This window comes from Nostoc piscinale CENA21, from assembly GCF_001298445.1.
Classification (GTDB): Bacteria; Cyanobacteriota; Cyanobacteriia; order Cyanobacteriales; family Nostocaceae; genus Nostoc_B; species Nostoc_B piscinale_A.
In genome coordinates this window covers 1,420,606-1,535,948 of the sequence record NZ_CP012036.1, presented here as the reverse complement: position 1 = coordinate 1,535,948, position 115,343 = coordinate 1,420,606, and the positions used below count along the sequence as shown (strand labels likewise).

The 115,343-nt window shown below is 40.9% G+C and carries 91 protein-coding genes, 1 tRNA gene and 8 pseudogenes (2 of these 100 only partly in view); 48 read left to right on the top strand and 52 right to left on the bottom strand.

The features are described from left to right. The 7 genes from ACX27_RS06770 to ACX27_RS06745 form a co-directional block, all read right to left on the bottom strand. Positions 1-1,305: the 5' portion of a polysaccharide biosynthesis/export family protein gene (locus ACX27_RS06770; RefSeq protein WP_062290053.1), read on the bottom strand. The gene continues 105 nt to the left of window position 1, outside the view; the window shows 1,305 of its 1,410 coding nt (coding positions 1-1,305); the start codon lies at positions 1,303-1,305; the stop codon falls past the left edge of the window. 215 nt (positions 1,306-1,520) lie between these two features. After that, a complete protein-coding gene (locus ACX27_RS06765) occupies positions 1,521-2,243 on the bottom strand; it encodes a cyanoexosortase B system-associated protein (RefSeq protein ID WP_062298193.1) in 723 nt (240 codons plus the stop codon). A gap of 152 nt (positions 2,244-2,395) precedes the next feature. Then, positions 2,396-4,201, bottom strand: a complete 1,806-nt coding sequence (locus ACX27_RS35065) for an NACHT domain-containing protein (RefSeq protein ID WP_261340324.1) — start codon at positions 4,199-4,201, stop codon at positions 2,396-2,398. After that, positions 4,167-4,514: a hypothetical protein gene (locus tag ACX27_RS33455; protein WP_083468685.1), complete on the bottom strand. Its 348-nt coding sequence runs from the start codon at positions 4,512-4,514 to the stop codon at positions 4,167-4,169. Before ACX27_RS33455 ends, ACX27_RS35065 begins: the two co-directional genes overlap by 35 nt. A 22-nt stretch (positions 4,515-4,536) precedes the next feature. Further along, positions 4,537-4,980, bottom strand: coding sequence for a hypothetical protein (locus tag ACX27_RS06755; protein ID WP_062290049.1), 444 nt, complete (start codon positions 4,978-4,980; stop codon positions 4,537-4,539). A gap of 11 nt (positions 4,981-4,991) precedes the next feature. After that, positions 4,992-5,891, bottom strand: a complete 900-nt coding sequence (crtB, locus tag ACX27_RS06750) for a cyanoexosortase B (protein WP_062290047.1) — start codon at positions 5,889-5,891, stop codon at positions 4,992-4,994. A 387-nt stretch (positions 5,892-6,278) separates the two neighbouring features. Beyond that, positions 6,279-7,448, bottom strand: a complete 1,170-nt coding sequence (locus tag ACX27_RS06745; protein WP_062290044.1) for a DegT/DnrJ/EryC1/StrS family aminotransferase — start codon at positions 7,446-7,448, stop codon at positions 6,279-6,281. A 782-nt stretch (positions 7,449-8,230) separates the two neighbouring features. Between ACX27_RS06745 and ACX27_RS06740 the strand changes: the two are divergent. Together ACX27_RS06740 and ACX27_RS06735 are read left to right on the top strand one after the other, a co-directional pair. Further along, positions 8,231-9,785, top strand: a pseudogene (locus ACX27_RS06740) (GAF domain-containing sensor histidine kinase). A gap of 381 nt (positions 9,786-10,166) precedes the next feature. Next, positions 10,167-11,594 carry an IctB family putative bicarbonate transporter gene (locus tag ACX27_RS06735; protein WP_062290041.1) on the top strand — a complete coding sequence of 476 codons (1,428 nt, stop codon included), beginning with the start codon at positions 10,167-10,169 and terminating at the stop codon, positions 11,592-11,594. Positions 11,595-11,672: 78 nt separating this feature from the next. Here ACX27_RS06735 and ACX27_RS06730 read toward each other — a convergent pair whose 3' ends face one another. Together ACX27_RS06730 and smpB are read right to left on the bottom strand one after the other, a co-directional pair. Continuing rightward, on the bottom strand, positions 11,673-11,951 hold the full coding sequence (locus tag ACX27_RS06730) for a WGxxGxxG family protein (RefSeq protein ID WP_062290038.1): 279 nt from the start codon (positions 11,949-11,951) through the stop codon (positions 11,673-11,675). Positions 11,952-12,185: 234 nt separating this feature from the next. After that, positions 12,186-12,653 (bottom strand): SsrA-binding protein SmpB, encoded by a 468-nt coding sequence (gene smpB, locus ACX27_RS06725; protein ID WP_062290034.1) that lies wholly within the window; start codon positions 12,651-12,653, stop codon positions 12,186-12,188. A 478-nt stretch (positions 12,654-13,131) separates the two neighbouring features. On the opposite strand from smpB, the gene ACX27_RS06720 reads away from it, so the two are divergent. Next, the gene (locus ACX27_RS06720) at positions 13,132-13,815 is read left to right on the top strand and encodes a response regulator transcription factor (protein WP_062290031.1); all 684 of its coding nucleotides are present in this window, start codon (positions 13,132-13,134) and stop codon (positions 13,813-13,815) included. Between the two features lie 148 nt (positions 13,816-13,963). Here the strand turns inward: ACX27_RS06720 and ACX27_RS06715 are convergent, their stop codons facing one another. From ACX27_RS06715 to murC, 4 genes are all read right to left on the bottom strand, one after another. Beyond that, positions 13,964-14,449 (bottom strand): low molecular weight protein-tyrosine-phosphatase, encoded by a 486-nt coding sequence (locus ACX27_RS06715; RefSeq protein ID WP_083468684.1) that lies wholly within the window; start codon positions 14,447-14,449, stop codon positions 13,964-13,966. Positions 14,450-14,694: 245 nt separating this feature from the next. Next, complete coding sequence (locus tag ACX27_RS06705; RefSeq protein ID WP_062290022.1) at positions 14,695-15,042, bottom strand: YbaB/EbfC family nucleoid-associated protein; 348 nt, start codon at positions 15,040-15,042, stop codon at positions 14,695-14,697. 166 nt (positions 15,043-15,208) lie between these two features. Continuing rightward, positions 15,209-16,210, bottom strand: a complete 1,002-nt coding sequence (gene murB / locus ACX27_RS06700) for a UDP-N-acetylmuramate dehydrogenase (protein ID WP_062298191.1) — start codon at positions 16,208-16,210, stop codon at positions 15,209-15,211. A gap of 95 nt (positions 16,211-16,305) precedes the next feature. Continuing rightward, a complete protein-coding gene (gene murC / locus ACX27_RS06695) occupies positions 16,306-17,766 on the bottom strand; it encodes a UDP-N-acetylmuramate--L-alanine ligase (protein WP_062290019.1) in 1,461 nt (486 codons plus the stop codon). Between the two features lie 397 nt (positions 17,767-18,163). Here murC and nadD point away from each other — a divergent pair, with 397 nt between their 5' ends. Continuing rightward, positions 18,164-18,787, top strand: coding sequence for a nicotinate (nicotinamide) nucleotide adenylyltransferase (nadD, locus tag ACX27_RS06690; protein ID WP_062290017.1), 624 nt, complete (start codon positions 18,164-18,166; stop codon positions 18,785-18,787). A 117-nt stretch (positions 18,788-18,904) separates the two neighbouring features. Further along, complete coding sequence (locus ACX27_RS06685; RefSeq protein ID WP_062290013.1) at positions 18,905-19,918, top strand: type I glyceraldehyde-3-phosphate dehydrogenase; 1,014 nt, start codon at positions 18,905-18,907, stop codon at positions 19,916-19,918. 27 nt (positions 19,919-19,945) lie between these two features. Here the strand turns inward: ACX27_RS06685 and thiL are convergent, their stop codons facing one another. Continuing rightward, a complete protein-coding gene (gene thiL / locus ACX27_RS06680; RefSeq protein WP_062290009.1) occupies positions 19,946-20,947 on the bottom strand; it encodes a thiamine-phosphate kinase in 1,002 nt (333 codons plus the stop codon). A gap of 115 nt (positions 20,948-21,062) precedes the next feature. On the opposite strand from thiL, the gene ACX27_RS06675 reads away from it, so the two are divergent. Next, positions 21,063-21,632, top strand: a complete 570-nt coding sequence (locus ACX27_RS06675) for a Uma2 family endonuclease (RefSeq protein ID WP_062290005.1) — start codon at positions 21,063-21,065, stop codon at positions 21,630-21,632. Positions 21,633-21,710: 78 nt separating this feature from the next. Here ACX27_RS06675 and ACX27_RS06670 read toward each other — a convergent pair whose 3' ends face one another. Beyond that, the gene (locus ACX27_RS06670) at positions 21,711-22,817 is read right to left on the bottom strand and encodes a peptidylprolyl isomerase (protein WP_062290002.1); all 1,107 of its coding nucleotides are present in this window, start codon (positions 22,815-22,817) and stop codon (positions 21,711-21,713) included. A gap of 389 nt (positions 22,818-23,206) precedes the next feature. Between ACX27_RS06670 and efp the strand changes: the two genes are divergently transcribed. The 3 genes from efp to ACX27_RS06655 all read left to right on the top strand — a co-directional run bounded on the left by efp (position 23,207) and on the right by ACX27_RS06655 (position 24,915). After that, entirely contained in the window at positions 23,207-23,764 is a 558-nt protein-coding gene (gene efp / locus ACX27_RS06665; RefSeq protein ID WP_062289999.1) for an elongation factor P, read from the top strand. Positions 23,765-23,977: 213 nt separating this feature from the next. Further along, positions 23,978-24,505, top strand: a complete 528-nt coding sequence (gene accB / locus ACX27_RS06660) for an acetyl-CoA carboxylase biotin carboxyl carrier protein (RefSeq protein WP_062289996.1) — start codon at positions 23,978-23,980, stop codon at positions 24,503-24,505. A gap of 62 nt (positions 24,506-24,567) precedes the next feature. Continuing rightward, positions 24,568-24,915, top strand: a complete 348-nt coding sequence (locus tag ACX27_RS06655; RefSeq protein ID WP_062289993.1) for an ArsR/SmtB family transcription factor — start codon at positions 24,568-24,570, stop codon at positions 24,913-24,915. Positions 24,916-24,979: 64 nt separating this feature from the next. Here ACX27_RS06655 and ACX27_RS06650 read toward each other — a convergent pair whose 3' ends face one another. Beyond that, positions 24,980-25,600 carry a GerMN domain-containing protein gene (locus tag ACX27_RS06650; protein WP_062289990.1) on the bottom strand — a complete coding sequence of 207 codons (621 nt, stop codon included), beginning with the start codon at positions 25,598-25,600 and terminating at the stop codon, positions 24,980-24,982. A gap of 375 nt (positions 25,601-25,975) precedes the next feature. Then, entirely contained in the window at positions 25,976-27,790 is a 1,815-nt protein-coding gene (locus ACX27_RS06645) for a proline--tRNA ligase (protein ID WP_062289988.1), read from the bottom strand. Positions 27,791-28,042: 252 nt separating this feature from the next. Here ACX27_RS06645 and ACX27_RS06640 point away from each other — a divergent pair, with 252 nt between their 5' ends. Further along, the gene (locus ACX27_RS06640; protein ID WP_062289985.1) at positions 28,043-29,434 is read left to right on the top strand and encodes a lysophospholipid acyltransferase family protein; all 1,392 of its coding nucleotides are present in this window, start codon (positions 28,043-28,045) and stop codon (positions 29,432-29,434) included. Between the two features lie 216 nt (positions 29,435-29,650). Here ACX27_RS06640 and ACX27_RS06635 read toward each other — a convergent pair whose 3' ends face one another. After that, on the bottom strand, positions 29,651-30,862 hold the full coding sequence (locus ACX27_RS06635) for a HEAT repeat domain-containing protein (protein ID WP_062289984.1): 1,212 nt from the start codon (positions 30,860-30,862) through the stop codon (positions 29,651-29,653). 267 nt (positions 30,863-31,129) lie between these two features. Next, a complete protein-coding gene (locus ACX27_RS06630) occupies positions 31,130-31,543 on the bottom strand; it encodes a QcrA and Rieske domain-containing protein (RefSeq protein WP_062289981.1) in 414 nt (137 codons plus the stop codon). 567 nt (positions 31,544-32,110) lie between these two features. Here ACX27_RS06630 and ACX27_RS06625 point away from each other — a divergent pair. The 11 genes and pseudogenes from ACX27_RS06625 (at position 32,111) to ACX27_RS06575 (ending at position 47,014) form a co-directional block, all read left to right on the top strand. Further along, a complete protein-coding gene (locus ACX27_RS06625; RefSeq protein WP_062289979.1) occupies positions 32,111-33,724 on the top strand; it encodes a ferredoxin--nitrite reductase in 1,614 nt (537 codons plus the stop codon). Between the two features lie 150 nt (positions 33,725-33,874). Then, positions 33,875-35,191: a CmpA/NrtA family ABC transporter substrate-binding protein gene (locus ACX27_RS06620; RefSeq protein ID WP_062289976.1), complete on the top strand. Its 1,317-nt coding sequence runs from the start codon at positions 33,875-33,877 to the stop codon at positions 35,189-35,191. Positions 35,192-35,260: 69 nt separating this feature from the next. After that, a complete protein-coding gene (gene ntrB / locus ACX27_RS06615) occupies positions 35,261-36,100 on the top strand; it encodes a nitrate ABC transporter permease (RefSeq protein ID WP_062289974.1) in 840 nt (279 codons plus the stop codon). 101 nt (positions 36,101-36,201) lie between these two features. Then, positions 36,202-38,187, top strand: a complete 1,986-nt coding sequence (locus tag ACX27_RS06610) for an ABC transporter ATP-binding/substrate-binding protein (protein ID WP_062289971.1) — start codon at positions 36,202-36,204, stop codon at positions 38,185-38,187. A gap of 150 nt (positions 38,188-38,337) precedes the next feature. Then, on the top strand, positions 38,338-39,171 hold the full coding sequence (locus ACX27_RS06605; RefSeq protein ID WP_062289969.1) for a nitrate ABC transporter ATP-binding protein: 834 nt from the start codon (positions 38,338-38,340) through the stop codon (positions 39,169-39,171). 64 nt (positions 39,172-39,235) lie between these two features. Further along, the gene (locus ACX27_RS06600; protein WP_062289966.1) at positions 39,236-40,735 is read left to right on the top strand and encodes a NarK family nitrate/nitrite MFS transporter; all 1,500 of its coding nucleotides are present in this window, start codon (positions 39,236-39,238) and stop codon (positions 40,733-40,735) included. 188 nt (positions 40,736-40,923) lie between these two features. Further along, complete coding sequence (locus tag ACX27_RS06595) at positions 40,924-43,131, top strand: molybdopterin oxidoreductase family protein (RefSeq protein WP_062289963.1); 2,208 nt, start codon at positions 40,924-40,926, stop codon at positions 43,129-43,131. Between the two features lie 203 nt (positions 43,132-43,334). Beyond that, on the top strand, positions 43,335-43,793 hold the full coding sequence (locus tag ACX27_RS06590) for a phosphate-starvation-inducible PsiE family protein (protein WP_062289960.1): 459 nt from the start codon (positions 43,335-43,337) through the stop codon (positions 43,791-43,793). 195 nt (positions 43,794-43,988) lie between these two features. Further along, a pseudogene (locus tag ACX27_RS06585) lies at positions 43,989-44,432 on the top strand (nitrate reductase associated protein); the annotation flags it as partial. 147 nt (positions 44,433-44,579) lie between these two features. Further along, a complete protein-coding gene (locus ACX27_RS06580; RefSeq protein ID WP_062289953.1) occupies positions 44,580-45,185 on the top strand; it encodes a DJ-1/PfpI family protein in 606 nt (201 codons plus the stop codon). A 452-nt stretch (positions 45,186-45,637) separates the two neighbouring features. Next, the gene (locus tag ACX27_RS06575) at positions 45,638-47,014 is read left to right on the top strand and encodes a PrsW family glutamic-type intramembrane protease (RefSeq protein WP_062289950.1); all 1,377 of its coding nucleotides are present in this window, start codon (positions 45,638-45,640) and stop codon (positions 47,012-47,014) included. Positions 47,015-47,244: 230 nt separating this feature from the next. On the opposite strand, the gene ACX27_RS06570 is transcribed toward ACX27_RS06575, so the two are convergent. The 4 genes from ACX27_RS06570 to ndhM all read right to left on the bottom strand — a co-directional run bounded on the left by ACX27_RS06570 (position 47,245) and on the right by ndhM (position 53,419). Next, on the bottom strand, positions 47,245-47,892 hold the full coding sequence (locus ACX27_RS06570) for a hypothetical protein (protein ID WP_062289947.1): 648 nt from the start codon (positions 47,890-47,892) through the stop codon (positions 47,245-47,247). 173 nt (positions 47,893-48,065) lie between these two features. Beyond that, positions 48,066-49,643, bottom strand: coding sequence for a CHAT domain-containing protein (locus tag ACX27_RS06565; protein ID WP_062289944.1), 1,578 nt, complete (start codon positions 49,641-49,643; stop codon positions 48,066-48,068). A gap of 166 nt (positions 49,644-49,809) precedes the next feature. Beyond that, positions 49,810-51,990 carry a PP2C family protein-serine/threonine phosphatase gene (locus tag ACX27_RS06560; RefSeq protein ID WP_062289941.1) on the bottom strand — a complete coding sequence of 727 codons (2,181 nt, stop codon included), beginning with the start codon at positions 51,988-51,990 and terminating at the stop codon, positions 49,810-49,812. Between the two features lie 1,072 nt (positions 51,991-53,062). After that, positions 53,063-53,419 (bottom strand): NAD(P)H-quinone oxidoreductase subunit M, encoded by a 357-nt coding sequence (gene ndhM, locus ACX27_RS06555; RefSeq protein ID WP_062289938.1) that lies wholly within the window; start codon positions 53,417-53,419, stop codon positions 53,063-53,065. 918 nt (positions 53,420-54,337) lie between these two features. Here ndhM and ACX27_RS06550 point away from each other — a divergent pair. After that, positions 54,338-54,619, top strand: a complete 282-nt coding sequence (locus tag ACX27_RS06550) for an Npun_R1517 family heterocyst differentiation transcriptional regulator (protein WP_062289935.1) — start codon at positions 54,338-54,340, stop codon at positions 54,617-54,619. Between the two features lie 781 nt (positions 54,620-55,400). Here the strand turns inward: ACX27_RS06550 and ACX27_RS06545 are convergent. Next, the gene (locus ACX27_RS06545; protein ID WP_062289932.1) at positions 55,401-56,096 is read right to left on the bottom strand and encodes a response regulator transcription factor; all 696 of its coding nucleotides are present in this window, start codon (positions 56,094-56,096) and stop codon (positions 55,401-55,403) included. Between the two features lie 345 nt (positions 56,097-56,441). Between ACX27_RS06545 and psbA the strand changes: the two genes are divergently transcribed. Both psbA and ACX27_RS06535 read left to right on the top strand, forming a co-directional pair. Next, positions 56,442-57,524, top strand: a complete 1,083-nt coding sequence (psbA, locus tag ACX27_RS06540; RefSeq protein WP_062289928.1) for a photosystem II q(b) protein — start codon at positions 56,442-56,444, stop codon at positions 57,522-57,524. A gap of 194 nt (positions 57,525-57,718) precedes the next feature. Further along, a complete protein-coding gene (locus ACX27_RS06535) occupies positions 57,719-59,368 on the top strand; it encodes a dipeptide ABC transporter ATP-binding protein (protein ID WP_062289924.1) in 1,650 nt (549 codons plus the stop codon). Positions 59,369-59,370: 2 nt separating this feature from the next. On the opposite strand, the gene ACX27_RS06530 is transcribed toward ACX27_RS06535, so the two are convergent. The 9 genes from ACX27_RS06530 to ACX27_RS06490 all read right to left on the bottom strand — a co-directional run bounded on the left by ACX27_RS06530 (position 59,371) and on the right by ACX27_RS06490 (position 66,311). Beyond that, entirely contained in the window at positions 59,371-60,000 is a 630-nt protein-coding gene (locus tag ACX27_RS06530; RefSeq protein ID WP_062289922.1) for a restriction endonuclease subunit R, read from the bottom strand. 39 nt (positions 60,001-60,039) lie between these two features. Then, positions 60,040-61,149: a glutamate 5-kinase gene (proB, locus tag ACX27_RS06525; RefSeq protein WP_062289919.1), complete on the bottom strand. Its 1,110-nt coding sequence runs from the start codon at positions 61,147-61,149 to the stop codon at positions 60,040-60,042. Positions 61,150-61,394: 245 nt separating this feature from the next. Continuing rightward, positions 61,395-61,934, bottom strand: coding sequence for a YqeG family HAD IIIA-type phosphatase (locus ACX27_RS06520; protein WP_062289915.1), 540 nt, complete (start codon positions 61,932-61,934; stop codon positions 61,395-61,397). A 175-nt stretch (positions 61,935-62,109) separates the two neighbouring features. Beyond that, positions 62,110-62,682, bottom strand: coding sequence for a DUF3727 domain-containing protein (locus tag ACX27_RS06515; RefSeq protein ID WP_062289912.1), 573 nt, complete (start codon positions 62,680-62,682; stop codon positions 62,110-62,112). Between the two features lie 130 nt (positions 62,683-62,812). Beyond that, positions 62,813-63,280 carry a Holliday junction resolvase RuvX gene (gene ruvX, locus ACX27_RS06510; protein ID WP_062289909.1) on the bottom strand — a complete coding sequence of 156 codons (468 nt, stop codon included), beginning with the start codon at positions 63,278-63,280 and terminating at the stop codon, positions 62,813-62,815. A gap of 72 nt (positions 63,281-63,352) precedes the next feature. After that, positions 63,353-64,591, bottom strand: a complete 1,239-nt coding sequence (locus tag ACX27_RS06505; RefSeq protein WP_062289906.1) for a GNAT family N-acetyltransferase — start codon at positions 64,589-64,591, stop codon at positions 63,353-63,355. 223 nt (positions 64,592-64,814) lie between these two features. Next, a complete protein-coding gene (locus ACX27_RS06500) occupies positions 64,815-65,021 on the bottom strand; it encodes a hypothetical protein (RefSeq protein ID WP_062289903.1) in 207 nt (68 codons plus the stop codon). Positions 65,022-65,183: 162 nt separating this feature from the next. Beyond that, positions 65,184-65,858, bottom strand: coding sequence for a response regulator transcription factor (locus tag ACX27_RS06495; RefSeq protein WP_062289900.1), 675 nt, complete (start codon positions 65,856-65,858; stop codon positions 65,184-65,186). 165 nt (positions 65,859-66,023) lie between these two features. Beyond that, positions 66,024-66,311 (bottom strand): Mo-dependent nitrogenase C-terminal domain-containing protein, encoded by a 288-nt coding sequence (locus ACX27_RS06490; RefSeq protein ID WP_062289898.1) that lies wholly within the window; start codon positions 66,309-66,311, stop codon positions 66,024-66,026. A 197-nt stretch (positions 66,312-66,508) separates the two neighbouring features. Between ACX27_RS06490 and ACX27_RS06485 the strand changes: the two genes are divergently transcribed. Next, positions 66,509-67,117: a class I SAM-dependent methyltransferase gene (locus ACX27_RS06485; RefSeq protein WP_062289895.1), complete on the top strand. Its 609-nt coding sequence runs from the start codon at positions 66,509-66,511 to the stop codon at positions 67,115-67,117. Here ACX27_RS06485 and ACX27_RS06480 read toward each other — a convergent pair whose 3' ends face one another. Next, on the bottom strand, positions 67,118-67,642 hold the full coding sequence (locus tag ACX27_RS06480; protein WP_062289892.1) for a GNAT family N-acetyltransferase: 525 nt from the start codon (positions 67,640-67,642) through the stop codon (positions 67,118-67,120). 140 nt (positions 67,643-67,782) lie between these two features. On the opposite strand from ACX27_RS06480, the gene ACX27_RS06475 reads away from it, so the two are divergent. The 6 genes and pseudogenes from ACX27_RS06475 to ACX27_RS06455 all read left to right on the top strand — a co-directional run bounded on the left by ACX27_RS06475 (position 67,783) and on the right by ACX27_RS06455 (position 72,799). Further along, positions 67,783-67,986, top strand: coding sequence for a hypothetical protein (locus ACX27_RS06475; RefSeq protein WP_062289887.1), 204 nt, complete (start codon positions 67,783-67,785; stop codon positions 67,984-67,986). 789 nt (positions 67,987-68,775) lie between these two features. After that, a complete protein-coding gene (locus ACX27_RS06470) occupies positions 68,776-69,018 on the top strand; it encodes a CHASE3 domain-containing protein (protein ID WP_062289884.1) in 243 nt (80 codons plus the stop codon). Next, positions 69,002-69,235: pseudogene (locus tag ACX27_RS33450) on the top strand (CHASE3 domain-containing protein); the annotation flags it as partial. The gene ACX27_RS06470 and the pseudogene ACX27_RS33450, both read left to right, overlap by 17 nt. 18 nt (positions 69,236-69,253) lie before the next feature. After that, entirely contained in the window at positions 69,254-71,023 is a 1,770-nt protein-coding gene (locus tag ACX27_RS30690; RefSeq protein WP_083468682.1) for a sensor histidine kinase, read from the top strand. Between the two features lie 3 nt (positions 71,024-71,026). After that, a complete protein-coding gene (locus ACX27_RS06460; protein WP_062289881.1) occupies positions 71,027-71,500 on the top strand; it encodes a response regulator in 474 nt (157 codons plus the stop codon). Between the two features lie 105 nt (positions 71,501-71,605). Then, a complete protein-coding gene (locus tag ACX27_RS06455; protein ID WP_062289878.1) occupies positions 71,606-72,799 on the top strand; it encodes a hybrid sensor histidine kinase/response regulator in 1,194 nt (397 codons plus the stop codon). A gap of 238 nt (positions 72,800-73,037) precedes the next feature. Here the strand turns inward: ACX27_RS06455 and ACX27_RS06450 are convergent, their stop codons facing one another. The 6 genes from ACX27_RS06450 to ACX27_RS06420 all read right to left on the bottom strand — a co-directional run bounded on the left by ACX27_RS06450 (position 73,038) and on the right by ACX27_RS06420 (position 84,099). Further along, positions 73,038-73,526 (bottom strand): hypothetical protein, encoded by a 489-nt coding sequence (locus ACX27_RS06450; protein ID WP_144427411.1) that lies wholly within the window; start codon positions 73,524-73,526, stop codon positions 73,038-73,040. A 394-nt stretch (positions 73,527-73,920) separates the two neighbouring features. Next, positions 73,921-77,634, bottom strand: a complete 3,714-nt coding sequence (gene bchH / locus ACX27_RS06445; RefSeq protein WP_062289873.1) for a magnesium chelatase subunit H — start codon at positions 77,632-77,634, stop codon at positions 73,921-73,923. Positions 77,635-78,443: 809 nt separating this feature from the next. Continuing rightward, the gene (locus tag ACX27_RS06435; protein WP_235526532.1) at positions 78,444-81,146 is read right to left on the bottom strand and encodes a two-partner secretion domain-containing protein; all 2,703 of its coding nucleotides are present in this window, start codon (positions 81,144-81,146) and stop codon (positions 78,444-78,446) included. A 96-nt stretch (positions 81,147-81,242) separates the two neighbouring features. Further along, positions 81,243-81,521 (bottom strand): PEP-CTERM sorting domain-containing protein, encoded by a 279-nt coding sequence (locus tag ACX27_RS06430; protein WP_062289862.1) that lies wholly within the window; start codon positions 81,519-81,521, stop codon positions 81,243-81,245. 25 nt (positions 81,522-81,546) lie between these two features. Continuing rightward, the gene (locus ACX27_RS06425; protein ID WP_062289860.1) at positions 81,547-81,984 is read right to left on the bottom strand and encodes a hypothetical protein; all 438 of its coding nucleotides are present in this window, start codon (positions 81,982-81,984) and stop codon (positions 81,547-81,549) included. Positions 81,985-82,281: 297 nt separating this feature from the next. Next, positions 82,282-84,099 (bottom strand): ABC transporter ATP-binding protein, encoded by a 1,818-nt coding sequence (locus ACX27_RS06420; RefSeq protein WP_062289857.1) that lies wholly within the window; start codon positions 84,097-84,099, stop codon positions 82,282-82,284. A gap of 121 nt (positions 84,100-84,220) precedes the next feature. Here ACX27_RS06420 and ACX27_RS06415 point away from each other — a divergent pair, with 121 nt between their 5' ends. From ACX27_RS06415 to infC, 4 genes are all read left to right on the top strand, one after another. Beyond that, positions 84,221-86,143 carry a serine/threonine-protein kinase gene (locus ACX27_RS06415; protein WP_062289854.1) on the top strand — a complete coding sequence of 641 codons (1,923 nt, stop codon included), beginning with the start codon at positions 84,221-84,223 and terminating at the stop codon, positions 86,141-86,143. Between the two features lie 195 nt (positions 86,144-86,338). Then, a complete protein-coding gene (locus tag ACX27_RS33445; protein ID WP_235526531.1) occupies positions 86,339-86,521 on the top strand; it encodes a hypothetical protein in 183 nt (60 codons plus the stop codon). A 40-nt stretch (positions 86,522-86,561) separates the two neighbouring features. Next, positions 86,562-86,765, top strand: coding sequence for a hypothetical protein (locus ACX27_RS33440; RefSeq protein ID WP_235526530.1), 204 nt, complete (start codon positions 86,562-86,564; stop codon positions 86,763-86,765). Positions 86,766-86,936: 171 nt separating this feature from the next. Continuing rightward, entirely contained in the window at positions 86,937-87,428 is a 492-nt protein-coding gene (gene infC / locus ACX27_RS06405) for a translation initiation factor IF-3 (RefSeq protein WP_083468681.1), read from the top strand. A gap of 101 nt (positions 87,429-87,529) precedes the next feature. Here infC and ACX27_RS06400 read toward each other — a convergent pair. The 3 genes and pseudogenes from ACX27_RS06400 to ACX27_RS06390 all read right to left on the bottom strand — a co-directional run bounded on the left by ACX27_RS06400 (position 87,530) and on the right by ACX27_RS06390 (position 88,671). Then, a pseudogene (locus ACX27_RS06400) lies at positions 87,530-87,794 on the bottom strand (hypothetical protein). A gap of 124 nt (positions 87,795-87,918) precedes the next feature. Next, the gene (locus ACX27_RS06395) at positions 87,919-88,224 is read right to left on the bottom strand and encodes a P-II family nitrogen regulator (protein ID WP_062289849.1); all 306 of its coding nucleotides are present in this window, start codon (positions 88,222-88,224) and stop codon (positions 87,919-87,921) included. A 147-nt stretch (positions 88,225-88,371) separates the two neighbouring features. Then, positions 88,372-88,671, bottom strand: a complete 300-nt coding sequence (locus ACX27_RS06390) for an RNA recognition motif domain-containing protein (protein WP_062289846.1) — start codon at positions 88,669-88,671, stop codon at positions 88,372-88,374. A 331-nt stretch (positions 88,672-89,002) separates the two neighbouring features. On the opposite strand from ACX27_RS06390, the gene ACX27_RS06385 reads away from it, so the two are divergent. From ACX27_RS06385 to ACX27_RS06370, 5 genes and pseudogenes are all read left to right on the top strand, one after another. Then, on the top strand, positions 89,003-89,842 hold the full coding sequence (locus tag ACX27_RS06385; protein WP_200929919.1) for an alpha/beta fold hydrolase: 840 nt from the start codon (positions 89,003-89,005) through the stop codon (positions 89,840-89,842). An 84-nt stretch (positions 89,843-89,926) separates the two neighbouring features. Next, positions 89,927-91,633, top strand: a complete 1,707-nt coding sequence (locus tag ACX27_RS06380) for a serine/threonine protein kinase (RefSeq protein WP_062289843.1) — start codon at positions 89,927-89,929, stop codon at positions 91,631-91,633. 143 nt (positions 91,634-91,776) lie between these two features. Next, positions 91,777-93,789: an ATP-binding protein gene (locus ACX27_RS06375; RefSeq protein ID WP_083468680.1), complete on the top strand. Its 2,013-nt coding sequence runs from the start codon at positions 91,777-91,779 to the stop codon at positions 93,787-93,789. Between the two features lie 51 nt (positions 93,790-93,840). Next, positions 93,841-94,008, top strand: a complete 168-nt coding sequence (locus tag ACX27_RS32270) for a hypothetical protein (protein WP_235526529.1) — start codon at positions 93,841-93,843, stop codon at positions 94,006-94,008. Beyond that, positions 93,956-94,992 (top strand): annotated as a pseudogene (locus tag ACX27_RS06370) (cysteine hydrolase family protein). Before ACX27_RS32270 ends, ACX27_RS06370 begins: the two are co-directional and overlap by 53 nt. 10 nt (positions 94,993-95,002) lie before the next feature. On the opposite strand, the gene ACX27_RS06365 reads toward ACX27_RS06370, so the two are convergent. The 4 genes and pseudogenes from ACX27_RS06365 to ACX27_RS06350 all read right to left on the bottom strand — a co-directional run bounded on the left by ACX27_RS06365 (position 95,003) and on the right by ACX27_RS06350 (position 97,970). Beyond that, the gene (locus ACX27_RS06365) at positions 95,003-95,893 is read right to left on the bottom strand and encodes a LysM peptidoglycan-binding domain-containing M23 family metallopeptidase (protein ID WP_062289837.1); all 891 of its coding nucleotides are present in this window, start codon (positions 95,891-95,893) and stop codon (positions 95,003-95,005) included. A gap of 35 nt (positions 95,894-95,928) precedes the next feature. Beyond that, positions 95,929-96,722 (bottom strand): annotated as a pseudogene (locus tag ACX27_RS06360) (DUF4058 family protein). A gap of 95 nt (positions 96,723-96,817) precedes the next feature. Next, positions 96,818-97,357 carry an SH3 domain-containing protein gene (locus tag ACX27_RS06355; protein WP_062289834.1) on the bottom strand — a complete coding sequence of 180 codons (540 nt, stop codon included), beginning with the start codon at positions 97,355-97,357 and terminating at the stop codon, positions 96,818-96,820. Positions 97,358-97,427: 70 nt separating this feature from the next. Then, entirely contained in the window at positions 97,428-97,970 is a 543-nt protein-coding gene (locus ACX27_RS06350; RefSeq protein ID WP_062289831.1) for a hypothetical protein, read from the bottom strand. 254 nt (positions 97,971-98,224) lie between these two features. Between ACX27_RS06350 and ACX27_RS06345 the strand changes: the two are divergent. Further along, positions 98,225-99,102 (top strand): annotated as a pseudogene (locus ACX27_RS06345) (DUF4231 domain-containing protein). A gap of 460 nt (positions 99,103-99,562) precedes the next feature. Here the strand turns inward: ACX27_RS06345 and ACX27_RS06340 are convergent. Then, positions 99,563-101,071 carry a UbiD family decarboxylase gene (locus ACX27_RS06340; RefSeq protein WP_062289829.1) on the bottom strand — a complete coding sequence of 503 codons (1,509 nt, stop codon included), beginning with the start codon at positions 101,069-101,071 and terminating at the stop codon, positions 99,563-99,565. 531 nt (positions 101,072-101,602) lie between these two features. Here ACX27_RS06340 and clpS point away from each other — a divergent pair. Then, entirely contained in the window at positions 101,603-101,929 is a 327-nt protein-coding gene (gene clpS, locus ACX27_RS06335) for an ATP-dependent Clp protease adapter ClpS (RefSeq protein WP_062289826.1), read from the top strand. Positions 101,930-101,933: 4 nt separating this feature from the next. Further along, positions 101,934-102,266 (top strand): DUF2103 domain-containing protein, encoded by a 333-nt coding sequence (locus ACX27_RS06330; RefSeq protein ID WP_062289823.1) that lies wholly within the window; start codon positions 101,934-101,936, stop codon positions 102,264-102,266. A 58-nt stretch (positions 102,267-102,324) separates the two neighbouring features. Here ACX27_RS06330 and ACX27_RS06325 read toward each other — a convergent pair whose 3' ends face one another. Both ACX27_RS06325 and ACX27_RS06320 read right to left on the bottom strand, forming a co-directional pair. Continuing rightward, complete coding sequence (locus tag ACX27_RS06325) at positions 102,325-102,645, bottom strand: hypothetical protein (RefSeq protein ID WP_200929918.1); 321 nt, start codon at positions 102,643-102,645, stop codon at positions 102,325-102,327. A gap of 277 nt (positions 102,646-102,922) precedes the next feature. Then, entirely contained in the window at positions 102,923-105,250 is a 2,328-nt protein-coding gene (locus ACX27_RS06320) for an IMS domain-containing protein (protein WP_062289818.1), read from the bottom strand. Positions 105,251-106,024: 774 nt separating this feature from the next. Between ACX27_RS06320 and pdhA the strand changes: the two genes are divergently transcribed. The 3 genes from pdhA to ACX27_RS06300 all read left to right on the top strand — a co-directional run bounded on the left by pdhA (position 106,025) and on the right by ACX27_RS06300 (position 108,568). Continuing rightward, positions 106,025-107,059, top strand: a complete 1,035-nt coding sequence (gene pdhA / locus ACX27_RS06315) for a pyruvate dehydrogenase (acetyl-transferring) E1 component subunit alpha (RefSeq protein WP_062289815.1) — start codon at positions 106,025-106,027, stop codon at positions 107,057-107,059. Positions 107,060-107,564: 505 nt separating this feature from the next. Next, positions 107,565-108,434, top strand: coding sequence for an aldose epimerase family protein (locus ACX27_RS06305; protein WP_062289809.1), 870 nt, complete (start codon positions 107,565-107,567; stop codon positions 108,432-108,434). A gap of 62 nt (positions 108,435-108,496) precedes the next feature. After that, positions 108,497-108,568 (top strand) — tRNA-Lys (locus ACX27_RS06300). Positions 108,569-108,741: 173 nt separating this feature from the next. Here the strand turns inward: ACX27_RS06300 and ACX27_RS33435 are convergent. Together ACX27_RS33435 and ACX27_RS33430 are read right to left on the bottom strand one after the other, a co-directional pair. Then, positions 108,742-109,914: a tetratricopeptide repeat protein gene (locus ACX27_RS33435; protein WP_235526528.1), complete on the bottom strand. Its 1,173-nt coding sequence runs from the start codon at positions 109,912-109,914 to the stop codon at positions 108,742-108,744. Next, positions 109,877-110,845, bottom strand: a complete 969-nt coding sequence (locus ACX27_RS33430; RefSeq protein WP_235526527.1) for a serine/threonine-protein kinase — start codon at positions 110,843-110,845, stop codon at positions 109,877-109,879. The genes ACX27_RS33435 and ACX27_RS33430 overlap by 38 nt, the downstream gene beginning before the upstream one ends. Positions 110,846-111,471: 626 nt before the next feature. Between ACX27_RS33430 and ACX27_RS06285 the strand changes: the two are divergent. Together ACX27_RS06285 and ACX27_RS06280 are read left to right on the top strand one after the other, a co-directional pair. Further along, positions 111,472-114,040, top strand: a pseudogene (locus tag ACX27_RS06285) (hybrid sensor histidine kinase/response regulator). A gap of 673 nt (positions 114,041-114,713) precedes the next feature. After that, positions 114,714-115,343: the 5' portion of a PEP-CTERM sorting domain-containing protein gene (locus ACX27_RS06280; protein ID WP_062289803.1), read on the top strand. Its footprint extends 30 nt past the window's final position; the window shows 630 of its 660 coding nt (coding positions 1-630); it begins with the start codon at positions 114,714-114,716; its stop codon lies beyond the right edge, outside the window.

Here is a 115,343-nt window from a genome sequence, read left to right as displayed (position 1 = left end):
GTTGCGACCAACAACAATAACATCATTATCTTGTAAAGGAACATTTTGAGATATATCACCAGAAAGTGCTTTTTTGGCATCAAGTCTTTGCGTAATTGCGCGGCCCCGTTCTGGGTCGAATCGAATTAAAGCAATATCTCGGAGGTTCGCCGTATCTAAATTAATCCCTCCCAAAGCATCTACAAAAGTACTACCGTTTGGTAAGGTTTGTGTCACCAGTCCCCCAGCAGCATAATTTAACAACCGGACGCGAATTTGTGGCACAGCTAAAGATGAACGAGCAATTAAATTGCGGTCATAACCATCATCATTACCCACTTCCCGACGGGAGATAATTACTGCATCACCATCTTGCAAACGCAAATTCGGCACAGAAGCACCATTTTGCAATGCAGCATACAAATCAATATTTTGCGAAATTACAGAACCATCCATTAATGTCCGCCGTACTTGGATTTGTCGCAGATCGGCGTTTATTGTAGAACCACCAGCTATCAGTAAAGCATCAGCAACTCTGGGGGTTGCAGAATTGACAGAATAAATTCCTGGGCGAAAAACCTCACCGCTAATCGTAATTTGTACAGGTCTTGTAGACAATAGAGCTACAGAAATTATCGGATCAACCATGACCCGACTTAAACTTAAGCGAATTTTTTCTTGAGCTTCGGCCAAACTCAAACCTTGTATAGATAAAATTCCCACCTGTGGCACAACAATATTGCCTTCGGGACTAATTTGGGCTTGAAAACTCAAATCCGGGCGCAGACCTGTCAAAGACAACACAACTACAGGATTAATCACATAACGATTAAATAACAAACGAATTTTGTCTTGGGCTTCTTGTAAAGTTAAATTTTGTAGTGGTACTGTGCCGAGCAAGGGTGCGGCAATATTACCTTCTGGATTAATTGAAGCTTGAAAACTTAAATCTGGGAAGCGTTGAACTAGCACACTAATAGAATCTCCTGGCCCCAAGCGATAAGCACCAGGAGGACGTTGAAACGTCACACTAATTGCATCTCCCGGCCCTAAAAGGTAACGGTTGAGTTGAGAAGAAGCCGCGCCGCTTTCATTGGGGAATATACCATCAGCATTTGGAGGTGGTGCAGGAGGTTGTAGCGGAGATTCTTCCTGGGTGGGATTTCCAGGTGGTAACACCGGGAATTGCCCTGGTGAGGTTTCGGGAGATGGTAAAGATTGAGCTACAACAGGTTGAACAGAATTTGTCAGCCAAACACCTGCCTGAAAACTCACAAAACATAAAGTGCTAAATGCACGTACATAAGGATGGGAAACTATAAACATCGGTGCAGTCAAACTGTATTGAGAATTAATTCTACCGAGTCGTTATTTTAGATTGAAAGTAACTTGTATATTTGCTTGGAGTTGCAGAGTTGATTATAGAGAAGAGGTAAATTTTTAACTTACTACTCTGGGAAATTGTTTGATCAAAGATAGCAGGTTTTCCACATTATTTGGTTAAGTCCACATAGTTACAACTCAAATTACTGATCAACTGGCTATAAAGCATTTGCCATTAATGTAGTCTGCACCGCTTCACCCAAAGACTGAGCTAAAGACTTAGTAGTTTCCACGTCACCCAAAGGCTCAATTGGTATCATTATACTCACTGCTACCCAAGGATTCCGGCGTTTTTGCAACTGTGCCAATTGATCTTTGACAAACCAGCGCAAAGGTGACGGGTTGCCACTATTGGGGAAAGCATACCACTGTAAAACAGCAAAGGTATCTTGTTGAGTGGAAACGCGGAAAAATCTCGCTTTCACTGGCACATCAGCATTAGAACTAGCAGTTTGGGAATGTTTAACTGAAAATTCCAGAGAACGTTCTTGGGCTATATCCCATTTTCCCCAGCGCAACCTACCCCAGCCGTTAATCTCCGTCCATTCCACTTCCGGTTGATCTCTTGGGCCGTTTTGTGGGAGTAATAGCAAAATCACCTGAGTGGGCGAACTTGCTTGTTTGAGAACTTGCAACGACCATTTATGTTCGCCAACTTGTTGTTCGGCTTGTTGAGTTGTTTCCCAGCCAGGAATGGTTAATCCCGTTTTGCGTATTTTTCTTAATTCCTTGAGGGTGGTGACAGGTGGTGGCTGTTTCCATTCCCAGCGCCCTTTTAAGTAGCTAGGAACTGCGCCCATTGCCAAGAGCAGCAGCAACAATACCAGAGGTATTATATAAGTCACCTGTTTTTCTTTGAGAACCTTGGAAAAGGAAATCATCAGTAAAATTTGCAAGATTTACGCAAGATTTTACTGAATAATTGGTACTCTGAGTTCAGTAAAAGTAGCAGTCTATGATGATGGTGTTGTAGAGAAGAATAGGCTGAAATTGCTGGTAAAGTTATACAGAGACAGTGTTTGAAGTTAATTTATTACCGGAGATGAGCAGTGCCAGAATTAGCAAAATGGTCGAGGAGTTCGCGGTGCAGGAAGCGGTAACGCCCACCAACGCGCAAGAGTAAGCGCCGTTCAACGCAGTAGTTGAGGAATTGGGCAAGATTCCAGGGGATAGCGCCACTTTGCCAAAGAACGAGGCGTAGGGAAAAGTGCTGTACACAAGGAGCCCCACCACCAACCATAAAACCGAATAATAGAGCCATAAGTAGCCCTGGTAGCAAATATTGGGGACAGTTGCGTAATAAAATCCCTGGTAAATCTAGCCAGTCATGCTTTTCTGCTACTCTACGAGCCACTAGAGCCGCCATCATCAAAATTACGCCGAGGGGATAACTCAAGGCTGTTGTCCATAGCATACTCTGTAATGAGTTCCAGATGCCTTGGTTGGGCAGAGATCGCACTTTTAATTCTTCCTTAAGCCCGTAAATCAGCCCTTCAATCAGCCCGTAAATCAGCCCGTAAATTAGCCCGTAAATCAGCCCTTCAATCAGCCCTTCAATCAGCCCGTCAATCAGCCCGTAAATCAGCCCGACAATCAGCCCGTAAATCAGCCAATAGTGTAATTTATTTAAAATTTTATGTATTGCTTTACGAGATATCAAAATTTTAAATGTTTCAAGAGGTTCAATATGATTGATATCAAAATTTTCTATCGAATTTCTAATTAGCTTTCCTATCAAATAATCCATCGGATCTTTATCTCCAGTCAGTCCTCCAATCAACCCAACAATCAGTCCTCCAATCAACCCAACAATCAGCCCGACAATCAGCCCGACAATCAACCCAACAATCAGTCCTCCAATCAACCCGAAAATCAGCCCGAAAATCAGCCCGTAAATCAGCCGATAGCGTCGTCGTAAATGTTGAGACTCAATCCAAGTCGGCTGCATTTGCTCAATCAGCAACTCTACTGTGTTGTTATCTTGCAACCGCTTTGCTATCCAACTTAAAGTGCGGCGGGTTTGCTGCCAACCTGGTTCATCTTTCAGTGTTTTATACGCCCATTTGCTCCTTTCCCTTTCTTGGCGGCGTTCTTGTTCACGGGTATCTCTCGACAACTGGCGGTCAATATACTTCTCTAATAAATCTGCTTTGTTGCTAATTGGCTGTTCTGGGTCATACACATCAACCACTAGCTTAATGAACAACGGCACACGCAACAAACCCGGCTCGTTTTCTGAAGTTGGTTCTAGCAAATTGATTAAATTTGGATTTCCCTCAATGACTGACCATAATTCTGAACGATTCAAGCTATAAAGATAATCTTGAATTTGAAAGTCAGATAAAGGTTGGAGAGACACCGCACCTCTAAGGTTGTTTAGCTTCAGGTTGACAGCCTCAAATTCTTTAATCCGACAACAAACTACAACATGGGGATAATGACGAGCAAATTCATTCAGCTTGATGGTACATTTCTTTTGTCTTTCTAGCCCCAATTCATCTAAACCATCCAACAACGGTAATAACACCCGTTGTTCTAGCCAACCCTCATAAATTTTATATTTAGGTTCTCCCCCGTGTAGTTCATAAAGTTGCTCAATCAACCATTTTTCAATGCTTTGGTTATCATCCCGCCAAGTCGAAAGCTCAAATAAAACAGGGATGACAGTTTTAGGATTTTGCCGCGCCCCCCACACCAACTGCTCGGCTAAACCCAAGAGTGCTGTAGTTTTCCCTGCTCCTGGCGCACCTAAAATCAGCAATTTGCCTTGAACGTCATCTCTTTCAAATATCTCAATCAGCAGTTTATTGGCATCTATAGTCCCAATAATCTTCGCCATTAATCTGCAAACTTCGACTTACCCAAGATAACTGTTCAGCAAAAGAGACATTCATGGCAATTCGCTGCTTCCCCAAAGTATCGGTCAAGCGTTGACGAATATCTGGTAACTGTTTTTCTTTGAGTAATCGTTGTCCCCAGTCCCAATTAACTTGCGGTGGCTGTGGTTTGCTAAACATCCGCAAGATAATGTTATTGATTGTGACTTGGTTAGCTTGACTATTTTGAAAGCTAACCGCATCCCGGCTTGCCTGTGTCTGCTGAACTTCACTATTTTGCAGTGAGCTATCGCCAATACCCTGATTCTGCTCCATCACCCATAATCAATAATAATCTCTACATTCCGATGAGTTTTGCCGCTACTCCTAACCAGGGGGCAATAGCTTGAAAAACTTCCTGTCCCGTTTGCCACAAGCTTTTGCCGGCTTCTGTGGTTTCTTTCATGGTTTTGAGTGTCTCATTGACCTGTTTGAGATTCTGCCCTACCAAATCTTTGTTCGGTTCTTCCTTGCTGGCTTCGCGCTTGGCAGGGCGTACATAGTCCAACAGTTCATCTTTTTCATCTGGAGTCAGTGAAGCAGCTTTAACGGCTGTTTCCAAGTTCTCCAGCTGCTTAACTACATCGGTGTTAGTGATTTGCTGCTGTGTGTCCAGTTTGCTCGATTGACTTTGCTGGAGCTCGCGTCCCGCCTGTCCTTGTTGAATTGCACTCCCGGTTAAATTTACACCACTGATACTTTGAGACTGGCTTGGTTGTTCTGGCTGTTTTTTACCAAACATAGCTTTTTTTGTTAGTTCTGCTCTTCTATTGGTTCTGCATTTTCTGGATATGCCAAAAAATTGTTGTTCATCCAGTTCAGTAATGGTACCAATAATAAAAGCATACAAGCAGAATACAGATCACCACCCCAACTATCGTGTAACCATTTAAATGCGGCTTCGTTACCTGTACCGTGAAAATAACTGAGGAAAGTGTTCCGAATAATATTGGCGGTAACGCTAATGGCTACAGCAATACACATAAACCAAACACTAATGCGTCGGGAAACCAAAGCCCCAGTCCAGTACAGCAGCATTAAGCTGACGTAGAGAGTTGTAAACAACATTTTTAACCCCGCGCAATAGGGTGCTACTTCCACAATGCGTCCGCCAACGTAAATATTGATTTCATCGACGGTAACTTGCATCCCAATTTGATTGAGTATGAATCCGGCTGTGCCAGCAATAAAGCTTTGTAGGGGTAAGGTGTAGGGAACTAATAAATAAGGTACAAAGGTGGGGGTTGCTAAAAATATCAATACTAACGGGAAGCCTTGTAAGCGCAAACCTGCTACACCTTTAAACCACAGGCACAATCCTGTCAGAATAATTGGCAAAGACAGATTAACCCAATCGGCAATTCCGCTCAGATAAAATACGCCGCCAATTAACAGTAAAAAAGCACCCACGGGATGAGTGCTATCTGGTAAGCGTTGCCATTGTTTGCGGTTTAACCAACTCAAGTAAGCAGCAAACGGTAGACCGATGATGCCGTGACTAAAATATTCGTGTTCGATGCTGATAGTTTTGTGTAGCCAACCACCTAGCCAATGAAGCAACAAGGGTGTGTATAGCAATGCTAATACGCCTAAAATTGCGATGCTCAGTATTTGTTGGGTGCTTTTAATTTGAATGTGTTGCGGAAGTGCCATGATTTTAAAGTATTGAAGAATTCCGAACTCAGGAGTCAAAAGACTATCAGATTATAAATTTAGTCTCTGGGATGAATCTCATTATGCCCACAGACTAAAGTCTGGGGCTACACAACCGAAGTCCGCCTGCGCGGACTAACATCAAATCCAGGACTTACGCACCAAGATTGTCTATGAAGATTGGGTGTAAGGGTGTAAGGGTGTGTGGCGGAAGGGTTTTAGATACATACACCCCTATACCCCTGTACCCCTACACCCTCGCCAAAACCCTTGATTTTTCGTTTTTATGAGTAAGTCCTAAAATCAATATTTTGGAACCCGCGCAGATGGTTATTGAGCTTGCCGAAATGTGTCACTCTCTGGCAGTGACTCCTGAATTCTTGGTTTTTAGACAGATAACAACTGTTGTTGTTCGCCACTCATGATTGATGTAATCTCTGCCACGACTTCTTGAATTTGGCTACTGCTTAAACCAGGATACATGGGTAGAGATAATATCTGTTTGGCTAGTTTTTCAGAGTGGGGGAAATCTCCTGGTTGATAGCCCAGATAGGTGAATGCTGGTTGAAGATGGCAAGGAATTGGGTAGTGAATTCCAGTTTGAATACCGACGGCTGAGAGTTTGTCTTGAATTTGCTGGCGGCGTTCTGGTGAAGTCGAATCATCAATTTTAATGACGTAGAGATGATAGACATGTCCTGCGCCGCTTTGATTTTGTACGGGGATAATGCCAGCAGATGCTAAGGAGGCTAATTGAGTATCGTACTGTTGGGCGATGGAGTTGCGATCGCTATTCCACTGTTGCAAATAAGGCAATTTTGCCTGCAACACTGCTGCTTGCAAGGTATCTAAGCGACTATTTGTCCCCGGTTCTACATGCACATACTTTTGGGCTGCACCGTAATTGCGTAAGCGCACCATTTTTTGGGCAATTTCTGGATCTTTGGTAATTAACATTCCGCCATCACCAAAAGCCCCTAAATTCTTGCTGGGGTAAAAGCTAAAAGCAGCGGCTGTTCCCACAGAACCCGCCCGATAACCTTCGCGTTCAGCTAAGTGCGCTTGGGCTGCATCTTCAAAAATCAATAGTTTGTATGTAGCTGCAAAATCTAATAATTGTTTTGGCGATACCATCTGCCCATACAAATGTACAGGAATAATCGCTTTAGTTTGGGCGGTAACGACTTTAGCTGCTGCTGCTAAATCAATTAAGGCTGTATCGGGGTCACAATCAACTAAAATTGGTTTTGCACCAACTCGTAGCACTCCAATTAATGTGGCGACAAAAGTGTTGGCTGGCAAAATTACTTCATCACCCACACCAATATTACAAGCTTGTAAACCGAGAGCGATCGCATCTGTACCCGAAGCTACACCCACACCATATTGTGAACTAGATGCTGCGGCAAAGGCTGTTTCAAAATCTGCTACTGCCTTACCTAAAACAAAATCTCCCCGATGTAATACACTATTAATTGCTTGTTCCAATTGATTTTGAATTGGTTGATGTTGTAAATTTAAATCAACAAAAGGGACTCTCACAGCCATTTTATTCATTGATAATTGCGCCTCAAACTTTAGGTGTAAAACTTGCTAGAAAATCTGTTTAACCTGATGTGTTTAACCATAAACTTTAAACACCTCAGATTTGTAAAACATAAGTAAACCTTTGATAAAATTTATTCTTGAATAAAATTTTTTCTCTGAGAAATACCCTTTTCTTTGCCATAAAATTCATGAGTAATCAACATAAAACTCTGATATTAATTTTGGTTGCTGACGAATTTACAGCGTTTTTCGGTTGAGTACATTACAAGTTGATAGGGGATAGAGGCACTTAGGTTAGATGAATGTACTTCATTGAAATGGAAAACGCTATATACTTCTGGAAAAGTAGATTTTTTTCATTTGTTAAATACTAGAACAATCTGTATTTTTTCCTCATAAAAAGCAAAATATTCCCTTAAATCCGATTAAATTTGTTTAACCGTATTTATACGTAAAAATTATTCTAGGTGTAAACAATGTTTGCGTAAATACGGCAGAAAACCTCATTTTTGCCCTATGTATAAAACTACTATAGAGAAAATACTTTTATACCAATCTTTAGAATTATATTACCCAGGTTAAGTTAAAAACTAACGTTGTCTGATATCAAAACCTTGAGTAATTTTGGCATCCTTGTATATCTCAGTATTTTCCACAGGTGTATAAAATTTCTATGCGATTATTGTTTGTCGAGGGCAAAATTGGGGAATGCTTAACAATAGGAAATCATAACCCGGCAACAGTGGTTATATATATTACAATATCGACGAATTATCAAGGTAGCGGTGGCAATGGTAGAGCCTGAAAATAACTTATTTGCTCTTAAGGATGGTTGGGCTTCTCAGGAAACAAGAGAACAACAGCGCCTCACAGTGCTGTCAGAACTTGGTTTGCGACAACCCGAAACAATACCAGTTTTTGAGGAAGCTACTCAAACGGCTGCCCATTTTTTGGAAGCACCAATTTCCATATTGGGATTTGTAGATCAGGAACGTCACTGGTTTAAGTCAGCAGTAGGTTTATCCAGACTGGGATTAATGAATCATTTAGCGCAAAACCGTCAGTTATTGCGCCGAGAATCTTTCTGTACCCAAGTGGTAGAAACTTGCAGAGAGTTAGTCATTAACGACACTCATAAATATAGTAGTAATACTATTGTTACTAGTAAATTAGTACAAGAATATGGCATTCGCGCCTACTTGGGAGTGCCATTAATTGATTCTTCTGGTCATTGTTTAGGTGCCTTAGCCGTGATGGATTTGGTACCGCGCGAATTTAAAAAATCGAGATATTGAATTTCTGCAAATCATTGCTCGTTGGAGCATGAGTGAATTTGAGCGCAACCGACTCCTGCAAAGTAGACCAGAAAAAAGCAATCACAAGAATGCGTCTACTTTGTTCATCAATGATGAGTCTAGCAATGGCATTAAGCTCACATCAGCGAGTTTAGAAAAAGAATCACATTCTACTAAACAACTAAAACTAGAGCTATTAGGGCAACTTACCCAAGAGTTACGTACTCCTTTGACTTCTGTGTTGGGTATGGCTAGTGTCTTAGGTAGAGAAATTTATGGGCCTTTGACAACCAAGCAAAGAGAGTACCTAGAAATTATCCAACACAGCGGTCGTTACTTACTTTCTTTAGTTAACGAGATCACTGAATTAGGTGCTGTAGAGGACAATTCCCAGAGTCTCAACTTAGCTCCAGTAGACATCGAAATGTTATGCCAACAAGCCATTAATAGCTTAGAAGAGCCAGCTAACCGTCGGGAGCAGGATATTCGTCTGTCAATCGAACCAGGGCGTGGTCGCATTTGGCCTTTAGATAAAGACAAAGTGCGGCAAATACTTTATCACATGGTGTTCAGCGTGATTCAGTTGTCTGCTACAGGTAGTATTGTGCGGATTCATGTTTCCTACAAGGAAAATACCCTCAATATTACTGTTTGGGTTTCACATCCTTGGTTAGGAGATGGAATTACTGAAGTTGACCCTTATTTTCGGCTTCATCCCTTATCTTTATTGGAATTGACCAATGAAGCAGTATCATACAGTGCTTATTCCGCAAACCCAGATGAATTAGGAAGTTTAACAATAGCACTAGAACAATCACCAAACTTAAATGATTCCTATTCAGATTTATTAACTGTCAATCCTGAGATGGAATTAGTTAAGAGTAATAATGGTTTATCTCGTGAAAGCTTAGGTTTATTGCTCAGTTGTCAATTGGCGGAATTGCATGGTGGACAAATTTCGATTCAAGGTTCAGCAGAATCAGGACACCGTTATGTACTTTCTTTGCCGCTACAAACTGCTAATACGAGCGAAGCTGTTAACGAAATTTAATCACAAGCTAATTATTTTGAATCTACCCAACTATTAATTTTTTCCCATCAATCAGCATCATCAAATACATCAAAATTAGTCTGGAAAGGCATAAGGGGCTGACATTAAAAAATATTCCGTGATTTAGGGGCAAGGAAGACAAGGTGGATAGAAGTCTTGTGGAGTAAACAAATGGGATAATTGATTTGTGGGAGTAACCTAAGTAAAAAGATTAAAATCTTAAATTTCGATTTTTTCCAATTTTTAGATGTGATATTCCTGTTTTCGCGCAGATGCAATATGGTCTTGCGATTGCTGTTGTGAACTGTTTATAATCACCCGCATTATCATTGAGTGCAAGTTCTGTCTGTGCAGTTCTGCTCATTAAATGCAGTGTGTTTTATGAATTTAGTCTGGCAACGATTGACTTTATCTGATTTACCACTCAAAGAATATCTAGCAACGAGCTATTTACGCCGTTGTTCGATTGGTTTGCTGAATTCGTGGCGACAAAGTAGCATTTTGCTTCAGTGGGGAGACGTAATCGCAGCTGCCTTAATCAGCTTAATTTATGTCCTTGCGCCTTTTGTGTCGAGTACATTGATTGGGGTGCTGCTGATAGCATGTGTGGGATTTTGGCTGTTGTTGACTTTATCTGATGAACGAGTACCAGCCAATGCGCCGTTAGTCACTCCTATTCACTTGTTGGTATTGCTTTATTGGGGAATTGCTGTGGTAGCTACAGCATTATCACCAGTGAAAAAGGCTGCTTTGAATGACTTGGTAACTTTAACACTATATTTGTTGTTGTTTGCTCTTTGTGCTAGGGTACTCAGGTCGCCACGACTGCGGTCATGGATTATTACGGTATATCTACATATATCGCTAATTGTTAGTGTATATGGATTACGGCAATGGTTTTTTGGCGCTGCCCAATTAGCCACATGGGTAGACCCGGAATCACCTTTGTCTAAGACAACCAGGGTTTATAGTTATTTGGGTAATCCTAACTTGTTGGCTGGTTATTTAATGCCAGCTGTAGTTTTGAGTTTAGTGGCAATTTTTGTTTGGCAAGGCTGGGTCAAAAAAGCTTTGGCGTTGACAATGGTAGTTGTGAACACGGCTTGCTTAATTTTGACTTTTAGCCGTGGTGGCTGGATTGGACTATTAGTCGCAATTTTAACAGCGATCGCATTATTAATTTATTGGCAGAGTTTACAGTTACCTCCTTTTTGGCGTACTTGGTCACTGCCGATAATTCTAGGCGGTTTGCTGGGATTATTGGTACTGGCAGTTATCTTTGTTGAGCCTGTACGTTTGAGAGTTTTGAGTATTTTTGCCGATCGCCAAGATAGTAGTAACAATTATCGCCGCAATGTTTGGGATGCTGTCTTTGAAATGATCCGCGATCGCCCGATTATTGGTATTGGCCCAGGACATAACGCTTTTAATAAAGTTTACCCACTATATCAACGTCCTCGATACAGTGCTTTAAGTGCCTACTCAATTCTGTTAGAAGTCGCTGTGGAAACTGGTTTTGTTGGTTTGGCTTGTTTCCTGTGGTTGATAGTAGTGACCTTTAACTCAGCATTTATACAACTGCGGAGATTGCGCGAAACAGGAAATGTTCAAGGATTTTGGCTAATTGGTGCTTGTGCAACTTTGCTGGGAATGTTAGCCCACGGTACTGTAGATACAATCTGGTTCCGGCCGGAAGTAAATACCCTGTGGTGGCTGATGGTGGCTATCATTGCGAGTTACTGGCGACCATTACATCAAAATAGTAGCCAAGCCATGAATTCATCTAACCCAGAGTCTGCTACTAGTTAATAATGAATAAAGGGGCAAGTTTATATTGCAAACTTGCCCATTTCTGTTGTTGATGTTGCCCCATTCTATTTTGTGGTGCTAGTCCCTGTAGCTAGTAGCACCAGGCGCGTTAGGATCACGATAACGGGTAGGTTCATCGTTACGTTTTCTACCAGCTAAACCAGCTAAACCAATAAGACCTAATAATCCTAACCAACCCCAATCAAAATCATTGCGATCGTAAGTTGTTGTTCTTGGCGCATCACCAGTAGTTGTAGTAGTGTTGTCTTGAGCTTGCACAGGCAATGTCAAAGGCATAATTGCCATACCTAATGTCAATACTCCAGCACTAACAGCTTTAGTCAAATTAAGTTTCATGGTGAGGTTCCTTGTTGGTTCCAAAGTTACTCACCACTGTATCTACTCCTAGCAAGACCAGAATCAATCTGTAGCCATAAACTAGGCTACTTCTCCACTCACGCTGAAGGTATATAAAGAAAAAGTGTGAAGTCTGAATTCTGAAATATTTTCCTTATATTTCCTTGATTAAAAGTGATGAGTAAAAATACTAGCCCCTAACCTCTAGTCCCCAGTCCCTTTTCTGACCATTGACTAATAATTTTTCATTGCCCTTTGAATATCACGTTGATCCTGACGACGTTTGAGGTCTTCTCGTTTGTCATGGAGTTTTTTACCTTTCCCAAGGGCAATGCTGATTTTTACCCAGCCTCGCTTGAGATACATTTTTAAAGGTACTAGTGTCAAACCCTGCTGTTCTACTTTGCCAATCAACTTCCGAATTTCCTGACGATGCAGTAATAACTTGCGTGTCCGTCGTGGTTCATGATTAAAATATTGCCCACTAGCATTGTATGGAGAAATATGCACATTAATTAGCCATATTTCTCCATCACGAATCAACGCATAACCATCTTGGAGATTCACCTTGCCAGCACGAATGGATTTCACCTCTGTTCCAGTCAACTGCACACCAGCTTCATAAGTTTCCAAGATTTCATACAAATAACGGGCTTGACGGTTGTCACTAATGACTTTGTAACTTTCGCTTTTGTCACTCATTGATACTTTTATAAGTTTAAATGTGTTGCCAAAATCGTTGAGATTGGCAGGTGAATTTATAGAGGCATATTAACCCACTATAAATTAATTATTCGCGGAATATCAGTGTTATTCTATTAATCTAGCTTTTGACAACTATCAATTAAAATGTTTTTTGCCGCATCAGATACTGCATTATGATTAATAAGGTCAATATTATTTACAGTATGGTGAGTTATTACTCTCAATTAATTGCAAGTTGTTAAGAATTACAAAAGTCTCTATGTCTAACAAGCACTAGCTATGCAACCTACGTTAAACTGCTTGAGCCACTCCTAATGATTTAAGATTTTCTTTATAATTTAACTATTCGGACAGTCATTAGCTGGTAATCCTGTCATAGTATGAAACATAAGAACACTATTATTAGCTGTGTTCACTGAAAAAGCTCGTAGAAGCAAATTTCCAAGTAAAAAAAAATGCTAGGGGTGTACTGTCCATGCCCTTGACGATCCTTGTGGTGGATGACGACCTGGGCACTCGTCTGTCTATTAGCGATTATCTTGAACTGTCTGGCTACTCGGTGATCACGGCTAATGACGGTCAAGAAGCTTTAGCAATGGTAGAAGAATACCGTCCTGATTTAATTGTCACTGATATTGTTATGCCAAGGATGAATGGCTATGAACTGGTACGCCGAGTGCGCCAACAACCAGGATTTCGTTTGTTGCCTGTAATTTTATTAACAGCACGTACCAAAACCCAGGAGAGAATTCTCGGTTATCAATCGGGGTGCGATTTATATTTACCAAAGCCGTTTGAATTGGAAGAGTTAGCAGCAGCTATTCGCAATTTGTTGGAGCGATCGCAAATTATTCAATCGGAATACCGCGTTTCTCATAAAGAAAATCTCACTAATTCTACCCCAGCAACAGCCGTAGAAGCTCAGAACTCTGTCTTTACCCACCTAGACAAACCAGAGTTTTTCTCATCCCTGACCTCCAGAGAGCAAGAAGTCCTAGAACTGCTGACTCATGGCCTGTCAAATGTGGAAATGGGTCAACAATTACACCTCAGTCCTAGGACAGTAGAAAAGTACGTTAGTAGTTTATTAAGAAAAACCGCTACCAGTAACCGGGCTGAACTGGTACGGTTTGCAATTAAACATGGTTTAGTCGAATAACTATAGAACTTAAGCACTAATAGAAACAATCAAGGGTTTGGAGGAGGATGTAGGAATGTAAGTATTCAAAACCCTACACCCCTACACCCCTACACCCACTGTTCAGAAATAACCTTTGTGCGTAACTTCTGGACTATTTGTGTATCAATTACGCTTGTAATTCTTGCTGCGTAATCTCCTGAAGTAGACCTTCACAAGCATCCACTAGTAAATCAATGACTTGATTAAATCCCTCCACTCCTCCGTAGTAGGGATCTGGAACTTCTTTGAGGTTATGTCGAGTGCAAGAATCACACATTAAACGCACTTTGTGGTGATATTTGCCAGTGGGATCAAGGGAGAGAATATCATTATAATTATCTCTATCCATTGCCAAAATCAAATCAAACTCCTGAAAATCTGACTTGGCAAATTGTCTGGCTCGACCACGCAGTTGAATTCCTAATTTAGCAGCCGCCGCCGCACTCATCCGGCGGTCAGGCGGACTACCAATGTGATAGCTAGATGTACCAGCAGAATCACAGAGAATGCTGTTACTTAATCCAACCTGATCGACGAGATGATTCATGATGTTTTCTGCCGATGGCGAACGACAGATGTTTCCCAGACAGACAAACAAAAGCTTGTAGGGCATAGGTATTTTTTGTCCTTTGTCTTTTGTCACTTGCCATTTGTACAAACCAATGACTAATGAACGCCAGTGAGGGAGTCGGCAGAGCCGACGATAGTCGCCTCAAGTCGAGCCAGCGCGTTGCGGTGAGCAGTCCGTTGGGCGGCTTTGCCGACTTGAAGGAACTGCGAACCCGAAGGGAGGTTCCCTCCGTTGTAGCGACTGGCGTGGGAAATCCGCCCACGGCACTGGCTCCTAATGACTAATGACTAAAATCCAGGCAATTCCAGTCCACTGGTCAATTCTTCCATCCGTTCCCGCATTGTGGCTGTGGACTTGTTGTAAGCGTCTTTCATTGCCACTGTTACAAGGTCGGAAAGTAATTCTGCCCCTTGTGCTAAGGCATCAGGAGAAATTTCTACTCGCTTGGGTTCTTGGTTCCCGCTGACAATCACTTTGACCAGACCACCACCAGCTTCTCCTTGAATTTCCATCTGCTCCAATTCTTCTTGGAGTCGCTTTGCACCTTCTTGAACTTGCTGTGCTTTTTTAAAGGCTTCGGCGAGTTCTTTCATTTTGCCTAAGCCAAAGCCGAATCCTTGTCCTTTACCTGTCATAATTGATTGTCCGCGTGTGCTTTCAATAACAAATCACATTCAATTATAGATGCGGGTGGTAATTTGCCACTTTTGTTACTAATAATTAATGCTAGGGGCTACTCAAGAATAAAGTATGAAGGCTAAAGCATCAAACTTCATACTTCAGACTTCATACTTTTCTGTCCTAGCCACAAGCTGCTTGAAACTCACCCATCATTTTGACTTCTGGCTCTAACAAAATCGACCAGCGTTCTTGTACTTTTTCTTGGATGTGACGAATCAGACAGAAAATATCACTGGCTTTAGCTCCACCGCGATTCACAATAAAATTGGCATGTAGTTGAGCTACTTGTGCGCCACCGATTTGATAGCCTTTGAGTCCTGTCTGTTCAATCAACCAACCAGCTGCATAAGGCTTGGGATTACGGAAGACGCTACCACAACTGGGGAAGTTATAAGGTTGGGTGGAGAGTCGATGTTGCTTGTGTTGTTTAGTCACAGCTAAAACTGTAGCGGGGTCGGCTCCTGGTTGCAGTTGGAAAGTAGCTTGGGTGACAATGCGATCGCTACCTTGGAGTAATGAAGTTCTATAGCTGTAACCCATTTGTTCAGGGCTGAGAGTTTCTAGTGTGCCATCTGGTGACAGAATTTCGGCACTAACCAAGATATCTGCAATGCAGCTATTATGTGCGCCAGCATTCATCACGACAGCACCACCCACAGTTCCGGGAATACCAACAGCCCATTCTAAACCTTGCCATCCCAGTTGTGCAGCTTCCCATGCTAGGCTGGGAATTGCTTCTCCGGCAGCGACTGTTAATAAACCTGTTTCTGGGTCAAAGTGACTGTGGCGTAGGTGGCGTGTAGCAACCACTAGGCCAGGTAAACCGCGATCGCTTACTAACAGGTTAGAACCTGCACCTAAAATTGTTACAGTTAAGTTATGTTCTTTTGCATAATTCAAGCTGGCTTGCAGTGCTTCTAAGTTCCGAGGCGCAACGTACCATTCTGCTGCTCCACCAACTCTGTAAGAAGTAAACGCAGACAACGCAGCCTGAGACCTGATCATGCAATCTGTACCTGGTAAATAAATTATTTTGTTATCTGATGATTTATCTGTTTCCTGTTTCTGTGTAGGTGTAGCAGAAACTGTGCAGATGTTTCCAGCTGCCTGGGAGATTTTCATTTTGACATCAATATTTGTGAAATTTTTACATTTTTCTGCCGCAAAAATACAGCAATAGATATGAATTAATGGTGCTGTGCCGTTATTCAACGGTCTTAAGATGTGGCTGTAGCAGCCTCACAAAGTGTAGTAATTAATTCTGGTATGACTTGATTGAGATTTCCTGCACCAAGGAACAAAGCTAAGTCGCTGGGGCGTAGCGTTTTGAGTAAAAACTCGCGCACTTGGGGTAAAGTTGGTTGATACACCACCTGGGGATGAAATTTACCAACTTCTGCTGCTAACTGTTCCCCACTGATTTGCCCTAAGTTGGGTTCCCCTGCACTGTAAATATCAGTCAAGACAACCAAATCAGCATGAGCAAAGGACTCAGAAAATTCTTCTAAAAATGTCAGTGTCCGGCTGTAACGGTGGGGTTGGAAGATCGCCACCACTCTTTGTCCTGGTCTAGCCTGAAGACGCGCAGCCGCAAGGGTAGCTCGCAGTTCGCTGGGGTGATGGGCATAATCATCAATAAATGTAATGCCATCAACTTCTCCGCGAAACTCAAAGCGTCGTCTTGCACCTTCAAAAGTGGCAATAGCTTTGGCAATTTCACCGAATTCTAAATTTAAAACGCGACCAACAGCCACTGCGGCTAAAGCATTGCTCAAGTTATGCCGACCGAGTAAGCGTAATTTTAATACACCTAAAGCTTTACCGCGTTCCCAAACTAAAGCTGTGGTGCCATCGTGACGATAGTCAATATTGGTCACGCTATAGTCAGCATTTGTATCTTGATGTAGACTGTAGCTGATTGTCGGTTTTAGGCGATCGCGTACTGTTTCACAATCAATACTGCCAATTAAGGTCTTGCAACCTTGGGCAAATTTTTGGAAAGTATCGACCACTTCATCTAATGTGTCGTAGTGGTCAGGGTGGTCTAGTTCAATATTAGTGATAATGCCAATCTCCGGCGCATGTTTCACCAAAGAACCATCAGATTCATCTGCTTCTGCTACTAAATATTCACTTTCACCTAAGCGAGCATTGCCTTCCCAAGCATTGACTTCACCGCCTACCAAAATGGTGGGATCTAAACCAGCCTGTAGGAGCATGTAACCAATCATGCTACTGGTTGTAGTTTTACCATGAGTACCTGCTACAGCAATACTTTTATAATCAGCAATCAAAGCAGCAAGTACATCTGAACGATGTAATATCGGACAGCCTAATTCTAAAGCAGCTTTATATTCTAAATTGTTAGTGTTAATTGCAGTGGAACAAATTACTTGAGGTAATGAGGACTCAATAGCATCTGATAATTCTTGTGAACTTAATGCTGCTTCATTCGTCATCACCTTGGGGCGAAAGAATTCAAGATTACTTGCTTCTTGCTTACCAAAAATATGTGTACCGATAGATTCTAACTTGCGCGTAATATGATTCGGACGAACATCTGAACCTGATACTGGCAATTGACGCTTGGCTAAAACATAAGCCAGAGCAGACATACCTATGCCACCAATTCCAATGAAATGGAATGGTCTACCGCCAAAATCCACAGCATTATTCATTGATTACTCCTCTTACACCACACCATATTCACAAATGACACGCGTATCATAACAGGAATTTGTTTTTTACCGTAAATTTTTCTACACCTTTTTTATGCTGGCTGTCGGAGAGCTTTTCCGCTTTCGTTATGTGGATTGAGAATGATTTTACCTTTGTAGGAGGTTTTTGCTATTTCTGAACTGTTTTTAAGATTATTCTGAAAATTTCTACTGCATCGGGAAAGAAATTCTTGTAAGAAGAAATACATATTTTTAGATTCCTGACTGGTAAGGGCTACGATAATACATTCCTAGCTAAATGAGTTTTAAATTTCATCAAGCTAAGGCATGAATTGAGTACAATAATACATTGACAGTGAAATTGTGTTTCAAATGTAGAAAGCCTGGGTATAAGCAGATGCAACATCTGGCAATTTTCGGTGGCACATTTGATCCAATTCATTGGGGACACTTACTCATCGCCGAAATGGCTTTGTCTCAAATCCCCCTAGATCAAATAATTTGGGTACCATCGTTCAATCCTCCACACAAAAAAGCAGCACCATTTGAGCATCGAGTGAAGATGCTGGAAGTAACTACAAGAAACAACCCAGCTTTTACTGTGTCCTTGGTGGAGTCAAGTCGCTCTGGAACCTCTTATGCTATCAACACGTTGATTGACTTATCGGCTGTTTATTCAAATACTCACTGGTACTGGATTTTGGGTTTGGATACTTTCCAAACCTTACCTCGGTGGTACCGTAGACAAGAGTTAGCACAAATGTGTAACTGGTTGATTGCGCCTCGACAATTGGATAATGATCAAGCTAAAAGCAACATCATCTGCCAGCAAGTGGAGCAACAACTACGGCAGCAGTCACTAAGCATTCACTGGCAATTCTTGAATATACCCTTAGTGGGAGTTTCGTCAAGTCTTATTCGCAAACTTTCTTGCCAAAATAAATCTATTAAGCATTTAGTTCCAGAGCCGGTAAGATTCTACATCACGACCAATAACCTCTATTCAGAAAAATCTGAATAAAATATATATTTTTTTTTTGGATCTAACACTTTATAGTTATTAATACTCCCCCCCTTTGCGATATGATTGGGTTCAAAGATATCAACTTATAGGCATAAATACAGAGGGCAAGACACTGTGATTAGAGTCGCAATCAACGGTTTCGGGCGCATCGGGCGTAACTTTGCACGTTGTTGGTTAGGTCGGCAAAATAGCAATATCGACCTTGTAGCTGTCAACGACACATCAGATCCTAGAACAAATGCTCACCTCCTAAAGTATGACTCAATGCTTGGGAAGTTAAAGGATGTTGACATTTCCGCCGATGATAACTCTATCATCGTTAACGGTAAAACCATTAAGTGCGTATCTGATCGCAATCCAGAAAACTTGCCCTGGAGAGAATGGGAAATTGATCTGATTATCGAAGCAACTGGGGTATTTACTAGCAAAGAGGGAGCTTTAAAGCACGTAAATGCTGGTGCTAAAAAGGTTCTAATTACTGCTCCTGGGAAAAATGAAGATGGTACGTTCGTAATTGGTGTGAATCACCACGATTACGATCACAACAAACATCACATTATTAGTAACGCCAGCTGTACTACCAACTGTTTGGCTCCTATTGCCAAAGTACTGAATGACAAATTTGGTATTATCAAAGGTACAATGACCACCACCCACAGCTACACAGGAGACCAGCGTTTGCTAGACGCTTCTCACCGTGATGTACGTCGGGCAAGAGCAGCAGCCATCAACATTGTTCCCACCTCTACAGGTGCAGCAAAAGCAGTGGCGCTAGTAATTCCAGAACTCAAAGGTAAGCTGAATGGTGTTGCCTTACGTGTACCAACCCCGAACGTCTCAATGGTAGATTTCGTTGTTCAGGTTGAGAAGCGTACTATTACTGAAGAAGTTAACCAAGCCCTCAAAGATGCCTCAGAGGGTTCACTCAAAGGTATTCTAGACTACAGTGAACTTCAGTTAGTATCCTCAGATTACCAAGGTACTGATGCTTCTTCGATTGTTGATGCCAGCTTGACTTTAGTAATGGGCAGTGACTTGGTAAAAGTTATGGCTTGGTATGACAACGAGTGGGGTTATAGCCAACGTGTTCTAGATTTGGCTGAACTAGTGGCCGAGAAATGGCAATAATTTGTCAATGGTCAATACTGTTGACTATTAACTAAAATGTTGAAATCCCTGGCTAAGACTAAGAACTTGGTCAGGGATTTTTTCATTTTGGTCACGTAATAACACTTGTGAATCAGACGTAATGGTGCCAATAATTGCTGCACCTTGGCTGAGTTGCTGTACCAGAGTATTTGCTTGTGTGGGTGGTAAGCAAAGTACTAATTCAAAGTCTTCACCACCGTAGAGGGTATATTCTATTGCTTGTTCTGGTTTGAGCCAATTGGTAAAAGTAGGTGGAAAAAGGATTTTTTGGCGGTCTATAACTGCACCTACATTACTGGCACGACAAATCTGTAAAACTGCATCTGCTAAACCATCGCTGCTATCCATTCCAGCAACCGGGAGTTGGGAATGAGGAGTGAAAATTTCCCAGAGGATGGGTAAGACATCTAGTCGGGGTTGAGGGCGTTGATGAGCTTTGATAAAGGCGGTCTTTTCTGCTGGAGAGAGGTTATGCCCTAATTGGGGATGCAAGAGCAGTTGTAAGCCCATGTGGGAGGCTCCATGAACACCTGTGACCACGATCGCCATTCCCACTTTAGCAGCAGAACGGCGGATAATTCGCTGGGGTTCAACTTGACCAAAAGCGGTAATGGAGATGGTTGCAGTCGGCGATCGCACTACATCACCGCCGACAATTGGGGTATTGTATTTTTGCAGGCATTCTGTCATGCCTTGGTAAAGTCGCTCAACCCAACTTACATTTAAATCGCCAGGAAGCCCTAAGCCAACTGTAATACCTAAAGGAGAAGCCCCCATAGCGGCTAAATCAGATAAATTGGCTGCTGCTGCTCGCCAACCTGCATCCTCTGGGGAAGTAGTAGCATCACTGAAGTGTACGCCATCAACTAAAACATCGGTAGTTACTACTAGTGATGCTCCTGGTGCCGTTTCTAGAACTGCTGCATCGTCTCCAATAATTTCTGGGGGGCAGAAGCTTTGTAACTTTGCTAATAGGCCTTGTTCGCCAATGTCTTTAACTTTGGTCATTGGTCATTTGTCCTTGTCTTCCCTACAGCCTTGCACTTTTACCTCCTCTAATCTCTACTCCCTATTCTCTACTTCCTCAAGTTACGATAATGGTATAGTTTAGGGGATTGTGGGGATGGCCACTAAACCAGTAACAAATTTCACATTTGAAGAGTACTTAACTTATGATGATGGTACTGGTTTTCACTATGAACTAGTTGATGGCAGGCTGGAATTAATTAACATCCCGACGATAGAACATTTCTTAATTGCTAAATTCCTTGAGCAACTGCTAGATGCAGAAATCAAGCGGTTGAGTTTACTTGAGTTGACGTTTCAGCAAACTGGGATAAGGACGGGAAGAAATAAATCTAGGTTAACTGATTTGTGTGTAGTAACACAGGAGCAAGCCAGAGATTTATTAAAGGCTTCAGCCGTATTTGAGACACCACCATTACTGAGTATAGAAGTAGTCAGTCCAGATTCTATCAAGCGGGACTATCGCCATAAGCGGTCTGAGTATGCGGCGGTTGGAGTGGCGGAATATTGGATTGTAGACCCATTAGAATTAAAAATTACTGTTTTATTGCTGGAAGAAGGATTTTACGAAGAAACAGTATTTACTGCTGACCAGAAAATTGTATCGCGGACGTTTCCAGAATTAGCGATCGCTCCTCATCAAATATTCGCTGCGGGAAATCTATAAAGTATGAAGTATGAAGTGTGTAGACACCCTTTGGGTGGCTTCCCGCAGGGTAATTTCATACTTCATACTTGATTTAATTTAGGCTGCTTGGGGTTGGACGAGGTTTTCTATGCCTTGGATTACAGTTGCAGATTCGATTTTGTCACCGGCTTTGAGTTTATCTAAGATATCTTTGCCTTCTGTGAGATAACCAAAAACTGAGTAACGTCCATCCAGCAAGTTACGTCCGGCGGGTGTGAGTTCTGGTTCAAACAAGAAGAAGAACACTTGCGATGAACCGCCATTAACTTGGCTTTCGGGACGCGCCATTGCTAATGCACCAAAGGAAGAAAAAGGTAAAACTGGCATATCTAAATAACGACCAGCGTCTTCTAAGGTAATGCCATAAGTTGGTGCTTTATCCCCTTCTACCAGAATTTCTAAAGGAACGGCTCTGTACTTACCTGTTTTGGGGTCAATAAAGCCTTGTTCTTTGCCTGGGGGGTCGCCTGTTTGCAAGACGTAGGATTCTTCAGAACGAGTAAATTCTAACCCGTTATAAAAACCCCTTTGGACTAAATCTACAAAGTTACCTGCCGTAACAGGTGCGCTATAACCATCGACAACAACGGTTAAGTCGCCTTTGTTGGTCTTAAATTCAATGGTGGCACGACCTTTGAGTTGGGGTAAATTACTGTACTCTTCAGGAACTTCAAAGGGAAATTCCTGCACCATTGACTCTTCTAGTAAAGAAACTAAATTCAGCAATTTGTTTCGTGCTTGCAGAATTTGTTCTTTATCTTTGGATTGTGTCAATTCTTGCAATTTAGTCACACCAGATTTTAACTCATCAACCCATGCCTGGGCTTGGAGTTGGCGTTCTTCGGGGATGCTTGCTAAGATTTGTGAAGGCTTATCAAGAACTCGAGATGCTTTACTCAGGTCTTTGGAGACAGCACCCCAGCGTCGATTAGCCCGCAACTGAGTTGATATGTCTTCTAGACTGGCTTGCAGTTGCCTGACTGGTTCATTTTTAATTGGGAGTGCATAACGCAACAAAGCTTTGCCGTCGGTAATTGCATTGCCAGAGGGCAAGGCGGCATTACTGGAGGGAGTCCAGCCAGCTGTATTGATGCCTAAAAATATAATTACCAACAGTATTGTTACTAGGCTGGACTTTAGCCAGGATTTTATTAACTTAAACATGAGTATGGCTCAAATGCAGCATGAATATTGTTGACTGGGCGTAACCCATCAATAATCTTCCCATAGTAAGAGTGCTGAGTGTTGAGTCACCGAAGTTTGCTCAACGGGGGGAACCCCCGCACGCAACTTCTCGCTGAGTGCTGAGTATTTTAGGAAGGAGTTAGAAGTTGGAGGAGCGATGGAGAATAACAAATTTTCCCTTCTGCCTCCTGCCCTTCGGGTTTGGCAGTCCCCCAGACGCTCGTTCCTCGCTAACGCTGCGCTAACGACGGGAACCGCCAAGACGGGGGCTACCTCACCTCCTGCCTCCTGCCTTCTACTTAATTAACCAATTACTCCGCTAGAAGGGTACAATAAATGCCGATTGTCTTCCAACATTTGAAAGCTTCATGATCTCTAGTAACGACTTTCGACCCGGTGTATCAATTGTATTAGACGGGTCTGTATGGCGGGTGGTAGATTTTCTCCACGTTAAACCCGGTAAAGGTTCGGCGTTTGTCCGCACCACACTCAAAAACGTCCAAAGTGGCAAGGTTCTTGAAAGAACTTTCCGGGCTGGGGAAACTGTGCCACAAGCAACTTTGGAAAAAAGCACAATGCAGCATACCTATAAAGAGGGCGATGAGTTCGTCTTTATGGATATGGAAACTTATGAAGAAGGACGACTCAGTGCTGCACAAATTGGCGATCGCGTCAAATACCTCAAGGAAGGTATGGAAGTTAACGTGGTTCGTTGGGACGATGTAGTTCTAGAAGTAGAATTGCCTAATTCTGTAGTATTAGAAGTTACACAAACTGATCCTGGTGTCAAGGGTGATACAGCTACAGGTGGTACTAAGCCAGCCACAGTAGAAACAGGTGCAATTGTAATGGTTCCCTTGTTTATTTCTCAAGGAGAACGGATTCGGATTGATACGCGTGAAGATAAATATTTAGGCAGGGAATAAATTTTCTCTTAAATTTTAGAGTTAGTTGTGATTTAAATCCCTATATAGGGTTTAAATCCCTGCCTTCATACCATTTTGGATGTGAGATGTTAGATTTTGGATTGGGAATAACTGTCTGTGTTTTAGTTCTGTCAATCCATCAGTCTCAATCATTTATTCAATTGGTATCACATAAAATAATCATTTTACGGACAGGTTGAGGTAATAAAAGCTGTGCCATTTGACTTTAATGAAATCCGTCAACTGCTGGTAACTATTGCACAAACAGATATTGCAGAAGTAACTCTCAAAAGTAATGACTTTGAGCTATCGGTACGTAAAGCTGGCAGCATAAACAATCACACTGTACCGCAAGCTGCTATTGGTGGTGTGGCGGCAGTAACAACAGTTGCAGCCGGAGGAGTGGCACCAACGCTCTCTCCAGAGCGAATTTTAGATACTGCTGTAGCAGGAGCGGGTGTACAAGTTACAGGAAATGCACCGTCAGCGATAGATCAAAGATTAGTCGAAGTTGCTTCGCCAATGGTAGGAACTTTTTATCGCGCACCTGCACCTGGGGAAGCACCATTTGTGGAAGTAGGCGATCGCGTCCGTCAGGGTCAAACTGTGTGTATCATTGAAGCTATGAAGCTGATGAACGAAATTGAAGCTGAAATATCAGGGCAAGTTATGGAAATTCTGGTTCAAAATGGGGAACCAGTAGAATATGGTCAACCTTTGATGCGAATTAACCCTGATTAAGTATTAATGTATATATGAAATGAGTGATTGTTAACCTTGTCTGTTTTTACGGATCATTCCTGATGAAACAAGCGTTGCCTGTACCGCCGGAAGTGGTGCAACAAGTAGCCGAATATTTCAGCCTGTTAAGTGAGCCGATGCGTCTGCGGCTGTTGCACTTACTACGGGATGAAGAAAAATGTGTACAAGAATTGGTAGAGGCAACACAAACTTCCCAGGCGAATGTCTCTAAACACCTGAAAGTAATGTGGCAAGCCGGAATCCTTAGCCGTCGCAGTGAAGGAACTTGCGCTTACTACCGGGTGGAAGACGAAATGATTTTTGAATTGTGTAATCAGGTGTGCGATCGCATCGCTACAAGGTTAGAACAGCAAGCTCGTAACTTTCGCGTTCTGAATACAAAACTTTAGGTAAGGTGTCATTTGTCATTTGTCATTTGTTTTTACTCAATGACCAATGACTAATGACTAATGACTAAAGTGGATAATTCTTATCAAAGCTTTCACGGGTTAGGGGTTGTTCCAACTCTACGCCTTCACCACCTAACACATCTAAACGTTTACCATCTACGTCAATGTAAACCTTGGCTTTGGGGTTTAAGCTGGAGGCTGTGTACACAACTTGGCCGACACGCGCCACCATTGAGGTACTACCGCCACCACTGGTAAAGCTATTGGATAAATTGACGTGGACTTCATCACCATTGACTTTCAAGCCTAGTAGCTTAGTACCTTTGGGAATGGTGGTTGAGTCTGTACTGTCGCTTGGCCCTTCTAATAAAGCTTGGAAAGCTCTTTCTAAGGCTTGGTTGGGCTGAGTAGCAGCTACTTCTACTGATTTAGGCACTAAAGCCACATTTTTGTCTTTGGGTTTCAGCCAATAAACTTGAGCAGTTTTTTCGTCTTGTTGGGTAGTTGATGGTGGTGTGGGCTGTTGTTGAATGCTTTGATTAGGGTTAGCGGGGTTAGTTGTGATAGGCGCTTTTTGGGACTGGGTAGTTAACCAAGCTACACCACCACTAACCGCAATTACAGCAGCAGAAACAGCTGCAACTACGCCCGAAGATATGCGATTAGATTTTTGTTCATCATTCATATTAAAAACCTTCCTGACTGACTAAGGGCTGAAATAATTTTGATGTGAAGAGCAGCCTGGTTATGGACGATACTTATAAGTTGAGAGTTTCTAGAGATTTCATGAATAGCTCGATACGCTAAAATCAGGCGATCGCTAAATCCAAATAGTCCTGTTCTAATTCTAGAATTTGTACTTTAAATCCGTCATCTGTCAAATTTCATAAATCTCATTGTTTCGTAAGATTTAGGAAATTATTAAGAATTAGGGAACAGAGAACAGGCAACAGGGAACAGAATTTTTATCTATAACCTGTACCTGTTTCTCTAAGTTTAAAAGTTATCTTGCCTTTAACTGCAAAAACTCGCAGGAGCTTGCCTCTAAATTTTTTGGGGATTAATTTTTCCCTTCTATTGCAGTAGTAATCCATTGTTTAAGTGTAGTTATAACTTCATCAATGGCAATTTCTTGAGATTGACGAGTGGCTCTTTCTACTACTTCAACTTTGCCGTTGGCAATTGCACGTCCCGTAACAATTCTATAAGGTATACCGATTAAATCAGCATCTTTAAATTTAACCCCGGCGCGTTCATCACGGTCGTCTAATAATGTTTCAATTCCGGCTTGATTAAGTTCGGTGTAAAGTTTTTCGGCAATTTGCACTTGTTGGGCATCGTTAATATTCGGAATTGTCACGATCGCGTGATAAGGTGCGATCGCTACAGGCCAAATAATCCCATCTTTATCGTAAGATTGCTCAACGGCGGCTTGTGCCAAACGTGATACACCCACACCATAGCAACCCATCACCAAGGGTTTTTCTTCTCCTTGCTCATTTGTATAAGTTGCACCCATCGCCACAGAATATTTTGTGCCTAATTGGAAGATATGACCGACTTCGATACCGCGTGCGCTAGAGAGAGTTTGCTCAGGGTTGTGCAGGGCGCGATCGCCTGGTCTAGCTTTCCGCAAATCTACTACACTTTCAGGTAGCTGAAATTGCTCATTCCAGTTAGCACCAACAACGTGATAACCAGTTTCATTTGCACCAGTAACGAAGTTTTTCAAATCAACGGCTGTTTTATCTACTAACCGCACAAATTTGGCTTGGACTTGTTTATTAGCTGCAATATATTCATCACTAATATCTGGCGCAATGTAACCCAAAGGAAGCGATTTCGCCGCCCAGGTTTGTTGTGTTTCTGCACTGGGTACATTTAAGGCGATGACTGCTTTTGCGCCGTAGTTAGCTGCTAACCGCGTTAATTCATTTTGTAATTTAACTTCATTAACTTCTTGATCTCCACGAATACTCACTAGTACCAATACAGTCAAGCCTGTGTCATAAACTGTTTGATACAAAACGCTTTTAACTATTTGGGTCGGAGAACATTTCAAGAATGAAGAGAGTTTTTCAATCGTATCTGTTCCTGGTGTTTCCCGTTTTTCATAACTAGTAAACGGTGAAGTTTCTGCATCCGCAGGTAAAGACACAGCTTTTTCGACGTTGGCGGCGTATTTACCATCTTCAGTGTAGAGAACTTCGTCTTCCCCTGCTTCCGCCAACACCATAAATTCGGTAGAACCGGAACCACCAATTGCACCAGAGTCAGCCTCTACGGGACGGAACGCCAACCCAGACCGCCGCAGCATATTGCTGTAGGCTTGGTACATATCTTGGTAGGTTTTTTTCAAGCTTTCTTCATCGACGTGGAAGGAGTAGCCATCTTTCATGATGAATTCTCGTCCGCGCATTAAACCGAAACGGGGGCGAATTTCGTCGCGGAATTTGGTTTGCAGTTGGTAGAGATGTAGCGGTAACTGACGATAAGAGCGAATCATATCACGAGCGATCGCTGTGATGACTTCTTCATGAGTCGGCCCTAATCCTAATTGTTGCTCACGGCGATCAATAAGGGAAAACATAATTCCCTCAGCTTTAGTATAAGTATCCCAACGTCCTGATTCTTTCCATAAATCAGAGGGCTGTAATTGGGGTAGCAAACATTCTTGTGCGCCTGTGGCGTTCATTTCTTCGCGCACAATTTGAGAAACCTTTTGCAACACCCGCCACATAAACGGGAGATAAGCATAGATACCGCTACCGATGCGACGAATATACCCTGCACGGAGTAATAACTTATGGCTGGGAATTTCCGCATCAGCAGGATCATCCCTGAGTGTAACGAATAACATTTGTGACAGTCGCATCGTTTAATCCCTTCTTAGAATCGTTAATCTCTGTGTCAAATAAAGTATGAAGTATGAAGTATGAAGTATAAAGTGCTTGGTTAATAGTTGTCATATCCCCTTCTGCTTCCTGCCCTTCGGGTTCGGCAGTCCCCCAGACGCTCGTTCCTCGCTACCGCTTGCGCTAACGACGGGAACCGCCAAGACGGGGGCTACCTCACCTCCTGCCTTCTGCCTTCTGCCATCCCCTTACTACTTCAGGAGAAACTTACCTTGTCAGACGTAATTTATCAAGCGCAGCCACCGTTAGAATTTATTCCACCAGCGTTTAACCCTTTATTTTTGCGAGTTGTTCACACGGTTCTACCTAGTTGGATACAATGGCAAACGGCTATTTCCCAGATAGAAGCTGACAACGTGGAGATTTTGGCGGATCTTTATCGTCAGTTTCAAGAAGGTAGAATTCGCTTTTTGTTGGCGTTTCGTCATCCTAAAACAGATGATCCTTTTTGTTTGGTTTACTTACTATCTCAACTTGTGCCGAGGGTAGCACGACAACAGGGTATAGCATTACAATCTCCGATTCATGCTCATTTTATCTATGATCGCGGCATTCCTTTGTGGGCGGGTAACTATGTAGGTTGGATGGCTTCACAGTTGGGTGGAACGCCTATTCAACGGGGTAAGGCTGACTGGACAGGGTTACGTTCGGCGCGTGATTTGTTCGCCAATGGTAAATTCCCGATAGCGGCTGCGCCAGAGGGTGCAACAAATGGACTATCAGAAATTATTAGTCCATTAGAACCCGGTATTGCCCAGTTAGGCTTTTGGTGCGCCGAAGACTTACAAAAAGCCGGACGCTCAGAACAGGTTTTAATTGTACCAGTTGGGATTAAATATAGTTATACTGCTGCGCCTTGGAGTGCGATCGCGCAATTATTAAGTGACTTAGAAGCCGCTAGTGGTTTGCCTGTGAATGCGGGAAAAACCGATAATATTGCTTCGATGGAGTTACTGTATCCGCGATTATTAGCTTTAGCCGAGCATTTATTATCTTTGATGGAGCAATTTTACACGCGGTTTTATCATCAAAAGTTAGCAGATGCTCAAACTGTCGCGGAAATTAAAGATAGAAATGAAGCCTTAGCATTTCGATTACAAGCTTTATTAAATGCCGCATTACAAATATCTGAGCAGTATTTTAATTTGCAAGCCAAAGGTACTTTAACAGACCGTTGTCGTAAAGTAGAACAAGCAGGTTGGAATTATATATTTAGGGAAGATTTTAAGGATATCAACGCCTTATCTTCTGTGGAAATAGCTTTAGGCGATCGCATTGCAGAAGAAGCCACTGCGAGAATGTGGCACATGAGATTAGTAGAAAGTTTTGTTGCGGTTTCTGGTAATTATATTAAAGAGAAACCGTCAGTTGAAAGATTTGCGGAAACGACGTTGATTTTATCGCAGATGATTGCCAAAATTAAAGGTGATAAATCTTTTCAACGTCCACAATTGGGTAAGCAAAAAGTTAAGATTAATATCGGTCAGCCGCTATCTATATCTGAGCGTTATTCGACATATAAAGAAAATCGTGCAGGTGCGAAGCAAGCTGTTGCTGATTTTACGAATGATTTACAACAGGCGATGCAAAGTTTGATTTTATGAGGAGAAGATTTTTTCACGCAGAGACGCATACTTCGACTTACCTCGACTTCGCTCGGTACAAGTCGCTCAGTAACCAGAGGCGCAAAGAGTTATTTAGTGAGTATAGTCTAATTTATGCAATAGGTAAACTTTGAGTACATCTGAAGGCTCTATTCTAAAGAGGCACCAAACTGGATCAGCACTCATAATTCACGACAATTATTCACCAATGTTTAATCAAGACTTTGTAGGGACAAATTCTGGGAAAATCTTTTTAAGTGCAGCGATCGCATGTAATTTTACCTGTTCATTCGAGTCTTTGATTAAGGTAGTTAATGAGGGGATAGCTTGCTGATTGCCTAACTGTCCTAAAGATAAAGCGATCGCACTTTTGATATAGGCAATTTCTTTAGCTGGATGATGTGAGTTTAATAATTCTAATAAAATTTCTGTAGCTTTCAGAGTTAATTCTGGTTTTTCGACTCGCCCTAAAACTGTGACAATTTCCTGGCACAATATTTCTGATTTACTTTGGTTTAATGCCTGCTGTAAATATTCCAAACCAGAAAGTCTCCCTACCCAAACTAAAGCGCGAATAATTTCTAGTTGTAAGGTTGTGGGTGTGTGGGGTGACATCAGCACGGAAAATAAATGTTGGGTAGTTTCATCACCACCAAGGCGAGAAAGGGCGACGACTGTAGCACTACAAACATCTATATTGAAGTCATAAAGCCTGGGTTGGAGTTTGGTGACTAAATCTAATTCTCCATTTAAATCGGGGCGGAAACTTAAACCCAGTACAGCGATGCGCCGAATTGTCGCCACCACATCATCTAAAGCTTTGATTAGTACAGGTGGTACACGTTCGTCATGAAAGCTGCTGAGGGCTTCTAGGGCGGTGGCGCGGACTGCAACTTCAGTATCTTGTACAACAGTCAATAAGGGTGTAATCGTCTCTGGAGTACGAATATAAGCCAGCGATCGCACCGCCAAAAGTCTGGTATCATCTTGTTTTAACAGTTCTGAGAGTTCGCTAATTGCTAAACTCCCCATTTGTCCTAGTGCTGTAGCTGCGATCGCTTTTAATTCTTCATCATCGCTAGTTTTGAGTAATTCTACCAAAGGTGCGATCGCATCTGGATGCTGAAACTCGCCTAAAGTCCGCGCCGCATACCAACGCAATTCTTCCTCTGCTTCTTCGTCTTCTAAAATTTCCATCAGTGGCGGAATAGCAACATTTCCCAAGCGAAGTAAAACCTTAGTAATTTCCCAACGCTGCTGAAAATCGCCCATTTCTAAAACAGGTAGTGCGAATTTCAGCAAACTTTCTGAATATTGCTCATTTTCCACCACAATCAACTGTTGCAGGTATTGAATCAGTACTGACCAATCACCAGCATCATACGCCGTCTGTGCCTGTATTAAAAGCTGATTGGTATTGCCTTGCATAAGGTAGGGAGTGGGAGACAAGGGGGACAAGGAAGACAAGGGAGAAATATAGCCATTGGCAAAGTAGTTGGGACATTAGCAAAGAACAAAAGACTTTGTGACGTTGCATAAATGCGGGATGAATTGAGATGTCGAAGGAAAATGAAAGATTGATTTTTCGAGCCTTTGCGCCTACCGCAAGCGGAACGCCTAGCGGCGAATGCGCGAAACAAAATTCATCTCCTTAATCAGCAACACCGACTTTGTAATTCTGTCACCTGTTACCTATTAACTCTTCACCAAAACGGAATCGCCCTCAATTTTAGCGGTGTAGGTTTTTAATGGTTTTTCGGCTGGGCCTTTTTGTACTTGACCATCAGAACCATATTCTGCACGGTGACAGGGACAGGCGAATTTTTTTGCGTCGGCTTTCCAGTCTACAGTGCAGCCTTTATGAGTACAGGTAGGGTCAACAGCAACCAGATTACCAGTTTGAGATGTGCCAACTACTAAAACATTTCCTACAGGAGAATTTTTGACTAAAAGTTGACCTTTTTGGTCTAACTCTTTAGCTTTACCTACAGTTTGCCATTCTCCAGATGCTGGTGTATTTGTCTGGGAAGTACAAGCAGCAATGGCCACTGGTAGATTACTCGCTATTAAACCTAGACCAACCCAATTGATAAAATCACGACGTTTCATAGCTGTGGAAATTATTTGTCATTAGATTAACAGCGATCGCAGGCTCTACGGTTAGCAGTTTTTCCAGATTTTAGCCTCAACATCATACTGGTGTGATTCAACGACGCTGTTAGATCACTGATTTGCTCAGTGTAATGCAGAAAACGCATTTTTATGATGCAAAATTAGAAATTTTACTAATGTTTTGTAGCTAATTATACGATTTTAGCAGAAATCTGACTTTAACCTTAAAAGTGTCGAAATTGTTACATAAACAATTGCCCTGTTTACTTCCTAAATCTTCCCCATGTAAAAGATTACAAATTATCTCCCAAACCTTACGAAGTTGCGTTCAGTTTAAATTTGTGATTTTAGATTTCTCAATTAATCAATCTAGAATTCTGAATCAATTCATCAGCAAATAAATTATTTCAGAACGCACTTAAAACTTAAAAATTAGTAATAAATAAATATTCAATTTAAAGCCACCAAAAACTCGTAGAAACAACATTCAAACTACGGGTTGATTGATGTTGCATAACTACCGCCTGAAGTTCTCACTGGATTAGTAATAATGAGAGTTAACTCATGACAGATACAGGAACAACTACCAAAACCAGCCTCAATAAATTTGAGAAATTCAAAGCTGAAAAAGACGGACTCGCCGTTAAAGCAGAGATAGAAAAATTTGCAGCCCTTGGTTGGGAAGCAATGGACGAAACCGACCGGGATCATCGACTCAAATGGGTGGGAGTATTTTTCCGTCCAGTTACCCCTGGCAAGTTCATGATGCGGTTACGGATGCCCAATGGGATTCTCACCAGCGACCAAATGCGTGTTTTAGCAGAAGTATTGCAGCGTTACGGCGATGATGGTAGTGCTGACATTACCACCAGACAGAATATTCAATTGCGGGGGATCAGAATTGAAGATTTACCCGATATCTTCAATAAATTCCAGAACGTTGGTTTAACCAGTGTCCAGTCAGGGATGGATAACGTCCGTAACATAACAGGCGATCCCGTCGCTGGACTGGATGCTGATGAACTGTTTGACACAAGAGATTTGGTGCAGCAAATTCAAGATATGCTCACCAACAAAGGTGAAGGAAACCCAGAGTTTACCAACCTCCCCCGAAAATTTAATATTGCCATCACAGGTGGGCGGGACAATTCAGTTCACGCAGAAATCAACGATTTGGCATTTGTGCCAGCATTTAAAGAGGCAGGGGAGCAGGGGAGCAGGGGAGTAGGGGAGGAATATCTTTCCCAAACCTCAGCACGCAAATTTGGCTTTAACATCCTGGTTGGTGGTTTTTTCTCTGCTAAACGTTGCGATGCGGCAATTCCTCTGAATGCTTGGGTAGCGCCAGAAGATGTAGTAGCGGTATGTAGAGCCGTTTTAGAAGTATTTCGGGACAATGGCTCACGGGCTAACCGTCTGAAATCGCGGTTGATGTGGCTGATTGATGAATGGGGTATAGATAAGCTTCGCGCCGAAGTCGAACAGCGTTTAGGTAAATCGTTTTTACCTGCTGCACCCAAAGACGAAATTGATTGGGAAAAACGCGACCATATCGGTGTATACAAACAAAAACAACCAGGTATGAACTATGTCGGCTTTCATATCCCGGTTGGGCGGTTGTATGCCGATGATATGTTTGAAATTGCCCGACTAGCCGAAGTTTACGGCAGTGGTGAAATCAGACTGACAGTTGAACAAAACATCATCATTCCCAATATTTCAGATGGTAGCCTCCCAACATTTTTGGCAGAACCTTTACTACAAAGATTTTCCATCAATCCGGGGACGTTGGAGCGATCGCTAGTTTCCTGCACAGGCGCACAATTTTGCAACTTTGCCCTCATCGAAACCAAAAACCGCGCCCTAGCCACCATTCAAGCTCTAGAAGCAGACTTAACCTTCACTCAGCCAGTCCGCATTCACTGGACTGGTTGCCCAAACTCCTGCGGACAGCCCCAAGTTGCAGACATCGGCTTAATGGGTACAAAAGCTCGTAAAGATGGTAAAGCCGTAGAAGGCGTAGACATCTATATGGGCGGCAAAGTCGGCAAAGAAGCTCATTTAGGAACCTGTGCAATTAAAGGTATCCCCTGCGAAGACTTGCAGCCAGTATTGCAAGACATACTCATCAAAAACTTCGGCGCAAAACTCAAACAAGAAGCCTTAGTTGAAGTATGAAGTCTGAAGTCTGAAGTCTGAAGTCTGAAATTTCATACTTCTAGCCGATACAAATAATTTCTCCTCTGCTCCCCTGCGCCTCTGCCCCCTGCTCCCCAGCCTCTTCTTCCCACCAGTGCATAACAACAAATAACAAAGGACAAATCCCAAATGACCAATCTTTCCCGCAGAAAATTTATTCTTACCACTGGTGCAGCAGCAGCGACTTCAATCATTGCTCATGGTTGTTCTAGCAATACAGCCTCTAATGGCGGGAATGCACCTTCTGCGGCTCCAGCAGCTAACGTCTCCACCTCTGCTAATGCTCCCAAAGTAGAGACAACCAAAGCCAAGCTAGGATTTATTGCGCTCACCGATTCTGCGCCCCTAATTATTGCCAAAGAAAAAGGTTTCTTTGCTAAATACGGCATGACCGATGTTGAAGTCATCAAACAAAAATCTTGGCCTGTCACCCGCGATAACTTGAAAATTGGTTCTGCTGGCGGTGGTATTGATGGCGCACACATCCTCAGCCCCATGCCTTACCTAATGACCATCAAAGATAAAGTGCCAATGTATCTGTTGGCGCGGTTAAATACCAATGGTCAGGCTATTTCTGTTGCTAATAAATTCAAAGAACTTAAAGTCAATCTTGAAAGTAAGGCGCTTAAAGAAGCAGCCGTCAAAGCCAAAGCTGATAAAAAATCCTTAAAAGCTGGGATAACTTTCCCAGGCGGTACTCACGATTTGTGGATGCGCTACTGGTTAGCTGCTGGTGGTATCAACCCAGATCAAGATATGGTTTTAGAACCTGTACCACCACCACAAATGGTTGCCAACATGAAAGTCAATACAATTGATGCTTTCTGTGTAGGTGAACCTTGGAATGCTCAATTAGTCAGCCAAAAATTAGGTTATTCAGCCTTAGTTACAGGTGAGTTGTGGAAAGACCATCCAGAAAAAGCCTTTGCAATGCGGCAAGATTGGGTGGATAAAAATCCCAACGCTGCACAAGCAATATTAATGGCAATTCTCGAAGCGCAACAATGGTGCGACAAGCTAGAAAACAAAGAAGAAATGTGCAAAATCTGTGCTGACCGTAAATACTTTAACGTTGCTGCCGCAGATATTGTCGAAAGAGCTAAGGGCAATATTGATTTTGGTGATGGACGTACTGAAAAAGAATTTCCCTACCGGATGAAATTCTGGGCTGATAATGCTTCTTATCCCTACAAGAGCCATGACATTTGGTTTTTAACTGAAGATATTCGCTGGGGCTATTTGCCAAAAGATACCAAAGTTAAAGAAATCGTTGACAAAGTAAATAAAGAAGACCTGTGGAAAAAAGCAGCGAAAGCTATTGGTGTACCTGATTCTGAAATTCCTACCAGCAGTTCTCGTGGTGTAGAAACTTTCTTTGATGGGGTGAAATTTGACCCAGAAAAGCCAGAAGAATATTTACAATCTTTGAAAATTAAAAAAGTCTAACTTTTCGACCTTATCCCAACTATCACAACAAAATTTAGTAACACTGAATTACCACGGAATAATAAAACAATGACAGCTATTACTGGAAATCGCACATTTAGAAAAAAGCCCCAAAAGGCGATTAATAAATTTATTACACAAAAAGTTGTACCGCCTTTGGTAGCACTAGCAATTTTTCTAGTAGTTTGGCAATTGCTTTGTTTAAATCCTGGCTTTAAGTTACCTGGCCCAATAGAAACATTTTCTGAAACTTTTGACCCTTTTATTATTCATCCATTTTTTGATAATGGCGAAAGTGATAAGGGTTTGGGTTGGCAAATACTCAGCAGTTTGGGAAGAGTAGGTTTAGGTTTTTCATTAGCAGCAATTGTTGGCATTACATTGGGCATTTTAATTGGTGCTAATCAATTTGTATATAACGCCGTAGATCCTATATTTCAAGTATTAAGAACTGTACCGCCGCTGGCTTGGCTTCCAATATCTTTGGCAGCATTTCAACAAGCTAATCCTTCAGCAATTTTTGTGATTTTTATTACCTCGATTTGGCCAATTATTATTAACACGACGGTAGGTGTACAACAAATTCCGCAAGACTATGTGAATGTAGCCAGAGTTTTAAAACTGAAAGGGCCAAAGTATTTCTTTAAAATTGTGTTTCCGGCTACTGTGCCTTATATTTTTACAGGATTACGCATTGGGATTGGTTTATCTTGGTTAGCAATTGTTGCGGCTGAAATGTTAGTTGGTGGTGTAGGTATTGGTTCGTTTATTTGGGATGCTTACAATACAACTACAGAAACTAATTTGAGTGAGATTATTCTGGCACTAATCTATGTTGGTTTGGTGGGGTTGATGTTGGATAGATTGGTAGGTTTTATAGCTAGTAAGATGGTGGCAGAACAGAAGTAGTCAAGAGTTAATATTCTCTATTAAACGAATCGCAAAGACGCAGAGAAAGAGAGTTTGTAGAGAACGAGTATTAGAAACAAATGACAAAGGACAAATGACAAATGACTACTTTTGTTGAAGTTGACCACGTTGATAGAATTTTTGATTTACCAAATGGTGGTAAATATATTGCGCTGAAGAATATTGAGTTAAAAATCCGCCAAGGTGAATTCGTTTCGTTAATTGGGCATTCTGGTTGTGGAAAATCTACCTTACTTAACATCATTGCAGGTTTAGATAGAGCCAGTATTGGCGGTGTGACTTTGGAAGGTAAGGAGATTAGAGAACCTAGCCCCGACCGGATGGTGGTGTTTCAAAATTACTCTTTGCTTCCCTGGTTGACTGTGCGGGAAAATATCGCTTTGGCTGTAGATGAGGTTTATCAAAATAAGTCGAAAAGCGATCGCCTGTCTATCATTGAAGAACATATCGATATGGTGGGCTTGCGTCTAGCAGCTAAGAAGCGTCCCAGTGAGTTATCTGGCGGGATGAAACAGCGCGTAGCGATCGCTCGTGCTTTGGCTATCCGTCCGAAGTTGTTATTGTTAGATGAACCTTTTGGAGCCTTAGACGCGCTCACAAGGGGAAGTTTGCAAGAGCAATTGATGAAAATCTGCAATGAGCATAACGTTACCTGTGTGATGGTAACTCATGATGTGGATGAAGCATTATTGTTGAGCGATCGCATCGTTATGCTCACCAATGGCCCAGAAGCACACATTGGACAAATCCTCGAAGTACCTATCCCTCGCCCTCGTCAACGTTTGGAAGTAGTTAATCATCCTAGTTACTACAATCTGCGGAATGAGATGATTTACTTCCTCAACCAACAAAAGCAAGCCAAGAAACGCCAAGCGCAGCAAACAGCCGCACCTGTAGCGGTATCCCCAAGAGGGTTAGAAAAAGTCAACTTAGAAATTGGCTTTCTACCTTTGACTGATGCTGCACCTTTAATCGTGGCTCAAGAAAAAGGCTTCTTTGCCCAATATGGTTTAGAAATCACCCTCAGCCGTGCAAGCAATTGGAATGAAATCGCCAAAGGTGTAGCTAAAGGCAGATTAGATGCAGCCCAAATGGTTGCAGGGATGCCCTTAGCACTAACTTTGGGCGCAGGTGGTAAAACACCAATTCCTGTTGTCAACGCCCTCAATCTTTCTCGGAACGCCAACGCTATCACCTTAAGTAAAAGATTGTATAGCGAAGGTGTCAGAAACCTCAGCGACCTGAAAGCATCCATTAACGCCGCTCCCGACCAAATATTGACCTTGGGAGTTGTGCATCCCACATCCATGCAGAACTTAATTCTGCGTTATTGGTTGGCAGCTGGCGGGATCGATCCCGATAGAGATGTGAGTTTAACTGCGATCGCACCAACAGAAATGGTCGCTCAACTTAAAGCCGGAACCATTGACGGTTACTGCGCTGGCGAACCCTGGAGTCACATGGCCGTTCATGATGATGTCGGTTTTATTGCAGCTACCGCCCTAGAAATTTGGTCAGGACAACCCAAAAAAGTCTTAGGTGTGCGCGAAGACTGGGCGCAGCAGTATCCCGAAACTTATCTAGCCTTAATCAAAGCCTTACTAGAAGCTTGTAAATATTGCGATGACCTCCGCAACCGCGAGGAAATCCTTGACTTAATTTGCCGCCCTGAATACCTCAACGTCAATCCTGTATACGTCCGCCCTGGCTTCACCGATCCCTACGATCGCGGTGATGGTACCCAACCCCAATCACTCACCGCCTACAACCAGTTTTACCTCAACAAAACCAACTATCCCAACCGCACCGAAATCTTATGGATGGTGACTCAACTATCACGCTGGGGCTTAACACCCTTCCCTAAAAACTGGGTAGAAGTTATCGAAAGAGTATGCCGTGCAGACATATTCGGTGTAGCCGCCCGTGACCTCGGCTTACTCGATACCGGCTACGACGACCCGATTCACTTATTCGATGGTAAAGTTTTTAACCCCTCAGAACCCCTAGAATACCTCAAAAGCTTAGAAATTAAACGAGACATCCGTATAGAAGAAGTCTTTATTTAATCATTGGTCATTTGTCATTCGTCCTTTGTAACTCTCCCATCTCCCTCATCCTCTCCGCGCCTCTGCGCGACGGCAGTCGCTACAACGGGGGGAACCCCCGCAACGCGCTGCCTCCTCTGCGTGAGTAAATAATAAATTCAGAAAAATATCATGCAAATAATAAACAAAAATACTCAACTCCAACAACCACAAACCAAAGCAGATAACTTCCTCGTCATCGAAGGCGTAAGCAAAATTTATCCAACCCCCGAAGGCCCCTACACTGTCCTCGATGGTATTGACCTCAAAGTTCGTGAAGGCGAATTTGTCTGCTTAATTGGTCACTCTGGCTGCGGTAAATCTACCCTCCTCAACATGATTTCCGGGTTCAACACACCCACCGATGGCGTTGTCATGCTACAAGACCAACCCATCACCGAACCAGGCCCAGACCGGATGATGGTATTTCAAAACTACTGCTTACTGCCTTGGTTGAGTGTTTTTGAGAACGTTTATTTAGCTGTAGATTCCGTATTTCCCAAAAAACCCCAAGCCGAAAAACGCGCCATTGTTAGAGAACACTTAGCAATGGTGGGACTGACAGAAGCCGCAGATAAGAAACCGAGTCAGATTTCTGGCGGGATGAAACAGCGAGTTGCGATCGCCCGCGCCCTTTCTATTCGTCCCAAAGTCTTGATTCTGGATGAACCCTTCGGTGCATTAGACGCAATCACCAAAGAAGAATTGCAAGAAGAACTACTGCAAATCTGGAGTGACCATCAAGTTACCGTCCTGATGATTACTCACGACATTGATGAAGCATTGTTCCTCGCCGACAGAGTGGTGATGATGACTAATGGCCCAGCCGCTCAAATCGGTGAAGTTTTAGAGATTCCCTTCGCCCGTCCCCGCAACCGTCGCCGCATTATGGAAGACCCCGAATATTACACCCTGCGGAACTACGCTCTAGATTTCCTCTATCGTCGGTTTGCTCATGAGGAATAACTGAAGTCTGAAGTGTGAAGTCTGAAGTCTGAAATTAACCCAACCGTAAAAGGTTTGAAATCTAATGCTAAAAAATTTATTTTCATTCAGGGATCGTTACCGCATCTTACACCAGACTTGGTTTGCCTTTTTTCTGACCTTTGTCTGTTGGTTTAACTTTGCTCCGTTTGCTACCACCATTGGCAAGCAACTACATTTAGCACCTGAGCAAATTAAAACTCTAGGAATCTGCAACCTTGCTTTAACGATTCCAGCGCGGCTAATCATTGGGATGCTGTTAGACCGTTTCGGCCCCAGGATTACTTATTCGATATTGTTGATGTTTGCGGCTGTTCCCTGTTTAGCTACAGCGTTATCTCAAGACTTTAATCAATTAGTCATCAGCCGCTTGTTAATGGGAATTGTCGGTTCCGGGTTCGTTGTTGGTATCCGGATGGTAGCTGAATGGTTCCCGCCGAAAGAGATGGGAAGCGCACAGGGGATTTACGGCGGTTGGGGAAATTTTGGGGCTTTTGGTGCAGAATTTGCCTTACCAATGATTGCTGTTGCTACTAGCTTTTTGGCTGGTGGTGCTTCTAACTGGCGGTTGGCGATCGCTCTTACTGGTATCATTGCCGCTATCTATGGCGTGATTTACTTCAACACTGTTCAAGATACGCCTGCTGGCAAAGTCTACAAGCGCCCTAAGAAAAATGGTGCTTTAGAAGTCACCAGCGTCAAAAGTTTCTGGGCGATGATTGTCTCCAATTTTGGTTTGATATTCGCCCTCGGTTTATTAGCTTGGCGCTTAGAGCAAAAGAATATTCACTTTTTGACTCTGGGTCAAATGTATTTAGTTTGGTTTGTATTAGCAGGATTATTTGCTTACCAAACTTACAAAGCTTATGAAGTCAACAAAGAACTATTAACAGGTAAGAAAACTTACGCGCCTGCACAACGCTTTAACTTCAGCCAAGTTGCAATACTCGAATTTACTTACGTAACTAACTTTGGTTCAGAATTAGCAGCTGTTTCCATGCTGCCCGCCTTCTTTGAAAAAACCTTTGGTTTAGAACACGTAGTTGCAGGCATGATTGCCGCTACTTATCCATTTTTAAACTTAGTTTCTCGTCCTAGCGGTGGCGTAATTTCTGATAAATTTGGTTCTCGCAAATGGACGATGACCATTATTTCGGCTGGCATTGGTGTTGGCTATTTGATGGCACATTTTATTAATGGTAACTGGCCAATTGGGCTGGCGATCGCAGTAACTATGATTTGTGCCTATTTTGCCCAAGCTGGCTGCGGTGCAACTTACGGTATTGTTCCCCTAATCAAAAAAGAAGCCACCGGACAAATTGCTGGCAACGTCGGAGCTTACGGTAATTTCGGTGGTGTAGTTTACCTCACAATTTTCAGCTTAACCGATGCACCAACCCTATTTTCCACAATGGGTATAGCAGCAATGATTTGTGCTTTTATGTGTGCTTTCTTCCTCAAAGAACCGCAAGGTTCTTTTGCTGGTGCGCCTGAAGAATCACCAGAACATTCAACTCAACAATCTGCAATTTTAGCTGAGGAATAAACCCAAAAAATCAAGGATGAAATTATCTAAATAATTTCATCCTCTTGCTTTTTGTTTTATCTGTGTACATCAGCGGTTAATTGTTATTTTCTATTAATAATCATCAAAATTGTTTTTATAAAAACCACAGATGAACACAGATGAATTATCTGTATCTAGCCTCCAAAAATCAAAAGTGGTGTAGCTACATGAGTGAATTTACTAAAACTCTTTGTCCTTATTGTGGTGTTGGCTGTGGTCTAGAAGTTTCGCCACCAGCACAACACGGTAAAGCAACTAATCGTGATAGTCAAGGAAATCCGACTTGGCGGGTAAGAGGCGACAAATCTCACCCTTCTAGTCAGGGTATGGTTTGTGTTAAAGGTGCAACGATCGCTGAATCTTTAGATAAAAATAGATTACATTACCCAATGGTGCGGGATTCTTTAGATCAAGAGTTCCGGCGAGTTAGTTGGGATGAAGCTTTTGATCTCATCACTAAACGCATCCAAACTGTGCGCTTCACCCAAGGGCCAGAAGCTATTTGTATGTATGGTTCTGGTCAGTTTCAAACTGAGGACTATTACACCGCCCAAAAACTTTTGAAAGGCTGTTTAGGAACTAACAATTTTGATGCGAATTCACGCTTATGTATGTCCAGTGCTGTATCTGGATATATTCAAAGTTTTGGTGCTGATGGCCCGCCTTGCTGTTACGAAGATTTAGAGTTAACTGATTGTGCATTTTTAATTGGTACTAACACAGCAGAATGCCATCCCATTATTTTTAACCGACTGGAAAAATACCACAAAAAAAACCGCAAGATGAAAATGGTTGTGGTTGATCCGCGTCGCACACCCACCGCTGAAGCCGCAGATTTACATTTAGCAATTCGTCCCGGTACAGACATTGATTTGTTAAATGGTATCGCCCATTTATTAATGCGTTGGAACTACATTGACACGATGTTTATCGATGACTGTACCAGCAATTTCTCTGCATACGCAGAAGTTATTCGCCACTATCCACCAGAAGTTGCAGCACGTCAATGTGGAATCAGTATTGAAGATTTAGAAACAGCCGCCCGTTATTGGGGTCAGTCACAACGGGTGCTGTCTTTGTGGTCGATGGGTGTCAACCAATCAAGTGAAGGTACAGCCAAGGTTAGAACTATCATTAACCTGCACCTGATGACAGGACAAATCGGTAAGCCAGGGGCGGGGCCGTTTTCGTTAACAGGTCAACCAAATGCGATGGGAGGTAGAGAAGCCGGAGGTTTATCACATTTATTACCCGGTTATCGCTTGGTTAAAAATGACCAGCATCGCGCCGAAGTAGAAGATTTTTGGGGACTGAAGCGGGGACAAATTTCTCCTACTCCTGGTTTGACTGCTTGGGATATGATTACAGGTTTAGAAACTGGTGATGTAGGTGTACTGTGGATTGCAGCTACTAACCCAGCTGTAAGTATGCCAGATTTGGAACGCACCAAGAAAGCGTTATTGCGATCGCCTTTCACAATTTACCAAGACGCATACTATCCCACAGAAACCGCCGCTTATGCCCATGTGTTGTTACCTGCTGCCCAGTGGGGTGAAAAAACTGGCATAATGACCAATTCTGAACGCCGAGTCACCCTGTGTCCAGCATTCCGCCAACCACCGAGAGAAGCCAAAGCCGACTGGGAAATTTTCGCGGAAGTCGGACGACGGTTAGGTTTTGCCGATAAGTTTAACTTTGCTAACTCTGCCGAAGTTTACGCCGAGTTTGTTCAACTAACAAAAAATCGTCCATGCGATATGTCGGGTATTAGTCATGAACAATTACGCAAACAAGGGCCGACGCACTGGCCACATCCAGAAGTGGGGAGTCATGAATTTCCCCATTCCCCACTTCCTAATGCTTCCAAACGCCTATACACAGATTTACGCTTTCACACCTCTGATGGACGGGCGCGGTTCGGGGCGTATTACTCCAAAGGTTTGGCAGAATTACCAGACCCCAATTATCCATTTGTGTTAACTACAGGCAGACTTTACGGACATTGGCACACACAAACTCGTACTGGTCGCATCGAAAAAATTCGCTCGATGTACCCCGAACCATTTATTGAAATTCATCCCCGTGATGCGGCTAAGTTAGGAATTACCGATAATCAGGTAATAGAAGTGCGATCGCGTCGTGGTCAAGCTCATTTTCCCGCAAAAGTGACTAAGGCGATCGCACCTGGTACTGTATTTGTCCCTATGCACTGGGGCGCACTTTGGGCAAATGATGCCGAAGCTAACGCCCTCACCCATCCCGAATCTTGCCCAGATTCTTTACAACCAGAGTTAAAAGCTTGTGCAGTACAACTAGCACCAATTTCTAGAGAAGTTACAAGCAAAAATTATCAACTCCAATCGTCACAATGGTGATCTGCTTGGTATATCCTTAAACAATAAATTGGTAATTGAGTAATTAAATCAATAGATACTAGTCAATGGTAAAGATTGACAACATTCATCCTTGAATCTTGACTATAGCAGACATCAAGAAATTATGTCTTAATTCTTGATATTTACTGACTATATCTGCCTTGTTACCAATTGCTTGTTGAACTAAAACCAGGATGCAGCAGATGAAAAAACTATTCAAAAATATCTTCGGAGTATTTACCGATGAAGGCTTTATGCACGTTATCGAAAACGTCGAGGTAATAGTTTCTAAGGTCTTATCTGTGTTAATGGTGCTAGTAATATTAGTAGCGATCGGAGATTTAGGTGCTTTTTTGATTAAAGAGTTATTTGATACTCCTTATGGTAAATTCAATACAACATTATTTAAAATATTTGGATTGTTCTTAAATATCCTAATTGCCTTAGAAATCCTCGAAAATATCACAGCTTACCTACGCAAACACGTATTTCAAGTAGAATTAGTTATCGTCACTTCTTTAATTGCTGTTGCTCGTAAAATCATTATTCTTGACTTAGAAAAAGTCACAGGTATTGATATAATTGGTTTAGGAATTGCTATATTAGCTTTATCAATCAGTTATTTAATCATTCGTTCTAGTAATTCCAAACAATCTCATTAAATTTATTCATATTTAACAGGTATTTATATTAGTTAGAAATAATTTTTATACTTACATAAAGATATAATAATCATCTAGACTCTATCAATACTCAATAGTTTACAAATATTTCTCTCCTTCATCTCTCTTGTCTATTTTGTGCGTTTATCAAATAGCACTGCTACAAGTTCTTTATGATTTAAAACATGGCAACTTTTTTTTAAATTTGAAGCAGATTTTGTAACTTCTCTGCGCTGCATCCCAATGCAAGTTAGATATAAATTAGATACTTGCGGAATTAAACTCAAGCTATCAGATTGGTTACAAATGACTCAAGATGAGCGTGAAGCCATACTAGAATTACCCTGCACTACACAAACAGAAATTGACGCTTACAGAGAATATCTCCAACAATTAATTTTAGAAAAAACAGGTACACCTGTAGGACAACTACCTGTAGATGCTTATCCTGCTTGGATGGACTCTAGTACTATCCCAATTACTTTACAAGAAAAAGCTCAAGAACTAGGTGTCAACTTGAGTTTAGAACAGTGGGCGGCTTTAACTCCCTTGCAACGATTTGCCTTGATTAAACTCAGCCGTCCCAGCCATGAAAATAAAAATTTTCCCCATGCCATAGCAGAATTTCATCTGCTTTAATGAATCTGTAGTTCACACTCCACATCATCTAGAGACAAGGGGGAAAAGGGAGATATCAGTTTTTTTGAGTAAATAAATTAGATCATTTATTTTTTTAAGTACCGTTAACCAATAAAAAATGACCATTAACGAAAAGGATAACAAAACATGGTGGCTAAAAAAATCTTGATGCTGGTAGGCGATTTTGTTGAAGATTATGAAGTGATGGTTCCCTTCCAAGCGTTGCAAATGGTAGGACACACTGTTCACGCTGTTTGTCCAGACAAAAAAGCTGGTGAAAAAGTCAGAACCGCAGTTCATGATTTTGAAGGCGACCAAACTTATACTGAAAAACCTGGACACAACTTTACTTTAAACGCTACTTTTGCTGAGGTAAATGTTAATACTTATGATGCACTAGTTATACCTGGAGGACGCGCACCAGAATATATCCGCTTAAATCAACAGGTATTAGAAATTACTCGTCATTTTGCTCAAACGAATAAGCCTATTGCTGCTATTTGTCATGGCTTACAGTTGTTAGCTGCGGCTGATGTGCTGCAAGGCAAAAATTGTACAGCTTATCCAGCTTGTAGTCCAGATGTGCGTGCAGCTGGTGGTAATTATGTCCAAATCCCAGTTGATGAAGCGATAGTAGACGGAAACTTAGTTACAGCACCAGCTTGGCCTGCACATTCCCGTTGGCTGGCTGAGTTTCTCAAAGTACTTGGCACTAAAATTGAACATCCAGAAATTGCCAAAGTTTCAGGATGAAATACAAAATTAGTCAAGCCTGATACCACGCCAGTTTGCTGATGTTGGGAAACCTCTCCACCGCAACTGGCTACCTATATTTTAACTATAGGGAGCCAGTTGCCTGTTTCCTTTTAAAAAATGAGATTGCATAAATGTCTCAATAATGTTGCAAACACTACTAAAAATTTCAGCTATTACTGCACATTTTTTGGCTGTGGGCTTTGCATAACATAAAATCTATGTATTATGAGAAATATTTACCAGCAAACAGGCACATAAGACACTAAAAATAGCCATAATGCTTGTCAATATTAAGTTAGATAATTTTAAATTTTGCATGAGAAAATTTTGAATTTCTGAGCAGAAACTAAAGCTATAGTGGATTTAGCAATTCTGCTGTCGGTATGACTAAGGTTAAGTCATTCTGCCAGAATATTTTATGAATTAGTTTGGGAAGACACTCTAACTCGATGACAGGCAAAAACGCAAGACATAACGCTTTTCTGCGGCTGGTGTCTGGTAATGCAGCAGCTTTTGGTTCAGAATCTCGTTACCCGCTACACGCAAGTAAAGAGATGGTAATTGGACGTGACCCCAGCTGTCAGGTTGTCTTGGATGCCATGATGTATCGAATGGTATCTCGTCGTCATGCTGCGGTTCGCCCTCTCTCTTCATCTCCAGATAATAAATTTACTTGGGTAATTTGCGATTTAAACAGTGCTAATGGTACTTATCTCAATGGTAAACGTTTTTATGGATGTCAAGAATTACAGTCAGGCGATCGCATTGGTTTAGGTAGTGATGGGCCACAATTTATTTTTGAGTATGACTTGATACCTCAAGCCACAATGATGACAAAACAAAGTGCATCATTGCCTTCTGCTGCTAACTTTCAAAACCATACCCAAATCAAACAGCCTGATTCAGTTAGCTTTACACAGCTTTTTCCGATTATTTCTACTGGTAAGGATTTAACTCGTAAAGCTTACCTTGTCCCTGGAATTCTCACAGTAGTTTTTGTAGTGCTGATGTTTGCTACTGTTGGTAGACCCCAGGCTAACCAAGTTATTGTAGCCAGTTACATTGGCTTTGTGGTTTATTACTTCGTTTATCAACTTTGTGGTAAGTCCAAACCTTGGTGGGTTCTCATTGGTACGGCGCTGACTACAGCTTTAATTTTGCTAAGTCCAATCTTAGATTTATTTATCTTTATTTTTCGGGTGGTCTTGCCAGGGAACTTAGCCGCCGCTCAAGATGCTACGATTACAGAACTTTTCATCCGAATGTTCTTTGGTGCAGGGTTGATGGAAGAATTGCTCAAGGCTTTGCCAATATTAGGAGCATATTTCATCGGCAGTAAATTACCTTCACCTTGGAGAGAAAATATTGGTGTGTGGGAACCTCTGGATGGTATTCTTCTCGGCACAGCTTCGGCTTTGGGTTTCACACTTTTGGAAACTCTGGGACAGTATGTGCCAGATATTACTCAAAATGTGAGTCAACAAGTTGGTATTGGTGCGGCTGGTCAATTGGCTGGGTTACAATTGCTAATTCCACGCGTTTTAGGTTCTGTTGCGGGTCACATGGCTTACAGTGGCTATCTCGGATATTTTATTGGGTTAGCTGTTCTCAAACCCAGTAAGAGTTGGCAAATTCTTTCTATTGGCTACTTAAGTGCATCTGTACTTCATGCTTTATGGAATGCGCTGGGTTCGATTAATGCTTTTTTATTAGTTGTGGTTGGAGTTTTAGCTTACGCTGTGTTAATGGCAGCAATTTTAAAGGCCAGGGCATTATCACCAACGCGATCGCAAAATTTTGCTACTCGCTTTCTCGGCCCTAAATAAATATTTGCAAATCTCGAAGCTCAGGGTAGAAGTCGTAAATCTGCTTTCTGCCCAGTTTTTTCTATCTCAAGATAGATTGCTTTGTTGGGAAGATTGTCTTAGTTTGATTTTATTCTGGGAGTATATTAGCTAAAGTCAAGCTCATATCTAAACTTTCACTTCAGCAAAGTTCACACTATCAACAGAGATTTAACCTCGGTTTATAGATAGAAAGTCTGAACAAGTTCTCATTAAGCTTCTGTCTCTAACTTGTCTAGTTGTCTGAGTGCATAGTAAGCGATCGCCACACTCACTTTAGCTTGCTCAATTTCTGATAAAGTTGCCCAATCTCGGTTTTTAATTTTATTCATAACTGATGTCAGGTTTGGCTTGTCGCTACTACGCATCGCATAAGCATAAGGTCGAGCAAAAACTTCTATATCATCGGTTTCCCATGCAGGTAATACTGTTTGAACACATTGCACTAGTTGTTCGCTGATTGATTGCTGCATAGCTGTAACTTCTGTAGCTTTTCGCGCGATCTCATTTAACCAACCTGTGGGTACACCAGCCGCAAAGGTACTATGTAAAGTTTCACAAAGACTGTCAAAAATGCTGACTTTTGTATTACATTTGTAATCAGCACAGTTTGTCACCTGAGCCCATAACCCATCTAGTTTGGCGTAAAAAGACTGGGATCTAGTATGTAGTTCTTCCTCTAGGACATCTTGCATCGCAAACTGCTGTTCTAATTCATCAAAATATGCTTCAGATTGCTCATCGGCAGGATTCCAAGGATAAGCCACATCTTCTGGTTTTAGCAGTAATTCGAGGAATTCTAATTCAGCTTGAGTGGGCGACGATGGGATATTGTTGGAATTGTCGAATTTGTTAATCATTGTGTTGACTCCTGATGAATTATTTAGCAGTACTGACTGCTACAAGTTGGAAATTAGAATTTCCGCAAAAATGAATCTGATTTTTATTTAGTAATTGAATCGGAAAAAATTCATAAAGTCAGCATAAAGCGTGAAGTATACAGTTCACTGTAATTTTTATTCTGAAAGAAGGCTTAATTTTCAATAATAAACTCCCATGTTTCGCTGCCAGAATTACCAAACTTTAACTTGGCTCCAGATTGTAATGGTACTTCTTCCCGCAGAATTTGTTGCCAGCCATTAGCACTCAGACACCAAGTTGTACCGTAAGTTGAGAGATCCTGTAAATAATAAGTTTGTACTGGAGTATTACCAGCATAAGTATTACGACATAAAATTTCGGCATGACGCTTAGAAACTGATGGTTCAGGAATTATAATATCGTTGTCTTGAGTGCGACCAATGCGAGTTACACCGGCACGTAAAAACCAAGTTCTACCTCCTGGGGAGAGCGATCGCAAACAAGCTCTAGAAGTAACACGATTTACATTAATAATTGAAATATCTGGTAACTCTGTAATTCCTTCATCAATGCTTTTAACAAGTTCACCATTGAAATCTGGATGTAAATACAGAACTGGTAAAGTCCAAGCAGGTTGGTTGAACTTATACAGTGTTAACATTTCTTGGCGAGCTTCTGCCACAGCTTCATCAATAGGTTTGCGCGATCGCAAAGCCTCAGCAAAAGCTTTAATGAAACTGTGACTTTCATGGTCAGCAATCACATCCCGCATTCCTAAAACGGCTGGTACACCATGTCGAATGAGGACTTCTGCTAAACTGCTGGCGGGGATTGCTTGGTGATTGACTGCTGCTGGTTGCGCTCCCCAACAAGCATTAAAAACAGCTAATTTCAAACCACTCCGATTTAAGACTTGCGCCAATTCTATGCCATTGAGCGTCTTATCAGGACGCAAAAATAACAATCCTCCATCTGGCCCTGGCAAGCCATGACCAGCGTAAAAAAATATATTGTAAGCTTTAGTTTCTAATTCTTGAATCAAATCTTGCGGTGTGGGTTGAATCAGGGTTTTAACCATACAAGGAGCGAACCCAGAATAATTGCGGTTGATTTGCGGCTGATTCTCCAAGATTTGTTGCAAAATACTTGCTTCTTGTTCTAGTTCCAAGTTTTCATCATGACCTAATACCAACAAGATATTTAAGGCCTGATCTGTACGTAAAAATGGCAGTGGTTCAACTTCACTAGTGGTACGACTAAATAGCAAGTCCTGAGAAAGCGAAATCGCTGATTGTCCGGGTTGACGCTGCATAATTTCCCAAGGTAAAGCAATCAAATCTGGGTCACGAATTTCGATTTGAAAGCGCAAACGTGTATGCTGTCCCATTGCAATTCCACAACTGCGTTCGAGACTGCTGAGAATTGGCCCGTCAAATACCCAGCGCCACAAATACAGACCTAAGTATTGCATTAGACGACCACCGTAACCGGGCATGTGACCAGAATTAGTGGTACCTAAATTCAACGCGAGTGGGTTAGCAGGTTGAGGCGCTGTGTTGGCTGTAACATTTAAACCACTGTGTCCAGCAAACATTTGCTGCCACTCTTGCCAAATTTGATTCAGTTCAGCAGGCCATACACAGTCACGCAGAACATAGCCACTAGGGTAGGGAGCTTTGACCACCCAAATGGCAAAGCTATCTGTGCCAGTATTGATGAGACGGGCGATCGCTAAGTTCAGGGATGGCATGGGTTCTTTAAATTAAAAGGTAGAAACCAAGGACTTGCGATAACAATTTTCCGTGAGGAAAACTCTTCGCCTGGAAATTTTGAATCTAGTTATTAAATGTATTATTCCAGGCTTTTACAAGTTTATCGAGTATTTGTTGCATTTTCACCTTGGTAGATGCAGGAGTTTAACTATCTGATGGCTGAGATAAGGTGTCGCAACTACTGGTTTCGTTGCCTTGGAGTACAGAAATGCCTTGACGTTGCAGTTGGGCTAATTTAACTCGCAGTGGTTTTTCAGGTAGAGGAGATGCTGTATTTCCTGAAGGACAAAGCCGCAATTTAACTACAGATTCCTGAGTATTGGCTGTATCTCCTGGTTCGACTTCAACCACTTGCAGAAAACGACCACCTTCTAACTTCTGATCATCCAAGGTAATTTCTTGGCTATTCGTAATTACCCAACCAGGAGCCAGGTTATTGAGCGATCGCTCATTTGTGGCAGTAGGAGTTGGCTGTATAGTAGGAATAGGATCTTTAGTTAATAATGGTGATGACATAAACAGTCCACGCACCAGCAGCCCTAAAGAACCTGCGGCGATCGCAATAATCATTGGCACAATCAAATGCAGTGGCAGTTGTTGAAGAGAACTAGGCTTATCTTCAGGAATTAAAGTTTTTTGCTCAGATATGTCTTCTAATAAAGTTGGTTGCAGGGGTTTAGGCGGAATTTGCGAGGTTGTAGTGGGACGCTCAACAATAGCCGCTTTCAAAGTCAGTTCTGGCTCAACATATTTAACTTGATAATGAACTAAAGCGATCGTCACATTATCGTGGCCATTTTTGGTGTTGGCAATTTCCAGCAATTTATCAGCAACTGTGACTAAATCTGTTTCTTCTGTCAAAATTGGTAAAATTTCTGTTTCCCAGTATTCTTCCACACGGTCAAAGTCACTTAAGCCATCAGATGTCAACAGAAACACAGCATCTTCATCCAGAATAAACCTCTGTGCTGTTGGATGTAATGCCGCACTAGAACTCATCCCTAATGCCTGAACCAAGGAACCCGAACCACTCTGCTGCACTGCTTCCCGGTAAATGGCATATCCCAAGCGTACTTCCCTAGAAGCAACATCATCATCCAAAGTAACTTGGTAGCAACCATCCCGTGTAATCCAATAAGCACGACTATCACCAACATGGGTAATATACATCTCATGTGCTACTGGTAATGCCATCACCAAGGTTGTACCCATACGTTTTCTCCCCTGGCGATTTTCACTGTCATTGCGCTGGCTAATTTTATCATTAGCAACTGCCACAGCTTGCTCTAAGTCTGCCAGCAGGAGTGAGGGGTCTATATGGTTGTAAGGAACTTTAGTGAGTTGTTGAACTTGTTGCTGAATGGTGTCAATTGCTAAATTAGATGCGACATTACCACCTTCATGTCCACCAATGCCATCACAGACAATAGCCAATGCTGTAGCTTGCGGCGGTTTACTCAACATTGTGCCACTTGGTGGATAACAGGCATCTTCGTTGCGTTGGCGTTTTGGGCCAGTGTCCGTTTTGGTGATAATTTTAATTTTCGGCGATTGTAACTCGCCTAATTCTGCTAATCCCTTGTCTAAAACTGAGATTAGCACTTCCGCAGAATTGATTTCTCCGTTAATCAGATAATTACTAACTTGGTTAACAAATTCTGCAATGACTGGTTTGGTATCTGGTATTAACTGCTGCCAAAATTCTCCTAAGTCAGATAATTTTGGTGTTGCAGTGTCAAAACGCAATTCTAACAAGCGGACTAAAGACCCTTCCACCCTTAACAAGTGAGCTTCCAGTAAGCTAGAAGCAACACCTTCACTCACCAAAGGCTGCCAGAGATGTCCTAATTGCCAGAGCCAATTCAGTTGACGTATGGAGGTTGCATTGCGCCAGGCAGTAGTTAACTGCGGACACAACCTTAATTGAGCGTCTGTCGTTGGTTCTGTGAATAAAGGCGGTTTTTCTAAAAGTAAAATTTCTTTGCGAGAGCGTCCATCTTTGAAAGACAGTACTCCATACACCTGCGGTATATGTAAGCGGTAGGGAATTAATCTCAAATAAGCTCTTATTGTTTGTAAGTTGTCTGTTTCTAATCCTTGAGGGAGTAATCCAGGCTTAGTATCTAAAACAACAGATTTATTCAGGACTAAATAGCGATCGGCTAATATTTCTCCAGGACTACCCACATTTAGAACATCACCCACAACCCAGAGATATCGTTTGGGTAAGGGTGTGGAACATCGTTGACAAAACTTATGAGTCAGGGGATTGGCAGCCTGACAAAGTTCATTTGGGCAGTAGAGGGTTGCCGCATCATTTTCCATAGTGTTCGCACTGATTAGCGATTGGCAATTTCTTCAAAACCATAGGCAGTGAGCAGTACTAGGCTGCTCTTGTTTCTGCAAACAGACAGATATATCCCACTGGGGATCATGATTCTAGCTGGGAAACACCAGTCAATGCTAATACTTAATTGAGAGAATTTATGCAAATATCACACTCCTTGGCCAATTCTACAGCCTCATCATAACTTTTATTGTTCTGTGACTTTCCGTTGCCAGTGCAACTAACTTTCAACCTGTCAACAAAGCTTAACCTTTACTTATCTGTAATTGGATGCTTTGAGTTAATTAGAGCATTAGAAAGCCCTACATAATACAACCGTTTCTTTAATTTATAAGTCAATATGGTTTATTTAAAGTTAAAAATCTCCAAATTTGCCTAGCAACCTAGGTAATAAACCTCAATTTAAACTAAGCTGATGTGCTTTACTGAACTATATGGGCTGATCAGTTACAAACTGTAAATTAATTTTATTTAAGAATTAAAAAGTTAGTTGTTAAACTAGCTAAATTGCAGTTATTACTCTGCTAAGGCCAGGATCTGAAAAATTTTTGTTTTACCCTCTCAGTGAAGAGTCAGAAATCTTCCAGTACTCCAGTTCAATAATTGTGGATAGAGTTGTTATGTAAGAAAGCATCACTCAGAATGCAGAAGTCATAATAGTGACAAGAACCAGAAAAAATTGTGAAATCACCTCTAAATTCTGACTTCTGGGTTTTGGTATCTTAATTCTGATGATTTTGTCTTCTATCAAACGATGTAATTTTGCTAACTGTTAAAAAAGTAAAAATTTTTATTTTCTAAGAGATGGTTTCCAAACATAGCTTGATGAATATATATCGATTATTAAGTGAAATATAGCAGCGGCAAATTGACATCTCTAAAGAGATAGGAGTGACGTGTATTCTCACTCCTATCTCTTGACTATTGAATAATCAGACTTATGCACCCACCAACCAAAGCTGAGTCTGACAACTTTTATTCTGGCGGCTAAGGATGCAAAGTCTTCATCACTATTAATTTGTACCTCTGTGCTTGCTGTACAGGTTGCTACTACTTATCGTCTACAGCCACTTGGGGAACTCCCATACTGTAATTTGTAACGCGAGCAGATAGATTGTAGCTGATTTCGCCTTTTTGGAGGAGCGATCGCAGATAATGCTCCAAATCTGAACCAATGCGGCGTAAGTTATAGTCTGTCAGGTCTGCACCACTAGAAGATTCTACCAATTCGTCAAATTTACGATAAATTTTTTGTAGAGCATCTTCATTCCAATTAAATTCGTTGTCTGGGTCAACATCCAACGTTAAAACTTGATTACTGGGAACTAGTTCGCCATCCCGGTCAATTTCTGCCGCAAAAATGCGGATATGCCGGGTTGTGGACTTGAGCAGCATTGGGTTGTCCATAGAATGGTGTAAAGGTTTCAGTTGATTACACTGAAATCATTGTAGACGGTTGCCCAGCCCTAAAATCTGGTCTATCCATAAGCTTTCATTAATTCATCAGTAGTTAATTGTTATTCTCCCCATACATCTGCCTCTTGCTTACTCATTTTTGGGTGAGATTTTTGAGTGTGTCTATTGCTAGTAGTGCCGAACTTATTTTTTGTGTAGATCACTCATTTATACCTACATACCATTACTTAAACTGCTAATCTTTGATTTTTATACGTCAGTTCTTACTTGATTTTTGACTACCGGAGTTTCACCGCCGCGGTTTCCGTTTGCACAATACACAAAGTTGCAGGTTTTTGATGCAGATAAATTATGACTTTTATACTTAAAATAAGTTGCCTAACGCTGTATATTTCTCTACTTAGAATCAACATTTGACTCTTAATAAATTTATTCATCAAAATCTCCTGAAATTATTGGTGAAAAAAACTAACATCAAGTGTTTTCACGTAATTATGGTGAAGCTTCCTCTAGGGTTAATTAAATTGAAAAAATACAGCGATTTTACTTACGTATAATTACTAAAAACTCAGTAAAAACTCGAACTGTTATTGACGTTAAGATGAAGTTGATGTAAAAACCTTTAAAAAGGTAGAACAACTTCTTACAGAAACTTTATTGTATAGAATCTTAAAAACTGAATAATAGTGATGGTTTACCTAAACCAGTTCTGGTAGAAGAAGATTACAACTTCAGATGTGCAAGACTAGCTAGAAAAAATATAGGAGATCAAAATGAAACCCAGAACGAGATAAGTTGAAAAATCTTAAATTACAGCGGTATAGATTCAAAAAAAAAGATAAAGGATGTTTGCTGAGGATAATAGTTCCTCAATTTCATGGCTACCAAGTAAAAAAATCCGCAAAACTTATGAACTCAAAAGCATTACCACGCCAAATAAATAATATTGAAGTCGGTGTTTATGAATGCGAGATTCATCTCAAATTCCGATTGATTGAGGAAAAGAGCCTCCTGGGCGATCGCGAGCAACTGTTGCAAGTACTACTAGACGCTTTAACTGAAGGTTCTGATGACTTTTTAGAGACACTGCAAGCCTCTGTGAAAGCTCAGGAAGTCTCAGAATTTAAGGCCTCGCCCCAAATGCGTCGTCAACTGATGCGCTTACGGAATGCTGCTGATAACACTCAATAGTCAGTTATTAAGCTCTCCAGCAATTGAATAGCGATAGTTAATGAATAAAGCATAATTAAGGTAATTTTTGCAGTTCGCTCATTCCCTGTGCTATGCCATAGCATCATGAAGTTGGTTTGTAACCTCACTACCAAGCTGCAAGCTTAATTTATGTTGCCTTACAAAAACTTCATCAAGCATCTAAAAGTAGCTCCAATCTTGACATCAAGGAAAAAGATAGGCTGCTAACCAATAATTTGATGCTTACAGTTTAGGAAGATTTATCTACCTGCAAAATTTTTCTCACCAGGGTGTCGCTTTGGCAAGAGATAGCATTCAGGATGAATCTATAGCTGTTGACTATCTCAGTAGTCCAAAATATCTGGCAGATATTGATTGATGTCTGATGTACTTGAATAATTTGGGTAGAACGCGAGACTCAAAAAGTTACACCAACTGGGAAAATGATTACGAAAGCTAGATTACGGAACTGCTTACCAATCCACCCTTCCAAAATCTAAAATCTCAAGTTCAAAATGATATTACCTTTCCAGTTTGGCAAAATACTTGTTTATGACAGTATTAGCAATGTATTTTTATAGACTTTTCAACCAGGAGTTTGCTGATCATCAAAGCTCCTGGTTGTGTCATGTTTAAGCGTGAAGTGATTGTGTTGTGTAGTTTCCCAATATTAAGTTTTCTGAATACAAATTTTGGTTCAGCAATGAGTCTTAATTAAGATGGCTGGAAAAGGTATTAGTTCTTAATTGAGACTGAAAAATCCCAAAATTACTCCAAATTTTTACTTAGCTAAACCGTGTTCTAGTGCAAAACGAACTAATTCTGTACGGCTATTGGTGCCAGTTTTGCTGAACAAGCGGCTCACGTATTTTTCTACATTCCGAACACTGGTCTCTAAGCGACGAGCAATTTCTTTATTCATCAGCCCTTCAGCTACCAAGTTTAAAACACTTTGCTCTCTAGGGGTCAAGTCAATTTTGAAGGGAGCAGGAGATTGAGCGATCGCACTTCTTTGTGTTAACAGAGCTTTAATTTGCGCGATTTGATTGGCTAATTCGGCAATGTCCGGAGTTTCACTGTCTTCACCTGTAAACGTAGGCTTAACAAGACGACGAGCAAGTAAGTTTTCTACTATTGCTACTAACTCATCTGGATCAAAAGGCTTTGGTAGATATGCGTCAACACCTGCTTGATAGCCTTGAATGCGATCGCCTGTCATACCCTTAGCAGTTAAGAAGACAACGGGTAGTGATTGAAAGCGTGGATCTTCTCTCAATTGCTTCAAAAACTGATAGCCATCCACTTGGGGCATCATAATATCAGAAATCACTAAATCAGGTGTGTTCTGTTCCATCAACTCCCAGCCTTCACGGGCATTACTGGCAACTTGAACACTAAAGCCGCTTTCTTGTAAGTAATCCTTCACAGCTTCTCTCAATCCTGGTTCATCATCTACCAGTAACAGTTGTGCTGACATTTAACACTTCCTTAAGTCTACCTTTTTCCAATTTAGCGAAAGTTGGCAGCCAATAGTTATAAGAGTTTGAGAGAGTTATTGCGTAATTTCTATAAATCTTAGTCCTATACATAAACCACTCCCTGTACCTCTATAATCCTTCATCTTCTCCTCAACCCTTGATTTTTCGTTTTTATGCTTAAAATTACCAACGTCAATCTAACTCCAGCAGTTATAAATTTTATTTATACATTTATTTAGTAAATCTTTCCTCAGAATACTTTACAAACCGCAACAATCTTGATTAAGATATGTAACAACAGGTGAAAACACCTGAAACATACATAACAAAGCAATCATAAAGACATGACAGCAACCTTACAACAGCGCCGTAGCGCCAACGTATGGGAGCAGTTCTGCAACTGGATCACCAGCACCAACAACCGCCTGTATATTGGCTGGTTCGGCGTATTAATGATCCCAACCTTGCTAGCTGCAACCACCTGCTTCGTAATCGCCTTCATCGCCGCACCCCCCGTAGACATCGATGGTATCCGTGAACCAGTAGCAGGTTCCTTACTCTACGGAAACAACATCATCTCCGGTGCAGTTGTTCCTTCTTCTAACGCAATTGGATTACACTTCTACCCAATTTGGGAAGCAGCATCTCTTGATGAGTGGTTGTACAACGGTGGCCCATACCAACTAGTAATATTCCACTTCCTGATTGGCGTATTCTGCTACTTAGGACGTGAGTGGGAATTGTCTTACCGCTTGGGAATGCGTCCTTGGATCTGCCTAGCATTCTCCGCTCCCGTAGCGGCTGCTACCGCAGTATTCTTGATTTACCCCATCGGACAAGGTTCCTTCTCTGACGGTATGCCCTTGGGAATCAGTGGTACCTTCAACTTCATGATCGTGTTCCAAGCAGAACACAACATCCTGATGCACCCCTTCCACATGCTTGGTGTGGCTGGTGTATTCGGCGGTTCTCTGTTCTCCGCAATGCACGGTTCCTTGGTAACTTCCTCCTTAGTTCGTGAAACAACCGAAAACGAATCCCAAAACTACGGTTACAAATTCGGTCAAGAAGAAGAAACCTACAACATCGTTGCAGCACACGGTTACTTCGGTCGCTTAATCTTCCAATACGCGTCCTTCAACAACAGCCGTTCCTTGCACTTCTTCCTAGCTGCATGGCCTGTAATCGGAATCTGGTTCACAGCGTTGGGCGTAAGCACAATGGCGTTCAACCTGAACGGTTTCAACTTCAACCAATCAGTGATTGACTCTCAAGGTCGCGTCATCAACACCTGGGCTGACATCATCAACCGCGCTAACTTGGGTATGGAAGTCATGCACGAGCGTAACGCTCACAACTTCCCCTTAGACTTGGCTGCTGGTGAGCAAGCTCCTGTTGCAATCTCTGCTCCTGCTATCAATGGCTAATTTGCTCAGATAGAAGTCATCACTAAATAATCAAAGGCGCTCTCTTCACGGGGAGCGCCTTTTTGGTTTGGGGTAAAAACGCAGAGTGACGCGGAGTTTTTATCAGTCAATGGGAACAGGAACTTTAGGGAATTTGATACACTAGCTAAAATTTGAAATTATTCTAGCTGGTAGCTTTGGGCTGATGAATAAATATGAGTGAAGCTTTATTTTGTATAGAAAATTTACGAGTTGCCTATCCTCAGCGTAGCGGGGAAGAACTCAGATGGGCAGTTGATGATGTATCTTTTACACTGCAACCAGGGGAAAGAATGGGTCTGGTAGGGGAGTCTGGTTGCGGTAAATCTACGTTAGGACGGGCAGCAATGCGGCTGCTACCGCCATCTAGCAGAGTTGATGGACGAGTAACCTTTCAAGGGCAGTCAGTATTTGATTTAACATTACCTCAGTTGCGGAAATTTCGCGGTGAAGCGGTAGCACTGATTTTCCAAGACCCAATGACACGCCTTGATCCATTGATGACGATTGGTAAACATTGTCTGGAAACTTTGCAAGCACATTCACCAGAACTATCAGCCAAGGAAGCGAAAGAAAAAGCACTGGCGACGTTGGAAAAGGTGAAAATTCCGGCGAGTCGCTGGAATCAGTATCCACATGAGTTTAGCGGTGGAATGCGACAACGAGTAGCGATCGCTCTTGCTCTCCTCCTAAATCCTAAGTTAATTGTGGCTGATGAACCTACCACTAGTTTAGATGTCACTGTCTCCGCGCAGATTTTACAAGAATTAACCCGTCTCTGTGCGGAAGAAAATATGGCACTGTTACTGATTTCTCACGATTTGGCAATGGTGGCAGAATATTGCGGCCGCATCGGCGTAATGTACAACGGCAAAATGGTAGAAATGGGGGCGACTACATCGGTATTTGGTAATCCTCAACATGAATATACGCGATCGCTTTTGCAAGCAGCTTTGCATATTCAAGCTGTGGATGAAAGTGGAGAAGATAATTCACAACCAACACTTGATAGTCAATCACCACTTTTACGAGTTACAGAACTCCAGCAACACTACACAATAGAACCTAACTTGATAGAACGACTGTTTAAAGCGGAAAGTCAAACAATCAAAGCTGTAGATGGAATTAACCTGGAACTATTTCCGGGAGAAATTTTAGGTTTAGTAGGGGAATCGGGCTGTGGTAAAAGCACATTGTCGCGGACTATCTTACAGTTAATTCGGCCGACATCTGGCAAGGTAGAATTTTTGGGACAAGATTTAACCAAGCTATCACGTCAAGAAATTCGCTCTTCCCGCCGACAGATGCAAATGGTGTTTCAAGATCCCCATGCTTGTTTAAATCCGGCGATGACTGTGGGGCAGAGTATAGGTGATCCTTTGTTAATTCATAATCTTGCCGATGCAGCAAAAGCCAAAGAAGAAGTCTTGTGGATGTTGCAAAAAGTCGGTTTAACACCGCCAGAAGTTTATTATCAACGTTTTCCGTCAGATTTATCGGGCGGACAACAACAACGGGTGGCGATCGCACGGGCTTTAATTACTCGTCCTAAACTGTTAATTTGCGATGAACCAGTGAGTATGTTAGATGCCAGTGTGCAATCACAAGTTTTAGATTTGATGTTGCAGTTAAAAGCAGAATTTGAATTAACTTATCTCTTTATTACTCATGATTTGTGGTTAGCGAGATTTTTGTGCGATCGCATTGCGGTGATGAATGGCGGTAAAATCGTCGAACTCGGCCCGACAAAACAAATTTTTGCCAATCCACAGCATCCTTATACTCAAACTTTATTAGCCGCAGCTCCCTTATTAGCTCGGACTTAATTCTATTTTTCTTGTCCAACAATTTCAGCCAATCGCTTTATGACTTGTAGCACTCGATATAGGTCATGATCTTGTCCTAAGATAAATTGGCGCGATCGCCCGTATCTTGGCACATCTTGACAAACAAGTTTCACAAATATGAAATCTGTGCCATTGGTAACAAGTCCATAACGAGGGCGTGTACCATTGGGAGCCGCCAGCATATAGGACAATACTTGGGGAATACCGACCTTTGGTGAAAATTCTGCCCGCTTTGACTCAATCACTAACACCCAAAGTTGTTCTTTGAGAACTAGGACATCGATTCGCCCCCGGACTAAAATGTCCTCATCAGTAGCAACAACTTCTACTGAGTCTTCTGTGCTGACGTAAAATGGAGGCAAAAACAGTCCGGCTAAATCCAACAAGGGAGCTACCACAGCCAGCTTAACTGTATTTTCTAGGACTGAACGCCGCTCTAAATTAGCAACTATGGCTTCTACTCTTGCAAGTCGCTGTTTTTCTATATCTGTTAGCTCAGGTAAACTTTCTTGCCATTCAGAGAAAAATGACTCGTCTTCAGTTTGTTGCAATTTGAACCGCTGCTCCAAATCATAGAGCGTTATCTTCTCCGCAGCGATTGTTTTTACCATTTATATGTCTCTCGATTATTGCCGATATCCTAATTCTATTTAAGTCAAAACTAAGTTATCTCGATGCACCACGGTATCTGCGCCCACATATCCCAAAATTTCGGGAATTTCTCTAGAGTGTCGCCCGCAGATTTTTTGTAGTTCATCGCTGCTGTAGTTTACTAATCCTCTGGCTATTTCGTTACCGTTGGTGTCGCATAATTGCACAGCGTCTTGGGTGTCAAATTCTCCTTCTAGTGTTTTGATACCTGCGGCTAATAATGATTTTCCAGCTTGGGAGATAGCAGCGATCGCACCTTGATCTAAGTACAATTTTCCTGTCGGCACAAGTCCGTAAGCTATCCAGCGTTTTCTGGCCGATGTGGGTTCTGGTTGCGGTTCAAAGTGCGTTCCTAAAGGTTCCCCTTGTAAAATTTTTTCGAGGTTGCGGGGAAATCGCCCTTGAGTAATTACCGTTCGCACTCCGGCAGCGATCGCAATTCGTGCGGCGGAGATTTTTGTTACCATCCCACCAGTACCCCATTGTGAGCCTTGACCACCTGTTTGGATTTGCAATTGCGCCAATTCTTTAATATTACTCACCAAGGCAATGGGTTTGGCATCGGGTACAGAACGGGGATCGGCTGAATATAATCTATCTACGTCGGTGAGTAAAAATAGCCAATCTGCTTCGACTAAACTCGCTACTAATGCCGAAAGGGTGTCATTATCACCAAATTTCAGTTCCTCAACAGCTACTGTATCGTTTTCATTAACTACGGGAATTACACCCAGCCCTAACAATTCTTTAAAGGTGTTGTAAACGTTGAGGTAACGACTACGCTGCACTAAGTCGCTGCGCGTTAGCAAAACCTGAGCGATGGGTTGTTGCAAGGTAGTAAATAAATCGTCATATATCCGCATTAACCTGCCTTGACCAACTGCGGCTACTGCTTGTTTGAGGGCGATCGCTTTTGGACGTTCGGTTAAGCCTAATCTGGCACAGCCCACACCCACCGCACCAGAGGAAACTAAAATAACACGATTGCCCTGCTGTCTTAAATGACAAAGTGTTTCGGTTAAAGTTGCGATCGTAGAAAGTGCTAATTGCCCGGTTTCAGGTTGAGTCAGGCTAGAAGTGCCTATTTTGACGACAATCGTTTTGGTCATTGGTCATTGGTCATTGGTCAATGTTCATTAGTCATTGTCATTAAGGACAAATGACTAAGCACAAAAAAGTAAAGCGCCAATCCTTCTATAAGTGAAGGCTGACGCTTTACTAGTTTATAGTTATTTGCTATTTACTAGGGTCTTTTATTAGCTGACCCCATGTTATTAATACTTATAATCTCCCATTTTCTCTGTTTCTATTTCATCCTTAATTATTTCTTTAGCTTTACTTTCCTGACGATTTGTTACTTTTTGTTAACAATGCTGCGTTTAGGTGTGATAGAGGCTCCCAGGATTTCAGAAATCCAGACTTCAAAATTTCGGACGGGATGAGAACGCAGTGCAGCATCAGGATGAATAATCGGTTCTACGAGAATTGTAAACATTCCCAGGCGATTACCAGCTAAAACATCGGTAAACAAGCGATCGCCCACCATTCCTACTTGATGTGCTGGTAAATCCATTGCTTGTAGAGCGGCTCTAATTTTGCGGCGAGAGGGCTTGGCTGCACCCAAGTAATAAGGTAAATTCAAAGCACGGGCAATACTGCCAATGCGAGCTTCGCTTAAGTTATTGCTCACCAACCACAAGTCAACATTGACACGGATTTCTTCTACCCATTGCCTCAACTCTGGCGAAGGAGTCCCCACTGTGAAAGGAACTAGTGTTTCATCCACATCTAAGACAAGTCCCTTCAGCCCATATTGTTGAATAACTTCTTGAGTCAATTGCAAAATTGAACCGTGTAAAATCAAGTCAGGCTGTAAGAGATTGTTCCAAGTCATAGATAATTTTCAAGATCACAATAAGAAATGCTCTCAAGCAAGAGCATTGTTGAGAATGGGTGCAGGGGGTATAAGGATGTTGAATACATACACCCTTACACCCTTATACCCCTGCACCCGACTCTAAAACCTTGTCTAAAAATGAGACATTTTTATTTTCAATTTTGAGCAGATTTTATTCCACTTCGTTAAAAAGTTGTTCTTCTAGGAGTGGTTGCACTTGGCGAAATTCTTCGGGAGAAAGTAATTCCGGTTCACCATCTTTAGTGATTCTGGCAAAAAACAGCAGTGGATCAAGGGGAGTATAAATAGCGTACTCCTGTTCTTCATGATAGAAGCTGGCGAGTAGCTGTAGTTGTTCTGGCTCTAAATCGGTTTCGTCGTCTTCGATTTCTAATGTAAAAAGTTCCGACTCATCTACAGCTGGTAGTTCACCCGCAACTGTCAAAGCGTAAGCTGTGTTTTTCAGAATTAGGTTCTGCTCGGATAAAACTGCTTGGGCGGTACCAAAAATTTCGTCAAGGATAGCATCATCTTCTACTAAAACGGCTTCTTCTTCTTCGTCGTCACCTTCCCAAGCGAAAATTTCTATGGGTGAGTCCACAGGAAGCAGTAAGACGTATTCTTGTCCATCTACAGAGAGCGAATGTTCTATATAACATTCGAGGGTTCGCCCTGTTTCATCAGTCAAGGTGATGGAACCTGTGTGATCGCGATCGTTATCTTCAGAAAATGGAGAAGGAAACATAGCCGATTAGTTAAACTTTATCTTTACCCGCAACTGTGAATATTGCTTTCCTGTTAAATGACAAATAATGCCAAGCTAATAGTTTCACATTTAGACACAACTGCTCAGTAATTGCTTTCAGAATATCACGTCAAAAGCTATCCATACTCGACAGCATTTTAACTGGGGCAGAGCGTCGAGAATCTAACCATTGTTGTAAAATCAATGCTGCTGCTTTGCGGTCAATTAAACCTTTATGACGCGATGGTGAGAGATTCTCGGCGATGAGCATTTGCTCTGCTTGAAAAGAGGTGAGGCGCTCATCAACATATTCTATGGGCAGTTTGAGAGCCTTACTCAGTTTAGTGGCAAATTTCTGCACCTGATGAGCCTGAAATCCCAAAGAACCATCCATTGAATAAGGTAAACCAACAACTAAAATTTCTACCTGACGTTCAGTCACGAGATTTTGGAACTGCTCAACGTCGCGCTCAAAAGATGAGCGTTCAATTGTTGTAATTCCTGTAGCAATTAAACCGGTGCGATCGCACCCTGCTACACCAATTCGCTTTCGTCCGATATCTAATCCTAGTGCTGAAATATACTGTTTTTTATCCATTATTAACCGTGCCGAGTCGTGGGTGCAGAGTCTGAGATATTCATCTTCTACTCTGCACCAGTGAAGCTTTTACTACTTTTCCTGTTGACCATCAACTGATTCATTGTGGCAAGATGGCTCTGTATGACAATTGTTACATTTAAAGCCAATAGATTCTGATTTACTTGGCACTGGTATTTCTGAAGATGGCTGCTGTCCAGTTTTTACCCAAGACATTCCTCCTGGTATGGGTTTACGTGCTGGTTGTAAACCTTGCAGCACATCTGTCCATTGAATCCCTTCTAAGGAGACAAATTTTGATTCTCGGAGTTTGTGCCAAACTGAACGCGACATAATCAAAGTATGTTCAGTGCGTTTTGCGCCGATCCGTTCTAAATATTCTTCTCTTTCCGGTTGGTAGTCTAAAGAAGCCAGTCGCAAACCTTGTTGGGGAAAGTCTTGCGCTATGCGTGCCAATTGCGAAAGCAACTCTGGATACAACCAAGTGTAAGCAGGGTGAACTGTCAGTGTTGCCACATGGGGAGTTTCACCTTTGCGGTCAAGCTGTACTTGAAAATAGCCAATAGCAGCTTTGCGTTGCGGTTCAAACACGTAACCACTGACAACTTCTGTTTTAGTTAGCCATTGCTTGACAGCATCGGTCAACGCACCAAATAAACTGGTTTTAAAATCACGGGTGTTGCGGTCAAAGACTTGCCGTACCAAAGGCGGCATCGATGCTGTATCTAGTTGATAAAGCAACTGGGCATCAGCGTTACTTACTGGCAGCAAATTCGGTAAATCTGGTTCTGCTTGTGCCAATTCAGCCAATAAATCGGCTTCTATTTTCCAATAGGTAATTTCTGCTAAACGTTGAAATCCATTTTGGCGATACAGGGCTAATGCTTCTATATCATTAATATTTACTTCTAATAGCCAAGTCCGCGCTTCTAAAATCGACTCAAAGCAATGGCGCAGCAATTGTGAGCCAATTCCTTGTTTATCCGCAGCCCGATCTAGCACCACCTTATCAATGCGCCAAGTACTGCGAGTGCGGTTGAATGGTGATACTTGAATCATTCCCAACAGCATTCGCCCTTGTTCGGCCACATAAGCGCAGAAACGATACTGGAGTGGATTAGGGAACCAGCTTAAAAATTTAAGTAAGCCGTACCAACGACGGAGCGATTGCATTTGGCGCTCGGCAGAGTTAGAGCCTTCCAAAGTCGTGGCGGCAAATGACTCTTGTGTTAATCGCTCAATTCCATCCAGATCCCGATAGTGGACTGGCCGGATGACAACGCTGAGATTTCGAGGAAGTAATGAAGTCATTTTGATTCAAGCGGCCATTTAGCCTTAACTAACTGCTCGTGGGTGGAACTGTTGCAATAACAATTTTAACGGCTTTCCGTTGCTGGCTATTGCTTCAAAAGATTGATTTTTTTGATTAAATACTTACAAAAGCAAAAAAAGCAGGTTAGATGAGTACGCTATTGGCGTTAACCCAAAAATACCTGCTTTTATTTTATTTGACTTTTCGTTAAATTTCCTATATTTACAAACCTTGCCGAGAAATTAACTTTTCAAAGTTGGCTTGGGTTTGATGGAGTAGTTGTTGTCTACTATCTTCCACAGAATGCTTGAGGGTTGGAACCAGATTGCGAGCTTGTAGCGTCATGTGTAGCTGTAAATGAGCGACATATTCACTAAAATCTTCGTTTTGTACAGCTTTGCCCGTTAGTAAGTTAGATTCCGTTGCCACTGTGTTCTCCTTATCGCACTGTTGATTCACATCATCAAACTTATCATGTTGCTCGAATTACCTTTTTATTTTGCAATGAAGTTTAACGGTTGTTTGCAATGAGGCTAGGGGCTAGGGGTTATGGGCTAGGGTGTCCTTTACAAACCTTCACACTTCATACTTCTACTCACGCAGTACGTAGCCAACGCCTCGGATGGTTTGAATGAGGCGCTTTTCATTGTTGATTTCAAGTTTGAGGCGCAGGTAGCGGACGTAAACTTCGATGATGTTGGAATCGCCCATGAAGTCGTAACCCCAAACTTCTTCTAAAATGCGATCGCGGGTAATTACTTGTCGGGGATGGGATAGCAAATAATCCAGCAAATCAAATTCTTTGGCAGTTAATTCAATTAATCTATTACCGCGATACACTTCTCTGGTACGGCGATTTAAGCTGAGGTCTTCAAATTCTAAGATGTCGGCTGCATCGGCTTCTTGATTGCGGCGCAGATGAGCGCGGACTCTGGCTAATAGTTCTTCAACACTGAATGGTTTAACTACATAGTCATCAGCACCCGCGTCTAAACCAGCGACGCGATCGCTGACTTCATCTTTCGCAGTTAATAATATGACTGGAACTTTGTCTCCAGTACTCCGCAAACGGCGGCAAATCTCTAGACCTGATAACCCTGGTAACATCCAATCTAAAATAACTAAATCTGGATGTAACTCTCGCGCCGCAGTCAGGGCAGTTAATCCATCGTAGGCGACACTGACTTGATAACCTTCGTAATTCAGTTCCAATTCGATAAATCGCGCCAGTTTGACCTCATCTTCTACAAGTAAGATGTGCGTCATATTGATGATGTTAATAATTTCAGCAAGGGAAGGCAGTAATGGACACAGATCGAGAACTAGTTTGATGTATGTCTAATTAGTCCTAAAATAGCTTAGTATAGATTAAAGCAGATAACAAGTGTATGTCTGTAATTACCGATGGCTGAGATTTGTGACTTTCAAAGTTTAGCAATAAACATTTACATCTTCACCACATTCATCAGCAAGATAACACAAAGCTCGAAAACGCAGACTTACTAATTGCTCATAGAAGGGATTAAGTTTACACATTGCTGGAATGTGAAACAGTTTCCGTCCAAATAAAGTCACATCTCTTTCAAAGGGACATTGTGATGGTATCACTTTGCACACAAAATGAGCTAATTGAATGTTATTAATTTCTCTACTTTCTAACCATTTACTAACTTTTTGTAAGAAATCTTTGTGTAAATGAAGCAAAGTTATAGATGTCATAGTAATTTACCGGAAGATTAAATATAGATAAATATGATGAAGCGATCGCTTGAGGCTGCTACACTCACAGATCATCTTTTCGTGTCACATCTTTAAATACATATCTAAGTTTTTAGATTTCGGAATCATTGATGGAGTTCCCACACTCGTGATACTGCACGTTAGGCTAGATATCGCTGTTACAAAAGTGCAAACCAATGACAGAAAATTTCTTTGCTAACAAGAAATCTCTCTTTAACAACTGGGCTTTTAGCTACGATTGGACATTTCCCTCAGTATTTTATCGAGCTATTCACCAAAGGCTATTAGAATATGTTGACTTATCAGAGCAAGTCAAAGTCCTTGATTTGGGATGTGGAACTGGACGCTTATTAGAACGCCTCGCCACCAAATTTCCTGACTTGCGTGGTACAGGTTTAGACTTATCACCAAATATGTTAAGAATGGCGAGAATTAGCAACCGCCACCATCCACGTTTAATTTATATTGAGGGTAATGCTGAATCTCTACCCTTTGGGGAAGGTCAATTTGATGCTGTGTTCAGCACTATTAGCTTTTTACATTATTTAGAACCGCAAAAAGTTCTCAGTGAAGTAGCGCGAGTCCTAACTCCCGGCGGACGCTTTTACTTAGTTGACTTTACTTTTAAACAAGAACTAGAACTTAAAAAACTGCCAATTTCTCCTTTAGGAGTCCGTTTTTACAGTCCCAAACAAAGAGAAACTTTGGGTTCTGCTTCTGGACTTACTTGTGTCAGTCATCATTACTTATTAGGGCCTGTTCTGCTCACAATTTTTGTTAAATAGTCAACAGTAATTGATTTGTCTTTCTCCTTCATCTCCCTTGTCCCCCTTGTCCTCTGATCTCCCACTCCCCTGATATTTCATAAACACGACAGGTACTCGTAACAGTTTTTTCGCCAATTGCGAGACGCGAAATTTAGGCTGAAGAGATGGATGTAGATTATCGAAAGCAACTTTTACAAAACCAAAACGACTATAAAACTGTGACAATTGCTCACCCAAACATTCTAAATATAGTGGTTGTGTAGCTTGACTAATAAGATGCTGAGTGAGCAAACTACCTAAACCACGACCTCTCCAAGTTGATTTAACCACCAAACTACCAAGTTCTTGTGCGCCTGGAAAATTACGCAGTTGTCCGCAAGCAATTAAATTACCCTCACACTCAATCACATAGAACTGTTGCCAGCGCAATTGAGTAGGGTCAAGTTTAGCCGACAACACTAATGAGCGAATTGACCACTTGTCAGTTGAAGTTGCCTGACGCAGAACACATCCAGAGGGTAATGATAAATTTTGGCTGTACATGAATTTATTTGTTTTTTAAAAAATTAAATAATACTTATGGCAGAGTCAACATTAAGTCATAACCATATTTTAGATAGATAACTTTACATTCTTAATATTCCTACAATAAAGCCAAGAGTTAATCATAGGAGTTTATCGTTATGGCTGAAGAACAAAAACAAAAGTCTGCTAACAATCAAGATACTACCCCTACAGCTTCTGGTGGTTATCAAACCCCTTTACAAGAAGATATTCGCAAAACTGGTGATGCTTCGCAGTCTGATGCGAGAAAGACTGCTAGACCAGAAGCACCAGGCGAAGATGATGTAGCAGGTAGCCCCAATCAAGGTACTGAATCTCGTTAATTTTCGGGGTTATTTATCAGGTAAAAATAAAATACTCTGAGGGTGTGTTAGGCGCAGATTTTGAGCTAATTAATCGCAAAATATATAACAGTGCTTAACACACCCTAATTCAGATTTACTTTATAAATAGTCTCTCAGCTAGATATGGGTGAAATCAATAGTCTGATAGAAATTATCTGATAATTTTGAGTCAGCATAAATTGAGTGAGTATAAGCGATAAAAAGCTGATTACTCACTCAATTTTTATATTTGCGGCGTACGTATTTTGGGTAAATAAGGTATAAACAAGAAACTAGGCTTTACAGTATAAAATTTATTTTGTCATATACCATTGGACATAGATTTTAATATACATAATTAAGCGGTCAAAACACCAAATTTTCAGAAAATACAAGGTTCTGTTTTGTGTAAATCCTAACCTTTACCTATCAATACCAAATTTAAATATAAATCTTAAATATACACAAAACTTGAATGAAATTTATACTTAATGGATGTATCATTTGATTCATAGCATCTTTAATGAGTTATAAAGACTAAATATTATCGAAATAAAATTCAGGAGTCAGGAGTCAGAACTCAAAATGAATTGTGTACGACTGGCTGATGAATAAATGGGTTTAAGACCCACGCTAATCATACCCCTACAGGGAAGCAAGCTACACGTATCCTCTCCGATAGGAGAAGATTTAGCGGTCTACAATGAGTGGCGTATCTGAATCCTCTGTTCATTGATTCTGACTCCTTAATTCTTTTTCAATTATCATTTGCAATCTTGCGAGTTGCTCATGAATAGACTTTCAGCAAAATTTGTTGCAGTCAGTTTTTCTTTGGCATTATTATTGCTGTGTGGTGTTGGTGTAATTTCTTATGCCAGTTTTCAGAGTTTAACTAAAGAAAGTAACTGGGTGATTCATACTCAGCGAGTTCTAGACAACTTAGATCATCTGCACATGTATCTGAGGAATATAGAAACCGCATATAGCAGCTACATATTCACCAGTCAGGTAACATATAAAAAAAATTTATGAGCAAGAAATACAAAAGTTAGTACAACAAATTCAAATTATTAGAAATTTAACTATAGATAACTTCAAGCAACAAGATAAAATTCAACAACTTGAACTTAAAATTAACCAAAAACTTTGCTTATTACAGATATCTATTGCAGTTTTTGAGCAACAAAATTTAGATAAAGCTATTGAAGTTGCTAAAAATAATCAGTCTGTAAATACTGATAATCAAATTAAAAATATTACGCAAGTAATGGAGAGGGAAGAAAAAAAACTATTACAACAGCGGATAGCAAACACAGATGTAGGGGTTCGCCAAATTATTTTTGTAGTGGTTTTGGGATATGGCTTAAGTTCTTTTCTGATAGTAGGAGTTTATTTTTTACTACAAAAGCAAATTCAAATTAATAAAGTTTTGTCAGCAGAAGCGATTCTTTTAGAACAGCAAGCAGCTAAAGCAAAGCTGGTAAATCTTTTAGAAACTGTAACAGATGCTTTTGTGGCTTTAGATGCTAATTGGTGTTATACCTACGTGAATCAAAGGGCGGGACAAATTTTCAATCGTCGTCCAGAAGATTTAATTGGCAAAAATATTTGGGAAGAGTTTCCCGAAGGTGTGGGACAGAAGTTTTATCATGCTTATTACCAAGCTGTGTCCGAACAAAAAGTAATTCAGATTGAAGAGTATTATCCACCGTGGGATCGCTGGTTTGAAAATCGCATTTATCCTAGCCAAGAAGGGTTATCAATTTTCTTTCAAGATATTACGCAGCGCAAGTTGGCAGAACTGGCTTTAGAAAACAGTGAAAAACGATATCGTTCATTGGTACTAGCGACATCTCAAGCAGTGTGGTTAACTGATGCTCAGGGTTTTCCTAAAGAATATTCCTCATGGATAGCTTTAACAGGTCAAACTCAGGAAGAACTTCAAGTATGGGGATGGCTGAATGCAATTCATCCTCAAGACCGAGAGCTTTCTCTGTTTTTATGGAATCAGGCTAGAGAATGGAAAAGTCCTTATAAGTTGGAACATCGTGTGCGAGTCGCTGATGGTAATTATCGATTTTTTGCTGTGAGGGGAGTTCCTATATTAGATGCTGACAACCAAATTCAGGAGTGGATAGGAACTCATACTGATATTACAGACCGCAAACTCGCAGAAGAAGCACTACAACAAGCCAAAGCCGAACTAGAAATTAAAGTTCAGGAACGTACAGCCGAATTAGAAAAACTAAATGAGGAACTAAGAAACTCGAATCAAGAATTAGAACAGTTTGCCTATGTAGCTTCTCATGATTTGCAAGAACCGTTACGGGCTGTAACTGGCTATAGTCAATTATTAGTAGAGGAATATCGAGAGAGGTTAGATGATTCTGCCCAAGAATATATAGATTACATTATTGATGGTGCGAGACGAATGCAGCAGTTGATTCAAGACTTGCTGGCTTATTCTCGGATAGGTACCAGAGGTCGAATATTTACGCTGACTGACTGCAATGTTGTGCTGAGGGAGGCTTTGAGTAATTTATCGGTAGCGATCGCAGAAAGTCAAGCTGTCATCACTCATGAGCCATTACCCAACCTGCTTGCAGATAAAACTCAGTTAATCCAATTATTTCAAAATTTAATTGGTAATGCCATCAAGTTTCGCCGCAAAGATGTAACACCACAAATTCATATAAGTGCAGCGATAGTAGAGAAGAGTGAGGGAGTGGGGGTGCAGGGGTGGAAGGCTTTAGATGAAGAATGTTTGACTCAAAACCATGAAATTTGGTTATTTTCTGTACAAGATAACAGTATTGGCGTTAAATCTCAGTATCTTAACCGGATTTTTGAAATTTTTCGTCGTCTACATACCCGGCGCGAATTTTCAGGTACAGGAATTGGTTTGGCTATCTGTAAAAAAATAGTTGAGCGTCACAATGGTCATATATGGGCTGAATCTCAGTTAGGAGTGGGTACAACGTTTTACTTTACCCTTCATGAATCAGCTACCCCAGAAAGTTTAGATAAAGACGTGTAATATATGGTTAATAACAGTATTGAAAAGACTCAAGTATATCGGTGTGTTGAAATTTTGCTAGTTGAAGACTCTCCCAGCGATGCTAATCTCACTATGAAAGGCTTCGTAAATACCAAAATTCCCAATAACTTGCACTGGGTAGAAGATGGTGAAACGGCAATGAATTATCTACACCAGCAAGGAGAGTTTGCTAATGCTCCACGTCCCGATTTAATTTTACTGGATTTGAATTTACCAGGGATGGATGGACGAGAAGTGCTGACAGAACTTAAATCTGATCCCAAATTGAAACATATTCCGGTGGTTGTCCTGACTACTTCCGCAGATGAACAAGACATACTACGTTCTTATCATCTCAGTGCTAACTGTTATGTAACCAAACCTCTTGATGTTTATCAGTTTCTTGAGGTTGTGGATTTAATTAAAGATTTTTGGTTAACGGCAGTTACTCTACCACCAGATTTATCCATCTTATAAGTATTCCTCTATATTGTCCAATATCGATTATGATTGAGCATTGTTTTCACAGTGAAAAAATCTGATGCTCATTGCAGCAATTTATATAAATATATTTTATGCTTTATGCAAAAAACAATAATTCGTGTTCTGCTGGTAGAGGATAGTCCTAGTGATGCCAAACTATTACATCAAATATTTTCTCATACCGTTCAACATAAACTAGAAATGGTGCATGTTGAACAATTATCTGAAGCGATAAATTTAAGTTTATCAGAGAATAATCTTACAGTAAATCATTTGGAAAATGTAAGTTTTCAACCACATAAATTTGATGTAGTTTTGATGGACTTGGGATTACCAGATTCTTTTGGGCTAGATACTTTAAAGGCTTATCGAGCCGCAGTTCCAGATATTCCTGTAGTGGTTTTAACAGGACTTGATGATGAAGAATTAGCAATGCAAGCTTTAGCAGAAGGCGCTCAAGATTATTTAGTCAAAGACCAAATTACCATTCAGCGATTAGTACGGGCTATTCGCTATGCTATTGAACGAGAAGAAATTCTCAATAAGTTACGAGAAAGTGAAGAAATAAGCCGTCAAGCATTAGTAAAAGAACAACAACTCAATGAGTTAAAGTCTAACTTTGTGGCGATGGTTTCCCATGAGTTTCGTAACCCGATGACTACAATTAGGACTGCTATAGATATTCTGCAAAATCACAATAATATGGATGAGGCGCGAAGAAATATTTATTTCGAGCGTGTGCAAGATGCTCTCAACCACATGTTGCAGCTATTAGATGAAGTTTTATTTCTCAGTAAAAGTGAAACTGCCAAATTAGAATATAAACCTGCACCTTTAAATTTGATTAGCTTTTGTCAAGAAATTACGGAAGTAATGCAAATGAAAGCGGCTGGGCAGAAAAATATTATTTTTAATAATGCAGGAGAATGTAATTTAATTTATATGGATGAGGAATTAATTTATTGTATTTTGACTAATTTAATTTCCAATGCTGTGAAATATTCTCCACCACAAAGTAATATTTGGTTTAATTTAACCTTTGAAGGTGATATGGCAATTTTTCAGGTTAAAGATGAGGGAATAGGGATTCCAGAAACAGACCAAGTTAATTTATTTCAAACTTTTTACAGGGCGAGTAATGCGCGTAGAATTCAAGGAACAGGTCTAGGGCTGGCAATGGTGAAAAAGTGTGTAGACTTACATGGTGGTGAAATTAACCTAGAAAGCCAACAGGATGTGGGGACTACGGTAATAGTTAAACTGCCGTTAAATTACAGTGGTAAGAGTGAATAGTATGAAAAAGAGACTTTATTTAGAGAGACAAGGTAGACAAGGGAGATAGATATTTGTAAATCATTTAGGATGGCGAGAGAGATGAATAAAAATTCAAATAGCTGAAGAGCAGTTAAAATAGTGATAGGCAAAGTTTATAATTAAACAAGCCAGTACATAAATAATGGTAAACAGCTTTATATTCTCACAAGAAACAATTACGAGCATTCAATAGTGAGGGCTTGCTAGATTTAGCTATTTAACAACTCACAGTGAATTTTCTATGAAAGTAGTTTATCAAAGAAATAGCCATTTCATTACATAGTAAAGCATCTTCGTTTGACAGTTCAGCAGTTAAAGGGGAACCATGAGCTACATTTTCAGTTCGATGGCGATAGATATAAAGACTCTTGAGCGGTTTTATTATAATTTCTTCTGGACACACTTTCTGTTTTTGTAGTTCTTTAATACAGTCATCTAAAGTTGCTGGATTCTTACCATGTGATTTGAAATATCCTTTTAAATACCCTTTTACTGCTTTAATTGATGAGAGAATTGAATTGGCAATATCAATATTCTGTGGGTCGCTCAAATACTTTTTTGCCGCCTGTATAGATTCAATAACTGATTGATAAGGAATATCGCTATTTAGAATTTTGTCATTATCAGCAAGGAGTTCATCATAATAAACTACAACTTTTGCTGTACCTGGATAATGTGAATTGTTTTGTTCTACTCGATAACCCACATTATGATACTCAAACAAATGATTAACTGTTTCTGTCTTCAAGTATGGATATTCGTGAATCAGGTACTCCACTAATGACAACATTTCATGTCACTCTAAATCCAGCATCATCTGTATGAAATAATCTGAGTTATACCTTTCTTCTATTTCTTCAATCTCATAAAAGCGAACAGTGGACTTATTAACACTAACAGAGCTATCCCTATAAATGGTGTACTCGCTAATAGCAGATTCACAATTTTCCTTAATAATTTTATATATGTCTATCCGAAACGCTGGTGGCACATATTTATACTTTAAGTCATACGTGGGTTTGTCTAAATGATGCCGCCGGGAAAAGTTCTCAAACATTTATGCTTACTAAAGCGATTTATGTAATATCAATAAACATATATTAATAGTAAACACTTGTCACACCTTCCAATTGTTCATCAGTTAACTCATATAACTGACGCAATTTATCTAATTTATCTGCATCAGCTTGCCAGAAGCCGCGCCCAGATGCTTCTAGCATTCTGCTAATAATATTGCGGAAAGCTTCGGGGTTGGCTTGGCGTAATTTCTCTGCCATTGCTGGGTCTAAAGCATAGGTATCTGCGGCTTGGTCATATACCCAATCATCTTTAAAATCAGCAGTACCACCCCAACCAATTAAGGCTGTCATCCGTTGCGAAATTTCATAAGCACCGCCAGAACCTTGATTTGCCATTGCTTGCGCCCATTTAGGGTTTAGCAATTTTGTGCGATATTCCATCCGCAGCAAATCATCTAAATTGCGGGGGGTGGTGTCTTTCGAGAAACTTTCGACGAAGCTGGTAGTTACCTTTTTACCGCCTTGTTTTTCGGCTGCTTTTTTCAAACCGCCAGTGTTGGCGTAATATTCTTGAATATCGGTTAAACCATATTCTACCGAATCAATTTCTTGGACGATGCGATCGCTCGTTTTCAACAACTGATTCAACACCTCTGGTCTAGCTTGGCCTTTATCTTGTCTCCCGTAGCTAAACACATTGCGGCTTTGCCAAGTATTACCTAACTCTTCCCCAGATTCCCAATTACCATCCACCACCCTATCATTTACCAAAGAACCAAAATCACCCGCAGGATTAGAAAATAATCTCGCCGAAGCATTTTCTACACCTTGCGCCTTCAAAGTTAAAGCGTGTTTCTTAATAAAATTCTGGTCTTCTGGTTCATCCGCCTCAGCAGCACGGAAAAACAAATCATCCAACAATTCGATGATATTTACAAAACTATCGCGGAAAATTCCCGACAAATTACCCAACACATCAATACGCGGATGTCCCACCTCAGCCAAGGGTTTTAATTCATAACGAACAATTCGGCCAGTCCCTTCCTTTACAGGTTCAGCACCAACTAATTCCAGCAGAATTCCTAAAGATTCACCCTTGGTTTTAATTGCATCTAAACCCCACAACAACACCGCCACCGTCTCAGGATATTTCCCATGTTCTTGTAAATGCTGGGCGATAATTTTCTGGGCAATTTCCCTACCCCTTTCATACGCCGCAGGTGAAGGCATTCTATAAGGATCTAACGCATGAATATTCCTCCCCGTCGGCAAAACCCCAGCACCATCACGCAACAAATCACCACCAGGCGCAGGCGGAATATACTCCCCATTCAACCCCCGCAACAAATTTGTTAACTCATCTGTAGTTTGCATTAATAAATCTCTAATTTCTTTCTCTCCCTGTTTTTGTGATTCGCTACCAAAATAAGCCCCCAAATAAGCCGCCATCTCCTCCTCATTCGGTGCTTCACCCAAAGTATGCAACCCAGAAGAAAACAACCTATTTTCTAATACTTGCAAATATTCGTACAACTTCACCAAATAATCATCAAAAGCATGACCACTAAACATCCTGATATTTTCTGGCGTAAAAGGAATGCCCAACTTTTTCGCATCCTCAAACGGACAATCAACATCTAAACCCGTATCAATAATCTTTTTACAAATCCCTTCCTTCAACACATAATTCTTTTTCGGATCTTCTCGATACTCTGCAATTAAATCGCGCAATGCCACCAACTCCTTATACAAACCTGCACGACCATAAGGCGGTACATTGTGCGAAATTAACACCCCATAACCGCGACGCTTTGCCAAAATTGACTCCGAAGGATTATTCGCCGCATATATATATAGATTAGGTAAATCGCCTAACAAAATATCCGACCAAGAATAACCTGTATTTCCCAAAGGCGAACCCGGCAACCATTCCACTGTACCGTGCATCCCAAAGTGAACCACAGCATCAGCTTGCAATTCATTTTGCAACCATTTATAAAAAGCGGCATATTGGGGATGGGGTGTTAAATCGCGTTCAAACATTAACCGCATCGGGTCGCCTTGAATACCTAACGGTGGTTGGACACCTATCCAAACATTTCCTAACTGCACTCCACCAATGTGCAGTTCATCGCCATAAGTTTTAATCCCGCTTCCTGTTAAAGATTTCCATTGTTTTTCAACGCGAGATGTGCGGAGATATCCTAGCCATTTTTCTAATTTTCTGACATTAACAGTATTAGGAATAGAGGCTAGGGACTGGGGACTAGGGGCTAGGGAAGAACTAGACTCTAGCCTCTCATCAGTTTCTTTTACTTGACGAATTAGTTCTTCCCCATCTTCTGGGATGTCGCCAATATTATAACCTTGGTCTTTGAGTGCGTGAAGGAATTTAATTAAGCTGCGAGGCACATTTAACAATGCAGCCGTGCCAGTTGCACCATAACCAGGGGGGAAACCATATAAAATAATTGCAATTTTACGTTCTGATGCTGGTGTTTGCCGTAAAGCAATCCAGTTTTTGACTCTACCAATTAATCGCTGTACCCGTTCAGGTACGAGATAAATATCTTCGCCTACTAAACCACCGAGGGGAACGGTATCAATAGCCCCGTCGAGTTCTGGTAAGGCATATAAAACTACACTTTGTAAGCCGCCGACACCTTGGCGTGTCCAAGAATGGATATCTTGAATTAATAAGGGTGCGGCAACAATGTAAGGCACATTTTTCGCAGTCAGGATGCGCTTTGCTACTTCTACCTGTCGTCCAGCTTCCATTGAACCAGCCGGGCCACCCACTAAAGGAAAGCCAATGGTGGAAACTATAGCATCAACTTTAACTGCTTCTGGAGAAAGTGAGGGAGTTTCAATGTTATTAAGTTGTCGTTGTTGCTGTTCGTAGTCGGTTGTCATCCAGTCCCGAACTGCTACGTGTCCTTCTACGCCGTTGATAAATATAGGTAAGGGAATTAAGCCAGCTTCTTCACAGCGGCGAATTAGTTGGGGAATGTATGGTTGTTTGGTGATGACGTGTTTGCGGTAAAGCAATATCCCGATAACTGGCTTTTGATATTTAGATCCCCCCAACCCCCCTTGAAAAGGGGGGCTAATTTTTCGGGGGATTTGCTGATACCAGCCTAGATATGCTTTTGGCGTTTCAAAAAACCCTTGGTAGTCGGGATGGAGTAATCCCATATTGGGGGTTTCGACTGGTGGGGGAATGTCGCCAACTTTCAGACCTAAATATTTTTCTGCAAGTATCCAGAATAATGATGCAACGTTTTCCGGGCCGCCTGCATTCCAGTAACCATAGATAATTAGCCAGTTACGTAAGTCTTGAACTTTCTGGACTGGAACAAACTTTAAAAGTTTCGGGCCGATTTTTAAGAAGCTGATGTAACCTGCAAGTTTGTCTTCTTCGCGTCCGTTGCTGAATTTGTCGAGGATGAATTTAACTGGTTTGGGCATTCCTTTGGGTTTGTGACCAATAGCAAAGTCTCCCAGCTTGGTTAAACTCATCAATTCCAAAGCTGACTCAAACACAAGCCGGATGGGAACTTGGGCAAGGCGATCGCGCAACCACACAACTTGGTCATAATCAAATAATAAGCTGCCAAAAAATACGTCAGCACCATCAACCGCTGTTTCTACCTCGGTACGCTTACTGGTAATATCGCGATCGCTAAATACCCGAATGTCTAAATCAGGACAGCGAGATTCAGCTACAGTTGCCGCTTTTCTGTATAAGTCAGCGTTGAATGATTCAAACCCAGCAATCAAGACGATCCGTTTCATGCCCGTAAGCTACGCAATATTTCTTTACTTAAATTCTAATCGTGGTTGTGGGTTGATTGTGAAACATCTGTCTTTAGTTCACCACGAAGAATCGAGAATTGCATAATTTGGCATTTTGGCAGATTTCCTCAAGTCTAAGTTGGTATGGTGATATCCGCGAATGTCTTTGTGCGACAATTACCGACTTGCAGAATCCCTCGGCTAACTACCGGGGGGCTTTTTTTTTGTAAAGTGCAAAATTTTTTTGGCAACTGCTACTAAAAAATGTACGTATTATGGTTTTTTTCTTTTAATCTAAAACTTCAAACTGATTCAGCTTTAGATGGAAACATAGAATTAGATATGTATCTAACTAGGTTAATTATTTCTCAAAATTTAAGATTATTTTTATATATAAAAGGTCAGTTTACTGTTGAAGTAACTCAAATAGTTCAATGTTTTTATACGAGTTGTTTAATAAGAATGAAGAGCGATCGCTTGAATATCTATCTAGGCGATCGCTTGAAAATCTAGAGGAAATTATGTTGACTATTTATCATCAAATCATTTGATGTCACCAGTAAATGTAAAAAATAATAACTAGCCATTAACGTGATTTAATCTTTTGATAACCAAGTTTACTGCCTCCCAAGCAAATTTATTCCTATGCTCTCTCTTCTGCACTAACTTAGAAATCAAATAAGATTGCTAAATTGTAATTAGATAATGTAAAGAACTTTGCTTAATCAATTTTTTATGGAAATTAACAATTGCATAATTTTTAATAATTAACTGAATTTATTAATTTAATTTGCTCGATTAATTACCATTTAGCGGCTATGGCAAACTGTAGAGGTAACGCCTAAATTCTCGCGAACAGAATTAGCGACCTGAGCGACAAGTGTAACTTCGCCTTTGTTGTTAAAGACCCAACCAGATGCAGGAACTAGAGAGAGGCTATTAAGTGTCTTGGATGGTTTGACAGCGGGAGTTCGTGATTGGTGCTGTGGCTTTGCGGCTACAGTGCGGCGTGTGTCTAACCATACTGCATCGCTATTGAGATTGTCATTGGGACTGGGAGGTAAGCCACCACGTCCAGCTACGGTGAATTGATTGGCTACCTGTCCCGCTGGTGCGCCACAACCTTGAGCGATTAGTTGGGAAACATCTACTACAGTTTGAGGTAAAGTAGTTAAACCTTGAGTTGGGTCAACATCAGGGTTGTTAATGTTGATAACTCCATTCACACCAAAAGTTGAACTGGCAGTAATATCACTTGTGGAAGTTTCAAATTGTCGTGGTTGAATGCCAAAAATGCCTCTGGCGGTGATATTAACTTGACCACCGTTGCCTGTAAAAGCATTGGCTTTGATGTTGCTATCTTCTGAGGGGATAGCCACAATAAATGGAGCTTTGATATTAATGATGCCACCATTACCACCAGCAAATCTAGTACCTGCTGTGGTGGAGATTAAACTCTGGTGGCGTAGAAGTAGCACCTCATTTAATGTGAGTGTGATATTACCACCATCACCAGAAGCTGTTTCAGCAATTAACTTGGCTCGATTATCTAATTGGACAATCCGAGCTTTGATATCTAAATTGCCGGCTTGTCCAGAGCCTTCACTACTTACTGATAATTCTGCGCCATCTCGTACCGACAAGCGATCGCTATTAATAATTAAATTACCAGCTTTCCCAGAGGCTTGAGCGTCGGTAAACAAAGTACTTATGACACTTTCACCACCAATATTAGCTGCACCCACAACGTCTATCGAATCAGTAGCGGTGATATTCAAGATTCCCCCCGCCCCTTCCCCAAAAGAAGCAGAACGAATTTCTCCGCCATTCTGCACTACCAACTGTCTCAGAGTGAAATTGGCATTACCACCAACTTGACTAGAACCAAAATTAGCAGCGGAGATTCTGGCTCCATTTTCCACAGTCAGCAGTCCAGTTGTAATATCCAAATTGCCGACATCGCCTGTAGCGCCAGCCTCAGCACCGATAAAAATTCCACTCCGATTACTATCGGAGAATGAAGCAGTAGCTTGCGAAGATGTTCCACTGACAAGAATTGTATCTGAAGCTTGAATCGTGATATTACCGCCTTTACCATTATTGCGAACAGAGGTGGCTATCTGTGCGCCACCCGTAACAATCAACTTTTGTGTTTCAATATTTAAGTTTCCGGCATTAGTTGATTGCGCTATGGATTCTTGAGCAACTTGAGCAAAAATTCCACTAGGCTGCTGACTATCAATGAGATTTCTGCCAAGCAGTTCCACAGAATTTGTAGCTTTGATACTGATATTTCCTGCTTGACCCGACCCAAAAGTGGAAGAATCTATAGTTGCCCCATCTCTAATGAGTAGTTTTTTAGTATCAATTGTGATACTGCCAGCGTTACCTGTAGCTGACTCTAGAACTTGAGACACTATACTGCTAGGAAAAAAGCCGTCTGGGGTTGAACCTGCCAATTCCACAATATTTGAAGCTTTCACTTGTATATTTCCAGCATTCCCTTCACCCAAAGCAAAAGTTGCCAGAAATGCACCTGCATCAATAGTTAAATTTATGGCATTAATTGACAAATTATCTTGTCTGCCTCGCTCAAAACTATTAATAAATACTAAAGAACTATCCGTCAAGTTGACATTTCTACCTTGGAAATGAATGTCACTACCATCATTACCACTGCCATAAATAATCGCAAATTGAGAAACTTGAATATCTCGAAAATCTTGTATACCTGAATAATCAAAGGCGTAACCTTTCTCAACTTCTGTCAGTTTAACTAAACCTGTACCAACGCTACCCAGTTCAATTCTGCCTGCTGTAGTTGTCAGATTTCCCCCTTCTATCCCTACATCACCTCCTATCAATGCCAAGGTTTTACCAATAGGAGCTTTTAAACCAATAGGGTTAGGAGGATCAGCATCAGTCATTTCTCCATTCGGGCTGGCTTGGGACTGATTAACAATACTACCGACAGTAGAACTAAAGTTTAAACCTATAGGAATGCTGACTGTTAATAATGGGTCAGGAGTGTGGTTTGTAGCACTAAATTCTTTACCATCAGCAAACTTAATACTATTGGCAGTACTGGCAATAAAGGAACCACCAACATTTAAGCTGGCATTGGGGCCAAAAACAATTCCACTAGGATTAATTAAAAATAGATTAGCCGTGCCGTTAGCTCTGATAATGCCATCTATATTAGAAATTGAACCACCTGTTACCCGTGCAAAGATGTTTCTGACTGCCGAGTTATTGTTGAAAAAGGCAGTATTTCCTGTCATTGCAGCAGTATTGACAGAAAAAGAAAATTCTTGAAAGCTGTGAAATAGGTTTGTACCTCTAAGCGTACCGCCCTCAATCATTCTGACATTACCAGAGTTGCTGACAGTGGTATTTACAGGGAGGGTGTTATCTGGAATCATGTCTGCAACAGCTGGGTTACAAGCTAACAACCACAATATTGCCGTGCAATTCCATCTCCAAAATCGCATCAGATAGTTTACCTTTACCACGGCGATCGCACCTTAAACTACATAAAAATCGAGAGACATAGATCCCCGACTTTTTGAAAAAGTCGGGGATCTATGTTTTTGAGGAAAAGTTAAAAGTTAGGACACCTTTTTCAGGCGCTTGCGGTGTTGCAGTAGCGATCTCATCCCCAAAGCGCCTATACTCAGTAAACTAGCTGCAACAGTAGATGGTTCGGGAACTGGTTGACTACTGTTTTGCTGGTCAATAGCAAATGTTCCACCGCCATTAATCTGACGAGGAAATATACCGAAAATTCTATTAACTCCGCCGAAACCTGTTAAATTATTAATCAGCCTAGAATCATCAGACTGAATAAACCAAATTACGTCAGGCTGATTACTAGGTGTTCCTGCCAAAAGGCTAACATCATACCTCAAGACGTTACCCGAAAAAAAAATTGATTTCAGATTCAGATGGATCTAAGAAATCCCTTAAGAAATCTAACGTAACCTCAGATCCACCATCAATATTCAGATCACTGATAGTATTCCCACCAGTTTCAGTCGTCAATCTCCTAACAGTTAAGTTTCCTAATGGACAAGGATCTTGACCACAAATGGCTAAATTATTTATATCAGAATTAGCCACTGTAATATTAAAATTTTGAACTGCTCCTAGAAAATATCCTAAATTGTCATTGCCTAAACCAGGTAAGGATTCAGTAACAGTAGTGTTTACATCAAAAGTAACGACTGGGCCGTTCATTGAAGCACCAGAATAACGCGCTCTTTGAGCTTGAGCAGCATCTGGCATCATAGTAGCTGCAAGAGTAATTAATGTCGCTGCTCCGGCAACTTTCTTCAAAGCATTGTTAATCATGGAAAAACTCATCTCATTATTTAACTAATCTTTGCAATTAATTGCAAAGATAAAATTTGAAAAACCCATAATTAAAGATGCGTACCGAACTTTATGCGATTCAGTATTAACCCTGTTGTTGCTGCATGAAAAGCAGCATTTCATTATTGTGATTTAAGCACAAATAAGTAAATATACGATATGTATTTTGAGATATCTTTGTATTTACTTTATCAAATCTACATATTTTTATAAGTAGTTTAGACGTAAATATTTATCGTTATCAATCAATTAACAATTGTCTAGACTGTTATCAATCTACTGATAACCTGCTGCTTGCAATAAAAATAACTTGGCGTAAATTCCCCCAGATTTCAGTAACTCTTCATGGGTACCTTGTTCCTTGACTTCGCCATATTCAATCACCACAATTTTGTCAGCCATTCTAACAGTAGAAAAGCGGTGAGAAATCAAAAACACCATTTGATTTTGTGTCAAGCTACGAAAATGATTAAAAATTTCAAATTCAGCTTGAGCATCAATAGCCGATGTAGGCTCATCTAACACTAAAATATCTGCTTGAGTTCGCATAAAAGCACGAGCAAGGGCAATTTTTTGCCACTGTCCACCAGATAATTCTTGTCCACCTTTAAACCAGCGTCCGAGTTGAGTTTGAAAGCTTTGCGGTAATTTTTCAATAAAAGAATGGGCTAATCCTTTTTGGGCTGCAATTTGCCAACGATGTTTATCTTCGAGATTTTTAACATCACCAACACCAATATTCTCCCCAACGGTGAATTGATAACGCACAAAATTTTGAAAAATTACACCAATGCGCCGCCGTAAAATATCAACATCCCATTCTTGTAAATCTAAACCATCTAATAAAATTCGCCCGGAATCTGGTGTGTAAAGTCGAGTTAGCAGTTTAATTAAAGTAGTTTTCCCGGAACCATTTTCACCAACAATTGCGAGTTTTTCTCCTGGTTTTAAATGTAGAGAGATATTTTTTAAAGCTGGTTTATTACTACCAGGATAAGTAAAAGAGACATTCTCAAAGCGAACCCCATCTTGAGGCGATAAACCTTTGGTAGCGTAACCCCAAGGCTGAGTAACTTTCTCTTCAAGAAAGTCGTAGAGATTAGATAAATATAAGTTATCCTCGTACATCCCACCAATGGAAGTCAGGGCGTTAGAAAAAGTAGATTGTCCTTGACGAAACACAGTGAGATACATAGTCATATCTCCCAACGAAATTTTTCCCGCCACTGCTTCTAAAACTATCCAAGCGTAGGCGATGTAAAAAGCACCAGTACTAACTAAACTCAGCAGATATCCCCAAAGTCCTCGACGCAGAGTTAAGTCTTTGTCTTCGCCGAAAAGTTGATGAAAAACTTCGCGGTAACGTTCTAACAGCATTTCTCCTAGCTGGTAGAGTTTGATTTCCGTTGCAAAGTCTTCTCGTGCTAAGAGATTTTCGATATAGTGCTGTTGACGAGTTTCCGGCGCACGCCAACTAAATAAGCGAAAGGCTTCACCAGCAAATCTAGTTTCGGCAATGAATGCAGGCATGGCTGCTACGATTAAAACTATGACTGCCCAAATGGAAAATTTGACTAACAATACACCGTAGGTAACAAGCGACAAGGCGTTTTGAACTAAGCCAAATGTGCGGTTGACGAGAGAAAGGGGACGGACTGAGGCTTCGCGCCTTGCATTGGTGAGTTTGTCGTAAAATTCTGAATCTTCAAACTGGGGTAGTTCTAAAGTCAGGGCTTTTTCTAAGATGAGAACATTTACCCGTTGAGCGAGTAAAACCCGCAGTAAAGATTGACAAACAAGCAAACCGCGTTGACTACCGGCTAATAAAATAACTGCGATCGCTTCTAAGCCAACATACCATAAAGGGTGATAACCACCGACGGCATTACCTTGCGCCGCCAATAACACAGCATCTACAATCAGTTTACCAATGTAGGCGATCGCAGCTGGTAAAAGTCCAGCTACTAAAGTTAAGGTCGCCAAACTCAGCGTTAAACCACGGCTGGTAGTCCACACTAAATTTATCGCCCGTCCACTGTAGCGAAAGACAGACAGAGATTGTCGCAGAGTGTTTCTTACTTTTTTAGTCCCCATTATTATTCTTATAGCGTAGAAACACCGAGTTGGGGTGATAAGTAAGATAGATTCACTTATGACAAATGACTCTAAACTCAACACAACGTATACTACTGATACATTCTGCCTGTAGCTTGATATGAGCCTGTGCATCAACCCTTTTTGTTCTAATCCAGAAAACCCGAATAATGATCATCACCGCTTTTGTCAAAGTTGTGGTTCCCAAATACTTTTAGAAGACCACTATCGGGTTATGCGCCTGTTAAGTGATAAAACTAGCTTTGGCAAAATCTATGAAGTCTACACCAGAAATACGCCCAAAATTCTCAAAGTCTTAAAAGAACACCTCAACGACCACTCCAAAGCGGTGGAACTCTTTCAGAAAGAGGTGAACGTTCTAAGCCAATTAAATCATCCGGGAATCCCCAAGATTGACGGTTATTTTCAATATCAAACTAGCGATGGATTCAAACTCCATTGTTTAGTCATGGAGAAAATTGATGGTGTCAATTTAGAAGAATGGTTACAACAACAAAGTTATCAGCCGATTTCGGAAAAACAAGCGATCGCCTGGTTAAAGCAACTAGCAGAAATCTTAAATATAGTCCATAGCCGAGGCTGGTTTCATCGTGATATCAAACCAGCCAATATCATGGTAAGAAATAATGGCCAATTAGTTTTAATTGATTTCGGCACTGCGAGAGATGCCACCCATACTTATTTAGCCAAATTAGGTGAAGGTAATCGCATTACAGCCGTATTTTCAGCCGGGTATACTGCACCAGAACAAGCCAGTGGTCAAGCTGTACCCCAATCAGATTTCTTCGCCATAGGCAGGACTTTTGTTTATTTACTAACGGCACAATATCCACTGAGATTTTACAACGCCCGTGAAGATATTTTAAACTGGCGTTCATCTGCCGATGTGTCACCCAAATTTGCCGATTTATTAGATAACTTGATGGCGAGAAAAGCCGCAGATCGACCACAGACTGCTGAAAATATTTTACAGCAGTTAATCCAACTAGAACAGGCAACCGTACCCAAAACCACCCAGACTTCTAGATTTCCTAGAATCATCACTTTTGCCACTCTCTTATTTCTTGGCGGAGTGTTGAGTTATGGTTTATCTCAATTACCAAAACTATCATTCCTACATCATAATAAAATCGAGCATCTGCAACTAGATAAAACTCTTAACGCTCACAATAACTACGTTAAAACCCTAGCAATTACTCAAGATGGTAAAACTCTAGTCAGTGGTAGTAGTGACAAATCCATCAAATTTTGGAATTTAACAGACAACAGCTTAATTCGGGAAATATCTGCTCATAACAGTGGTGTAATTGCTGTAGCTATTAGTCCAGATGAACAAATTTTAGCCAGTAGTAGTAATGACCAGACAATTAAAATTTGGAATTTTGCAACTGAGCAGTTAATTCATACACTTAAAGGGCATCAAGGCGCAGTTTGGTCGATAGCCATTACACCCAATGGGCAAACTTTAATTAGTGGTAGTGGAGATAAAACTATCAAGTTGTGGAACTTAAAAACTGGTCAGTTAATTAATACGCTTACCAGCCATACTAGTTCTGTAATGTCATTAGCAATTACTCCTGATAGCAAAACATTAGTTAGTGGTAGTAATGATAAAACGATTAAAATTTGGAATTTAACCACAGGAGAATTAATTCGGACAATTCCTGGTCATGATGATGCTGTAATTGCTTTAGCTATTAGTAGAGATGGGCAGACTTTAGTGAGTAGTAGTAATGATAAAACGATTAAAATTTGGAATTTAACAACAGGTGAATTAATTCGGACACTAACAGGCCACAATGCCGAAGTTTTTGCTGTCGCCATTAGCCCAGATGGTAAAACTTTAGCTAGTGGTAGCGGTGATACAACAATTAAACTATGGAATTTAAATGATGGTAAATTAATTAAGACACTGACAGGTCATACCACCACTGTTTATTCTGTAGTTTTTAGTCCTGATTCCCAAACTTTAATTAGTGGTAGTAGTGACAAAAGTATCAAAATTTGGCGAATGCAGCGATAAAATATTGATTAAAAAACTCAACAGTAAATAATTAAATAAAGTTGAATAAATATATTCTGCAAAGTTATTAAATCTCATGTTAATCTTAAAGATGAGATATAAATTTTTGCATAAAACTTCTGTTTATTAACAAGAACCTAAAATTATAGCTTGCAAACAATGTTTCGGTAATTATGTAAAATTATATATTTATTTATGGAACCCAATAGTTACAAAATTGAATACAAATTTCATTCAATCATCATTGCAGAAGAAGCATTAAGCCGCAAAGCTTATTACTATAAGATTTATGGCGAACTATGTCATAACAGTGGATTTGCTAATTCGATTGAAGAAGCAGAAAAAGAAGCTAAAGATAAAATTGATGAAAAAATTTAATCTTATCGATAAAAAAGCGGCATTACATAGATATTCCGTAATGCGTGATTTTGAAAGCTTTGTTGAGTTATTATTAAATCAACAACCAGAAATTTCTCAAGAACTTGCTTATCAAGTAGCTGCTCAATTAGCTTTAGCTTCGACTTTAAAATATTTTACTAAAGAAGTATTAAGCAGCGATGTCAAGGATTCAGGTACAGTAGATGTTACTGGAGAACTCAACACAGATAACTTGCCGCAATAAACTAAGATTCTAGCAGCGCAAATGTACAAAATAATGATAGTATCTTGGGCAGTTGCAGTGAGGCAATAAACACTAAGTATTTTATGCCAGATGGCTGAAGAAGTATAGATAGTACTTGTGTTACCTTAGTAATACTTGCAAGGCAAAGCGTTGAATAATTGAGAGGAAAAAATTATCGTAGTTCAAAAGCAGCTAATTAACTCGCAAATCAAGTCACCTCAAGTCTTCTTGATTGACCATGAAAATAATAATCGTGGTTTGATAGCCACTTCTGAAGCACTCAAGTTAGCGGAGAGTGTTGAGCTTGACTTAGTGATAGTCTCCCAAAACGAAGATACTCCAGTAGCAAAGATTCTTAATTATGGCAAACTTCAGTATCAAAAGAAGAAACGCCAAGGTTCAAGTGCTAGACCTACTGTAAAAGAAGTTCGGTTCCGTCCTAATGTTGGTGCGGGTGATTATAATTTGCGTATTAATCAAGCACTTCAGTGGTTAAGTAAAGGCGATTCAGTAAAATTTGCGATTCGTTTAAGAGGTCGAGAAAATCAATATCGTCAGCAGGCTGGGGATATGCTAGACCGCATTGTCAATGATTTGGGTCAAGCTGGTAAAGTCCAGTCGCTTGATAAACGCGCACTGATTGTTCAAATTATGCCTGCTTAAATTAAAATATATTCAGCGTTCTTTCTACTATATTAAGACCGGGAGAACGCTGAATTGTCTTGTGTTTAGCTTGCTGATGCAGTACTCATCATCTTACTTGCTTAGATGCTACTCAGACAAAAATCAATATGAGCGCGAATTGCTCGCTCGTAAACTACAGTTTGCTGTGTACGTATTCCTACCGCCTGATATACCAACTTAATTTCTGGGAAGTTACTCCAGTACATCAAAAAAATATCTTTAGCCGGAGTAATTATTTCATAATTATTCTCTTGCCTTTTTTTTTCTGAGCTTACAATTATTTAGTTGTAATTTTTGTCTAAATAATTTTTCAAATTCGGGAATTAAATTTTCAGTAGTTTCCATACTTGATACACCTGGCAACTATTTATTCTGTAATGGTACTGAGCATGACAATTAGTTATCTAATATTCAAGCTAGTCATATCAAGGTTGTGAATTACCTATCACTTTCCTTGAGAAACATTTAATCAATAAAAGCCTTCTATATTGTGGCGAAAAGCAATCAAAGCGTGCTTACCTTGCTCTTCTTTGAGGACACATAAGATTGCATCTGATGTTTCTAATGAAACTATGGTCTTGATTTCAATATTAGTGTTGTACCCAGCTAAGTCTCCCAAGCGTCTTCCATGACCGCCTTCACCCTGGACTTGACTAATAGTATAGCCGCTAACATTGTAATTTTTTAGCAACTTAACAATTCTGTCTTTGAGTACAGTTTCGCCAATAATGGTGACTAAAACAGCAGGCTCAACGGGAGGGGTTGAGTTTGACATACGAAAACTCCAGAAATTAGATTTTAGCTGATTTTCCAGTCCAGATTTTGTATTAAAAAGGCTTAAGCATTTCTGCCTAAGCCGGTACTAAATGCAATTCGGATGCTGGATTAATGGGTTAGCTGAAAGAGCTAATTTGATCAAGCCTTAGTAGCGGTTCCGTCCACCGTAGCCCCCACGACCACCACCAAATGAACCTCTGTCTTCTTTTGGTTTAGCTTTGTTTACTTTTAGGTCGCGTCCCATCCATTCAGCGCCATCAAGGGCTTCAATAGCTGCCGTTTCTTCAGCATCTGTACCCATTTCCACAAAACCAAAACCGCGCATCCGACCTGTTTCACGGTCTGTAGGTAACTGGATACGCTTGACTGAGCCATATTCTGCAAAAACTGCACTCAGACTGTCTTCTGTAACTTCATAAGAAAGATTGCCTACATAAACTGACATAGATTGTCTCCGAAATCATAGATGTGTAGAGATTTAGGTTTCGGAGAAAAGTCTGTAAATACCAAAAGGAAAATGCCTGTCAATAATAAAAACAAACGCGGTCGCCGAATTAACTCTCACTTCCTAGTATGACATAGCAAGCAATTATCGGGTGTAGGTTGCTAAAAGCGTTATATAAAGTTATGTAAACAATGGATGACTCCGTATAGGTGATGAAATTTGGTGCTGAGGACGGCTAGGTTTACGTAACTATCCAGGCTGATCTTTGGTATGTAGAGCTTTTCACAGTACTATATAATCGCAAAGCTATCTCTCCAAAGGTAGGTTGACGATGATCCCTACACGACAAATTTTAGTTAAATCGGATATTCAACTTTCTTACTTAGAGTGGAATCAAGGTCAAGAACCTTTGCTGTTATTACATGGTTTAGGCGACCATGCGCTTGTATGGTCTAGCTTGGGCGCATATTTAGCGGCAGATTACCATATCGTTGCGCCAGATATGCGGGGTCATGGTGAAAGCAGCAAGCCAGAAAAAGATTATAGCTTTGAAAGTGCGATCGCTGACCTCGAAGCCCTCATGGATAAATTAGGATGGTCTTCCGCCCATATAGTAAGTCACTCCTGGACTGGTAAATTAGCTGTAATCTGGGCTAGACAAAATCCCCAGCGAGTGCAGAGTATGGTCTTGGTTGACCCGATTTTCATCTGGAAAATGCCCGAATTCTTAAAAGCGACCTTTCCCCTCTTGTACCGCTTTTTATCCTTTCTCAAAGGGATGGGGCCATTTACTAGTTATGCAGAAGCCGAACAACTCGCCCGACAATTAAACCAATATCAAGGTTGGAACGAACTACAACAGCAGGTATTCCAAGCCGGAATCGAACAAAAACCGAATGGTAGTTGGGGTAGTAAGTTCACCATAGCCGCCCGTGATGGCATTTTTGAAGATGTGATGCGCGTACCAGGCTTTACCCGCCCCATCGATACACCCGCTTTGTTCGTCAAGTCAGATAAAGGTCTCAACCGCCAAGAATGGCAATTAAAACCCTACAAAACCAATCTGAAAAACTTGCGCCTGTGTCAAGTTCCGGGAAATCATTGGCCTTTTCTGACTGAACCTGACTCATTTAACCGGACTGTGGCTGCTTTTTTAGCAGAGTGTAAATGAGTAATTTGTCATTAGTCATTAGTCATTTGTCAAAATTTCTGGACTTTTGACTTTTGACTTGTGGCTTCTGACTTCTGACTTCCCATGAGCCTTTGTATAAATCCAGTTTGTCCCAAATCGAACAATCAAAATAACGATAAACACCGCTTCTGTCAAAGTTGTGGTTCTCCGTTAGAATTACCGGGGCGTTACCGTGTCATTCGCTTGTTGAGTGACAAAGCTGGCTTTGGCAAAGTCTATGAAGCACACACAAAAGATACGTCAAAAATCCTCAAAGTACTGCGAGAGGATCTGTCAAATGATGCAGCAATCAAGATTTTTCAACAAGAAGCTGCTGTATTAGGACAGTTGCATCATCCCGGAATTCCCAAAATTGATGGTTATTTTCAATATCAAACGCGCGATGGTTTAATATTACACTGCACGGCGACGGAAAAAATCGACGGCTGTGATCTAGAACAGTGGATGAATCAACAGCAATATCGTCCAATTTCGCAAACCCAAGCTATTGCCTGGTTGCAACAATTAGCCGAAATTTTAAACTTGGTACATAGCAAAAAATATCTGCATAAAGATATTAAACCATCTCACATTAAACTGCGGTCTAACGGACAATTAGTTTTAGTTGACTTCAGCACATCCAAAGAAGTCAGCAAGCAATATCTGGCTCAATTTAATCATAGTGGTGAAATGACATCAATTATTTCATCAGGTTATGGTGCATTAGAACAAATGCAAGGTCAAGCTGTACCGCAATCAGATTTTTTTGCCTTGGGACGCACTTTTGCCTTTTTATTAACAGGGCGGCATCCTTTAGATATGTATGATGCTCGGAAAAATTTGCTGCAATGGCGAAATTTTGCCTCTCACGTCTCACCAGGGTTATTAGATTTAGTTGACTGGTTAATGGCAACTAAGATTACAGACAGACCCAAGAATGCTCAAGAAATCTTGCAGCAGTTAGGCGAAATTGAACAACAGCACGTTAAATTGAATTTAACTAGTAATCTGCAAGAAAAACACTTTTCTCCTAGTATTATCAAAACAGAAATAGGAGAAAAACTGCCTTTGTTCGCATTCTTAGCAGCATTTGTGGTGTCATTAGGTTTAATTGGTGTTATGGCATGGGGAATGCGATCGCCTAAAATTTCTGCCCTCATCACCCAAACTCAAGCTCCTGAAACAAAAGGTAAAATCGAGTTTTTTGGCTATAAAGAAGGCAGAGATAGTCAAGGTAAAACCGCAGAATTCAGCATTGCTATTTTATCAACAGAATATAAATGGCTATTAAATAGTAATTTTCAAATTCAATACAATAACCAAGTTGTAAGTGTTGATTTTTTAAAGTTAAATCTTGAACAAGAAAGTATTCAGAAAATTATGGAATACCCTACAGAAATTATTTCTGTGGGTACAGCAACTTGTGAAGGTAATTTAGACGTTGCCCAGCGTCTCGCTCTCGAACGTGCCAAGCAAATTCAATTATTATCCCAAAAATTATTTAAAAATACATCCAGTGTGAAAGGTTATCGCTTATTAAATCTTGGGCAATTTCAGCGCGGTAAATGTCCATCTAATCAAGATATAACGGATTATCAAAGCAGTATCATCATTATTGGGGTACGCAAGAAATCTAAAGGCGTAATTGTCGATGAAGCTCTCAGATATCGGTTAATCAATCAGCCCTTTGCCGATTTTAAATTAGATGATTATTCCTTGGGAGCAGTTGATAAATTTATAACTATTCCCCAACCTATATGGATTAAAGGTAGAGCAGCCAATAAGTGGTAGGTTATATAGCAGTCCTATTTGAAAAATGAACAAAAGAGACAAGGAAGACAAGGTAGAGAGATGTTTGTATAACACTTAGGATTGCTATATCTAGTAAATGATTTCAAAATCTAAAATTCAACAAGGTATTAGGTTTGTGTGATATGCACGACTTGATAATACATTTATTTAGCGACGGTTCATTTATTCCTCATGGTCACTGTTACTTATGGCAACCTAGGCTAGTGTGGCTGCATATAATTTCTGATGCCATGATTGCCCTAGCTTACTATTCGATTCCTTTGACTTTGTTCTACTTTGTTCGCAAGCGGCAAGATTTACCTTTTTATTGGATATTTTTGTTATTTGCGGCTTTTATTATTTTTTGCGGTACAACCCACATCGCTGAAATTTGGACACTGTGGCATCCTACCTATTGGCTATCAGGTATCCTCAAAGCAGCAACGGCTTTTGTGTCATTATTTACCGCTATAGAACTTGTACCTTTAGTACCACAAGCACTGGCCTTACCTAGCCCACTGCAATTAAGCGAAGCAAACAAGGCATTACAAGCGCAAATTGCCGAACGTTTAGAAGTGGAAAATCAACTCAGGCGACTACAAGAGGAACTAGAACACCGTGTTCAAAAAAGAACTGCCCAATTAGTAAAAGTTAACCAAAAATTACAACAAGAAATTGATGAGCGTAAATTTGCAGAAGCAGCCTTAGTCGAAAGTGAAGCGCGGTTTCAAAAAATTGCGGCTGCTTCACCTGCACAGATTTATATCTTGGCTTATTATCCAGATACGAATGAAATGCGTTATGAATATATCAGTTCCGGGGTGGCAGAAATTCAAGAATTATCACCCCAACAAGTTTTAGCGGATGCTTTACTGACATATCAGCAAGTACATCCTGATGATTTGCTGCTTTATAATCAGCTAACTATTCAAAGTCTCAAAACCCTAGAACCCTTTGCTCACGAATGGCGGATTATTACTCCCTCTGGCAAGATGAAATGGGTACGTGCAAACTCCCGCCCAGAACGCCGCGAAAATGGTGAAGTTGCTTGGTATGGAGTGGTACTAGATATTACTGACTTCAAACAAGCCGAGTTAGCTTTGCGTGAGAGTGAAGAGCGATTTCGTTTAGCGTTTTATAATGCTCCCATTGGAATGGCGCTGTTGGGATTAGATCAACGCTGGTTGCAAATTAATCCGATGTTAGGTGAAATGCTGGGCTACTCTGAGTTCGAGTTTTTTAGCTTGAGTGTGTTTGACTCAATTTACCCAGAGGATGTGCATCAGTTAAGACAAGGTATAGAGCAAGTTTTGAGTAATGAAAATCGCAGTTTTCAAGCGCAGTTACGTTACTTGTGTTATGGCGGACGTATTGCTTGGGGGCTAACGAGTTTATCGTTGGTACAAGATTTCCAAAATCAACCACTCTACTATGTTCTACAAATCCAAGATGTGACTGAACAGCAAGCTATTGAACAGATAAAAAATGAGTTTATTTCGATTGTGAGTCATGAACTGCGGACTCCACTCACAGCTATTCAAGGATTTTTAGGGCTGTTGAATACTGGGATTTATGATGATAAACCAGAAAAAGCCAAACGGATGATTCAGCAGGCTTCGAGAAATAGCGATCGCCTGGTGCGTTTGGTCAATGATATTTTAGACTTGGAGCGTTTATCTTCTGGGCGAGTCCAACTGATCAAACAAGTCTGCAATGCGGCTGATTTAATGCAACGCGCCGTCGGTGAAGTACAGCCTATCGCCCTAGCAGCCGCCGTTACAATTGCTGTTCAACCCACCACTGCTTGCGTCTGGGCTGATCCTGATTTAATTATCCAAACCCTGACGAATTTATTGAGTAACGCCATCAAATTTTCTCCCCGCAACTCAGTCATTACTTTATCAGCCCAACCGCAAGCCGACTGGGTACTATTTCAAGTCCAAGACCAAGGTAGAGGTATTCCCAGCGATAAACTAGATACAATATTTGAACGTTTTGAACAAGTTGATGTCTCGGATGCGCGTGCTAAAGGCGGAACAGGCCTCGGCTTGGCAATTTGTCAAAATATTGTCAAACAACATGGTGGTAGTATTTGGGCAAGCAGCATTCTTGGTGAAGGTAGTACGTTTTATTTCACTTTGCCAATTTCATATTAATAGGCTGACGCACAAAGATTGTTTATGGGGAATGGGTGTAGGGGTGTAAGGGTGTGGGGTGTCAAGGATTTTAAAACTCAAACAGCATTCGTCTTGGTTGACTTTCTGACAAGATTCGGCTATCACAGCAGAAATGCGATCGCCAGCAACTACCACAGGCTCAACTATGAATACAATTCCACATACACTACCAATTCCGCCGCACTTCAAGCCGGATAAAGTCGGCGAAGTTTGGCGTGTACCCTACCAAGAATGTGCCACCGCTGCCGAAACCTGGGCAAAGCAACATCATATTTCACCATCATCTGACGATAAAACTCGCATTTGCCTCCTATTAATTGATGTCCAAAATACCTTTTGTATTCCCGGATTTGAATTATTTGTCGGTGGTAAATCTGGCAATGCATCTGTAGAAGATAATCAAAGATTATGTGAATTTATCTATCGCAATTTAGCCACAATTACCACAATCATTCCTACCCTAGATACACATACAGCAATGCAAATTTTTTCACCCAATTTTTTGGGTGAATTCTCAAGGACAACATCCAACACCAGCCGCAACTAATATAACTCCCGCCGACATTGAACAAGGTGTTTGGCAAGTTAACCCCGCAGTTGCCCATAGCATCACTCACGGCAACTATGAATTATTAGAAAAACAAGCTTACCACTACGTTAAACAGCTTAGTCAAGATGGTAAATATCCGTTAATTGTTTGGCCTTACCATTCTATTTTGGGTGGCATTGGTCATGCTTTAGTTTCGGCGGTGGAAGAGGCAATATTTTTTCATTGTATTGCGAGGCAAAGTCAGACTCAATTTGAACTCAAAGGTGAGAATGCTTTAACAGAAAATTATTCCATATTACGTCCTGAAGTTTTGATTGGCTTTGATCAATCTCCCCTTGCCCACAAGAATATGAAACTAATTAAGCAACTTTTAGAATTTGATGTTGTGATTATTGGTGGTCAAGCTAAAAGCCATTGTGTTGCTTGGACAATTGATGATTTATTAACAGAAATTAAACGGGTAGATGCTACCCTGGCAAAAAAAAGTTTATCTTTTAGAAGATTCCTCTTCTCCGGTTGTAGTTCCTGGTGTTGTAGACTATACCGAACAAGCAGACGCAGCTTTTGCAAGATTTGCTGAAGCTGGAATGCACATTGTGAAAACAACTGAACTGATTACAAATTTCATCTAACTCAGAATCTTCACTTCTTCAAATAACTCTTTGGATCTTGCGCTACCCATCCTTGGGATGAACTAGAACGCATTTCAAAATGAAGATGTGGTTCTTTACTAGCTGGTTCCCCAGTCGTCCCCACCGTACCTAATAGATCACCTGTTTTAACTTGCTGATTGACCTTAACCTTGATAGTAGCAAGATGAGCATAGCGGCTTTGCAATCCAGCACTGTGGTTAATAATTACCAATTGTCCGTAACTACCTTGGTCTTGAGCAAATACTACAGTACCAGGTGCGATCGCCTCTACAGGAGTACCCACAGTTGCTAACAAATCCACACCACTGTGAAAAAACACTTCTTGATTGCGAGGATTAATTTGCCAACCATAACCCAACCCCACAGTTGCAGCTTGCTCTAAAGGATAGCCGCTAATAGATGCACGAGTTGGTGTATTAGAATTTGTTGGTATCACAGATGTTGTCTGTGGTGGATTTGGCAACCAATTTAACCCAGGAACAAAGACAATTTTTGGATTTGCTTGACAACCATTAATTTCAAACAGCGCATCAGGACGAACCTTATATTTTGCTGCTACCTCTCGCCAACTTTGTCCAGTCGGAACTTCCACCACAATTCCGTTATAAGGTGGTATTTGCAGTTCACTACCCACACTCACACGGCCATTATTCACATTTGGGTTCATGACAATCAGCGTTTCAGGCGCGAGATTGTAGCTTTGGGCGATGCTTTCTAAAGTTTCGCCACGCGCCACTTTATGACGTTGAAAGCGATTTAAAGCCGGAGTAGGACAGTTGGCGGTTTGTGCATTAGCTATTTCTAAGTTTGGCAGTGCTGATGCTAGTCCCAACGTACTAACTAAGCTACAAAGCAAAAGCAAACGAGCAGAAAATGTCATGAGTCTAAATTTCAGAGAAACCCTAACTTTAAATTTTAATTGGGGATTTCTGGACTGTGGGTGATTGAGCGTAATCCTTGGGTTTGTAACATTTCATTTGCCCAAGCTGCATCTGCCTCTGATAATGGTGGGAAGGGTGCTTGATTGTAATCTATGACTAAATCGTAACTACCCCTTTTGTAAATTTCGTCTAATAGATTTTGTAGTTTAATTAAAGGTTCATTTTCCTCTGTTTTTAGAGGTAAAGGAAAAGAGGGAATAACATCTTGTAAGTTAAAAGCGTATAAATCAGCTTGGGGACGATTTTTAGCACGACTGATTAAAATTCGGTAATCGCTTTGTACATCATCACCAAAAACTAACATTGGTTCTCCAGTACGCAACAAGTCTATTTCTACCAAATTAGTTGCACTTCCTAAAACTCGCTGCCTTTTATTGTCGTATGCGTTGCGTCCTTCACCTGTGCGCTTATTTTTTGGGGATATGATTTCAATTACTGTGACTACTTCTTTAGTTTCTACATTTCGTACTTCTAAATATCTTTCTTTACAGCTATTGGTAAGGGAACTGTGACAGCTTTGGGTTTGCTAGTAGGTGCAGCTACGGCGACATTATAATTTTGAGGATTGATTTCGGTTGATTGTGGTTGTACTACTACATCAGGAATACCTACTAAAAGTCTATTATCATCATTAGTTTGATAAACTCTTTCTTCAATCGCTACAAAATATTTAGGACGTAACTGAGGAGCCAAAAAATCTGCGATCGCTACTATAATTCTGCCATGTATTCCCGGCCATAAATCAGGATGTTCTAAATAGGGGTTCATTCCTGGGAATGGAGAAGGCATTTATTTACCTCAAGCTCAATTTTATTAGACTATGATTCCTAATTTTTATGGTAACTGCTCCACTCCCGACAATATTACGAACAAGTGGTTAAGGCTGCACCACACTGATCTTCTCTAGTTAACCAACCCTTGATACCTTGATATTCTACTTGCGCCCAATCTCCTTGACAGCCTAATAATTTTACCGTCGTCGCAGCCGGGATTTTGCCGATTTTTCGGCTGTGTTGATGAGCATTAGCGTAGAGATTCACGCCATTAGTACCATAACCACGGGTGGATAAACCCAATTTTCCTACAGATACCCATCCTTTTCCTGCAAAACCAGCACTAGCATTTGTAATTTGTACCCAATTTTGAGTAGCTGCAACAATCTCAACTGTTTCGTTAATTGGTACTTGTCCTAAAATTTTGTGACGCAGACTTATACCACTCCGCACATTTAAACCTTGTGGATCTGGATCAGTAACAAAAGCATAAATATCACATTTTTTAACATTAATTGATTTTGCGAAAACAATTTGCTCGGATATACCAGTATTTACAAATATACTTATACTTGTGAGTCCTAATGTAATTACTAGCTTTGTCAGGGACTGATTGATATTTTTATTCATACTGACTTGATATTTGCTAAAAAATCTGTCTTATTTATAGCAATTAAACCTCTATCTCCACCGTTAAAAGTTAGACTAGCTGTTCACTGTACTGAATTTCTGTGACTTTGCCAGCTTCTATACGAAATGTCAATGCGGCGGCACTATCTTGACTACCAACCCCATATACTAAAAAAGTGACGTTGCCTTCTTTTGATATATATGGCTTTCCGTAAGCCTTGATGATCTGAGATTGGGTATCGCCAACTTTTACACCCGTGGGAGTGAGAAATTTAGAACTACGGGTAACAAAGTGATAAACAAAGAAGTTTTTCGGTTTGTTGACATAAGGCACTAAAGATAAAGAAATATTAGGATATTCCAGGGTACGAATATTGTCGCCAACTCCAGGACTAAATTCGGTTTTAGTGCTGGTGGGTTTTCCTAGAATGCGACGTACTTGTTGTTCCGGCATTCCCGGACGAATTTTGCCCAGTCCGACTTTCGCCACAGGGATGATTGCACCTTGGGTTTGTGCTATTTGTGGAGACTGTGCCAAAATCAAGCCTTGGTTAGCTGTCAACGCCAGTGAAAATAAGCTAGTTAATGCCGTAATTAAGATAATTTTTTTCATTTGAATATTTCAACTACCTCCCTCAGCAAGATTTGACAAGTGCAATTGTACTGTTTGTCAGCAAGGATAATTGCTGTGTTATAACATACTAAATTCTGACGCAGAAAGTGTTTTAAAGCACTTTATTTGCATCAGTTCTAGAGAAATATTTTCTCTGAAAGTCTAAATTTACAAGTATTTTCGGCTGTCCGAGTATTTCTCTAGCTGATATAAAAGTATTTGATTTTACAGGTTAATCCAGCGCATACACAATCATGATTACTTCCGACATTTCTAGCTTTGAACAGCAACCACTAAGGGAAAGTTCCCGCAGTTTAGATTTATCTCTCATAGCCAACAGGAAAAATTTATTTATCTTAAAACTATTGGAATATTTGTTGGCTGCTGCTTTTGTCTGCTGTGGTATTGTACTAACTGTTTATGCAAAGAACGAAAATTTTGTCATTATTGGAGCGATCGCTTTAACAATTTTGACTTTTTTTATTCTTATTTAACAGGCAATTATTTCAAGATTCACAAAATGTTGCCAACCGTAGTTATTTGACAAAAAAAGCCGAAATTTATAGTTATTTGCTAGGCAACAATAACTTGTTGTTGGACAGTAATTCAATTATTCCTGCCAGAGAAAAAGCTTTACAATATTGTCAGGATTTAATTGATGATTATAAAAAAGCTCGTAATCTTTCGAGAAATCTTTACTATGTTCTGCAAATATCTACAGTTATTTTATCAGGTGTGACTCCAATTTTAGTTTTAGTGGATAAACTAGAAGTTGGTCAAGCTTGGCTGAAATGGCTACCTGTGATTTGTCCAGCAGTTGCTTCCATAGTGGCTAGTATTGTCACTTCATTTCCTTTTCAAAAAAAATTGGGTGGCGGCTAATACAACTTTAGAATTATTAGAGGCTGAACAAGAAAAATTTATTTTGGGTGTAACCCCAGCTTATCGTTGTTATGACGCATCTGATAGCAGTCAGCAGCAACAAAAAGCCAGCCAAGCTATTGAACAATTTATTGTGCAGGTGAATAATATTCATCTTCAACAAGTACAACAAGCTAGTGAAGTCCAACAAGAGAAAAAAGAGACAGAACAAACTAATACAAATAATTCTGAATCACGGGAAGATATTTAATTTAGTAGGTCTAGGTCGCAATAATGCAACAGAAAAAAGGGTGTGTTGTCGCATAGTGCAACACACCCTTTTTTTATGTCTGGAATCTGCATTAACCTATTGGACAGTTTAGATATAGCAACCCTAAATCATTTGTGAAATTCTCTTTCTTCTCCTTCTTTGTGTCCTACCCTGCGGGAAGCCGCTATCGCGTCTATGCGTCCTTTGCGGTTCGTTAAAAAGAATATTTTTTCACAACTCAGGTAGGGTTGCTATAAAATTAACCGCAGATAAACGCAGATGGACGCGGATGGAATTTCAGTTATTGCCCTAAATTAGCTGTGTCAGTCTCATACAGATATCTTTAAGGCTTACGCCGTGAGAAGAAAAATCAATGGTTTGGTTACGGATGAAGGCGTATAGGGATGTGCTGATTTAAAACCCTTACACCCATTCTTCACAAAAAGCGTAAGCCCTGATATTATTTCATGTCATAACCAAACAAGTTGGGGTCAACTTCGCCTAACTGCAAATCTGCTAAACCATATTCTGCCCATCTTCGTTCTACCATTGCGGCGACATCAGGATCAGATTCTAGTGGTGCGCCCCATTCATGTTCGGTTTCTGGGGGAATTTTGGTGGTTGCATCAATTCCCATCCGTCCACCTAAACCAATTTTTTCACTGGCGAAATCTAAGGTGTCAAAGGGTGTATTTGGCAAAATAAACACGTCGCGGGTGGGGTCAACTTTAGAACTAATAGCCCAAACTACTTGCCGAGGGTCGCGGATATTGATATCTTTATCGACGACAATCACAAATTTGGTGTATGTAAATTGAGGTAACGCACTCCAAAAGGCTAAGGCGGCGCGGCGTGCTTGTCCGGGATAGGCTTTATCAATGGAAATAATTGCGGCTTTGTAACTCAAAGCTTCCATTGGTAGGAAAAAATCGACAATTTCTGTGACTTGTTGGCGCAGAATTGGGGTATATATACGATTGAGTGCGATCGCCATCATCGCTTCTTCTTTGGGTGGACGACCGCTAAATGTTGTTAAATAAATCGGGTCTTTGCGGTGGGTCATACACTGAAAGCGAATTAAGGGCGAGTCTTCCACACCGCCGTAATAACCCATGTGGTCGCCAAAAGGCCCGTCTGGTAAAACTTCCCCTGGGGTAATTGTTCCTTCTAACACAAATTCAGAATCAGCCGGAACTTCTAAATCTACTGTTTTACACTTTGCCAACTGCACACCAGAACCGCCATACAACCCAGCAAATAACCACTCAGATAAATCGACTGGGATGGGTGTAGCAGCTGCCATGATAATTAATGGATCTACACCAAGGGCGATCGCTACTTCTAATTTCTTCCCACGTTCTGCTGCTTTCCGTAAGTGCCTCGCCCCACCCCGCACTGATAGCCAGTGAACAGTCATGGTATTTTTTGATTGCAATTGCAAGCGATATACACCAACATTCGGCGTACCTGTTTCACAATCTTTGGTAATTACTAACCCCAGTGTGATAATCTTGCCAGCATCATCAGGATAAGGACGAATTAAGGGTAAAGTATTTAAATCTAAATCATCGCCTTGAATAACTACTTGCTGACAAGCAGGAAAAAAGTCTCTCCCTGGTTTGGCTTTGAGAACATCAAACAGCACTTTTCCAAAATCTATCGCCTGGGAAATTTTCTTCGGCGGTTTTGGCTGTTGTAGCATACTCAGCTTTTTACCCAAGGTTTCTAACTCTTGGGGATGCTGCATATTCATCGCCCAGCATATTCTTTCCACAGTCCCCAGCAAGTTCACCGCCACGGGGAAGGAAGCACCTTTGACATTCTCAAACAACAAGCCCGGCCCGCCTTTTTGCAGCATTTGGTTAGAAATCTCTGCAATTTCTAATTCTGGGTCAACCAAGGCAGAAATTCGCCGTAATTGTCCTCTTTCTTCTAAAATTTTGATGAATCCCCGCAAATCTCTCGCCATTGTTTTAATAAAGCAAATAGTTAAGAAGTATGAAGCGTCTGTTTAATATTATGAGCTATTGTTCGCTTTATGATCTTGCCATTATTGGGGCAGTAGGGAATGGGGAACAGGGAACAGAAAAAGAATGTGTGTAATTAAGTTTGTGTGAGTACTTAGGACGAAATGATCTGTTGCTTTTTGGCTATTCAGCATTTCCCGTTGACGATAAATCTCACGGTTCCCTTTTGCAAAGCGTTAACTAATTGATTGACTTTTCTTAACCCTGTTGTACAAGCAATGTGGTTATTCTAACTAAGGATAGGCATTATTGATTTTAAATAAGCTCTACCCTTCAAACATGGCGAGAATAGATTTTTTCCTCCTAGCAGGTTGTCTGTGATGTGCTTCCTGCTGGGTTTACCTATTTTTGGTCATTGGTCAAAAGCCGAAAACACAACGTTTCACACTTCAGACTTCATACTTCAGACTTTCTATGGACTAAACTATTTACTTATAATGTAGTTTTGTAAAATCCAGGTAGCCGACTGTTTTATGCTTACAAGACTTTCAGCAGCTGTTTACGGGATGGGTACAGCACCAACTATTGCTCCTGAACGGTCTAGTCAAACTATTCGCAAACAATATCCCAATTACAAGGTGATTGTGTTGAACGATGATTTCAATACTTTTCAACACGTCGCTGAGTGCTTGATGAAGTATATCCCGAATATGACTAGCGATCGCGCTTGGGATTTAACGAATCAAGTACATTATGAAGGACAAGCGATCGTTTGGGTAGGGCCGCAAGAACCAGCAGAATTATATCACCAACAGCTGCGCCGAGCCGGTTTAACAATGGCTCCCCTAGAAGCGGCTTAAGATCATGGATAAATCTACCACAAACTCGCAAAAAGCAAATAACCGCAAAGATGGCAGACTAGTTTGGAATCACTCTACCCATCTTCCCGGTCTTATTCCCATTTTAGAAACTCTCTGCTTGCAAGAAGGCATTCACACCATTACCCCAGGCGTAATTGGAAGGGTCAAAGGTCATAGCTCCAAAATGCAATTACGTATATCTGTCCCAATTCGCGGGGGTTACAAAGTTATCGCTAGACAAGGTAAAACAGTGCAAGAGGTGTTCATCCTGACTAGTTTAGTTCAGGATGAACTACAAACAGCGATCGCGATCGCCATGAAACATAAATCAACTTAACAGTTATTAGTTTGTTCTTGTCTAGTTGATTTATTTAACGCTTCATACTTTCTCTGCGCTATTCTTCAACTCGATGCACTGCAAATTTGTGTAGCGGCAAACTCAGAATACAAGAAAATGTTAAAAAATATGACAAAGCTGTAGTGATTTTTAAAGACATCACAACAGATTCCCAATCGGGTAAAATGACTTTTTCTAGGGCAAAAGCAACACAATATACCAGCCAGTAAGAAAAACTCATTCTAAACAAAATCTTTTCTGTTTCTTCTATGTCATCTTTTGGTTGCTTACCGTCCCAAAGTAACACTAAACCAAGAATACAAGCACCAAAGGAGACCGCAACTACAAATTCATGACACAAAAAATTCATCGACTGCATTTGCCTCGATCCCAATACTTTGCAATTGAGATTCAGTCTAAAGGAATATTCCTTGCAGTTACAAAAAAATATTTACAAACTGCAATAAGTCATTCGGTTAATGTTACAAACTGCAAATAACATAGCTGTATTATCAAGTTATTTTTAGATTTATTTAACTTTAAGTAGCGTTCAGAATTATTTGTGAGAAATAAGCTCCCCGACTTCTCAAAGAAGTTGAGGAGCTGAAAGACGAAATTATCAAAAATCAAACTTTCTCCCTTTCACACTTCAGACTTTAAAAATTCATCGTAATTTGATTCACAACATACATACTTTGAATACGCCACATACCATCGCGCCGAATTAAATCATAACGAACTCGCAAACTTTCGTTAGAAGACTTTCTCTTCAGACCATTTTCATAAAACTGTGTTGCTTCTTTAACAGTTGCTAAAACGGCGGCTCGATTGGGGTCTAGGTCATTTTTACTGACAAATTCTATTTTGATGCTGTGGTCGTATTTGCGATAGCGGTTATCTAATTTATCTTGCTGGGCAACTAATCGCCATTGAGATAAAGATGCACCAGTTAAAATGTTATTTAAACTGTTAACATCATGATTTGGCCCTAATGCTAAAGCTTTGGTAGACAGCCAAGTCCGAATTACTTCTTCGGCTATTGCATCTGTGAGGGGGCCGTCAGGTGGCATTACTTCACTATAGGGATCAGGAATTTCTATGGGTGGTTGATTAAGTTTGATTGCTAAGGGGTTTTCTGGTAAACCTGGAGATGGGGCAAAGATATCTTTTAACCACCCAAAGGTGGTGGAAATTATTAACCAGAAAACTAATATCCCAGCTAAAGAAGCGAATACTGTCCAGACTAATCTGGTTTTGCGGTCTAAACTGCTGATAGGACGGCGTTGGCGGGGGCGGCGATCGCGGTTATTATCTAACCTATGTTCTCGGTTAACAGGTTGATTTGTGGGCTTCCGCCGTCTGCGCTTTGGTGTTGGATGAGACCCAGTACCTTTACCATTGAGAGAATGACCTGTTGTGCTGTTTGTCCGGTCTGGGGAAGTAAAAGACGCAGCAGGAATTTCTGGCGTTGGGGTGCGACTAGCCATAGCTGGTGCAGGTGGGGTATTCGTTCTCGGCTGCGACACCTGAGAATATTCAGGTCGTTTATGGTTGGGAGTTTCTGGTAAATCCAAATCTGGCATTTTAGCTTGATTTGAACGAGAAACCCCAGGCGTATTTGGCTGACGATGATTTGGTGGCGGTGCGTTAACAGGTTGACGATTAATGAAACCCCACTCGTTGGTAGTTTCTGCATCTGTGGGTAATGCTTCTAAATACGCCTGCACTTGGGAGTTGGCAAAGTAATCTTTGAGTGCGGCTGGCTGTCTTGATAAATCCCGAAAATGGGGAAACACTTCATTTTGTAACCACTGTTCGCCATACAAACACAAACCCGGTAATAAATCAGGAGAATCTTGGGATTTTTCCCGAATAAAAGCTAAAGCTTCGTATTCCTGACTCATTTCCAAAACACGGGTTGCTTCTTCGGTTTGTCCCAACAACAAAGCACAAAGTGACTGTTCTAGATGCACATCTTGACGCTTACCCAAATGCAGTAGCATTTGCCTAGCTTGACGAATTAAAGCGGGTTGACGTTGGGCAAATCCTCTAGCAATCAAAGCATAAACAGCTAAGTAAGTAGCCACCGCCGATGGGCGCTTACTTTCGGCTTCAAATAACTTATGCTGTTCTGTGACTGTTAAATAGTGGCGTATTTGCTGAATAAATCGCAGGAAATCATCTATACTCAAACCCGATTGATCGTTGAGAGTGCCATCAATCCCACCACGATCTTCCAGGATGCTTTGCAATAATTCTAAGCCTTGGCGGCGTTCTACTGTTTTATCTAAAGATAACTGTAGTAATTCTAAAATCCGATAAGGACGTAATTTATAAAGGTCAGCTTGAATTTCTGCCTGGACGCTGGTAAATATACCTTCACTCACCAGCATTTCTAGCCCAGATTCTAAGGAAACTGCGGCATTTTCGTAATAGCCTTGTTGCCACTGTTCCCGCCCCAATTCTAGGCAGGCCAAAGCCACAGTCAGGACAATATCTGGATGTTCGCTGCTTTCGAGAAAATCTTCCTCGATGGGATGATTGCCGATTTTGGCCGAGGCCACACCATTATGGTTAGCAAGGTATGTTTTACCGAGTTTGAGGACTTGTTCGTATTCCCCTAACTCTTGCAAAATTAATAACGCCCCAACTAATTCCTGTTGGGGAACGTCAATACTCAGGCCTTGGCTATCAAGATCATGACTAGTTTCTGTGCGGTTGCCTGCGGTGACTGTGGCAGTAGTTGTGCCATCAGGATCATAAGCATGGGACAGATAAAGCTGATCGTAACTGCTACGTTCTTTCGGATTTGATAAAACCACGTAAGCTGTTTCTATAATTTGTTTACGAGAAGAAATTGCTGCTTGAGAATACTCCCGTCGTGGCAGTTGTACAATGCGATCGCTATATGCTTGCCGCAATTGTTCTTCACTTGCCGCTAACGGTAGTCCTAAAATTCGGTAGTAATCTAGCGGAATTCGCACAGCCTACTTCCCCTGCACCGAGATCAACATAATCCACCTAGAGCATTCCAGGTATGTAAAACCGTGCCACAATATTACGGTGAATAACACCGCGCCGGACTTACACTATTAAGTGTATATTGCAACAATTAATTTTGTTCCCTCTAAAATTTTGAGACACATTTTAGTACTATTAATTTGACTTCGCCTAGACAAGAGGGAAACTTTGTTTTAATTCTTAGTATTTCCTTGTGTATAACTGCTATCAGCCATTAAACACTGCAAAACTCTCTGGCGATCGTTCATCATAATCGACATACCTAAATAAATAAGTTTATCTGCTTGACATTATACTTACGTGTTTGCCCTGGCTTTGAAGTGATAGTAGTAATACTTGTAATGGTAGATGCGTGATAATTACAAGGAACAAAATGCTACCATACTTAGACCTTGAGTTACAACTATCTAGCAAGCTAAATTCAATTGCGGTGTTTATTTGTGGAAAATTGTTAATAGATATGCAGAAACCAAGCTATCCTGATTGATAGCATCTGTACAGAAGTTGGGATTGTAAAACGCCAGAGGGCAACATTCAAGGTCATTTATGGCAGTTAGGGTGTAAAAGTCGCAGATAGCGACGATAAATTCCAAAATTCACCTATTTTTTCCCTCTATATTCCAATTATCCTACTTAGCGCCAAAAATTTTAGTTTTTGTCTTCAGCACAACCAGGCCAAACAGAGGCCTATTTAACATGGTAAATTTCAGTTTTACAACAGGGATACTAAAAAAATAATGGTTCAAGAACGGACGTTACCTAAATTTGATACTGCCAGCGCCCAAATCACCAAAGCAGAAGGCCTAATGCTTTACGAAGACATGGTGTTAGGACGCTTTTTTGAAGACAAATGCGCCGAAATGTACTATAGGGGCAAAATGTTTGGTTTTGTCCACCTATATAACGGTCAAGAAGCCGTTTCGACAGGCGTTATCAAGGCAATGCGTCCGGGAGAAGATTACGTTAGCAGTACTTACCGCGACCACGTTCACGCCTTAAGTGCGGGAGTTCCAGCTAGAGAAGTTATGGCCGAATTATTCGGTAAAGAGACAGGTTGCAGCAAAGGACGTGGCGGTTCCATGCACATGTTCTCTGCGGAACATAACTTATTAGGTGGTTACGCTTTCGTTGCTGAAGGCATTCCGGTGGCGGCTGGTGCAGCTTTTCAAAGCAAATATCGCCGTGAAGTTTTAGGCGACCCCAACGCCGACCAAGTAACCGCCTGCTTTTTTGGTGATGGTGCAGCTAACAACGGTCAATTTTTTGAAACCTTGAATATGGCAGCCTTATGGAAACTGCCAATTATTTTTGTGGTGGAAAATAATAAGTGGGCAATTGGAATGGCACATGACCGCGCCACCTCTGACCCAGAAATTTATAAAAAAGCCAGTGTGTTTAACATGGTGGGCGTAGAAGTAGACGGAATGGATGTACTCGCAGTCCGGTCTGTCGCCCAAGAAGCCGTCGCCCGCGCCCGTGCTGGAGAAGGGCCAACATTAATCGAAGCCCTTACTTACCGCTTCCGTGGTCACTCCCTAGCCGACCCAGACGAGTTACGCAGCAAAGCCGAGAAAGAGTTTTGGTTCTCCCGTGACCCAATTAAGAAACTGGCTGCTTATATGGTGGAACAAAATTTGGCAACTGAGGAAGAACTCAAGTCCATTGACAAGAAGATTCAAGACCTAATTGACGACGCTGTGAAATTTGCCGAAAGCAGTCCTGAACCTGATCCTAGCGAATTGTATCGCTTTATATTTGCAGAAGACGAGTAATTGTCAGAGACTAGGGAGTGGGAAATGAGGGACTAGTACCGCTACGCGGAAGTTAAAAGTCAAAAGTCAAAAGTCAAAAAGCTTATATCACAAGCTTTTCGCTAACTTGAAATGGTATCTTTAATTATCCGCCGCGTTGTACTAGGGGCTAGAGGCTAGTACAGTCCGGCAAAAATAAACCGACCATAAGAAATTGCTAAAAGGCTTGTGGTATCACTATTCTTTCTTTTTCCTTTTGACTCTTGCGAGTGACGCTCCTGCGTCGCTAACGCCAGTTGACGACATTTGCCTCAAGTCGGGAGACCCTTTCAGCAGTTCCTCCTGGGGGAAACCCCCAAGACCGGACTGCTTCACCACGGCACTGTCTCCTTTATGCCGGGGAACTTGTCCACCGCACTGGCTCACCTTTTACTTTTGCCTTTTTGTACTAGAAACTAGGGGCTAAAGATATATATTCAGCCTCTTACCTCTTACCTGTAACCTATAACCTCTAAGGACTCATCTTGTGTCTAAAATTACTATTGAACAAAGACAATACAAAACTTATATTCTGGCTGACGAAACCACTGGTAATCAGATAGAAGTGGTTCCAGAACGTGGTGGGATTATCACTAGCTGGCAAGTCCAAGGTCAAGAAATTTTCTACTTGGATGCAGAACGCTTTACTCACCCTGATTTGAGCATTAGGGGCGGGAATCCCATATTGTTTCCCATCTGCGGTAACTTACCTGATAACACTTATACTCACAACGGGCAGCAATATACCCTCAAGCAGCATGGCTTTGCCCGTGATTTGGCTTGGGAACTTGAGGAAGTCTCTGAAGACAATACAACTTACATCAAAGTTCATCTGGTCAGCAACGAGCAAACAAAAGCTGTATATCCCTTTGATTTTCATTTGAGTTTCAGTTACAAAATCAATGGGAATACCCTGGAAATTCAACAACATCTGCATAACTCTTCTGCAACACCAATACCCTTTTCTACTGGGTTTCATCCGTACTTCCAAGCCCCAGATAAAAGCCAGCTAGAGTTTGCTATTCCGGCTGGTGAGTATCAAGATCAGAGAACTAAGGAGAGAAAATTCTTTGGTGGGAATTTTGATTTCAACTTGGATGAAATTGATGTTGCCTTTAAGCAGCTAACTGCTAATTCAGCTACAGTCACCGATAATAGTCGTAAATTAAAATTGACTTTAGATTACGGCAATGAATATCCCATCGTAGTATTTTGGACACTCAAGGGCAAAGACTTTTATTGTCTGGAACCTTGGAGTGCGCCGCGCAACTCTCTGAACACAGGCGAAAATTTGACTGTGGTAGAGCCAGGAGCCAGCTATCAAGCATCTGTTAGATTGACGGCAAGTTTTTTCTAAAAACCCCTTTACAAATCCACTGGTGTTTGTGCTATGATGGCAAAGTTGCAAACAAAGCGAAAGGGTCGCTAACTCAACGGTAGAGTACTCGGCTTTTAACCGATTAGTTCCGGGTTCGAATCCCGGGCGACCCATATAAACTCAAAATCAAGCCTATAGCATTGAGCCTGAATAGAGAAAGTTTGACAGTGCTAATTGCGCGTCATTGATAGATTTACCAACATACATTCACAGCCACATTACGCCAATGGGAAAAACTGGGATTAGGTTGTTTGTGGACAGCACCAGGATGTGGAGGAGAGAATATTTAATTGGAATTAGGTATTGTGGGAACGATGATGGGTTTTGATTTATCTTTGTGTAGTTGATTCTCGGCTTGGTTGCGTGCAGTTATCGCCTCTTGATAATCAGGCTTATATTTAATAGCTTGATTATAAGATGCGATCGCTTCTGGATAGCGATTTAAATTGAGTAAGGCATTGCCTCGGCTATACCAACTTTCGTAATGTTTTGGGTTGTAGCGTAATGCCCTATTATAAGCTGCGATCGCTTCTGCATATTTCTGCAAATTGTATTGAGAATTTCCCAAACTGTACCACAGTTGATCAGCGTTGCGTTTAATACTGGCGGCTTTATTATAAGCTGCGATGGCTTCGGCGTAGCGTTGTAGTTGATGTTTTGACCAACCAAGGTTATACCATGCTTGGTAATTATCTGCATCATTTTTGATTACTTGGTTAAATGATTCTACGGCTTCTGCATAGCGGCGTAAGGTAATCAAGACATTACCTCTAGATAACCAAGCTGGATAATAACTCGGCTGGTATTGTACCGCTTTATCATAAGCTCTAAAAGCATCTTCGTAGCGGTTTAAATTTACCAAAGCATTGCCCCGATTATACCATGCTTGATAATAGTCGGATTTGATTTCTAGGGCTTGATCATAAGCTGCGATCGCTTCTTCATAATTTTTTAAATTTTGCCATGCCAAGCCTTTACTATACCAAGCTTCGACATAATCGGATTTTAAATCTATAGCTTTATCGTAAGCTTTAATTGCATTATCATATTGCTTTAATTCTGTAAAAATTTCACCCTTGGCATTCCAAACTTCTGGGTAATCATCATGGAGTTGTAAAGCTTTATCAAAAGCTGCGATCGCTTCTGGATAGCGTTGTAATTTTTGTAAAGTAAAACCTCTGCCACTCCAAGCATCTACATAATCTGGCTGAATTTGAATTGCTTTCTCATAAGCTGTCAAAGCTGCATCATATTGTTTTAATTTAAATAATGTTTTACCTTGTCCATTCCAGCCTTGAGCATAATCAGGTTTAATATTTACTGCTTGTTTATAAACGGATAAAGCATCTTGATAGCGTTGTAATTCAAATAATGTATTTCCTTGTTTAGATAATTCTACAGCATTGTTGGCATTAATTTTATTAATAACAAATAAAGCTGCAATACCAGTGATAGCCAATAAAAAAAAATGCCCATAATAACTTGATAAATAAATTTTTACTATGCTTTTTAAGAGTAAGATTTTTTTGTAAAATGCCCGGAGATATATTGATGGTTTGCTGATCAGGCTGAATGATATTTTTTAAAGCTGCTAATGCTGTTGTTGCTGAAGCATAACGCTGCCGAAAATCATAACAAACCATTTTATTGATAAATTTGACAAAATCTGGCGAAACCTGCACTTTATTTTCCCAGATAATTTCATTTGTCTCAGCATCTTTTTCTAACTCTTCAGCAGGTATTCCCGTCAAAGCTTGAATAGCAATGACACCCACTGCATAGATATCACTGCTAAATTTTGGTGTACCTTGGGCTTGTTCACTAGGGAGATAACCAGGAGTACCAATAGCAACTGTAGCTTTTGTTTGTCCTTCTGGTGTTACTATTTGGGTTGTAATTTGTTTGACCGCCCCGAAATCAATTAAAATTAATCTGCTATCAGAGTCGCGGCGGAGTAAATTGCGGGGATTGATATCACGATGAATGACATTTTGTTGATGAACAAATTCTAAGATTTCGAGTATTTCTTGTAAGAGTAAGATAACTTGGTCTTGACTCAGAGTTTTTCCCGCCATTAACTCTTTAGTTAAATCATGACCGGGAATAAATTCTTGGACAAGATAAAATTCGGCATTTTCTTCAAAATAAGCTAACAGTTGGGGAATGCGATCGTGTGTGCCTAATTTATAAAGAACTTGTGCTTCTGTGTCAAATAACCGCCTAGCTATCTCTAAGGTAGCTGCATTGCTAACTTGGGGTTTGAGTTGCTTGACAACACATTGCGGCGAACCTGGAAGTTGAGTATCACAAGCTACAAAGGTTTCACCAAATCCCCCACCTCCCAAATAGCTAATAATTTGGTATCTTCCAACAAGTGTGTTTCCCAGCATTTCGTTTGCCTAGCTAAATGCAACACGGTCTGATTCCAATATTGCCACAGGGAAAAGTGTGAAGTGTAAAGTATGAAGTATAAAGTGTGAAATTTTGTCTTTTGACTTCTGTATTCAGCATACAGAATACAGAAGTGGTCAGAGTGTGATGACTCATAGTCTAAAAATATGAGCATTTTTGTCTAGGAAAACCTTGATTTACAAAATATTCTGTATTCTGACTTCTGACTCCTAAATTCTTACATTTTGACTAATGACCAATGCCTATGATTTCTATTAGAGATATTGCCTGCTTTGTGGAGATGAATATTGCTATCTTAAGTTTGAGAACAGCGTGAGGAAGTATATAATTAGCTTGCGGAGGTGGTCACTGAGCTTGTCGGAGTGCAGGCTTTTTTTTGTATATCCCCAGACTTCCTAGTCTAAGGGATTTATTAGCTGTATTTTTTGTAGAATTTGGGTGTAATTTCAGCCCAAATAACAGCGTAATTACTATATATCTTACGGCTGAATAGTTTATGTACCCAGTGAGAGATTGCATTTTTGCCCAAAAAAATCCATACTCATTCCAACGATAGGGTCTCTGCCGTTTCAACTGAGATTGTTTATTGCAAGTGGTTTTCAACATGCCAGACCATGACCAAGATGAATTAGCAGCTTTACGGCAGCGTGTTGCAGAGTTAGAAGACTTAGAAATTCAATATCAGTGTCAGCAAGTTGCACTAGAAGCACAATTAACTGAATTACAGACAAAACTGACAGCAAAAAGTCTCAATTCTCATAATCAAGCAGACATAGCATTGACGCTGCAACAACTCCAGCAAGAAAAAGCAGAACGACAACAAGTTGAAATCGCCTTGAAAGAAAGCGAACAACTCTTGAGACTGGCTATTGATGCTGCTTGGATGGGTTTTTGGGACTGGAATATTTTGGCTGATAAATTAATTTGGTCAGAAAGTCATCAACTGCTGTTTGGTTTAACTCCGGGTAGCTTTGAAAATACTTACGCTGCTTTTTTAGCTTGTGTGCATCCTGAAGATAGGCAATCTGTCACAACAAATATTACCACTGCCTTAACCAACAAAACCGACTACAAAGACGAATTTCGGATTATTTGGCCTGACCAAAGTTTGCATTGGATTTCTTCTCAGGGAAGATTTTACTATGACCAGCAAGGACAGGCAATACGGATGTTTGGCGTATGCCTGGATATTAGTGGGCGGAAGCAGACAGAAGAAAACACCCGTCAATTAACTAGCCGAGTCCAAGAACAAGCTAATCTGTTAAATGCTATCCTTGCTACCTCTGTAGATCATATTTATATATTTGATCGCGCTGGTCGCCATCAGTATATTAGTCATGGTGGTGCGGCTATCTTAGGTTTTCAACCGCAAGAAGTTTTAGGTAAAACATTACGAGACTTGAATTTACCCCATGATTTTGCTGCACAAGTGGAAACTCAGCAACAAGCGGTGATGGCTTCTGGGGAATCAATTAAAGATGAATGTCAATTACTGACAATTGAAGGATTACGTGACTACGAATATATTCTCACGCCCCTACGCAATCACGCCCAAAGTATTGAAGGGGTAATTGTCGTTTCCCGTGATATTACAGCCCATAAAAAAGTAGAACAGTCATTACGAGAAAGTGAAGCTCGATTCCGCCGCTTGTTTGAGTCTAACCTGGTTGGGGTGGCTTTTTGGAATATGGAGGGTTTCATCACTGATGCTAACGATGCTTATTTACAGTTAGTTGGTTATACCCGTGATGAGTTTGCAGTTGTGGGGAAAATTGACTGGCGAGAATTTACACCACTAGAATATCAAGATTTAGACGATCGCGCCCTTGCAGATGTCCAGGTTAGTGGAGTTTCGCAGATTTACGAAAAAGAATATGTCCAACGCAACGGTAAGCGAGTAGCCGTTGTTTTAGGGATAGCGTTGTTAACTGACTCTCAAGATAGGGGTGTAGCTTTTGTTTTAGATATTAGCGATCGCAAACGCGCCGAACAAGAACGCGATCAACTTTTGCAAACCGAACGTATGGCGCGTCAAGAAGCAGAAATCGCCAACCGCATCAAAGATGAATTTCTCGCTGTTCTCTCCCATGAATTGCGAACTCCACTCAACCCGATTTTAGGTTGGGCGAAATTGCTGCGAAATCGCAAGTTTGATGAAAAAACTACAAAACAAGCCTTAGAAACAATTGAACGCAACGCCAAATTGCAAACTCAGTTAATCGAAGATTTATTAGATGTTTCACGTATCCTCCAAGGAAAATTAAGCTTAAATGTCTGTCCAGTCAGTTTGGTAATGGTTGTGCAAGCAGCCTTAGAAACAGTACGCTTGGCAGCAGAAGCCAAATCGATTCAAATTCACACTATATTTGACCCCAATATCGGGCAAGTTATGGGTGATGCTAATCGCTTACAACAAGTAATGTGGAATTTACTTTCCAATGCTGTGAAATTTACCCCAAATGCTGGACAGGTAGAAATTCACGTTCAAGAAATTGATGGTCAAGCACAAATTCAAGTCAATGACACAGGTAAAGGCATTTCACCAGAATTTTTGCCTTATGTGTTTGATTACTTTCGTCAAGCGGATGGGACGACAACGCGCAAATTTGGCGGCTTGGGTTTGGGACTGGCGATTGTGCGTCAAGTAGTAGAAATGCACGGCGGTACAGTCAAGGCAGAAGTCCCGGTGAAGGTTGGGTGCTACTTTTACAGTGAGGATACCTTTGATTGTGATTAACGAACCAGTCAGAAGACCAGAAAATGAATTTTTAACAAGTGAATCTGAGTTTGGTCATCTTTCTGGTATCAAAGTTTTAATGGTGGATGACGAACCAGATATCCGCGACTTAATCACATTTATTTTGCATGATTATGGTGTGGACGTTACAGCCGTCACATCCGCCGCCGCCGCCCTTGCTGAATTGTCGCAGTCAGTACCAGATATTTTAATTAGTGATATTGGAATGCCCGAAGTAGATGGTTATATGCTAATTCGTCAGGTACGCCAGCTTACGCCCCAACAAGGAGGTAATGTCCCCGCGATCGCCCTTACAGCCTACGCTGGCGAAATTAACCAACAACAAGCACTTACAGCCGGCTTCCAATTACACGTACCGAAACCAGTTGATCCCGACGCATTAGTAAAAGCGATCGCTAGTTTGGTTAAGTGCTGAGTTGGGAGTGGGGGTAGACAAGGTAGGGAAGGTAGACAAGGTTGAAAGATTGCTTCCGTGTCCCCCTTGTCCCCTCTAGCCCCTAAACCCTTTCATTGTAAACTTTCCACTAAGTAAAATTTACGTAAGTAATGTGACATCTTCGGATATAAGTATTGATAAATCCTTACGTAATCAAATACTGAGAGAATTTTCCCTGAGATAGTACGGAAATAGGAATTTAATCTTTTCGTAAAATAACCAGATTTTTATTGCCGTTTTTTTTTTTCTACTGACAGTATAGAAATGTGCAAAGGCAACGATGACAATCGAGCTTTAAGGAATTAGGGAGTTAATTAGAGATGTAAGGCAGCAAGCTAAATTAGTGTACTTCTTTAATTGAGCTAGTGCGTAGCCACTAAAGCATTTCTGACATTGCAAAAGCTATATAACCTCATAATTTCGATTTATGTTGATTTGCGTAAATATCGCTTTTACAGCGCATTTCGTGCTGCTTCAACATTATGCAAATCAGTAGGAAATCACTTAAAAGAAACTACTGAGGCTATCAAGCTGATTGATATATAACTTGCCATTAATGCAATAACTTGATGTCTACTTTATGAACCACTAAAAATTTCTTTTTAGTGCAGAAATAATTTGGCAAAAAGTTTATTTGCGCTCCCCCCATTTTATGAAACCTATTTCTGGAGAAACTCAACTCATGCTGACAAAATCTTACAAAAAACTATCTCAAGCTACTGCTGGTATTGCCCTTGGTGCTGCAATGTTAGCTACTGTGGGTAATGCACCTGCACAAGCTGTAACTTTAAAAACATTTAATATTTCTGGAGAATTCGCACCTCAAGCTATTTCTGGTTCCACTGGAGTAGCTGTAGATTTACAAAATGGTTCTTTTTTTGGAACTTATACAGTAGATATAGACCAACTACCGACTGCTACAAGCGTCTCTTTGAATGATTGGTCTATCGTTCTCAAAGATGCTTCTAACAATATTTTGAGAACATTTTCTAGCAGCTTGTTGGGACATACTGGTCAAGTAATGCAAAATAATTTGCTATTTAGTAACAACATAGGTACAAGCGAAGGTGAAGTAACAGAAAGTTTTGGATTAAAATTTCCTTCTGGTTTTACAGGCTTACCTATGGCTGTTGCATCTAGCGGAAGATTCAGTAGTGTCATAGACATCAACGATAATTTAACTGCTGGAAGAATAGGAATAACATCTGGAACTGTTGTACCAGTTCCAGAACCTGTTTCTACTGCTGGTGTTGCTGTTGCTGGTGTTGTGGGTTTATGGGTG

Bases quoted from the DNA above. Each gene is read 5' to 3' on its own strand.
- ACX27_RS06515 (WP_062289912.1), bottom strand. From the start codon at position 62,682: ATGTTTCCTTCTCCATTTTCTGAAGATAACGATCGCGATCACACAGGT.
- ACX27_RS06645 (WP_062289988.1), bottom strand. From the start codon at position 27,790: ATGCGACTGTCACAAATGTTATTCGTTACACTCAGGGATGATCCTGCT.
- ACX27_RS33430 (WP_235526527.1), bottom strand. From the start codon at position 110,845: ATGCTGGGAAACACACTTGTTGGAAGATACCAAATTATTAGCTATTTG.
- pdhA (WP_062289815.1), top strand. From the start codon at position 106,025: ATGGTTCAAGAACGGACGTTACCTAAATTTGATACTGCCAGCGCCCAA.
- ACX27_RS06650 (WP_062289990.1), bottom strand. From the start codon at position 25,600: ATGAATGATGAACAAAAATCTAATCGCATATCTTCGGGCGTAGTTGCA.
- ACX27_RS06595 (WP_062289963.1), top strand. From the start codon at position 40,924: ATGAGTGAATTTACTAAAACTCTTTGTCCTTATTGTGGTGTTGGCTGT.
- murB (WP_062298191.1), bottom strand. From the start codon at position 16,210: ATGAAAATCTCCCAGGCAGCTGGAAACATCTGCACAGTTTCTGCTACA.
- ACX27_RS06460 (WP_062289881.1), top strand. From the start codon at position 71,027: ATGGTTAATAACAGTATTGAAAAGACTCAAGTATATCGGTGTGTTGAA.
- smpB (WP_062290034.1), bottom strand. From the start codon at position 12,653: ATGAGTGACAAAAGCGAAAGTTACAAAGTCATTAGTGACAACCGTCAA.
- ACX27_RS33445 (WP_235526531.1), top strand. From the start codon at position 86,339: ATGGAACCCAATAGTTACAAAATTGAATACAAATTTCATTCAATCATC.
- ACX27_RS06580 (WP_062289953.1), top strand. From the start codon at position 44,580: ATGGTGGCTAAAAAAATCTTGATGCTGGTAGGCGATTTTGTTGAAGAT.
- crtB (WP_062290047.1), bottom strand. From the start codon at position 5,891: ATGGCACTTCCGCAACACATTCAAATTAAAAGCACCCAACAAATACTG.
- psbA (WP_062289928.1), top strand. From the start codon at position 56,442: ATGACAGCAACCTTACAACAGCGCCGTAGCGCCAACGTATGGGAGCAG.
- ACX27_RS06720 (WP_062290031.1), top strand. From the start codon at position 13,132: ATGCCCTTGACGATCCTTGTGGTGGATGACGACCTGGGCACTCGTCTG.
- ACX27_RS06485 (WP_062289895.1), top strand. From the start codon at position 66,509: ATGACAGAAAATTTCTTTGCTAACAAGAAATCTCTCTTTAACAACTGG.
- ACX27_RS06375 (WP_083468680.1), top strand. From the start codon at position 91,777: ATGCACGACTTGATAATACATTTATTTAGCGACGGTTCATTTATTCCT.
- ACX27_RS06565 (WP_062289944.1), bottom strand. From the start codon at position 49,643: ATGCCATCCCTGAACTTAGCGATCGCCCGTCTCATCAATACTGGCACA.
- ACX27_RS06505 (WP_062289906.1), bottom strand. From the start codon at position 64,591: ATGACTTCATTACTTCCTCGAAATCTCAGCGTTGTCATCCGGCCAGTC.
- murC (WP_062290019.1), bottom strand. From the start codon at position 17,766: ATGAATAATGCTGTGGATTTTGGCGGTAGACCATTCCATTTCATTGGA.
- ACX27_RS06765 (WP_062298193.1), bottom strand. From the start codon at position 2,243: ATGATTTCCTTTTCCAAGGTTCTCAAAGAAAAACAGGTGACTTATATA.
- ACX27_RS06625 (WP_062289979.1), top strand. From the start codon at position 32,111: ATGACAGATACAGGAACAACTACCAAAACCAGCCTCAATAAATTTGAG.
- clpS (WP_062289826.1), top strand. From the start codon at position 101,603: ATGCTTACAAGACTTTCAGCAGCTGTTTACGGGATGGGTACAGCACCA.
- ACX27_RS06575 (WP_062289950.1), top strand. From the start codon at position 45,638: ATGACAGGCAAAAACGCAAGACATAACGCTTTTCTGCGGCTGGTGTCT.
- ACX27_RS06570 (WP_062289947.1), bottom strand. From the start codon at position 47,892: ATGATTAACAAATTCGACAATTCCAACAATATCCCATCGTCGCCCACT.
- ACX27_RS06590 (WP_062289960.1), top strand. From the start codon at position 43,335: ATGAAAAAACTATTCAAAAATATCTTCGGAGTATTTACCGATGAAGGC.
- ACX27_RS06635 (WP_062289984.1), bottom strand. From the start codon at position 30,862: ATGCAAGGCAATACCAATCAGCTTTTAATACAGGCACAGACGGCGTAT.
- ACX27_RS06420 (WP_062289857.1), bottom strand. From the start codon at position 84,099: ATGGGGACTAAAAAAGTAAGAAACACTCTGCGACAATCTCTGTCTGTC.
- ACX27_RS06620 (WP_062289976.1), top strand. From the start codon at position 33,875: ATGACCAATCTTTCCCGCAGAAAATTTATTCTTACCACTGGTGCAGCA.
- ACX27_RS06425 (WP_062289860.1), bottom strand. From the start codon at position 81,984: ATGATTAACAATGCTTTGAAGAAAGTTGCCGGAGCAGCGACATTAATT.
- ACX27_RS06470 (WP_062289884.1), top strand. From the start codon at position 68,776: ATGAATAGACTTTCAGCAAAATTTGTTGCAGTCAGTTTTTCTTTGGCA.
- ACX27_RS06605 (WP_062289969.1), top strand. From the start codon at position 38,338: ATGCAAATAATAAACAAAAATACTCAACTCCAACAACCACAAACCAAA.
- ACX27_RS06560 (WP_062289941.1), bottom strand. From the start codon at position 51,990: ATGGAAAATGATGCGGCAACCCTCTACTGCCCAAATGAACTTTGTCAG.
- ACX27_RS06330 (WP_062289823.1), top strand. From the start codon at position 101,934: ATGGATAAATCTACCACAAACTCGCAAAAAGCAAATAACCGCAAAGAT.
- ntrB (WP_062289974.1), top strand. From the start codon at position 35,261: ATGACAGCTATTACTGGAAATCGCACATTTAGAAAAAAGCCCCAAAAG.
- ACX27_RS06350 (WP_062289831.1), bottom strand. From the start codon at position 97,970: ATGAAAAAAATTATCTTAATTACGGCATTAACTAGCTTATTTTCACTG.
- ACX27_RS06705 (WP_062290022.1), bottom strand. From the start codon at position 15,042: ATGACAGGTAAAGGACAAGGATTCGGCTTTGGCTTAGGCAAAATGAAA.
- thiL (WP_062290009.1), bottom strand. From the start codon at position 20,947: ATGACCAAAGTTAAAGACATTGGCGAACAAGGCCTATTAGCAAAGTTA.
- ACX27_RS06395 (WP_062289849.1), bottom strand. From the start codon at position 88,224: ATGTCAAACTCAACCCCTCCCGTTGAGCCTGCTGTTTTAGTCACCATT.
- ACX27_RS06675 (WP_062290005.1), top strand. From the start codon at position 21,063: ATGGCCACTAAACCAGTAACAAATTTCACATTTGAAGAGTACTTAACT.
- ndhM (WP_062289938.1), bottom strand. From the start codon at position 53,419: ATGGACAACCCAATGCTGCTCAAGTCCACAACCCGGCATATCCGCATT.
- ACX27_RS06550 (WP_062289935.1), top strand. From the start codon at position 54,338: ATGAACTCAAAAGCATTACCACGCCAAATAAATAATATTGAAGTCGGT.
- ACX27_RS06600 (WP_062289966.1), top strand. From the start codon at position 39,236: ATGCTAAAAAATTTATTTTCATTCAGGGATCGTTACCGCATCTTACAC.
- ACX27_RS06495 (WP_062289900.1), bottom strand. From the start codon at position 65,858: ATGACGCACATCTTACTTGTAGAAGATGAGGTCAAACTGGCGCGATTT.
- ACX27_RS06735 (WP_062290041.1), top strand. From the start codon at position 10,167: ATGAATTTAGTCTGGCAACGATTGACTTTATCTGATTTACCACTCAAA.
- ACX27_RS06385 (WP_200929919.1), top strand. From the start codon at position 89,003: ATGATCCCTACACGACAAATTTTAGTTAAATCGGATATTCAACTTTCT.
- ACX27_RS06455 (WP_062289878.1), top strand. From the start codon at position 71,606: ATGCAAAAAACAATAATTCGTGTTCTGCTGGTAGAGGATAGTCCTAGT.
- ACX27_RS30690 (WP_083468682.1), top strand. From the start codon at position 69,254: ATGGAGAGGGAAGAAAAAAAACTATTACAACAGCGGATAGCAAACACA.
- ACX27_RS06390 (WP_062289846.1), bottom strand. From the start codon at position 88,671: ATGTCAGTTTATGTAGGCAATCTTTCTTATGAAGTTACAGAAGACAGT.
- proB (WP_062289919.1), bottom strand. From the start codon at position 61,149: ATGACCAAAACGATTGTCGTCAAAATAGGCACTTCTAGCCTGACTCAA.
- bchH (WP_062289873.1), bottom strand. From the start codon at position 77,634: ATGAAACGGATCGTCTTGATTGCTGGGTTTGAATCATTCAACGCTGAC.
- ACX27_RS06610 (WP_062289971.1), top strand. From the start codon at position 36,202: ATGACTACTTTTGTTGAAGTTGACCACGTTGATAGAATTTTTGATTTA.
- ACX27_RS06730 (WP_062290038.1), bottom strand. From the start codon at position 11,951: ATGAAACTTAATTTGACTAAAGCTGTTAGTGCTGGAGTATTGACATTA.
- ACX27_RS06670 (WP_062290002.1), bottom strand. From the start codon at position 22,817: ATGTTTAAGTTAATAAAATCCTGGCTAAAGTCCAGCCTAGTAACAATA.
- ACX27_RS06380 (WP_062289843.1), top strand. From the start codon at position 89,927: ATGAGCCTTTGTATAAATCCAGTTTGTCCCAAATCGAACAATCAAAAT.
- ACX27_RS06535 (WP_062289924.1), top strand. From the start codon at position 57,719: ATGAGTGAAGCTTTATTTTGTATAGAAAATTTACGAGTTGCCTATCCT.
- ACX27_RS06755 (WP_062290049.1), bottom strand. From the start codon at position 4,980: ATGTTTGGTAAAAAACAGCCAGAACAACCAAGCCAGTCTCAAAGTATC.
- efp (WP_062289999.1), top strand. From the start codon at position 23,207: ATGATCTCTAGTAACGACTTTCGACCCGGTGTATCAATTGTATTAGAC.
- ACX27_RS06490 (WP_062289898.1), bottom strand. From the start codon at position 66,311: ATGACATCTATAACTTTGCTTCATTTACACAAAGATTTCTTACAAAAA.
- ACX27_RS06715 (WP_083468684.1), bottom strand. From the start codon at position 14,449: ATGCCCTACAAGCTTTTGTTTGTCTGTCTGGGAAACATCTGTCGTTCG.
- ACX27_RS06630 (WP_062289981.1), bottom strand. From the start codon at position 31,543: ATGAAACGTCGTGATTTTATCAATTGGGTTGGTCTAGGTTTAATAGCG.
- ACX27_RS06520 (WP_062289915.1), bottom strand. From the start codon at position 61,934: ATGACTTGGAACAATCTCTTACAGCCTGACTTGATTTTACACGGTTCA.
- ACX27_RS06655 (WP_062289993.1), top strand. From the start codon at position 24,568: ATGAAACAAGCGTTGCCTGTACCGCCGGAAGTGGTGCAACAAGTAGCC.
- ACX27_RS06480 (WP_062289892.1), bottom strand. From the start codon at position 67,642: ATGTACAGCCAAAATTTATCATTACCCTCTGGATGTGTTCTGCGTCAG.
- ACX27_RS06475 (WP_062289887.1), top strand. From the start codon at position 67,783: ATGGCTGAAGAACAAAAACAAAAGTCTGCTAACAATCAAGATACTACC.
- ACX27_RS06340 (WP_062289829.1), bottom strand. From the start codon at position 101,071: ATGGCGAGAGATTTGCGGGGATTCATCAAAATTTTAGAAGAAAGAGGA.
- ruvX (WP_062289909.1), bottom strand. From the start codon at position 63,280: ATGGATAAAAAACAGTATATTTCAGCACTAGGATTAGATATCGGACGA.
- nadD (WP_062290017.1), top strand. From the start codon at position 18,164: ATGCAACATCTGGCAATTTTCGGTGGCACATTTGATCCAATTCATTGG.
- ACX27_RS06745 (WP_062290044.1), bottom strand. From the start codon at position 7,448: ATGAATAAAATGGCTGTGAGAGTCCCTTTTGTTGATTTAAATTTACAA.
- ACX27_RS35065 (WP_261340324.1), bottom strand. From the start codon at position 4,201: ATGGCGAAGATTATTGGGACTATAGATGCCAATAAACTGCTGATTGAG.
- ACX27_RS06365 (WP_062289837.1), bottom strand. From the start codon at position 95,893: ATGACATTTTCTGCTCGTTTGCTTTTGCTTTGTAGCTTAGTTAGTACG.
- ACX27_RS06530 (WP_062289922.1), bottom strand. From the start codon at position 60,000: ATGGTAAAAACAATCGCTGCGGAGAAGATAACGCTCTATGATTTGGAG.
- ACX27_RS06545 (WP_062289932.1), bottom strand. From the start codon at position 56,096: ATGTCAGCACAACTGTTACTGGTAGATGATGAACCAGGATTGAGAGAA.
- ACX27_RS33455 (WP_083468685.1), bottom strand. From the start codon at position 4,514: ATGGAGCAGAATCAGGGTATTGGCGATAGCTCACTGCAAAATAGTGAA.
- ACX27_RS06325 (WP_200929918.1), bottom strand. From the start codon at position 102,645: ATGCAGTCGATGAATTTTTTGTGTCATGAATTTGTAGTTGCGGTCTCC.
- ACX27_RS06355 (WP_062289834.1), bottom strand. From the start codon at position 97,357: ATGAATAAAAATATCAATCAGTCCCTGACAAAGCTAGTAATTACATTA.
- ACX27_RS06415 (WP_062289854.1), top strand. From the start codon at position 84,221: ATGAGCCTGTGCATCAACCCTTTTTGTTCTAATCCAGAAAACCCGAAT.
- ACX27_RS33440 (WP_235526530.1), top strand. From the start codon at position 86,562: ATGCGTGATTTTGAAAGCTTTGTTGAGTTATTATTAAATCAACAACCA.